Below are 115,343 nucleotides of genomic sequence, written 5' to 3'. Positions count from 1 at the left end.
GCAACTTCAAAGAGGAACAGCTAAAGGCTATGGACGTACGACAGACCACCATTCGCCTGTCCATCGGACTGGAAGACAAAGAGGACATTCTCGCAGACATCAAACAGGCGCTTGGGGAGAGATGAGAGATGAGAGATGAGAGATATGATTAGATTTTTAGGATGAGTAAGCTATATAATTTCGATAAGATTATTGACCGCAGTGGAAGTGGCGACTTGAAGCACGGTGTGCTGCAAGAACGCTACGGACGCGGTGACCTGCTGCCACTATGGGTGGCTGATATGGATTTTGAGACGCCGTCATTCATCACCGATGCGCTGCGCCGCCGACTGGACCATTCGCTGTTTGGCTACACCGTGGTGCCCGAAGAGCTATGGACCACCGTCATTCAATGGATTGTCGACCATCATCAGTGGCAGGTGGAACGACGTTGGCTCACCTATATACCTGGCATCGTGAAGGGCATCGGCATGGCCATCAACGTGTTTGTGAAGGAAGACGAGAAGGTCATCATCCAAACACCTGTCTATCATCCTTTCCGACTGACGCCCGAGGGCAACGGACGTCAGGTGGTTTACAACCCACTTAAAGAGGTTGACGGCACCTACGAGATGGACTTTGAGCAACTGGCCGAGGTGGTCGACGACAAGTGCCGACTGCTCATCTTGAGTAATCCCCACAACCCTGCCGGCATCTGTTGGTCTAAGGAAACGTTGCAGCGACTAGCTCATTTCTGCTACGAGCACCACATCATCGTGATCAGCGACGAGATCCACTCAGACATGGCACTCTTTGGCCACAAACACACACCCTTTGCCTCGGTAAGCAACGAGGCCGCCCAAATCAGCATCACTTTCGGCGCGCCCTCGAAGACGTTCAACATTGCAGGCATTGTGAGCAGTTATGCCATCGTGCCCAACGACTCGCTGCGTCGCCGTTTCTACACCTGGCTTGAGGCCAACGAGCTGAACGACCCACCACTCTTTGCGCCCATCGCCACCATCGCTGCCTTCCAACAGGGCGAGCAGTGGCGACGCCAGATGCTCAGCTATGTAGAAGACAACATCCGCTTTGTAGAAGATTATTGCAGGGAGTATCTGCCTCAGATAAAACCTTGGCGTCCACAGGCCTCGTTCCTCGTCTGGCTTGATTGTCGCGACTTGGAGCTCAGCCACGATGCACTCGTGGATCTCTTTGTCAACCGTGCCCATTTAGCCCTGAACGACGGCGCCATGTTCTTTGCACCGCAAAGCAACAGGCCGGCCAAGGGCAGCACCGATGCCCAAGGCTTCATGCGACTCAACGTAGGAACGCCCCGTGCCCTGCTTCATCGTGCACTAGAGCAGTTGAGAGATGCTTGCACCACATAGCACATAACCACCTAAGATGGGTCGTTTTGACTTCCAACACTTCCCCTTTTATCATCCAAGACCTACACTTTGCCCATGCAAAAGCGTAGGTCTTGTTTTGATTCTAGGGGCTAGAATATCAACGTCTAGGGGCTAGACAGCACGAATCTAGGGGCTAGACAGATACAATCTAGCCCCTAGAATCACCCATTCCAGGGGCTAGATTCGACTCAAAACAATAACTATTGCATCGCAAAACAATAACTATTGCGAGATAAAACAATAACTATTGCGAGATAAAAGCCCTACTATTACTCACAAAAAGTTGCCTTTTTAGAAAGACATGCTGACATATCTACAAATACAAAAAAAGACGCTGCTTTATTTTTCTGCCGTGGCATCCTGAATGACGAGACCTGCCAGCATAAAGCCGAAGATGGCTGTGATATGAGCTAAGGTTCCGTTAATCTGGGCTTTCGAAGAACACCACTCATGGTTCAGGAGACTCTGGTCGCCTGGACCATTTTTTGCTTTGGGGCACATACACTGCTCTGTGCCACAAGTGGCGTTCTGGCCGCGATTCTCCAGCAGTTCATCGCTATAGACGCACTGGAACTTGCGTTTGGGGAATAGCTTCTGTGACTTGAACTTTTTTCTCAACGCACGTGCCAAGGGGTCGCCCTGCACCTTCCAGAACTCTGTCACCTTGATACGCGTGGGGTCCAGTTTCAAGGCAGCACCCATGGAGGAGAACAGCTTTGCCTGCGTGCGACATGCCAATAGTATCAAGTAGGCCTTGTCTTTCAACGAATCGATAGCATCAATAATAAAATCATAGGTGTCCAACTGGAAACTGTCGGCAGTCTCTTCCGAGAAGATTTGTTGCAGGGCGGTAATCTCGGCGTTGGGGTTGATGCTGAGCAGGCGCTCCTTCAGAGCATCCACCTTTACCTGTCCAACGGTCTTGGTGGTGGCCATCAGCTGACGGTTAATATTGGTGATACACACGCGATCGGAGTCAACAATAGTCAGTTGGCGGATGCCACTGCGCACCAGGCTCTCGGCACACCACGAGCCAACGCCGCCCACACCAAAGATAATCACACGCTTTTGGGCAATGCGGTCCATCGCCTCATTACCCAGCAGCAACTCACTCCTACGAAATATTGCACTATCTATTGCCATCGTTCTTATTTTGGGTGCAAAGGTACTGATTTTCTGTCAAATGGACTTCATATAAACATTAATTAAGGAAAATGAGCATAGGGGAAAATACAAAATCCATATAAATGAGGATTGCACAAGACGGACGGAAGAAGTAACTTTGCAGCCGCAAAACTATTGGAATGATATTACAAACACTACATGGATAGTATTTTTCTGAAAACACTGCTCGGCAAGGAGTGTCATCGTCCACCAGTATGGATGATGCGACAGGCAGGTCGCGTGCTTCCCAGCTACCAAGAGATGCGAAAGCACCACACCTTTTCCGAACTGATAACCACCCCAGAACTAGCTGCTAAAGTGACACTGCTGCCAGTACAAGACTTGGGCGTCGATGCAGCCATTCTGTTTAGCGACATTCTGACCATACCCATGGCTATGGGAATGGAGATAGACTGGACCGACCATGGTCCACGATTCAACAATCCGCTAGCAGCACAACAACATCCACTCCGCCAGTTGGACATCAAGCCCGAGAAGCTGGACTATGTCTATCAGGCCATCGACCACGTGGTGGAACAAAGTGAGGTGCCTCTCATCGGATTCAGCGGTGCGCCGCTCACCATTCTCTGCTACATGCTGCAAGGCATCAGCACCAAGTCAACCTTCCCCGATGCGAAATTATTCTTTTACGAGCGTCGTGAAGAGACCCAACAACTCATCAACGCCATCACCGAGCTGACCATCGATTATGCCCAGAAGCAGATCATGCACGGCATAGATGCGTTCCAACTGTTTGAGAGTCATTCAGGCTTGGTACCCATAGAACTCTACAACGAGCTCTTCCTGCCCGCCGTTTGCCGCATCACCGATGCCGTGCGTTCAATGGGCATCCCCCTGATATTCTTCCCGAAAGGATTGGGATGCGGACTCAGACACATCACGCCCGACGTTTGCGACTTCGTGAGCATCGACTGGCAGACATCACTCACTGAGGCACGCGAGATGGTTCATCCCGAGGTGGGACTTCAAGGCAACTTCGACCCTCACCTGCTCTTTGCATCGCAAGACAACATTGCACGCACACTGGAGTCCTACAAGCCCTTCTTCAGAAAGCATCCCCGCTGGATCATTAATCTGGGCCATGGCGTATTGGCCGACACCCCCATTGAGAACGTTCATTTTTTTGTAGATTGGATTAAAAACACAAACTGGAAATGATAAAATACGAATCCATCAATCACCAACACACATCACTGGCAGACAGAGAAGAATACTTCAGACAGGTCAAACACGAAAGCGACACGCCGTCTGTATTTCTTCAGACTTGTAACCGCATGGAACTTTACCATGGCAGTGGCGAGGTTCCTGATGAGGTGGCGCGCCATCTATTCAGAGTGGTCAGCGGATTGGAGTCGGCAATCATAGGCGAGCGAGCCGTACAAGGACAAGTAAAAGAGGCCTACACTCTGGCCAAGCAGACACAGAAGTTGCCCACCGAACTACACAAGCTTTTCGAGACAGCCCTGCAGGTAGGAAAACGCGTACGCACCGAAACACAGATCAGTCAGGGTGCTGTCAGCCATTCTCTGGCAGCCATTGAGATTATCGAACAGGAACAAATCAACCTGCAAGATGCACGCATCACCATCGTCGGTGTCAACAAGCTGACCGAGGAGATCATCAAATTTCTGCAAAACAAGAAAGCGAAGCTGGTGTTCCTGGCCAACCGCACCGAAGAGAAAGCACGACGCATGGCCGAACCTTTCGGTATAGACATCTTCCGTTTGGAAGATAAACATAATTTCCTGAAGGACACCGACATCCTGATCAGTGCCACCTCAGCGCCCGATGCCATTATCCATCCCGATGATCTGACGCCAGGACGCTCGCTGTTGGCCATTGACCTAGCTTTCCCTCGTGACATCGACCCCGCCGTGGCACAGATGGAGAACGTGAAGCTCTACAACCTACATGACGTAGAGTTGAAAGTAAAAGAGAATATCTCCATCCGTCAAGACGAGGTGCAGAAAGCAGAACAAATCATAGAAGAAGCTATCGCAGAACTCCGTGAGACACTGGAGCGCCGCAAACGTTATAAGAAAGCCATTCGCGTGACCGCTCGCAGCAGCAAACTGTCGCAGATACAGGTGAAAGAGGTGTTCGGTCGTTTTCCCGATACTCCTTACAGACTCATCACCCGCCAGTCTTATGGCGATAAACATCAGAAGATATCACTGCTGAACGGCGAGGCGCCCGATGACATGTTCACGCGCGAGCTCGACACTGCCCTGCTGACCGGCAAAGCAGACATAGCCATTCACTCGGCCAAGGACCTGCCAGAGAACCTGCATCCAGACCTGGAGGTGATTGCGCTCTACGAAGCCTTCGACAAAACCGACTCGCTGGTGAGCCGCGACCACATCTCGTTGGCCGACCTGCCAGAAGGAAGCTCTGTAGGAACCAGTTCTCCGCTGCGCCGAGCAGAACTGCTGCAACTGCGCCCCGACTTAAAGATTGTCAGCATCCGCGGCTGCATAGAAGACCGCGTAGAACAGGTACGCAGCGGAAAAGTGGATGCCGCCATCGTGGCCACTTGTGCACTGAAGCGACTGGGCATGGAAGATGAGATAACAGAAGTGCTTCCATTCTCCACCCACCCCATGCAGGGTCGCCTGGCCATCACGGCACTCAAAGGACGTGACGATCTGAAAACCATTTTTGCTAAAGAGAGCATCTTATGAAAACACTCTTCACAGGGTTGACCTCGCCAAACAAGGATTTTATCCACACGCCACTGATTGAGATAGTACCAGTGGACGACCGTTCTGCCCTGCAGCGTGCTGCTGACAACATCAGCAACTACGACTATGTGCTTTTCACATCAAGATATGCCGCCAAATACGTAGGGAAGCTTTTTGCCCAAGCGCGGCAGATCGTCTCTATCGGCAGCACGACGACCGCAGCCCTGCAGCAATCAGGGATAGAAGCGATGAGCGAAGTGGAGGAAGACAATTCATACGGTGTCATCGAATGGTTTCGCCATCAGCCCTGTGGACGCGTGCTGATACCACGATCCAACCTGGCGCTGCCCATTATTCCCGAAGGTCTCCGAGAGCTAGGTTTCGAGGTGGAATGCGTGACGGCCTACGTGAACCGCATGCCCGAGCATGCAGAGAAAGTCAATCTCAGCGAGGTGGAGCGCATCGTGTTTACATCGCCCTCTACCATCGACAACTTCATACGCTTGTATGGTTTCATTCCCACAGACAAGCAGCTAGAGACCAGAGGCCCCATAACCGAACAACACTTACAAAAAAGAATAAAACAACAACAATTATGAAACGATTCAGAGAATTCCGCAAGGATCAGGCCACACGCGACAAGTATGCCGATGTTGCCGTGAACGTCAAGGACTTTATCTATCCTTACTTCGTAGTAGAAGGTGAGGGCGTTAAGGACGAAATCAGTACCATGCCCGGCATCTATCGTTTTTCTATCGACACACTGGTAGAAGATGTGAAAGAGTGCTATGCACTGGGCATCGACAAGGTGCTGCTCTTTGGTGTCATCGAGGACAGTCAGAAAGACGAGCGTGGCACGCTGGCCTACGCTGAAGATGCACTGGTATGCCGTGCTGTGAAGGCAATCAAGGCTGCCCAGCCCGAGGTATGCGTGATCACCGACGTCTGCCTGTGCGAATACACCAGTCATGGACACTGCGGACTGCTGCACGACCACGACGTGGAGAACGACTCTACCCTGCCCCTGCTGGCCGAGATGGCATACGTTCACGCCAAGGCCGGTGCCGACTTCGTGGCTCCTTCAGCCATGATGGACGGACAGATTGAGGCCCTCGACAAGCGTCTGCGCGAGGCTGGTCTGCGCGACAAGTGTAAGATTCTGGCCTACTCTGCCAAGTATGCTTCTGCCTTCTATGGTCCTTTCCGCGACGCAGCTGATTCAGCTCCTGCCTTTGGCGACCGCAAGACCTACCAGATGGACTATCGCACCCACGACCAGGGTCTGGAGGAGATCGCTGCTGACATCGAGGAGGGAGCCGACTGGACCATGGTGAAGCCCGCCATGCCCTATCTTGACATGATAGCCCGCGGTGTGGAGCGCTTCCCACAGGTGCCCATGGTAGCCTATCAGGTGAGCGGTGAATACTCTATGCTGAAAGCAGCTGCCAAGTTGGGTTATCTCGACGAACAGCGCGTGGTCTTCGAGAGCCTCATCGCCATCAAGCGCGCCGGTGCACAATATATCATTTCGTATTACGCTAAAGAGTACATGCAGCGATGGGCATAAACGAACGTAAGTTATCAGCTGCAGCCTTTGAACAGGCGCAGAAGGTGATTCCCGGCGGTGTGAACAGTCCGGTGAGAGCCCTGAAGAGTGTGGGCACCACGCCCCTCTTTGTAAAGGAGGCTAAAGGTGCATACTTCACCGACATCGACGATAATAAGATTATCGACTTCTGCATGTCGTGGGGTGTGTTCATCCTGGGTCACAACAACGAGCGCGTGAGTCAGGCAGCCATTGACGCAGTGGGTCGTGGCAGCAGCTACGGCATTCCCACACTGGCAGAGACCACACTGGCAGAAAAGGTGCGCGAGGCTATTCCCTCGATGGAGCGCCTGCGCTTTGTGAACAGTGGCACCGAGGCCACCATGTCGGCCATCCGTGTGGCTCGTGGCTTTACGGGCCGTGACATCCTGGTGAAGTTTGAGGGCAACTATCATGGTCATGCCGATCACTTGCTGGTATCAGCAGGTTCGGGTGTAGCCAATATCTCTAACGCCTCGTCGGCCGGTGTGCCCGAAGGTTTTGTGAAATATACGGCTGTACTGCCCTATAACGACGTCGATGCCCTGAAGCAGTTCTTTGCCAAGCATGGCGATCAGGTGGCAGCGCTCATCCTGGAGCCTGTGGCTTGCAATATGGGTGTGGTGGTGCCTACAGAAGACTTCCTGAAGACAGCACGCCAAGTGACCGAACAGCATGGCGCCATCCTCATCTTCGACGAGGTGATCACCGGTTTCCGCCTGTCGCGTGGTGGTGCCCAGGAGCGTTTCGGCATCAAGCCAGACATGACCACCGTTGGTAAGATCGTGGGTGGTGGATTCCCTGCTGCTGCCTTTGGTGGTCGCGAGGACATCATGAAGGTGCTGGCCCCCGAAGGACCTGTCTATCAGGCTGGCACACTGAGTGGCAACCCTGTTGCCATGGCAGCAGGTATCGAGACACTCACACAGTTGTCGCGCCCTGGTTTCTATGCCGAGCTCGAGGCTAAGAGCGATGCCTTCATTGCCAAACTGGAGCAGATCATTGCAGGCAAGGGCATCCAGTTGAATCGCTGTGGCTCTATGTTCACCATGTTCTTCAACGATCAGCCTGTCAACAATTTCCAGGATACCAAGTGCAGCAATCAGGAGCGCTTTGCCCGCTACTTCCGCAACATGCTGAGTCGAGGTATCTATGTGAGTCCGTCGCAGTTTGAGGGCAACTTCATCTCTGAGACTCACACGCCCGAGATTCTTGACTACGTATTACAAAGCATTGCCGAAAGTATCGAATGAAGACTATCCAGAAAATAAAACAGTGGTTGCAGTCCTTGTCGTTCAGAACAGGTGTCATCGTGCTCCTGTGCTGCATACCATTCTATATCCTATCCTTCGCCCAGATGTTGTTGCCCATCAGCGTAACGGCCAAAGGCATCCTGTGGACAGTGCTCTTCGGACTGGCCAAGACCTGCCAATATGGTGGTCTCACCATTCTTGGCGTCGAGGGCTATAAACGTCTGAAAAGCAAACTAAGAAGAACAAAGGCATAGTTCTTCACCTTTTTGCACAATAGAATTTATGCTGCTTATCCGACCAATCAAACCGGATAAGCAGCATTTTTTTTGCCCATCAGCAGTCAAATACCACACACAGGGTATGCGAATGCCGCACACATGGGATTGTGGGAGCCCCGAAACCGCCGTACCTTTGCACCGTCAAAAGTATTAAACAGAAAAGGAAGGATAAGGTATGAAGAGTTTTCAGACAACACGATTAACTTTATTAGCATTGGCCATTGTTTCCCACCTTGCGGCGTTGGCTGCCCCCATTATTGGTAAGGTAGCCGACGCCGAGACGGGAGAAGCCATCATTGGTGCAACAATCTATGACGCCCGCAATCACGTGGGTGTGGTATCCGATGCCGAGGGCCACTTCAGAATCGACGTGGCATCATTTCCGTCAGAGTTAAAGATCAGTTATATCGGTTACGAACAGCAGACCATTCGTGTGAAGGGCGATGACAAAAACATCATGGTGGCACTGAAAGAGGAAGACCACAAGCTGAACGAGGTAGTGGTAGTGGGCTATGGCACGCAGAAACGCACGCAACTGACTGGTAGCGTAACGAAGTTGAAAGCCGACATCTTTGAAAAGGTCACTGCACCGACTTTGGACGTTGCCTTGGGCGGACAAGTGGCAGGCCTCAACGTGACAGCCAGTAGCGGACAGCCTGGCAGCGACAGCCATATTCGCATCCGTGGTGGAAACTCCGTGAATGCCAGCAACGAGCCTCTTTATGTGGTCGATGGCTTCATCTACTTCAAAGATGCTGCCAACAACAGTACAGGCATCGGAGCCATCGAGGGTTCACTGAATCCGCTGGCAACCATCAACCCCAATGATATCGAATCGATTGAGGTACTGAAAGATATCTCTGCCACAGCTATCTATGGCTCGCGCGGTGCCAATGGTGTGATTCTCATCACCACCAAGAAAGGAAAGCCTGGCGACGGGAAAGCCCACGTGAGCTATAACTACTCACTGGGTGTGAGCAACATTGCCAAGAAGTTAAGTCTGCTGAACGCCAGCGAATGGGCACAGTATCAGAAAGACTACTATAGTAATAAAGGTGGCTACAACGATGCTGAGATTGCAGCACTGGGTAAAGGCACAGACTGGCAGGATGCCGTGACACGCACGGCCATCCAGCAAACCCACGAAGTGAGCATCAATGGTGGTACAGAGAAAAACCGCTATGCCTTTTCAGCCAACTACACAGATCAGGATGGCGTGATTCTGAACTCTGATTTCCAGCGCTATAACTTCCACACCAACGTGGAATGGGAGCTGCAGAAAGACTGGCGTTTTGGCGTCAATGCCACCTACGGACGTTCCAAACAACAAGGACTGACCACCGCCGAGGCAAAGGTGTTTAACTCATCGCCCTTCTCGGCAGGCATCACCAACAGCTTTGTCTATGCACTGCTGATGCCACCAGTGGTAAGCGTGTACAATGCCGATGGCTCGTATAACTTCGGCAATCCGTACGAATATGCCTACTTTGCCATAGGTGATCATTCCGCAAATCCTGTCTATGACCTGAGGGAGAGCGTGGCCGAAAATATTAACAACTACCTTTTGAGCAACATTTGGACTACGCTACGTATCGACCACCTCACCCTTAAGGCCTCTCTTGGACTAAACAGCGAGAAACTCACACAGAACTATTTCTCGGGTGCCTACACCTCGCTGGGACTTGCAACACAGGGTATTGGTGGTACAGGCAACCGCCAGACGGACGTATGGCAACAGGAATACACAGCGACCTACGACCTGGACCTCGACCAGCAGCATATCGACATTCTGGGCGGATACACACGCCAGACACAGACGTCAACACATAGTGCCATTCGCACCAACCACTTCACAAACGAGAGCTTAAAGCAATACAATCTGGGCGACGGTGCCGAGATATATACGCCAAAGACGGGTATCAGTGAAGCCAAACTGAACAGCTTCATCGCCCGCGTCAACTACACGCTGGCCGACCGCTACAATGCCACTGCCACCTTCCGTGCAGACAACAGCAGTCGCTTTGCAGCAGACCACCGCTGGGGCTACTTCCCTTCACTGGGACTGTCGTGGAATGTTGACAGGGAGAAATTTCTGCAGGGTATTCACGATATCGACTACCTAAAGGTGCGACTGACCGGTGGTCTGGTGGGCAATCAGGAAATCAGCGACTATGCCTTTACCACCAGTTACGCCACTGGCTCATATGGCGGCAGCAGTAGCTACGCCAAACAGAACACGGCCAACGACAAACTGAAGTGGGAAACGACGGCATCTTACAACTTTGGCATAGACCTGGGGTTGTGGAACGACCGTGTGAGCGTGGTGTTTGATGCCTACTACAAGAAGACCAGCGACCTGCTGCTGGTGGTTCCAATGGGCTTCTCTTCGGGTGTCACCACCCAACTGCAGAACGTGGGAAACGTGGAGAACAAGGGTGTCGAGCTGGCTGTCAACGCAACACTGCTGCAGCGCAAGGGACTGCGCTGGACAGCATCGGCCAACGTAGCCTACAACCACAACGAGATCACCAACATGGGCACCACGAACAACGTAATCCAAGGTTCAGACAACCAGCAGATTCTAAGACGCGGCGAAGCACTGGGCTCGTTCTACGGACTGCGGTTTGCAGGTATCGTGCAAAGCGATGAGGACGTAAGCAAGCTGCCCACCATCAACGGACAGACGCCTAAGCCAGGCGATCTGAAGTTCGTGGACACCGACGACAATGGTCACATTGACGGCAACGACCGACAGATTCTGGGTAGCATCCAACCAGACGTTGTCTATGGCTTCTCGACACAACTCACATGGCACGACTTTGACCTCTCTGCATCGTTTGCCGGCAGCTATGGCAACGAGGTGTACAATGCGCTGGGCCGCCGACTGGAACTGACCAACGACTCGTACAACGTGCTGAGCACTATCAAAGACTCGTGGACACCAAGTCATGGCGGCAACACGCTACCCCTAGCTTCTAATGCTCGTCCTATCGGCTACATAGACAGTCGCTACGTACAGGATGCCAGCTATTTGAAACTCAGAAACCTGACCATTGGCTACAATCTTAAAGTGGACAGTGCTAAATGGAAAGTTGAAAGTCTTCGCCTCTATGCAACGGCATCAAACCTCTTCACCCTTACATCCTATAAGGGCTACGACCCCGAAGTGGCCAGTGGCACCGACAGCGGTGTCTATCCTTCATCGCGTAGCTTCGTGTTTGGCGTGAACATCTCATTGTAATCATTCAACTAACATAAAAAGAGGAAATAAACATTATTGTATTAACTAAAGGTAAAAAGGAGATTTCAGTATGAAGAAAGCAAGAATCCTACTCAGTGCCGCTTTGGCAACAACCCTTTCACTTGGTTTTGTGTCATGCTCTAGCAATGACAGTGACAATCAGGTAACCGATGAGAATGTCGTAGCCGATGACGCCTCAGCCCTCTCGCTCGTCAATGGTGTTTACAGTCACTGGCAGCCCCTGTCATCGTCGTTCTCATTCATCATTGAGCTGAACTCAAACAAGCTCATTTCTTTCGAAGGTGAGGAAAGTGAAGCTGGTCCGGTCAACAGCCGTTTCGAACAGGAGCCCACCACGTGGTATCAAGTTAAGATTTTCAACCACCTGCTGCTCGGCATTGCTCAGGCCAATGAGGCCATCACGACAATCAACAATTCGGTGGAAGCCGGAAAAGTCACACAAGCAGGCTACAACGCTGCAGTTGGTAAAGCTAAGTTTCTGCGTGCTTTGGCCTATCTAAAGTTGGCCCAATTGTGGGGAGAAGTGCCCGTATTCACAGAGAATGGCGGCTCTACAACAGAACGACAGAGCATCGACAACGTGCTGGCTCAGGTGGTTAAAGACTTCACCGATGCTGAGTCACTGCTGAAAGACTACGACGGCGACCCACGCACACCGTCAAAACAGGCAGCTCAGGCACTGCTGGCTCGTACTTACCTGGTATGGGGCGACAACCCGCTCTCTGCTGCAGAGGTGCAAGCCATTGCTGCCGGCCAGACAGACCCTCAGTTCACAAAGACAGACAGTCGTTTGGAGAAGGCTGTGGAATATGCAAACAAAGTGATCAACAGCGGTCTGCTGGCACTCGACCCCGACTTCAGCAAACTCTATGGTCGTGACTACGAGAGCAACAAGCGCGGCACCAACGAGCATCTGTTCACCATTGCTCACGATGGCGACAAAGTGGATGCCCAGGGCAACCACCAGACACACTGCTCGTGGACATTCCCCTTCCAGAATGGTGAGAACGGCAATGGTTACACACAGAACCACACCGAGGTGGCAGATGACAACCTGTATGACGACTGGAAACGCGAACAACCCAACGACAAGCGACTGGCAGAGACCTACCTCATTGAAGTCAAAAACCCTGAAGATCAAAAGATCTACCATTACTACTCACCCGTATATACGCCCATCAACGGCAAAGGAGTTGATCAGAGCTACGAAGACGCCGAGAATCTGGAGATCACTAAAAACAGCGTTGACCGCATCGAAATCCGCTATGCAGAGGTACTGCTCATCAAGGCTGAGGCCCTGGTACAACTGGGTCGCAACAGCGAGGCTGCAGAGCCCTTCAACCAGTTGCGTCGCCGTGCAGGCATCGCAGAGGTCAGCGCTCCCACCTTCGAACAGATCAAACGTGAATGGGACTATGAGTTTACCTACGAGCAGTTCTCGGTATTCAACTCTTATCGTTGGAAGGACCTGATTAGCAGCGTTAAGAAGGTAGCCAGCTATAAGCACTTTGCCGACAACTGGAAGACCGCACTTGGCAACACCTACAATGCCGACCAGGAGGCCTACTTCACCAAGGTGCACAACCACCTGCGTGCTAAATACAACAACGTTCGCGGACGCCACTATCGCCAGCCTATTCCCACAGGTCTGAGCGGTGAAGACCTTGGCATTGCACAGAACCCTGGATATTAATTAATTCCTAAGACTATACAAAAAAGAGGGGGAAATCGACCACTGCAGGTTGTCGATTTCCCCCTCACCTTTATCTTATACCTTCATCATGGTATGCGAATGCCTTGAACATGGGATTGTGAGGGCGAGAAAAGCATTGTACCTTTGCATCGTCAAAAGCCCTCTAAGTTAGGGGGATGGGGGTCTGAACAGGCGCAGGCATCCCATAGAAAGAATATTTTTGGTCTGGTTCTCGTCTGTTCAGACCCCTAATCCCCTAACTTAGGGGACTTTAAAAAAGGTAAGGAATATGAAAAAAGTAAAAGGATTGTTTTTAGTTTTAGTCGTTGTAGCACTGACAGCCTGCAACAGCAACGACGACGGCGTGCAGGCGGGTATTGAGATTCCCGGTATCACCATCACGGATGACATAGATTGCTGTTCTGCAGAAGAGGCACTACAGGTATATCGTTTCCTACAGACACTTAAGATCGTGCCAGAGCTACAGACCGAGGTTGACGGCAAGTACAACGTGTTTGCCTATACGAAGACTGGTGATTTTCACAATGGTTACAACGAAGTATTCTTTGTGGCAACCAAGAAGGCCACAGGCAACTACATCAAGAACTTCGAGATTTCTGGACTGACACCACTGATGCACATGGTGAAAATGGATATGTACCATAGCACGCCAGTGGGACCCGAAACAGAAAGTTTCAACGACAACTACCTGGCCGTGCAGCGCACATGGGTCTCGTTTGTCATGAACACCAGCGATGCCGGCTCCTGGTCTCTGTCGTACAACGCGTTGATACTTGGCACGAAAGGTGGCATTGACAAGCGCGAGATTGTGGTCAACGCCCTACCCGACGGACAGGCCTGGGTGAAATCGTTTAAGGCAGGCAACGACACATACTACCTGTCACTGGTGAACCCCTCTGACTTCGAGACGGGAACCAACGAGATCCAAGCCTATATATCGAAAAAGAGTGCGAAAGCTACCGATCCGTATCAGGTTGCCACCGAGACGTTTATCGTGGATATCGACCCACGCATGCCAGACATGGGCAACCATACCTCGCCCAACAACACGCCACTCGTGAAACAAGAGGATGGCAGTTACAAAGGCACCATCAACCTGACGATGACTGGCCTGTGGCGTATCCACCTGACGGTCAAGGATGAACAGGGCAATGTGGTGGCTGGCGACAGCGAGCTGAGTTCGCTTTACTGGGACGTGACCATATAATTGATCGACCATATATAATCATAGAGAAAGCTATTCGATAACAGAAAAGAGATTGTATGATAGGAGTCATTTTGCTATCAGCCATATTATTAGGAGACACCCTCACCACCTCGTCACAGAATCTGGACGAGGTGGTAGTTGTATCACGCGGACAGGGTGGAAAGCGTTCTACGAAAGGACAGGTGGCTACCATCGACGAGCACCTGCAGGAACTGAACCATGTAGAACTGGTGCGACGCGGCTCGTATGCGTGGGAGCCTATGGTGAACAACATGCAGACCGAAAGGTTATCTACAACCATCGACGGCATGAAGATATTCTATGCTTGCACGGACAAGATGGACCCCGTCACCTCCTATGTAGAAAGCAGCAATCTGCAGAGCATCACCCTGAACAGTGGCCTCAACGGCAATCCACAGGCTACGGGCAACATCGGTGGCGCACTGGACCTGAAACTGCGCAAGGCTGGTTTTCTGCACCACCTTGATTCACGCGACATCTATAAGTTCAACGCAAACACCGGCTACGAGACGAATGGCCATGTGCAGGTGTATGGCGCTGACGGGGCTTACTCTTCGAAACAGTTCTACGTCAACGGAGGGGCGTTCTATCGCCATGCCGACAACTACAAAGCTGGCGGCAGTCGCAAGGTGGACTTCTCGCAGTTTCAGAAAGTAAACGCCTTTGTGAACAGTGGCTATCGCCTGGCCCCCAACGATGCCCTTGAAGGCACGTTTATCTACGACCGGGCCACAGATGTGGGCTATCCCGCACTGAACATGGATGTGGCTAAGGCCGAAGCATTTATCACCTCGCTGGCCTACAAGCATCTGTTCGAAAACTCGATATGGGAATCGTGGGAGACCAAGGGCTACTACAACCACATCACCCATATCATGGACGACACCACACGCCCCGACGTGCAGATACATATGGACATGCCCGGCAAGAGTTGGACATCGGGCTTCTACTCCACGCTCACCTCACAGTTCACATGGCTTCGTGTGCCCAATGGTGTATCGCTGAACATCGACGGCTATTACAACCGCCTTTTTGCCGACATGACGATGTATCCCGGCGGAGCCGCCCCCATGTACATGGTCACATGGCCCGACGTGGGCACGCTGAACATGGGTGCAGCCATCACCGACGACATCCGCTTGACGGATCATTCCACGGTGCATCTCTCAGGAAAACTCTCGTGGCAGCACCAGCGACTGAACAACGAAGAAGGTTACAAAGCCTTGCGGGTGTTCTTTCCAGGCATGCATCAACAGTATCATCAGACCACCGGTCGCATCGCAGCCAACTATCAGTTATCAACTGTCAATCATCAGTTCAACATTGGTGCCGGATGGGGAAGCCGTGCGCCCACGGTGACAGAGGCCTATGGTTACTACCTGAACAACACATTCGACCAGTATGACTACATCGGCAACCCACGTCTGAAGAACGAGAGTGCGATAGAACTGAACACAAACTTCAATTTTACAATTCTTCCATCTTTCAATTTTTCAATTGATGCCAACGCGTTCTTCTTCTCCAACTACATCATCGGCCAGTTCGAGAACCGACTCAGCGCCATGACCGTGGGAGCAGAAGGCGTCAAGGTGTATGGCAACATCAGTCATGCCACGATAGCCAATACCACCTTATCGGCCGAATGGCGACCAGTGAAAGGTCTGCGGTGGCAAGCCAAAGGCAGCTACAGCACCGGACGCGACGACGAGGGAGACTATCTGCCTCTGATCTCGCCCTTCAGTTACCAGACACGTCTTTCCTATGCCACAGGATCGTTGGCCTTTCAGGCAGAAGTGAAGGGAAATGCGCTGCAGTCTAACTACGGCGAGAAGTATGGCGAGACGAAGACAAACGCCTGGACGGTTGTGGGCTTGTCGGGCTCATATGCCTGGAGCCACATTGTATTGAGGGCTGGCGTGGAGAACCTCTTCGACAGATACTATTCCACCTATGCCGACTGGTGCCACATTCCACAGAAAGGACGCAATATTTACGTGAATTTATCGTTTGAACTATAATGAAAAGAACTATTATTTGGATTATGGCACTCGTCGTTGGTGCCGTTTTGGGAATGTTGGGCATCACATGGCTCGACGATGTGATGAACTTCATTGCTACCATCTACACACGCTTATTCCAGTTGTTGGCCGTGCCCACCATCATCCTGGCTGTCATCACCACACTGGCCACATTCGGTTCGAAGGGAACGGGAAAAGTCTTCGTGCGCACCCTGAGCTACACCCTGCTCACCACCATTGCCGCCGCTGCCGTAGGTGCTGTGCTTTATGTTATCGTGGCTCCTGGCTTACTGCCCATAGATGCTCTAAGTGGTGTTTCTCAGCCATCGGACATCAGCCCTCAGACATCTTACGCCGACCACCTCATCTCGGTCATCCCCAACAATATTGTCAAGCCCGTGCTCGAGGGTAATGTCCTGTCGTTGCTGCTACTGGCTTTTGCCGTCGGCATTGGACTCTCTAAACTGCCCGACAGCGAGAACAAGGCCGTCGTCACCAAAGGACTGCTCGGGCTGCAGGAACTGCTCTTCCTCTTGATACGCTGGCTCATCGCCACACTGCCGCTGGGCATCGTAGCCTTCTCGGCACAGTTGTCCGCACAGGTCAGTGCAGGCGTCATCGCCGATTCGATTGGCAGGTATGTCCTGGTCGTACTGGGTGGCAACGTGATTCAGTTCTTCGTGGTGCTGCCGCTGTTCCTGCTGCTGAGGGGCTTGAATCCTGTTCACGTCTTGAGCCGCATGGTGCCTGCCGTACTGATGGCGCTGTTCACCAAGAGCAGTGCAGCCACCCTACCCGTCACGATGGAGACAGCCGAAGAGCGACTCGGCATCAAGAGAAACATCGCCCGCTTTGTGCTGCCCATCTGTACCACGATCAACATGAACGGTTGTGCCGCATTTATCCTCGTCACCTCACTCTTTGTGATGCAGCAAGGCGGCGAGCCCATCACCCTTGGCACCATCCTCCTATGGCTCGTCATATCGGTTGTGTCGGCCGTGGGTAATGCTGGCGTCCCCATGGGATGCTATTTCCTCACCCTCTCACTGATGTCGGGCATCGGTGCACCTGTTGCCGTGCTGGGCATCATCCTGCCTATCTACACCATTATCGACATGGTGGAAACAGCCGAAAACGTGTGGTCTGACTCGTGCGTTGCAGCGATGGTTGACCACGATTTATAGACTTTTTTCACCAAAATACCACGTTCATGGTATGCAAATAACCCACCCGTGGTATTGTGGGGATGAGAAAAACGCCGTAACTTTGCACCGTCGAACATTAATAATCACGATGTCAAGATGATTGATCATTAAAAGCATCACAAAAAAAACAGAGAGACAACAAAAGAAAACGTCATTGGACAAATTAAACAATAAGGATAAGGTTATGAGTAAAATTGCAAAACAGCTGACCGAGCTCGTCGGCAACACCCCACTTTTGGAGCTCAACAAGTATTCTAAGGCACAAGGACTGGACACTCCCGTCATTGCCAAAGTAGAGTTTTTCAACCCCGGCGGTAGTGTAAAAGACCGCATCGCACTGGCGATGATTGAGGACGCAGAGCAGAAAGGTATTCTGAAACCCGGCGCCACCATCATCGAACCCACCAGCGGAAACACGGGCGTAGGATTGGCTCTGGTATCAGCCGTTAAGGGCTACCACCTTATCCTTACCATGCCTGAAACCATGAGTGTAGAGCGCCGCAACCTCGTTAAAGCCTATGGAGCCGAGGTTCGTCTTACCTCAGGAAAAGACGGTATGCCAGGTGCCATCCGCGCTGCCGAGGAGCTGCGCGACAGCATTCCCGGAAGTGTGATCCTGCAGCAGTTTGAGAATGGTGCCAACCCTGCTAAGCACTATGCCACCACAGGTCCTGAGATCTGGCGCGACACCGACGGTCAGGTTGACATCTTCATCGGCGGTGTGGGTACTGGCGGTACCATCAGCGGCACTGGTAAGTACCTGAAGGAGCAGAACCCCAACGTGAAGATCATCGCTGTGGAGCCCAAGTCGAGCCCTGTGCTGAATGGTGGTCAGAGCGGACCTCACAAGATTCAGGGCATCGGAGCAGGTTTTATTCCTAAGACCTACAACTCTGACGTTATCGACGAGGTATTCGATGTAGAGAACGACGATGCTATTCGCACGGGCCGCGAGATTGCTCAGCAGGAAGGTCTGCTGGTAGGTATCTCTGCAGGTGCTGCTCTCTACGCAGCCATCCAGGTGGCTAAGCGCCCAGAGAACAAAGGTAAGAAGATTGTTGTGCTGCTGCCCGACACCGGCGAGCGCTACCTCTCTACCGTTCTCTACGCATTCGAGGACTATCCCTTGTAAACTAAATAATCGATACCATTCACTGGGAGTGTGCATATTTGCGCACTCCCTTTTCTTTTGTACAAAGGTTGATATGGAAAGACTGGTCGCTGGCTTCGTTATTCTCACTATAAAGCGAAAGGAAAGCGGCTGTTTTACGTGGTAATAGTGGCTGTTTTAGTTTCTAATAGTGGCACTATTGCCTTGCAATTCGGTAAGTTTTGCACCGCATCTAGAGTCTGGAAATGCGCTATCTAGAGTCTAGATGCACTCGTTCTAGAGTCTAGATTTACCCATTCTAGAGTCTGGAATCATCCTTTCTAGAGTCTATAACCGAAATAAGAGCCAAACTATTGGTACATAAAAGCGACAATATAAGCCCGCAAAACGCCAGGAACAGGCCTGCCATTCGCCCTCTATTGAAGGAAGAAACTGGCTCCCCCACTCGATGCCCATCGAGCTATTATTTTACCAAATTGTGCTTTCTTTTACCATAAACGGAACATTCGGGGGTATTCTCCCGTTTTCTTCGTTCCTTTGCACCGCAAACAAAACTATATAAAAGATTGTTTCCCCAACAGATTATCAACTATAACGAAATAAGAAAATGACAAACGAAAGACAAAAGCTTAACCGTGAGTTAGCCCAGATGTTGAAGGGCGGAGTGATTATGGATGTGACAACACCCGAGCAGGCCAAGATAGCCGAGGAAGCAGGTGCTTGTGCCGTGATGGCGCTGGAGCGCATTCCTGCCGATATCCGTGCCGCTGGCGGTGTGTCAAGAATGAGTGATCCCAAGATGATTCGTGGCATTCAGGAGGCCGTGAGCATCCCCGTGATGGCTAAATGCCGTATCGGTCACATTGCCGAGGCACAGATTCTGCAGGCCATCGAGATCGACTACATCGACGAGAGCGAGGTGCTGAGCCCTGCCGATAACATCTACCACATCGACAAGACCAAGTTCGACGTGCCCTTCGTCTGCGGTGCCAAGAACCTGGGTGAGGCATTGCGCCGCATCGCCGAGGGTGCTACCATGATTCGCACCAAGGGCGAACCCGGCACAGGAGACGTGGTACAGGCCGTGAGCCACATGCGCATGATGCAGAGCGAGATTCGCCGTCTGGTGAGCATGAGCGAGGACGAGCTCTTCGAGGCTGCCAAGCAGTTGCAGGCTCCCTACGAGCTGGTGAAGTATGTTCACGAGAATGGAAAACTGCCCGTTGTCAACTTTGCCGCTGGTGGCGTAGCAACACCTGCCGACGCTGCCCTGATGATGCAGTTGGGCGCTGAGGGCGTGTTTGTGGGCAGTGGTATCTTCAAGAGTGGCAACCCACGCAAGCGCGCTGCAGCCATCGTCAAGGCTGTCACCAACTATCAGGATTCTAAGATGCTGGCTGAGCTCTCAGAGGATCTTGGCGAGGCAATGGTTGGTATCAACGAGCACGAGATCGAGCTTCTGATGGCAGAACGAGGAAAATAAGCGTCATGAGAATAGCTGTATTAGCACTACAAGGAGCATTTGCCGAACACGAGCAAATGCTCCACCGTTTAGGCGTAGAGACCTTCCAGGTGCGCCAGTTGGCCGACTGGCAGCAACCGAAAGACGGACTGATCATTCCCGGTGGCGAATCCACCACACAGGGAAAACTGCTCCACGACCTGGGCCTCTTCGAACCCATCCGCCAGGCCATCAGTGAGGGACTTCCCGTCTTTGGCACCTGCGCCGGCCTGATCCTGCTGTCGCCCATGCACCTGGGCACCATGGACATCAGCGTGCAGCGCAATGCCTATGGCCGCCAGTTGGGCAGTTTCCACACCACTGCCGCCGTGAAAGGCATTGGCGAAAACGTGCCCATGACCTTCATCCGTGCACCCTATATCAAGGAAGTGCTGTCGCCCCAGTGCGAGGTACTGGCAGAAGTTGACGGACACATCGTGGCAGCGCGCCAAGGCAAACAGCTGGTCACCGCTTTTCATCCGGAATTAGATCAGGACACCAGCGTGCATCAAGCCTTCCTGAACCTCATCACGGAATAGGTCGAATGATTTTGTCAACTGCATGTTGCATTTTTACCAAATCAGAATAAAAGTAGGTTAAAAGGAGTTGCTATTCCTTGGAAAACAAGGTAAGAAATATCCAATTCCTTCTTTTATTTAAAAATAATGTACTACCTTTGCGGGCAGAAAAAATTAAACTTCAATCAAACATTTTAAGTAAATAACGATTATGGTAAATTACAAGGATTTGGGTCTCGTAAATACTCGCGAGATGTTCAAGAAGGCTGTAGCCGGTGGTTACGCTATCCCCGCATTCAACTTCAACACCATGGAGCAGATGCAGGCTATCGTTCAGGCTGCTGTTGAGACAAAGTCTCCTGTTATCATGCAGGTTTCTAAGGGTGCTCGTAACTATGCTAACGCTACTATTCTGCGTTACATGGCTGAGGGTGCTGTACAGTATGCTAAGGAGCTGGGATGCGAGCATCCTGAGATTGTTCTTCACCTCGACCACGGTGATAGCTTCGAGCTCTGCAAGGATTGTATCGACATGGGCTTCTCTAGCGTTATGATCGACGGTTCTTCACTGCCCTACGAGGAGAACATCGCCCTGACCAAGAAGGTTGTTGACTACGCTCACCAGTACGATGTAACTGTTGAGGCTGAGCTCGGCGTTCTGGCTGGTGTTGAGGACGAGGTTGTTGCTGAGGAGTCTCACTACACCAAGCCCGAGGAAGTTATCGACTTCGCTACTCGCACAGGTTGCGACTCACTGGCTATCTCTATCGGTACTTCTCACGGTGCTTACAAGTTCAAGCCCGAGCAGTGCACACGCGATCCCAAGACTGGTAAGCTCGTTCCTCCCCCATTGGCATTCGACGTTCTCGCTGAGATCGAGAAGAAGCTCCCCGGATTCCCCATCGTGCTCCACGGTTCTTCTTCAGTTCCTCAGGACGAGGTTGACACCATCAACAAGTTCGGTGGTAACCTGCCCGATGCAGTAGGTATCCCCGAGGAGCAGCTCCGTCAGGCTGCTAAGAGCGCTGTTTGCAAGATCAACATCGACTCTGACTCACGTCTGGCTATGACTGCTGCCATTCGCCAGCACTTCGCTGAGCATCCCGATCACTTCGATCCTCGCCAGTACCTGAAGCCCGCTCGCGAGAACATGAAGAAGATGTACATCCACAAGATTGTGAATGTGCTCGGTTCTGACGGCAAACTGGCTCAGTAATCCATAAAGCCACTTATAAAAGAGGGAAAGACCACTGGTTTTTCCCTCTTTCTTTTTGCCCATTACTAAAAAATGCTTACCTTTGCCAAATAATAAAAAAGAAGAAACAAAGCATGATTGTTTGCATTGCAGAGAAGCCCAGTGTGGCAAAAGATATTGCACGAATTATTGGTGCAACAGCTTCGCACGATGGCTATATGGAAGGTAACGGCTATCAGGTGACGTGGACGTTCGGTCACCTGTGCGAGCTGAAGATGCCCGAAGACTACACGCCCATGTGGAAGTCGTGGAGTCTGTCGTCACTCCCCATGATTCCCCCTAAGTTTGGCATCCGTCTGAAGGAAGATGAAGGCATCAAGAAGCAGTTTGCCACCATCGAACGACTGATGTCGCAGGCCGACAGCATCATCAACTGTGGTGACGCCGGACAGGAGGGTGAGCTCATCCAGCGCTGGGTGATGCAGAAGGCACAGGTGAAGTGCCCCGTGCAGCGATTGTGGATTTCTTCTATGACCGACGAGGCCATCCGCGAGGGCTTTGCCAACCTGAAGGACCAGACCGAATATCAGTCACTCTACTTGGCAGGACTGAGCCGGGCCGTGGGCGACTGGCTACTGGGCATCAACTGCACACGTCTTTATACCATTAAGTATGGACAGAACCGTCAGGTGCTGAGCATCGGTCGTGTGCAGACCCCCACGCTGGCACTGATTGTGAACCGCCAGAAGGAGATTGACAACTTCAAGCCCGAGCCCTATTGGGTGCTGGCCACCGTCTATCGCGACACCACGTTCACCGCCACATCGGGTAAGTTCACATCGAAAGAAGAAGGCGAGCAGGCCTTTGCCACCATCGAGGGAAAGCCTTTCGAGGTGACCAAGGTGGAGAAGAAAAACGGTAAAGAGACGCCGCCATCCCTCTACGACCTCACCTCGTTGCAGGTGGATTGCAATAAGAAGTTTGGCTTCTCGGCAGAGATGACACTGAACCTCATCCAGCAGCTCTACGAACAGAAGTTGGCCACCTATCCACGTGTGGACACCACCTTCCTGCCCGACGATGTCTATCCCAAGTGCCCCCAAACCATGAATGGCCTGTTTCAGGTGAAGTTTGCGGGTCAGGCGCCCTATGCCGACCTGGTGAAAGCCCTGGGTGGCAAACCACTTATCAAGTCGAAGAAGGTCTTCGACTCTTCCAAGGTGACCGACCACCACGCCATCATCCCCACAGGCATCGTCCCCCAGAACCTCACCGACATGCAGCGCAAGGTGTACGACCTCATCGCCCGCAGGTTCATTGCCGTGTTCTATGCCGACTGCCAGTTTGCACAGACCACCGTGCTGGGCAAAGTCGATGAGATTGAGTTCAAGGTGACCGGACGCACCATCCTGGATGCCGGCTGGCGCGCCGTCTATGCAAAGGATGTGCAGACCGAGGACGACGAGAAGAAGCCCGATGAAGAAGAGCGCACCCTGCCCGCGTTCACCAAGGGAGAAAGTGGGCCTCACACGCCTACACTGACGGAGAAGATGACCACACCGCCTAAGTTCTATACCGAAGCCACCCTGCTGCGTGCCATGGAGACTGCCGGCAAACTGGTTGACGATGAGGAACTGCGCCGTGCCATGAAGGAAAACGGCATCGGTCGTCCTTCTACGCGTGCGGCCATCATCGAGACCCTCTTCAAGCGCCATTACATCAAGAAAGAGCGCAAGAACCTGGTGGCCACGCCAACAGGCATCGAACTGATCGACCTGATTCGTGAGGAACTGCTGAAGAGTGCCGAACTGACTGGTATCTGGGAAAAGAAGCTTCGCGACATCGAAGCTCAGAAATACGACCCTAAAGTGTTTATCGACGAGCTGAAGAACCAAGTCAACGACATCGTGCGACAGGTCATTGCCGACCAGAGCAACCGTCGCGTGACCATCGAGGTAGCCCCCGCCCCCAAAGCCAAGGATGCACCGAAGGAGAAAGCGCCCAAGAAGAAACAAAAGAAGACCAAGACAGCCACCGAACAACCTAAGTCAACCGCCGAGCAGCCACAGTCTGCTTCTGCTACCACGGCGCTGGAAGGCACGCCCTGTCCCCTTTGCGGTCAAGGCACCATCATCAAAGGAAAGACGGCCTATGGTTGTTCACGTTGGAAGGAAGGATGTACCTTCCGTATGCCTTTCGATCAGCCCCTTAAGCAATAAAATGTCGATCCCGACGTTATATAAGGGTATGCGTAAGATATTCTTTATATTATATATAGGTATTGTCTGCATCCTGCTTTCAGGATGCGGAGCCGATACCGCTATGAAGAAGGGTGATAAGTATTACGCCCTCGGAGAATATTACGACGCTGCCACACAATACAAGAAAGCTTATTCGCAAACACCCGCCAAAGAGCGCCAGTTGCGCGGTCTTCGTGCACTAAAGATGGCCGACTGCTATCGCCGCATCAATCACACGCAGCGGGCTATTGCAGCCTATAAAAACGCCATCCGCTTCAAGCAGAAAGACTCGCTGACCCTGTTTCATCTGGGAAGACTGCAACTGAAGAACGGCAGCTATAAGGATGCTGAAAACACCTTCCTCGAGATGATAGAGGAAGGCAACCGGTCGCAGCTGGTCAAAAACGGTCTGCAGTCGGCCCGCATGGCACCGCAATGGAAGGCCGAGGCCGAATATTCAGGCTACACCGTCAAGCGTGAAGATATCTTCAACTCGCGCCGTACGGACTATTCACCGATGCTGGCAGGCGATGACTACAACCAGCTCTACTTCTCGTCCACACGCAATCAGGCCAAAGGCGACGAACTGAGCGGCATCACCGGCATGAAGAATGCCGATATTTTCGTGTCGCAAAAGGACGAGAAAGGGAAATGGCAGAAGCCCGAGGCTATCGAGTCTGACCTGAACAGCGATTTCGACGAGGGCGCTTGTGCTTTCACGCCCGACTTCAAGACGATGTATCTCACCGTCTGCAAGACCGACCCCAACTATCCTCGCTTTGCCAAGATAGCTACGGCCACACGCAGTGATGCCTCGTGGGGCAAGGCTACCGATCTGGAGATCACCAAGGACACGCTCTCTGCCTTTGCCCATCCTACCATCTCGCCCGATGGTGAATGGCTTTACTTCGTCAGCGACATGCCTGGCGGACTGGGCGGCTACGACATCTGGCGCATACAGATCACCGGTCGTGGACTGGTGGGACTGGAGAACCTGGGCGCGCCCATCAACACGGAAGGCAACGAGCTCTTTCCCTCTTTCCGTCCTAATGGCGACCTCTACTTCTCGAGCGACGGTCACCCCGGCATGGGCGGACTGGATATCTTCATTGCGAAGCCCATCACCGAAGAAAGACAGGAGGACACCTATGGTCAGACCTCTGAGCTTTATACCATAGAGCACCCTGGCGTGCCACTCAACTCGGCAGGCGATGACTTCGGCATGACCTTTGAAGGCCTGCACAACCGTGGTTTCTTCTCTTCCAATCGTGGCAATGCCAACGGTTGGGATCACATCTATTCGTTTGAGAAATCGGAAGTCATCCAGACCGTCAAGGGTTGGGTCTATGAAAAAGATGGTTATGAGTTGCCCCAGGCACTGGTATATATGGTGGGCAACGATGGAACAAATAAAAAACTGAATGTGAAAGGTGATGGTTCATTCACCGAAGAGATACACCCCGGTGTGGACTATGTTTTCCTGGGCACCTGCAAGGGATTCCTGAACCATAAGGAAGAACTGCGCGTAGAACCCGTCAAGGAGTCGGAGGAATATGTGCTGCAGTTCCCGTTGGCATCGCTTTCGGCACCTGTGCTGATACGAAACATCTTCTATGATTTCGATAAAGCCACCTTGCGACCTGAGTCCACACAGGCACTCGATAGCCTCATCACGCTGCTCAACGAGAATCCCAACATCACCATTGAGCTGAGCTCGCATACCGACTTCCGCGGCGCCGATGCCTACAACCAACGCCTGTCTCAGCGCCGTGCCGAGAGCGTGGTTCGCTACCTTATCGACCACGGCATTGCCGAAGACCGTTTGTCGCCTGTGGGTTATGGAGAAGGAAAGCCAAAGGTGGTGAAGCGCAAGCTCACCGAGACCTACCCCTGGCTGAAAGAAGGCGATGTGCTGACCGAGGAGTTTATCAACGCATTAAAAGACGAAGAGAAACAAGAGATTTGTCACCAGCTGAACCGCCGCACCGAGTTTATCGTGCTGCGCACCACTTATGGCCTAGGCGCTACAAATCACTAATCTTCAATTTATCACTATACATCAACTCGATGACGGCCACCAACAGGAGACCGCAGACCACCGACAGCAGTACCGACAGATTGATATTGAGCGGCTCGGGCATCATTACGTATGCCATCAGTGTGCGCATCATCACAACAAACTGTGCCATCAGCGATTCCCATCCGCGGAATACCACAAACAGCACCATGAAGACCGTGACGCAGAAGATGTTCCACAGGTGCGTAAACCAATTGACACGCTGTGGCAGCCGCTGCATCACACGATTGGTGAAGCCATTGTCAGCAACCGGTGTGCTGGCGACTTCACTGAAAAAGTTCTGTAATAAGCGTTCGTTATCTTCCATCATATCCATTCTGTCTTAAATAAGTTGCTAATTTCTCTTTCCCTCGCGAGAGGTGCGACTTCACCGTCCCCTCTTTCATGCCAGTTATCTTGGCAATGCCGGCGATGTCGTAACCCTCTATCAGTTGCAGGGTGATACAACTTCGTTCGTCGGGTTTCAGCAGTGCCAGCGCAGCATAGATATCCATCTGCAAGGCTGTCTGTGCACCACTGCTGCTTTGCTGTGGCACCACATCCACATCTTCCGTGATGCGATGCCGCCGCGTATAGTCGTAATAAACGTTATAAGCAATGCGCATGATCCACGTTTGAAAAGAAGCCAGACCTTTGAACGACGCGATGTTCGTATAAGCCTTGACAAAGGTATCTTGCGCCAGGTCGTCGCTCAGCTGACCATCCCCCAGCGTCTGGTTCAGGAAGAACTTGCGCACAGGCGACTGGTATCGGCGCACGAGCTCGTCGAAAGCTCGCTTATTGCCGAATACCGCCACCTGCGCTACCAGAGAAATGTCACTAAATGCAGCCACTTCTTAATTCAAACGTATTTAACTTAACTTATAACTATCTGATAGGTCTCTCTGGAATCACGATCCATGCTACAACATAGAAGATGAGACCACAAAAAGCCGTAAAGAGCGTCAGTGCTGCGTAGCCTAAGCGTACGAGTACGGGATCAAGATCTAAGTATTCTGCCAGTCCAGAGCAAACGCCACCCAATATGCGGTCGTCGCCACGATATAATTTTCTAGTCATGATTTTATCCTTTCTTTTTTAAAACACTATTGATTTTATTTTTTCATAAATCAGAGTCCGATTTGCCTTTCTCTTGTTCGTCTCTCATCTGCTTCATCTTCTTGGCTCCAACCACCTTGCCCAGTCCAATACAGAACACCAGGGCACCGATACCAAAGCCCACTTCGTCAATAATCAGTCCGAGGAAGATGAACAGTCCTATGCCTACGAAGCACTGGCGCAAGCCTTTCTGGTAGTCGTCTTCAATCATCGATGACGACTGTGTCCAGTCGGCGCTCGACTGCTGATAGTTTCCTCCGCTGATTTGTTCGGGAGCGGCATTGACGTTCGATTGCGGGTCTGCCTGCTGCTTGTTCATGTTCATGTTCATCATTCTCTCCCTATTACGCTTGCGAATATGCTTCAGCACTACGATGACGATAACAATCAACAGGATAATGGGAAGCAGCAGAATGAGAAATATGATGGCAAAGATAGATGTGATAGTACCCCATGGCAAAAGATCAAATGACTTGTTCAGCAGAGTCATGTTCTTTTCGAATTCCTCGAGTTCTGCGTCGTTAGAAGCATTAATACTAATCACGCGAGTGACAGATGACTGTTTCTGAGCTGTGTCTGCACTGGTAGTGTCAGAAAACACCTCGATAGAATTCTTACTCGTTGAGTCCACCAGCTCCATCGTTGTTGTCGGCTGGGAGGTGTGGCGATGTTTCTGCGCCAATGTCTGCATGCTCACAGAGAGCGCCAGCAGTATGGTAAGTCCTACTAAATACTTTTTCATATTAATTCCCTTTCTATTAATTACATGTTATTCTTTACTGTTAGTTTATCGGTATTCAGATCGCCCGAACCGTGCACACTGCTATTCAGCATATCAACATTGCCAGACAGTTCGATGTCGCCCGAGCCAATCAGTCGTGCTTTCACCGCCTTGGCTTCGCCGAAATTCATCTTGATATCGCCCGAGCCTATCAGTTCCAGGTCTGACATCAGCGTCTTCACCTTCTTCACCTCCACATCGCCCGAACCTACCAGGTTCACATTCACCTGGTCGCAGATCACATTCTGGAATGTCACATCGCCCGAACCTACCAGGTTGATATCCAGAACATCGGTATCCAACAGTCCCCGGCATACGAAATCGCCCGAACCACTCACCTTCACTCCGATCAGATCAGGCGACTTAACCGTCACTTTCACACCGCCACTGCTGACATCTCCGAAGTGAAACAGGCGGTTGGTACCCCTCATGCGGATCTGCAGTGTATGGTCATTGACCACCGTCTCCACTTTCTTCATGACAGCATCAGGTGCCGTCACACTGATCTCGAACGAGTCACTCTGCATGTACTCTACGTCCATACTGCCCAGCATCTCGATCTTCTCAAAATCCTTCACCTGAGTCACGGTTTCTGTCCTGACATGCTCGTTCTTGTAATTGAAGCGGCAGGATGTGCACGAAGCGAGAAGTCCTGCGGCAATCACCATCAACATTATTTTTTTCATACGTCAACTGTTTTTTAATTTGTTACTTTTTATCTGTTAGACGCAATTAAAAACTAATTAGTTGCAAAGGTATAAAAAAAATGATTAACTTTGCATCGAAATGACTAATTTACCCTCAGAATTTACCCATTACACACGCCTGCTGATGGGCGACGAGCGTTTCGAGCGTTTCCTTCATTCGTTCGAAGAGCCTTCTCCAGTCAGCATACGTCTAAACCCCCTGAAAAGCAATGGGCTCAAGGCTATCGATGGCGAACAGGTGCCCTGGTGTCAGGGTGGCTATTACCTGAAGAGTCGTCCTAACTTCACGTTCGACCCCCTGTTTCATGCTGGTTGCTACTATGTGCAAGAGGCCTCATCGATGTTTCTCGACGAGGTACTCCGACAGCACCTTCCCGCCATTCTCAGAGAGACAGGCGGAGGCACCGCCCTCGACCTCTGTGCTGCACCTGGTGGCAAGTCAACGCTGCTACGCGCTGCCCTGCCTGCCAACTGGACGCTCTACAGCAACGAACCCATGCGCAACCGCGCCAGCATCCTGCTGGAGAACGTCACCAAGTGGGGCCACGATCGTCATCACGTCACCAACCTCTTCCCCAAGGACTACCGCAAGTCGAAGATGAAGTTCGACCTCATCCTCTGCGATGTGCCCTGCTCGGGCGAAGGCATGTTCCGCAAGGACGAAGCCACCATCGGCGAGTGGAGCCCACAGAACGTGGAGCGCTGCTGGCAGTTGCAGCGCGACATTGTCGGCGATGCCTGGCAGTGCCTCAATGAAGGGGGCCTTCTTATATATAGTACCTGTACGTTTAATACTAAAGAGAACGAAGAGAACATCCAGTGGATCATCGACGAACTGGATGCCGAGGTGCTGCCCGTAGCTACGAAGGCAGAATGGCACATCACCGGTTCGCTGCTCGAAGGGTTCACCCATCCCGTCTATCGTTTCATCCCCGGCATCACGCGTGGCGAGGGTCTTTTCATGTGTGTACTCAGAAAGCGAGGCGACATCGCTTCTTCTGCATCCAAGAAGAAGGGAAATGCCGACGCCCTGAAGGTGCTCACGCCCCCAGTTTCACCGTTGCCGGCAGAGGCTGACCGCGTGGAGCTCACCTACCAACAGGCCATCGCCTATCTGCGTGGCGAAGCCTTGGTGCTGCCTGCCGACACCCCTCGAGGCATCGTGGCAGTGGCGTTCCAGCAGCAGGTGCTAGGCGCCATGAAGAACATTGGCAGTCGTGCCAACAACCTCTATCCTAAGGAGTGGCGCATCAGGACCACCCACACCCCCGACACCCACTCGCCCATATTAGGATGACCGACGAGCAGATAGCAAAGAAAAAGCAGAACGCAGGAGCGAAGAAACCTTCCATGAAACGGCGCGACGACCATCACGACTACACCGAGCGCCGCATATACATGATTACCATCGAAGCAGAAGGGCGTCGCCCCCTCTTCGGGACACTGAAAGGAGATCCTTACGCGCCTGCCGATAGCAAGCAAGCCCCTCATATCCAACTATCAGAGATAGGCCAAGCCATTCAAAACGAATGGATGGGCATTCACGACTATTACCCCCAAATAGAGGTGAAGGCCATCCAGATGATGCCCGACCACCTGCACGGCATCCTCTTTGTCACCGCCCCACTGCCCGTGCACCTGGGCCAAGTCATCTCCGGTTTTAAAGCAGGTTGCCGCAAAGCCCTGCGGGCCCTCGAGCAAGCCGCAGCGCAAAAAGCAGCGACCGCAAGCAAAGCAGCAACCACAGGCAATGCAGCGGCCGCAGGAAAAGCAGCGGCAAAGCCGCTACCTACGGAGAAGGCGCTGCCTGCAAAGAAGGCGCCAGCTTCTCAGCAGGCGGCGGCTCCGCCGCTGCCCTCAGGCCCAGTCATCCTTCCCCCAGCCCCAGCTTCTCAGCAGGCGGCGGCTCCGCCGCTGCCCCCCAGCCGCTCTCTTTTCGCAAAGGGTTACAACGACCTCATTCTGCGCTCCTACGATGAGCTGCCCACATGGATCAACTACCTCCGCGACAACCCGCGCCGCCTGATGCTGAAACGCGCCCGCCCTGAGTTCCTGCGCCCTTTCTTCCACCTCCGCATCGGCTCGCAGACCTATAGCGGCATAGGCAACCGCCAGTTGCTGGCGGCTCCCCACCGCATGGCCGTCCGCCTGTCGCGCCGACTGACCGACAGCGAGATCGAGCGGGAGATCAGCCGTCATCTTGAGGCCGCGCACCAAGGTGTGGTTCTTGTATCGCCAGCCATCTCACCAGCCGAGAAGCGCGTCATGCGGGCCGTCTTCGATGCCGGTTTCCCCACCATCGTACTCATGGAAAATGGTTTCGGCCCTTTGTCGAAACCACACGGTGAACAATTCTATGCCTGCTCCAAGGGCACACTGCTCATGCTGTCGCCCTGGGAGCACCATAACGAAAGAAGAAATCTCACAGCCTACCAATGCCAGCAACTGAATCTGATGGCATTGGAGATAGCACAACTAAAATAGCATTACCAGCAATGGGATGGATATCATGGATAGCAGCGTGGTGATGAAGGTCACCTCGGCTATCAACGTGGTGTCGCGCTGGTACTTCAGACAGAGGATGGTGCCATAGGTGGCTACGGGCATGGCGATGACCACCGTGTTGATGCTGGTGACATAGGGGTCGAAGCCCAGCGCCAGACAGAGGAAGTGCACACCGACGGGCAAAAAGGCCAGTCGGAACAGTGTGGTGCCATAGACCGTCATGTTTCCCATTAGGGCACGCAGTGGCAGTTGCGACATCGAGGAACCGATGATCAGCAGGGCTGCCGGCACGGTGATATTGCCAATCATGGTCAGTGGCTGACTGACATAGGCGGGGATGTTGTCGATGCCCAGCGCCACGATGAGCATAGACAGATAGGCCGAGAGCATGGGTGTGCTGTAGAGCACCTTCTTGTTGAATCGCTCACGGTCGCTGCCTTGTCCGCCAGTGATCATCATCGTGCCGATGGTAAAGACGGCAAACGTGTTCACCACGTTGAGTACGGCGGCATAGAACACGGCCTGCTGTCCAAAGATGCTGGCCACCACAGGATAGCCCATGAACCCCACGTTGCCAAACACCAGTGCAAAGGCCACGATGCCACGGTCGCCGGCGTTCTTGGTGAGCACATGCGAGAGGCCCCATGCCAACAGCGTCAGCACCACATAGGTGAAGGCGCTGATGCCCAACAGTGGCAGGATATACCTACGATCGGGCATGTCGCCGGTCATAGACGACGCCAGAATCAAGGCCGGACAAGTCCAGTTGATGACCAGACTCGACAGTTTACGATCGAACTCACCTCCCATATATCCCAGTTTGCCGGCGGCATATCCCACCACAACAATGACAAACAGGGTCATCATCACTTCCAACATACGCTATCCTTTATTTTCTTTATTTCGCTGCGAAAGTAATTAAAATCCCGTTACTATCCAAGTTTTTCGCTCTTTTTTTCGCACTTTTATCTTCCAGAACAAGCACTATTGTGCTGCAGAAGTAGCGGTCTTGAAAAGCAATAGCTATACTATCGATTTCAGCCTAGGGGCTAGACAAGTGATTTCCAGGGGCTAGATTCAGTCGTTCCAGGGGCTGGATGGACGCCATCTAGGGGCTGGATTGGAGCAATCCAGGGGCTAGATCGGAAGCAAAAGGGCTACTATTGCATGACAAAACTAACGCTATTGCAAAAGAGAAGTGCCACTTTCCCCTTCGAAAAGTGGCACTTCTCTTATGCTGTAGCTCTTGTTTAGCTGAATAATTGCGAATTGAGGGGGTTATGATTTCTCCTTTCCTTTGAACGACTTCACCTTCATGCCGAGTTTGCCTGGCAGGATGGCGTTGAGCAGGATGCCCACAAGGGCAGCGATGGCCAGGCCCGACAGGTGGATAGGACCAAAGGCGATATCGTCGTTGGCGCCATACTTCACACCGATGGCCAGCACCAGGATGAGCGCTGCCACAAACACGTTGCGCGAGCTCTTCAGGTCAACATTCTCCTCCACCAGGTTGCGCACGCCGACAGCCGAGATCATGCCGTAGAGAATAAGGCTCACACCACCGATGGTGGCTGCGGGCATGAGCTGCACCAAGCAGGCGAACTTAGGACAGAAGGCCAGGATGATGGCCAGACAGGCTGCAATGCGAATCACTTTGGGGTCGAACACCTTGGTGAGGTTCAGCACACCCGTATTCTCGCCATAGGTGGTGTTGGCAGGAGCGCCAAAGAGCGATGCAAAGGCAGTAGCCACACCGTCGCCAGACAGCGTGCGGTGCAGGCCGGGGTTAGACAGGAAGTCCTTGCCCACGGTCGAACTGATGGCAAACATATCGCCAATGTGCTCCATGATGGTGGCAAAGGCGATAGGCATGATGGCCAGAATAGACGAGAGCATGAGGGTGGTGTTGCCATCCTCGAACACGGCCAGGATGGTGCGGTCTTTTGCAATGGGGAAACCCATCCAGGCAGCCTCGCTCAGGGGTGTGAAATCAACTTCGCCCATCAATGCTGCAATGATATACGACAGGACAACACCCAGAAGCACGGGGATGATCTTGATGATACCCTTACCCCACACCGACGATGTGATGACGGTGACGATAGAGATGATGGCCAGAGTCCAGTTGGTCTGACAGTTGGCGATGGCCGATCCCGAGAGCACCAAACCGATGGCAATCACGATGGGTCCCGTGACTACAGGTGGGAAGAAGTGTAGAATCTTCTGTACACCAAAAGACTTGATGAGTCCGGCCATGACGAAATACAGGAGTCCGGCACACGCCACGCCCATACAAGCATAGTCGAGCGCCAGTGTCTCAGAGAGTCCCTGAGCCATGCCCATCTCCTTGACAGAGGCATAACCGCCCAGAAAAGCGAACGACGAGCCGAGGAAGGCAGGCACGTTCCACTTAGAGATGAAGTGGAACATCAGTGTTCCGATGCCCGCAAAGAGCAAGGTGACGGAAACATCAAGACCAGTGAGAAGAGGTACAAGAACGGTGGCGCCAAACATGGCAAACAGGTGTTGCACACCAAGCACCATCATGCGAGGCAAGCCAAGCTGACGGGCATCATAAATAGCGTTTTGCTGCTCCATTTTTTGAGTATTTGATTTAATCCGGCTGCAAAGTTACATTATTATTATGAAACAACCAAACAATTGTCGCACCGGATGTATATCTGAAAATACAACGATGATTATTTGGCAGTATCTGCTTTTTTATGTATTTTTGCACTCCAAACAAAACCATTATGAAACAATATCTGGATATTCTGAACCGCATTCTGACCGAGGGTACGGAGAAGGGCGACCGCACGGGTACGGGCACCATCAGCATCTTCGGTACGCAGAGTCGCTACGACCTGAGCAAGGGTTTCCCGCTGTTGACAACCAAGAAGTTGCACCTGAAGAGCATCATCTACGAACTGTTGTGGTTTCTTCAGGGCGACACCAACGTGCGCTATCTGCAGGAACACGGCGTAAGAATATGGAACGAATGGGCCGACGAGAATGGTGAGCTGGGCCCTGTATATGGTCACCAGTGGCGCTCATGGCCCGACTACCAAGGTGGTACGATCGACCAGATCAAGTATGTGCTGGACCAGATTAAGAACAACCCCAACTCGCGCCGCATGATCGTGTCGGCATGGAATGTGGCCGAGGTCAACAAGATGGCGCTGCCTCCTTGTCACACCATGTTCCAGTTCTATGTGGCCGACGGCAAACTGTCGTTGCAGCTCTATCAGCGCTCGGCCGACACGTTCCTGGGCGTGCCCTTCAATATTGCCAGCTATGCACTGTTGTGCATGATGATGGCACAGGTCACAGGACTGCAACCTGGCGAGTTTATCCACACCACCGGCGACACGCACCTGTATCTGAACCACCTGGAGCAGGCCAAGCTGCAGCTCACCCGCGAGCCACGCCCGCTGCCCACCATGAAGATCAATCCCGACGTGAAGGACCTCTTTGCCTTCCAGTACGAGGACTTCCAACTGGAGAACTACGACCCATGGCCACACATTAAAGCAGAAGTAAGCGTATGATTTCAATGATTGCCGCCGTAGCCAAGAACAGAGCTATCGGCTTTGAGAACAAACTGATATACTGGTTGCCCAACGATCTGAAGCGTTTCAAGGCACTGACCACGGGCCACACCATCGTGATGGGACGACGCACCTTTGAGAGTCTGCCCAAAGGCGCCCTGCCCAACCGCCGCAACTGCGTGCTGTCAACATCGGTCAGCGAACTGCCAGGTTGCGAATGTTTCAAGAGCTGGGACGACTTCATCAAGACCTGTAGCCCCGATGAGGATATCTATATCATCGGTGGTGCCAGCCTCTATCGCGACCTGATAGACAAGGCCGACCGCCTGTGTCTGACCGAGATTGACGACACGCCGGCACAGGCCGACACGTTCTTCCCCGACTACAGTGGATGGAAAGAAGAAGCGCGCGAACAACACTCGATTGACGAGCGCCATTCGCACGCTTATGCTTTTGTTGACTATGTCCCTGCTTAAAGATCCTCCTCGTCTGCGTTGATCATGTCAACGATGGGGAGCGGACGATCAATGGGCGAGTGGAACGAGATGAGACTCTCGCTGCGCGCCAGACCCAGAGGCTGCAACTTGTCGTGAACAAAGGTGAGCAGGTGGTGGTTGTTCAAGGCGTAAACCTTGATAAACAAGTCGTAGTTACCTGTGGTGTAGTGGCACTCCACTACCTCGGGCATACCTTTCAGCTTCTCTACCACCTCGTCGAACGACTCGGGGTTCTTCAAGTTAAGACCAATGAAAGCGCATGTCTCGTAACCCACCTTCTCAGGATCAATCACGAACTGCGAACCTTTCAAGATGCCCATGTTTGTCAGCTTCTGAATGCGCTGGTGAATGGCAGCACCGCTGACATTACATGCGCGAGCTACTTCCAGAAAAGGAATACGCGCATCTTCAGAAATAAGTTTCAGTATTTGCTTATCTAAGCGATCAAGTTTCTGATTTGCCATATCTTATAAAATGTATTATCCGTGCAAAGATAATACATTTTTTCCATTTGTACAACTACTTTATAGTCATTTTTAACAGAAATGTTTCAATTCAAAACATTTATGTTCTATTTTTCTGTGGCTGAATAGTTGATTTTCAGCGCATAAGTTTTCTTCAAAGCTTTCTTCACTTCGGTAATCAAGCCCACGGGCACCTGCTTGTCGGCCTTGATGGTAACGGTCATATAGGCCTGGTCGTCGGTGGCCATCTTGGCACGCTCGGCATCCACACATTTCTCCACGTCGGACAGCTTCACCACCTTATCGTTGATTTGAATGCTGAACTCATCGGGGGCGGCACCAGGCTGACGACCGATGAAGATGTAGCAGTTGGAGGCTTTATGGGTGAGCGATTGCAGTTCCTGTCCCTGCGGGATGCTGTATCGCACCTTCTCCTCGGCACTGCGCATGTGGGTCACCAGCATGAAGAAGAACAGCACAGTGAAGATTAGGTCGGGCAGCGAGGCGGTGTTCAGCATAGGCACATCGGGGCGCTGCTTCTTGCGGAATGAATAGCGGTCGAACCTCATTGTTCACCTCCTTCCTCGGTCTCACTGCGGTCGCTGATGCGCTGCGGATAGACCATCTGAATGGCTTCGCGTTCTTCGGGGGTGCACTTAGTCAGCGGACGACCAAAGTGCTGCATGGCCAACTGGTTGCGCAGGTGCATATAGCCTCGCGCTATGGCGTTCTGCATCTGGAAATAGGCATCATAGGTGGCCTTACTGTCGGCCTCGATCATGATGACGTGCTTGTCGCTGACCTCGCAGAGTCCAAACAGGTTCACCTCGCGGCGGCTCTTCTCGGGCAGCGAAGGATTGTTCTTGGCATTGGCCACAAACTCCTCTACCCGCTCAGTCAGCGCTTCGGGGGTGATCACCTCGTCATTGCACGTGAGGCGGTTGTCGGCATCCAACTTCAGCACCAAGGCATTGCGCTGCTTCACCACCAGCTCCTGCACCTGGGTACTCTCTTCGGGCGGTGGCAACTGGCGAGGCATCACCTTGTCTATATCGTCCATCGACGAGGCCACGAGGAAGAATATCAACAGCATGAACGAGATGTCTGCTGTCGATGTGGTGTTCAATTCGGGAACGTCCCTCTGCTGTCGTCTGCGGAACATAACTTTTCTTACTTTAGTTTACGACTCAACCCCGATGTGCTGACGATAACGCCCAGAACGGCTATCAGCATCAGCACCACCGATGTCCAGATAAGCATATCGCTGACGCGCAACCAGAACACATCGTCGAAGGTACGTCCGTTGATGGTGAGTGGTGTGGTGTCGGCCAGGAAATAGGTCAGTGTCAGGACGACCAGCAAACCGGCGCCGACGCCCAGCATCAGGGGTGTCACGCGTACATGGCGCAATGCCGACCACAATGCGAGACCTGTGCCTACGGCCAACAGGATGTAGATGGTATAGAGTATGAGGTCAATCATTTCCCTTACTTTGACTTTTGTTTCGAGATAATATCTAGCAACGAAATGGCCGACTCTTCCATCTGTGAGGTCAGGTGTTCTATCTTGGAAAGTATGAAGTTATAGAACAACTGCAGAATCAAGGCTACAATAATACCGAAAATAGTGGTTATCAAGGCCACCTTCATGCCCGATGCCACAATCGTAGCATTGGTATCGCCCGCCTCCTGAATCTGGTCGAAGGCCATCACCATGCCGACCACGGTGCCCAGGAAGCCCAACGAGGGGGCAATGGCAATAAACAGGCGGATCCACGAACAGCCTTTCTCCAACTTGGCCGTCTGCACCGAACCGTAGCTCATCACCGAACGCTCGATGGTGTCCATGCTGTCTTTGATATGCATCAGTCCCTGATAGCAGATGCTGGCCACAGGACCACGGGTGTTGCGGCACAAGGTCTTGGCACCTTCCACATCGTCGGCCTCCACCTTTTTCTCAATGTCCTCCAACAGTTTCTTTGCGTTGATCTCCGACAGTGTCAGATAGATGATGCGCTCAATGCAGACAGCCATGCCCAGCACTAGTGCAATGGCTACCAGCGACATAAAGCCGGCCGTGCCTTCCACAAACTTGGTCTTCAGCTGCTGGTGGAAACTCATGTCGCCATCGGCCATCTCCTGCAAGGCAGCCATATCCTCTTCGCCAACCATCTCTTCGACAGAGATATTAGCCAGACTGTCTTGCGCCATGCTTTCGCCTGCGGCGATGGTCAGCAGGAGTACGACAAGTATAAACAAAAACTTTTTCATATCCTTTTTTCGTTTTGCGGGGCAAAGGTAATAATAATATTTCAAAAGATGTCGTAATTAAAAAGAAAAATAGTACCTTTGCCGCGTCAATGGAGATAAAGAAGAGCGATAAGGCCGATTTGGAAGGCAAGCGCACTGAGTGGTTCCTGCTGGGACTGATTGTGGCGCTGGCCTGTGTGTTCGTGGCATTAGAATACACGATAACACCCGACGACCCCTTGGATGATCCCGACCTGATGGAGATGTTGGCCAACGATGAAGACCTATCGTCGCTGATGAGAACAGAGGATGAGCTGGCGCTGGCGCCCAAAGCTGAGCCAAAGCCCACGATGAAACTGGTGGTGAAGCCCGACGACCAAACGCAAGACAACAAGCCACAGACGGACGAAGAGCCTGTAGAGACTGACCTCAGCAGCGACATGGATGCCGTGGATGACGAGATGGAACCGCCTCCCCCACCCGACGAAGAGGCTGTGAGTTTCCGTGTGGTTGAAGACCTACCACAGTTCCCTGGCGGACCCGTGGAGTTCATGAAATGGCTCACACGCAACCTGAAATATCCTGCCAACCTGCAACAAGCCAAGAAGCAGGGCAAGGTAGTGGCAGAGTTTATCGTCAACAAAGACGGATCGGTGACCGACGTCAAGGTGGTTTCTTCTTTTCATCCTGCCTGCGACCGCGAGGTGCTGCGCGTGCTGCGCACCATGCCCCGCTGGACTGCCGGCATCCAGGACGGAAAGCCCTGTCGCACCAAGGTGTGCATCCCAGTAATATTCAAATTGTAAAAAAGACAGATTATGTTGAACGCAAACGACATTCTAAAGAAAGTAAACGCCGCCCTCGACGGCATGAGCTACGACCGCAAACCCACATCGCTATACGACCCCATCAGCTATGTGCTGTCACTGGGAGGCAAGCGCATACGTCCCGTGCTGATGCTGCTGGCCTACCAGCTCTATAAAGACCAGCCCGAAGACATCATGATGCCTGCCCTGGGCCTGGAGACCTATCATAACTACACACTGTTGCACGACGACCTGATGGACAATGCCGACCTGCGCCGCGGTCATGAGACCGTACATAAGAAGTGGGATGCCAACAAGGCCATCCTCTCTGGCGACTCGATGCTAGTGCTGGCCTATCAGCGCATGATGCAATGCGACGCACGCCATCTGCAGGCCGTACTGGAGGTGTTCACCGAGACGGCCCTCGAGATTGGCGAAGGACAAGAGTACGACATGACCTTCGAGACGCGCAACGACGTCACCGAAGATGAATATATCGAGATGATCCGCCTGAAGACCAGCGTGCTGCTGGCCTGCGCCACCAAGATTGGCGCCATCCTGGCCGATGCCTCTGAGGAGGACACCTACAACCTCTATAAGTTTGGCGAACAACTGGGACTGGCCTTCCAGTTGCAAGACGACCTGCTCGACGTGTATGGCGACCCTGCTGTGTTTGGCAAGGCCATTGGCGGCGACATCACCTCCAACAAGAAGACCTACATGCTTATCAATGCCGTGAACCGTGCCAACGACAAGCAGCGCAGCGAGCTTATGCGCTGGATCGAGGCCAAGGAGTTTGACCGCGAGGAGAAGGTTCGTGCTGTGACGGCACTTTACGACGAGATTGGCATCCGCCAGTTGTGCGAGGAGAAGATCAACTACTACTTCACGGAATGTCGTAAGTATCTGGCAAAGGTCAACGTCAGCGATGAGCGCAAGCAGCTGTTGCTCAACTACACTGACGAGATGATGAAACGTAAGAAGTAAAAACAATGCTACGCTTCGTTGACACCCATATTCATATAGATGGAGAGGAGTTCGATGCCGACCGTCTGGAGGTAATGGCCCGTGCCCGCGAGGCTGGAGCCGCAGCACTCTTTGTACCTGCCATCGACCTCCCCACATCACGTCGCATCATTAACCTTTGCGCTCAACATCCCGACTTTCTCTACCCTATGGTTGGCTTGCATCCCGAGGAGGTACGTCCCGATTGGCGTGAGCAATTAAAAGAGATATACAAACTGCTTCCCTCTTCCATCGCCATAGGCGAAGTGGGACTTGACTTCTATTGGAGTAGAGAGTTTGAGAATGAGCAGTTAGAGGCATTCGAGGAACAGGTCCGTTGGTCGGTAGAGACCCGTCTGCCACTGATGATTCATTGTCGCAAGGCACAAAACGAGATGGTAGCCATTCTCAAACGTTATGCCAACGACCTGCCAGGTGGTGTATTTCATTGTTTTACGGGTAATGAGATTGAAGCCCGCGAACTTCTTCAGTTTTCTCGTTTCGTATTGGGAGTCGGCGGTGTCTCAACCTTCAAGAAGAGTCACCTGCCCGAAGTTCTTCCCGCTGTGGTTCCTTTAGACCGTCTTGTCCTGGAAACTGACGCGCCCTATATGGCGCCAGTTCCTATGCGTGGTCAACGTAATGAGAGTGCCTACATCCCCTACATTGCCACCCTTTTAGCGAAGAGTTATGGTGTTAGTGAAGGGGACTTAGGTCGGCAGACTACAGAAAACGTTGAAAAAGTTTTTGGGATTCACTTTTAATTCGTACCTTTGCAACACAAAACCAAAAAGGAGAGGTGCTCGAGTGGTTGAAGAGGCACGCCTGGAAAGCGTGTAACCGGCAAAACCGGTTCGCAGGTTCGAATCCTGTTCTCTCCGCAAACAAAAAAAACGTCAAGCATGAGCTTGGCGTTTTTTCTATTGCGTTGACAACAGGTTCTCACGGTTCTTTCAGTCGCTTTGCTTTGTGAAAGCGCCCTTACAGGTCGAGCACGAATCCTGTTCTCTCCGCAGGAAAGAAATAAAACAATACGGCTGCAATCACTTGCAGCCGTATTGTTTTATTTAGAACTTATATCTTAAACCTGCGGATAGCATGCCTTGTTCTCCGACACCGACTTCCGCAAAACCGCGAATTGTCTGACTACCAACTTCGAGACCTAATAATGAACATTGGAAGTTGAAGACCATGTCGGTGTCACTATAGTCTGTACCACCTGCAGCATCGTCCTTTTGACTCTCATTGAGGAAGCTCACGCCGACACCCAATTTAGAATACATACCAAAGTTCTTTTTACGTAGCCAGTCAAACTTCGCTGTAGGAATAATGCTCAGGTTGTGACGCTTTGCAACACCCGACTTCTCTGTTTTACGCGTATTATCATTGTCGTTCTTCACCGTGACAAACATATCACGGCTCATGCCATTATACGCAACGAAGCCACCCAGTCCAATCACTTTATTTACATGATAATAGTACTCCACAGAAATAGTTGGATAATACGTTGCATCACCATAACTGTATTTCTGATTCTCCAAGCTCCATCCTGCAGTCAAGACAGGAAGCACCACGTTCGTCGCAATGATTTCTGTTATGTCACCAATGGCGCCAATAATTTCCGTATTAGCACCAACACCAACCGAGACACCAACCTCATGTTTGGTGTCGTAATACTTGTGAGTCTGAGCATGAACAGTGGTTGTCAGCATCAATGCAACAAATACAAACAATAGTTTCTTGATATTTCCCATGATTATACACATTATTAATTAGTTACTTTTCTCAATGAAAAACCCGTAAAGAAACAGGCTTCGGCTGCAAATATACAAAACTATTCCGAAATAAATCATAAAATAATGCGTTATAATAAAGTAATGGCATATATTTTTTGTATATTTGCCGTCAATTTCGGAATAAACAATGAGAAAAACCGTTCTGTTAAGCCTGTTGTCGGTCTTCTCCCTATGGGCGAAGGCACAAGACAGTGAGACCGCATTCAACTTTCTGCGGTTGCCTGTCAGCGCACATGTTGCTGCACTGGGCGGTGACAACGTGTCGGTCAACGAAGACGATGCCTCATTGGTGTTCCACAATCCAGCCCTTATCAACAACGTCACAGACCGCACCATGAACCTGAACATGATGACCTATATGCAAGGAGCACTCACGGGTTCGGCCTCTTACACACGAGCTTTGAACGAGCGAGGCACATGGGGCGTTCAGGGACGCTTCATCTCTTATGGCGAGATGAAACAGACCACCTTCGACAATCAGCAGACGGGCACCTTCCATGCCAACGACCTGGCATTGGGCGGTACCTTTGCCTACGCACTGACCGACCATATCAGCGGTGGTATCACCGCCAAATGGGCAGCCTCTTACATCGGCAACTACAACTCGATGGCGGTGGCCGTGGACCTGGGACTGCACTACTTCGATGAAGACTCACAATGGGGCATCGGTGCTGTGGCACGCAACCTGGGTGGACAGATCAAAGCCTACGAGGATGACTTCGAACGCATCCCACTTGATCTGCAGCTGGGTGTCACCAAACGACTGACGGGCTCGCCCCTGCGTTTCTCGGCCACCATGGTACGACTGAACGATTGGGAATACGGCATCGGCAAGCACCTGGTGCTGGGTGCCGACCTGCTGCTCACCGAACAGTTCTATGTGGCTGCCGGTTATAACGGCATGCGCGCCTCGGAGATGAAAATCAGCAGTGGCGACGACACCTCTTCACACGGCGCTGGTCTGTCATTGGGTGCTGGTATGTCACTGGAGCGACTCAAACTGCACGTTGCCTATGGCAAATACCACGTTAGTAGCACATCATTAATCATTAATTTCAGCTATACACTATGAAAAAGATTACGATAGCCATTGATGGCCACTCTTCATGTGGCAAAAGCACAATGGCCAAAGCACTGGCTCGCAAACTAGGCTATATCTATGTAGATACCGGCGCCATGTATCGCTCGGTGACGCTCTATGCCCTGCGCCACAACTTGTTTTGCGAGGATGGCAGCATCAAGACCGACGAGTTGAAACAACAGATGGTCAACATCAGCATATCGTTCCAACTGAACGCTGAGACTGGCCGCCCCGACACCTACCTCAACGGTGAGTGCGTGGAACAGGAGATTCGTTCGCTGGAGGTGAGCAACCATGTGTCGCCCATCGCCACACTGGGTTTTGTGCGCGAGGCAATGGTGGCACAACAGCAGCAGATGGGTAAGGACAAAGGCGTCGTGATGGACGGACGCGACATCGGCACCGTGGTGTTCCCCGATGCCGAACTGAAGATCTTTGTGACCGCCTCGGCCGAGGTTCGTGCACAGCGTCGCTTCGATGAGTTAAAGGAAAAAGGAATGCCTGCCGACTATGCAGACATTCTGAAGAATGTGCAGGAGCGCGACTACATCGACTCTCATCGTGAGGTGTCGCCCCTTCGTCAGGCTGACGATGCCCTCTTGCTCGACAACAGCCACATGACCATTCCCGAGCAAGACGAATGGTTGATGGAGCGCTATAACGAGGCCATCAACAAATAAGAAAAGGTACTCTTAAAACCATAAAGGACCATTCCCGTGACCCACGCCAAGGTGGCGCCCCGCGAGAATGGCCTTTTTTATATATTCTTTTGCCAGCAAGACCGACTCTGTGAGCGAGGTGCCCTTAGCCAGATACGTGGCAATGGCACTCGACAGTGTGCAACCGGTGCCATGAAGATTAGCCGTGATGATTCTCTGTGAGGAATAGACCTGGCGCCCTCCATCGGCAAGACAGAGTGTGTCGTTCATCATCTCGCCATCGGCATGTCCGCCCTTCACCAGATAAGCCACGCCGGCCTCCTGCAGTGCACGCAGGTCCAGCACGTCGGCCTCGGGAATATTGGGCGTCACCAGCGTGCAGAGCGGCATCAGCTCGCGTTGGACATAGTCAATACAGTCTTCTGTCATCAGCCGCGCCCCACTGGTAGATATCATCACAGGATCATACACCACATACTTACAGGGGTTATTTCTCAGTCGAGCGACGATGCGTTCGGCCACTTCCCTGTTGGGAATCATGCCAATCTTCACGGCCTTCACATCGAGATCGGTGAAGACCGACTCCATCTGACTGCTCACCACATGCCCCGGCACAGGCATCACATGCTGCACACCCATCGTGTTCTGCGACGTGATGGCCGTTATCACCGTGGCACCATAGCATCCCAGTGCCGTGATGGTCTTCAAGTCTTGTTGTATGCCGGCGCCTGCACTGCTGTCACTGCCAGCTATTGAGAGTACTACCTCCATGCGTCTCCAAGTATCATGGCTCCTCCAAAGCCCATTTCTTTCACTTCATCTATTCTGTCAAACGTCACGCCCCCCAGCGCCATCACACGCTCGTCTATCAGTCCTTTTGCTCGGGCTTCGGCTATCTGCTGGCGTGTAAAAGCCGAGCGATAGCCTTGTTTGGAGATGCTATCAAAGATAGGACTCAGACTCATATAAGCAAAAGGCTGCTGGCGACATTCGGCCAACTCCTGGAACGAATGGCACGAAATGCTGACAGCCCCAGTCCATCCTGCTGGCGGTTGCGGGTTACGACGGTTCAGGTGGATGCCATGTAAATGACATGCTACGGCCAACTGATGCTGATCGTGCAACACCAGCCGGTCGTAGATGTCACCTGGCAACGATATTAGCAATCGCTCAATCTCCTCTCGACAGGCTTGTGGCTTGCGGATATGCACCAGATCTGCCCTGCCGCTGCGCAGCAGTGCGATGATGCAATCTGCTTCACCATCGAAAAAGTCGGGACGAGTGATGACGATAATCATACGGCTCGGTTAATATAATCGAACGAGGCATCCCAATCCTTCCACACCGGCTCGCGCCCCAGCTCCTTCAGTCGGGCGTTGATAACCTTGGCCGTACGTTCATCGCTCACGGTAAACTGCTCGAGCGCCTGAGGATAGGTGTGGTAGCCACCGGGATTCACATGACTCTCGGCCGACATGGTGGTGACGCCCAGCGTGCACATGTTATCGCGGATATAAGCCGGCTCACGGGTAGAATAAGAAATATCTACGTCGTGGTCGAAGATACGCATGGCGAAGGTGGCTTGCGCCAGTTCGCGGTCGGTCATGAAGCAGTTGGGCTGGAAGCCTTCGTTCTGCGCCGGACGCATGCGTGGGAAGTTGATGGAGTACTTAGTGCGCCAGTAGTGTTTCTGTAGGTAGCGCAGGTGGTGAGCCATCATCGTCACGTCGGTGCGCCAATCTTTCTCAAGACCGATGAGCACACCCATGCCAATAGAGTGAACACCAGCCTGTCCCATACGGTCGAAGCCATCACAGCGCCACTCAAAACGACTCTTCATGCCTCGTGGATGATACAACTGATAATGGTCACGATTGTAGGTCTCCTGAAAACAGATCACGCCATTCAGTCCGTGGTGGGTCAGTTCACGATACTCCTCCATCTTGAGCGGCATCACCTCTATCTTGATATTCGAGAAATAGCGCTTGGCAATGTCGATGGCCTTCGCCAGATAGGGCACACCCGCCTTGGCAGGGTTCTCGCCCGTCACCAGCAGGATGTTTTCAAAGGGAGCCAACTGCTTGATGGCTTTATACTCATCCTCGATCTGCTCGGGGGTGAGAATGGTGCGCGCCATCGGGTTCTCGCGGTGGAAACCGCAATACACGCACGAGTTGGAACACGAGTTAGTGATATAAAGGGGGATGAACATGGACATGGTGCGTCCAAAGCGTTCCTCGGTATAGCGGCGTGAGAGTCGGGCCATCGTCTCCAGATAAGGCTCGGCGGCGGGCGAGAGCAGCGCCATAAAGTCGCTTACATCCAGACGGCTCTTGCCCAGTGCTCGGCGCACATCGGCATCGGTCATCCGAGCAATACGCTCGGTGGTCTCGTCCCAACTGATATTCTTTAGTTCGTCAGAAAACATATCTTCTTATTTTGATTTACATGGTCGGAAAGCATATTCCTTCAGTTCATGGATAGTGGGATGCTCGCCACATAGGGCGCAGTCGCTTCGCTGAGCAAAGTCAAAGCGCTGCCACTGCATCGTCAGGGCATCGAAGGTGAGAAGGGCGTTGGTGAGTGGCTGCCCCACCCCCGTCACGCATTTAATGCATTCGGTGGCCTGGAGAGTGCCAAGCATGCCGGCAATAGAGCCCAGCACGCCCACCATGGCACAGGTTTCCACATCCTCTTTGGCAGGTGGTTCGGGAAACAGGCATCGGTAGCAGGCCGTGCCTGGCACATGAGTCATCAACTGACCGCTGTAGCGACTGATGCCGCCCATCGAGAAGGCCTTGCCCTGCATCACACAGGCATCGTTGACCAGATACTTCGTGGCAAAATTGTCGGTGCCGTCGATGATGAAATCGTAGGGGCGTATCAGGTCCATGGCGTTGTCCTCACTGAGATAGGTCTCGTAGGTCTCGACCTTGACATCGGGATTCAGAGCGGCGATACGCTCTTGGGCTACTTCCACCTTGGGGCGCCCCACATCAGGCGTGCTATGCAGCACCTGTCGTTGCAGGTTGGTGATGCTGACGCTATCACCATCCACCACACCGATCGTGCCCACACCAGCGGCTGCCAGATAGAGAGCCACGGGCGATCCCAGACCTCCAGCACCAACCAGAAGCACTTTGGCCTGCAGCAGTCGCTCTTGCGCCTCCTGCCCAAAGCCTTCCAGTATCAGATGCCTGTTATAACGCCTACGTTGTTCGCTGGATAGTTCCATCAGTGCTCTGTCTTATTTCTTCAACTTCCTCAAGTCGTGCGTCAGCTTGGCAGCACAGAAGTTAGGACCGCACATGGTGCAGTATTCACCATCGGTGTGACCTGCCTCTTCGAAATATTGCAGTGCCAGATCGGGATCGAGCGAGAGGTGGAACTGATCGCGCCAGCGGAACTCGAAGCGAGCCTTCGAAAGGGCGTTGTCGCGGATGCAGGCACCAGGATGCCCCTTGGCCAGATCGGCAGCGTGAGCCGCAATCTTATAGGCGATAATACCTGCGCGCACATCATCCTTGTTAGGCAGCGCCAGGTGCTCTTTCGGCGTCACGTAGCAAAGCATGGCCGTGCCCATCCAGGCTATCTGTGCACCACCGATGGCACTGGTGATGTGGTCGTAGCCAGGCGCAATGTCGGTCACGATGGGACCGAGTGTATAGAAAGGAGCCTCGTGGCATTTCACCAACTGACGCTCCATATTCTCGCGAATCTTCTGCATGGGCACATGACCGGGACCCTCGATGAAGGCCTGCACATTCTTCTCCCAGGCGCGTACCACCAGTTCGCCCATGGTGTCGAGCTCAGCAAACTGAGCAGCATCGTTGGCATCGGCCGTACAACCAGGGCGCAGACCGTCGCCCAGCGACAGGGCTACATCATATTTTGCCACAATGTCGCAGATGTCATCAAAGTGCTCGTAGAGGAAGCTCTCATTGTCGTGCAACAGGCACCACTTGCTCATGATGCTACCGCCACGACTCACGATGCCGCACAGGCGGCTGTCGGCCAAATGCACGTTGTGACGACGAATGCCTGCATGAATTGTGAAGTAGTCCACACCCTGTTCGCACTGCTCAATGAGTGTGTCGCGATAGACCTCCCACGAGAGGTCTTCCACCTTACCATCAACTTTCTCCAGTGCCTGATAGATGGGCACCGTGCCAACGGGCACAGGACAGTTGCGAAGAATCCATTCGCGCGTCTCATGGATATTGTTACCCGTCGATAGATCCATCAGTGTGTCGCCACCCCACTTACACGACCAGACAGCCTTGTCCACTTCCTCGTCAATAGACGACGTGGTGGCCGAGTTGCCAATATTCGTATTAATCTTCACAGCAAAGTTGCGACCGATAATCATCGGTTCGCTCTCAGGGTGATAGATGTTTGCAGGGATGACGGCACGTCCGCGAGCCACCTCGTCGCGCACATATTCTGGAGTAATATGCGTCTTGATGCCCAGTGACTCGCAGTTCATGTTCTCACGAATAGCCACATACTCCATCTCGGGTGTGATGATGCCCGCCTTGGCGCAAGCCATCTGGGTGATACCCAGTCCTTTCGCCTTACGTTCATCTATCCACTGCTGGCGCATGCGTGGCAGTCCTTTCTTTAAATCCACCGTATAATGAGGGTCGGTGTAAGGACCGCTGGTGTCATATATATATATTGGTGCGTTGGTTTCTGTGTGTGTCTTTCCATTTTTATCTCGTGTCACAGTAGGCGTCAGGTTCACCTTGGTCATACCCACTTTCACACTGGGATGGATAGTGCCTTGCATATAGGCCTTTTCACGTTGAGCGTAAGCTTTATGGTCGTTGATCATACTTTGTTTTAAATAAATTAAGCGTTAAGAAAAGCTGTTAGAGGACTGGTGGCTTCGGCGCAGTCGGCAATGGCACCTAGACCTGCTTCGTAGGCCTGTCGGCCAGCAATCACGGCCTGACGGAAGGCGTCGGCCATGCGTACGGGGTCGCCAGCTACGGCAATGGCTGTGTTCACCAGACAGCAGTCGGCACCCATCTCCATGGCTTCGGCCGCATGACTGGGTGCGCCAATACCTGCATCTACCACCACGGGCACGGTGGCCTGGTCTATAATGATCTGCAGGAAGTCCTTCATGCGCAGTCCTTTGTTGGTGCCGATGGGGGCAGCCAGCGGCATAACGGTTGCTGCGCCAGCCTCCTCCAGGTGTTTGCACAGCGTGGGATCTGCCTGACAGTAGGGCAACACCACGAAACCCAGTTTCACCAGTTGCTCGGTGGCCTTCAGTGTCTCTACCGAGTCGGGCAAGAGATAGCGTGGGTCGGGATGGATCTCCAGCTTCAGCCAGTTGGTGCCGAAGGCCTCTCGTGCCATCTGGGCTGCAAAGATAGCTTCCTCAGCATTGCGCACGCCCGACGTGTTGGGCAACAGCTGTATGTTTTTGTTCTGTGTGATGTGTGTCAGCAGGTCGTCATCCTTATCACCGAGTTCGATGCGCTTCATAGCCACCGTCACCATTTCCGTCTCACTAGCCTTGATAGCCTCTGCCATCAGGGCGTTGTTGTTAAACTTTCCCGTTCCCAGAAACAGGCGCGAGTTGAACTCACGACCTGCGATTACTAATTTACTCATTATCTACAATCTTTATCAATCTTTTCATTTCATCGACGGGGTCCACCGCATTGATGACTGCACCACTGATGGCAATCCCCGTCACGCCGGTCTTCATAATGCTGGGCACATCAGCTGCTGTGATGCCGCCAATGGCGACGATGGGCAGGTCGATATGCTCGTTTCTCATCCGTTCCGTGATTTGTCGGTAGCCCTCAAGTCCCAACACCGGCGACAAGCGCTCTTTGGTGGTGGTGAACCGAAATGGGCCGCATCCTATATAGTCAGCTCCAGCCTCAGCGTGTGCTTTCACGTCGTCGAACGTATTGGCCGTGCCACCAATGATATAGCCATCGCCCAACAGGCGACGTGCCTCGGCTATCGGCATATCGTTCAGTCCCAGATGGACACCGTCGGCATGCAGTTCTTTTACCAACTCTACGTGATCGTCAATGATCAGCGTGGCGCCAGCGTTTTGACACATCACCTGTGCCAGCTTTGCGGCCCGTCTTACTTCCTCAATGGGGGCGTTCTTCATGCGCAGCTGCACCCATCGGCATCCGCCTTGCAGGGCCAGAGCAATCGTGTCCAAATAATTATACTGGTCGTTGTAATGACTAATAAACTGTATCATCCGCCACAAGCAGCTTTAATAATTATCACTTCGCTACCAGCGTTGAGGCATGTCTCAGCCCACGCTTGTCGCGGTACCATTCTCATCTCCATCGCCATGGCGATGCCCTTTTCAGGCAATCCTAGTTCATGTGCCAGTTCTTCTAATGTAGCAGCCGCTGTCTGCTGTTCTTTCCCATTCAGTTTAATAGTCATAACCCTTAAACAAAAAAAGCTCGGGCAAAGACCCATTGGCGGTCCTTACCCGAGGTTTATAATTATAATCAGTGCTCATTCCCTACGGCAGCATTACCTGCATCAGGTCAATGGGTATAATCTCAGCCTCCTGCATTTCTTCTTATTTTAATAAGAAAGGTAAGCAAAAAGCACCCCGAGTAATTTGTTCTGCGTGCAAAGGTACGAATATTCTATCAAATTGCAAAGAAAATCTTCACTTTTCTTTCTTTTTATTATTATTTAAGCTTGATAGCATCCGCAATGGCCTTGGCCATCTGTCCTGCTCCCTTCTCGTTGGGATGTATCATATCGCGCGTCATGCTGGCCTCGTCGGTGAGCACAGCATGGAGGTCGATGATGGGCAGTTTGTTCTTCTTAGCCACCTGCTGGATGGCAGGAATGACGCCGTTGACGATGACAGAGTCGGTGATGCCCCACTGGTCGCGGAAGGCCTTGATGGGCGTACAGAGATAGATCTGCGGATTAGAGGGCAACTTACGCAGCGTGTTGATCATCGTCTGCATGTCACGTGCAAACTCTTTCGAGTGCTTGCTCCAGATGAAATCCTTCGAATCGTTTGTACCCAGTTTAATGACAACGATATTGGGTTGGAAGGCCTGTGCATCGCGCCATGCCTGCTCTATCATGTAAGGATGGTCACCATTGTTCAGCATGGTGCGTGCGCCCACGCCATAGTTCTTCACATGATAGCCCTTGCCCAGTATCTTCTGCAGTTGTGCGGGATAACCTTTCAGGTCGGCCATGTCGATGCCCGAACCATCGGTGATGCTGTTGCCGATACATGCCACGCGGATGGCATCCCTGCGAGGCGCCTTGTGTGTGTCGAGCCATGTGGTGAGGTCGTTCAGCATCTGCTGGTGGTACGTCCAACTGTCGCGGAAGCCAAAGCCGTGACCGCCCGTGGGATAGATATACATGGCACAGTCGTTGCCGGCACGGCGCATCGACTCATAGTAGCGCAGACAGTTGTTCACCACAGGCACCACCTGGTCGTCGCTGGCCGTGAAGATAACGGCTGGCGGTGTCAGATGACGGCGCACCGCATTCTGGTTAGACCACTGCTTCACCAGCTGCTCGTTCTCCATGCCATCTTTTCCCAGGAATCCCTCGCTGCTACCGCGATGGCCCTCGCGCGGATTTATTGAGATGACGGGATAGAACAGGATGCTGAAGTTGGGGCGACAGTCAAACTCGCTATGTGTAGATACCGACGAAGCCAGATGACCGCCTGCCGAGAAGCCCATGATACCCACGTCGTAGGGGTTCACATGCCAGAAATCGGCCGAGTCGCGCACCATGCGGATGGCCGTCTGCGCGTCGCTCAGCGGGATATTTCTATCGCCCTTCGGCATGCGATATGTCAACACAAAGTAGGCAATGCCCTGCTTATTGAAATACTCAGCCCAGTCGTGTCCCTCGTGCTGAAGAGCCAGGTGACTATAGCCACCGCCAGGACAATCGACCACAGCCCTACCCGTCGGCATGTCGGGCAGATAGGCCACCATGTTTGAAGCCCCGTCGGGCGTGATGTTTACTGTGAACTTGCGTGCAGTCTGTGCCTGCACGGTCATGGCCACCAGGGCACATGCAAAGAGTAATAGTCGTTTCATTGTTGTTTTTGGTTGTTAGTTACCAACGCGCAAAGGTATGACAAAAATCCCAAACTGCCAAGTCTTTCCAAAGAAAAGAGTGCGAGGAGGCACGTCTTCAGGGTGGTTTTCCTATTCCCTGAGACCCCCAAAGGCGCCGTATTACGCATCAAGATATCACACACGCATCGAAAAAAAAAGAACACGGGGATGCGTCTGTTTTGACACATCCCCGTGAACATTTGAAGCGCCTGAAGCGCAATATCTGATTTTACTTCACAAACTCTGATGGTATCTCAGGCATGGCACCATTCTGCGTACACACATAGGCCGAAACCTGAACGGCGGTGTGATGCGCATCGGGCACACACTTGCCATTGAGGATAGAACCCACAAACGAACCCGTGAACGAGTCGCCTGCACCAACGGTGTCGGCCACCTTAACCTTGGGCGTCTCCTGGAACGACATCTGACCAGGTGTGAACACATACGAGCCATTAGTACCGCAAGTCAGCACCAACATGTCGAGGTTGTACTTGCCGAGGATGAGCCAGCACTTGTTCTCCATATCAAGACCGGGATAACCGAACATGCGTCCTATCAAAACGAGTTCCTCGTCGTTGATCTTCAAGATGTTGCAGCGCTGCAGCGACTCTTTGATAATCTCTTTCGTATAGAACTGCTGACGCAGGTTGATATCGAAGATTTTCAGGCAGTCGGCAGGTGTAGCATCTAGGAACTGCTGGATAGTGCGGCGACTCACCTCATGACGCTGAGCCAACGAACCGAAGCACACGGCACGACAGTTACGGGCAATCTCAGCAATATCTTGATCGAAGGGAATATTATCCCAGGCCACATTTTCTTTTATATCATAACTGGGAACACCTTCTTCGTCAAGTTGCACCTGCACCGTACCTGTGGGATAAGGCACACGTGGCAACAAATCATTGAGGTTGTGTTGGCGTAGCGCCAAAAGCGTCTCCTCAGCCAGTTCATCCTGTCCCAGAGCGCTAACGGCAATCGTATTATCCATGCCCAGGAACTGTCCGGCATGATATGCGAAGTTGGCAGGTGCGCCACCCAGTTTCTTTCCCTCGGGAAGCATGTCCCACAAGACCTCGCCAAGTCCTACTACATAACGTTTCTGATTCATAGTTCTATGCGGTTTTTAATTGTTTGATATACGTAAAGAGATAGATGACGCCTACTGCCATCACGACAACTGCACCAGCCTGACCAAAGCCATCGCTCATGAAGCCCATGAGCAGTGGGAAGATGGTGCCGCCAAAGAGTCCCATAATCATCAAGCCACTCACCTCGTTCTGCTTGTCGGGCATCGACTCCAGTGCTGTAGCGAAACACATCGAGAACACGTTCGAGTTGCCATAACCAACCAAAGCAATGGCAAGATAGAGTTCCCACTGTGCCTGTCCGATGAACAGCAACAACATTGACAGGGCCATCATAACAATACTGACAATGAAGAAAGTGCGCATCCTCAGCACACGCAGGAAAAACGAGCCAGTGAGACATCCCACCGTACGGAAGATGAAATATAGCGAGGTGGCGAAGGCAGCCTCATCAAGGGTCATGCCAAGACGTTCCATCAGAATCTTTGGCGCTGTGGTATTGGTTCCCACATCGATGCCCACGTGACACATGATACCCAGGAACGACAGCAGAACGATAGGCGTACCCAGCAGTTTCAGACATTCCATAAACGAAGAAGCCTTGCCCTCAGGAGCGGGCTCGTCAATTGGTGTTACAAAAAGCAGGATGGTGGAAAGCACACCCACTATGAAGAAGATGCCAAACAACACGCGCCAAGAAAGTCCAAACTCAGGTATCACCATTGTGGCGCCCCACATAGCTAGGTAAGGAGCCGAGAACGAGGCGATGGCTTTTACAAACTGTCCGAAGGTGAGCGTTGAAGCCAGATTGCCACCCCCCATCACGGTAGATACCAGCGGATTGAGCGACGTCTGCATCAAGGCATTGCCAATGCCCAGCAGAGAGAATGCCACCAACATGATGCCAAAGGTCTCACCAAACAGTGGCAACAGCAAAGACACCACCGTGACGACAAGCGACAGCAACACGGTCTTTTTGCGACCTATCTTATTCATCAGCATGCCTGTAGGTACACTGAAGATCAAGAACCAGAAGAATACCAACGAAGGAAACACGTTAGCCACCGAGTCGCTCAGCAACAAATCCCTCTTCACATAATTGGAGGCGATGCCCACCAAGTCCACGAAGCCCATGCAGAAAAAGCAGAGCATCACAGGAATCAGATAAATAGACTTATTTTGTTTCATATCATTCAATTTTCAATCCTTAATTATTAATTTGATATACAACGGCCTTTCCACCCTTCACCTTTATATTATTATAAGGCTCGGCAGGGAACACCAGATTCGTCATAGCCATCTTGCCATCGGCATCGAACACCTCGATGCTGCATCGGTCAATAAAGATGCGTAACTGTTTGATGTGTCCATAGGTTGGTGCAACGGTCACACAAGGGAAGCTCTCGCTGAAACTAGCATCACAAGACTTCGTGCGGTCCATCGAGAACTGCTGCTTGACGGCATCGTAGGTCATCACCACCTGCTCGCCCTTTACATTAGAAAGAACAATCTCGGCCTGTGATTTCACGTCAACCACAATCTCGCAAGCCTCCGTGGGATGTTTCACCTTTTGACCACGAAGGGCCAACATCTCTTTGGCAGGAACCACACTGAGATAGGTCTCCTCGCCACAGGTAAACAGCCCTAGGTCACGAGGGATGCTGTTTGCAGAGCGGAACTGCTTTGTAGGCACCTGGTTGGCATATTGCCAATTGCTCATCCATGCCAGCACCACCCTACGGTTCTCAGGGGCGTTGTAGAACGATACCGTGGCATAGTGGTCTTTGCCATAATCCATCCATTTGGTGACCTTTGGCATCGACTCGCAGGTGAACTTATGACCATCAAAATGACCAATGAAATACTGTGTCGCACTGCCTCCAAAGGGGCCACCGGGGTTGATATTACAAATCAGCACCCACTTGTCGTCAATCTTGAATAAGTCGGGACACTCCCATACACCGCTATGGTTGCCATACTCCTTGCCAAAAGCGCTCTCGTACTTCCACTCTTTCAGGTCGTGCGATGAGTAGATGCGCATCTCCTGACCGGCAGCCAGTATCAGATTCCACATCTGGGCATCCTCGTTCCAGAAGGCATTCGGATCGCGGAAATCGGGCACATCGCTGGTAAACATCACGGGATTGCCAGAAAACTTCTTGAAGCTGCGTCCGCCATCCTTCGATACAGCCATAGACTGCGTCTGGTGCATACCGGCAGAAGTATAGAATGCCACCACCGAGTCGCCGGCGGTTACACACGAACCACTGAAGATGCTGCCCAGCCAGTCGGGCTCAAGGGCAATGGGTTGTGATTCCCAATGAATCAGGTCGCGCGAGGTAGAGTGCCCCCAGTGCATGTTCTCCCACTGCGAGCCATAAGGATTATACTGATAATAAAGGTGCCAGACACCACCGGCAGCACCTGCCTGCCCATCGTTGCCTGTCGGCGATGACGGCATATAAAACATGCCATTGGGATCGTTCATCCATCCATACTGCGGGGTGTGATGATAAAGTGGACGGAAATGCTCACGGTTAGCCACATCGAAAGTGTCGGAATAGGCCATGTCGCGCCAGCAAACAAACTCGCTGACGGCACCCTTCTGGCGACGGTCTCCGTGAAACTCTATATCCATTAGGCAGGCATCATTCAGCTCGTATGGCACCCAATAGTCCACACGATCAATGGCCAACTTCACGTTGAGCCGTTTCACCATATTATTATATGCATCCAGCACGGCAATAGAAGCGATATCTTCGGTTTCCTGTATTGGAATCAAAAGATAGCGTGAGTTTTCTGTAATCTTCAACATGGCATGACTGTCGCCCAGCACAATGGGCGACACATGTGCCGTTATACCTGTTGCCATCGCAATGGCTGTCAAGAATGATAATAACTTTTTTGCGTTCATATATTCGAGTTTTTAGTTTCAATATCAATGTTATCCTGAACGCAATCTCTTACCCTTACATTATCACCAAACCTTTTACCAAATAACCTATATTTTACTGTTGTTCGATGCAAAAGTAAGTGTTTTTTTCCTTTTCAGTTATCATTCTTGTTACAAACAATAGGAAAATTCGTTCATAGCAACATTTTTGCGCACATTGAACGAATATTTTCCTAATTGTTGGAAGGCAGGGAGAACATCATCACGGCAGCGAGGCCATTGATGATGTTTGTTCCCCAGACATTCATAATAGTATTAATTTAATATTGAGTGACCTTAACATTGCTAACAGTCACCGCACCGCCATAACTATTGATGCTCCAGTTGTTGTTCTGTATGCCATAGATACGGTTGGTGTAGCAAACATTATCGTTGATGTACATCACACAAACCGAGTTGTCGGTGTAGATATCAATCTGATAGGTATTATCCTCAGGACGTGGCACCTCGTAGCCATCGATAGCCTCGATGAAACCTTTACCTTCCTCACCCTCCTGTTCGAAGTTCACCTTACGCTTTGCGCCACCGGCCTCGGGGTTAACCATCATGGTGTAGTACTTCTTGGCATTGGCACTACGTACCAGCGAGATACCGAATCGGTCGGCATCGCCTTCGGTCTTCACCGTCATGCTGATATGGTTGTGATAGCCCAGTCGGTTGAACATCACGTAGGCACCTTCACCAGTGAGTTGACTGTTGTCATAGCCATTGCTGGCCACCACCTGTAGGTTCTGCTGCTTGTTGTACTTTGCTGCCATTGCAGGCACCTCGCCCAACGAGATGGTTCCGTCTTCATGCTGAATAATCTTATGACAAACCAGTGCGCCACCCCAGTTAGGTTCGCCACCAGCGCCCACATTGACATTCTTGGCATCGATGTCTGCACCCGAACGGTAAGGACACCATCCCCATATATAGCGGTCGGTGCCGTTCGAAGCTGTCTTACCGGCATAGAAGCCACGGCTATCCAACACGCCCTCCTTATAGTCGGGCCATACTTTAGGATCATTCAGACAGGCTTTCAGCTCTTCCCAGCTCTTGGCCTTGACATACTTCATCTTACGACTCCAATTGACGGCCTGGCCTTCGCTGAACACTAGATACCACCAGTCGCCCATCTTGAACACATCAGGACATTCGCACATGCGTTCCCACACCATATTGAACTGTCCTACGTGCTCCCAGTTTTTCATATCAGCAGACTTAAAGTCGGCAAATTTAGGATCGCCGCCATAAGAAGGAGCCGTAGAGATTACCATATGATAGAGGCCATCGTCGGCCACAAATATCTGTGGGTCACGGAAGTCCCAGCCAGAATAGCCATAGTCAGGTCCATGCAACTGCCAAAGGTTGTCGCGAGTCCAGGTCTTAAAGTCGGCCGATGTGGCACGCATCACAACCTGGCGATCCTTGCAGTCGGGGTTCTCACCAGTATAGTAGATGTAGTACAGGCCCTCGCTTTCGTTGTAGTAGCAGCAGCCCGTACCCAGCGCAGCATCCTGCTGATAGTCATTACTTCCCACGGCCAGTACCTCGCCTATTGACTGATAGTTGCAGCCATCGGTGGTCTGAACGCCCCAATAGGGGTGGAAGCAATACTTAGCATTGTCGTCATAGTCCTGCAGGTACATCACCTTGAAGTTGCCTGCCTTCTGATCGTAGAAAGGCATTGGGTCGCCAACGCGTCCGAGTGCAGGCTTAAAGTAAGTCAAGAAGGCATTCTCGTCAACTGGCGTATAACGCTCTTCGCTGCTACTCCAGTCCTTGGCAGGATCACCCACTATCTTGTCGTCAGAGCAAGAGAAGAGCGCGATGGCAGCCAAGCAAAGACTCATCACTGTCATTGTGTTGGGCAATTTGTTTATGATTAAAGTGTTCATATTGTTCTATTTAAATAAGGTTAGACAGTTATTGATTACTCACCGGTGAGATAATGATAGGCATTCATCAGTATTTTGCCCATATTCTCATGGTAAACAGAAGTATAGTCTGTAGGAGAATACCAGTCGAGCAGACCAGCACCGAAACAGATGATACCACCCTTTCCAAACTCACCATTGTAGTTTTTCAGTTCCCAAGAAGAAATCTCGTTGCCATGACCTGTCAGGCGGCGTGCCTTTCCACCTGTCACTTCGTCGAACTTCTGATAGAGAGCGTCGTCTGAAACGCCATCCCAGTGGTACTGTGATGCAGAGTTACAGATGGTGTAGTCCTTATCAAGCGTGTAGATAGCCTCGGGGTTAGCCGGGTTGACAACAAGTCCCTGCCACAAAGCATGACTCTTGTCGAATACGGGAAGCGTCCAGGGATCGTCGCCCATCTGTGGACCACCTTCGCCATTGCCACCCCAACAGTTGTTTGGACAACCGTCTTGTGGCATAGCGCCCAATGCCGCTGCCAGGTTAACGCCCATGCGCTGCAGCACGAAAGCGCCACCTTTCTTCCAGTATTCCTTCAACTTTGGCAATGCCTCCATGGCACTCTTCTCACCTCCCTCAAAACCAGAGAAAGAAGTATAGGCACCCGTCTGGCGGTGGAAGAAGATAAACTTACACTCGTCCAACAGTCCATCGAAGTTGGCTATCTGTTCCCAAGAGACATAAGCCGAGCCCTGAATATTACTGGTCAGCCATTTGGCTGCAGCCTTCTCTTCGTCCTTCAGGTCGTCAACGTTTGCTGCATTACCTGCAAAGATAGCCACGGGCTTGTCGATAAGCACAATCTTCACGGTATAGGTATTCGTGGCCGTACCGTCGTTCAGCGTCAACTGGAACGGATTTTCAGGATCACTGAAATCAGCCGTTGAACCACTGGCAGGGAAGCTGACAGCATCCTCGCTATTGTCCACGGTAAAGGAAGCATTGCTCAAGTCGATACCACTGATGCCCAACACATAAACCGTGATGGTTTTATCGTCCTCATTGATAGCACCCTTAATGCCCGAGAGGTAGAAATTATAAAGTTTGGCCTCATCGTTACGTACGGCAATGCGATACTCCATCATCAGGTCGCCATTGGTGATGCGCAATGTTTGGTCGGCCTCCACGTTAATGTGGTCGCCCTGCTTCATGCTGCTGGTGGCACCTGGCGAAACAATCAGACTGGTTACAACCATGTCGTTCTTAGCCATAAAATCGACAGGTACCTTTACTTTTATTAGTTTAGTCGCCATATCAATGGTTCCCTCGTACTTATCGTTTAGCACAAACTTCTGCACCAGACAGTCGCCATCCACACTGAGACTACCCGTACGGTCGTCAGAGCAGGCAGCAAACCCACAGGCCACCATCAATGCACATATGATATTAAATATTTTAGTCTTCATAATATTCCGTTTTATGTTCATTTTACCAATTACCACAGTTTTGAGTGTACTTACCATTAGAAGCAGCCATCTGTTCATGAGGAATAGGCAGGTATTCGTTCTTATCGGCCACAAACTGTGCACCCTCTAGGAATTTAGCGCTCTTACTCTCACTGGCATAGAAGCTATTGATTACGCTGGCTGCCTCACCCCATCGTACAAGGTCGAAGAAGCGCTCGCACTCCATGGCCAGTTCCAGACGGCGTTCCATCTTGACAATGTTCAAAGTCTGGGCTTTGTCGTAAGTGCCTTCGTAAGGTTTCACATTGTAACGCACATTCAGAGTGCTGGGATAGTTGGCCACAACACTGCTGGACTGCATGCTCTTGGCGCGATTGCGAAGCTTGTTCACCAGCTGGATAGCCTCGCCGGTCTTGTTCAACTGTGCCAATGCTTCTGCACGCATGAGCAGCACATCAGCATAGCGGAACACGATGCGGTTCATCGATGTAGCCCACTGGTTGTCTGCATTGAAGATATACTTGTCTGTCAGGTCGGGATCAACACACTGCTTCAGAGAGATGAAGTTGCCATAGTTGCCATTTGAACGGCTCCAAGGTTTACCTTCTCCGATGGTGAGCTTAGGACTGGGGTTGAACATAAACTGTGTGCCAGGCATACCTACGGTGATGAAGAGTCGTGGGTCAACAGTCTGACTGTTGCCGACGGTCTTTCCCACAAGCACAGCATAGTCCGTGGCATTAGCCTCATCGAACATCGGATGACCTTCAAAGTCGGTCTTATAGGCATTCACCAGGTTGTGCGATGGTTTGTAGAAGTCGCAACCGCCCAGAATACCTTCTAGCTCGGGTGGAATCAGACGGTTAGAGAAGTTCAGGTTACCATAGTTAGTGCCATCGTTCTTTGAATATTGAATAGCCCAGATGCTCTCTTTACCATTCTCATAAGCTTCCTCCGGACGGAAGTTATTGTGCAAGTCACCCTCCAGATCATAGCCGCGATACAGGGAGAGCTCGGTGTATTCCACCACCTTCTTCAGGTCGTCTTCATTGATGCTGGTCACCTGATTGCTATTGGCATCGTCCTGACGATAGGCTTTATAGAGATAGGTCTTAGCCAGGAAGGCTGCGGCTGCCGACTTATTAGGGCGTCCTTTATCAGCCTGAGTCTGAGGCAGATGCTCGTAGGCATAGTTCAAGTCTTCGATAATCTGCATCCAACCTTCGTCGTTACTATACTCAGTGTTTGAGATATTCTTAATATCCTCTTCTTCCAGATTGGGCTTATTGACGAAAGGAATCTTCTTAAACAGTCGTTTCAGCTGGAAATGACCGTAGGCACGCAGGAAGCGCATCTCGGCTATGCGCTCTTGAACGGCAGCATCGTTCTGGTCGCCATTCGACAGCACGTTGAGACAAAGATTAACGCGCGACAGATACTTATAGAGTCGAGTCCAGATAGAACTGAAGTTCCAGTCGGTAGTCATCACACCAGTACACAGTTCCAGATTGTGGAAAGGCGTACCGTCTGAGTGGTCTGCACCACCAACATAAGCATCGTCCGAGCGGGTATCATAATTCCACAAAGAGAACGAAGCGTTCATATCCTCGATGGTTACCAAGCCGGCATACGCCGACGTCAGGATATTGTCTGCATTGGCAGGGTTCTTAGCCTGTTCCTCTGTCAGTGTAGCCTGTGGCAATTGATCGTCGAGGAAATCAGAGCATGACGTGAAGCCACCAAATGCGCAACATGCAACAATTGCTTTATATATAGTCTTCATAATGATCAAATTTCGATTATCAGTTATCAGTTAAAACGATACATTCATACCGAATGTGAGGTTGAGGGGGATAGGATAGCCAAAGCCTGGGTTCTCAGGATCTACGCCAGTAAACTTGCTGCTCTTGATGGTCAGCAGGTTTTGTGCTGAAGCATAGAGACGTACACGTTCCATCTTCATCTTGCTGACAAGCGTCTTGGGCAAGTTGTAGCCCAACTGAATGGTACGCAACTTAGCAAAAGAGCCATCCTCGATATAGTATGAAGACAGGCGACCTTCGTTGGCAACATCACGGGTGCTCAGCGCGGGGATGTCGCTACCAGGATTAGCAGGACTCCATGCGTCGAGAACGCGGGTGCCCTTGTTCAGATAGGGAAGGTTCACCTTATCATAAGTATTGGTCCAGAAGTCGGTCTGCGTCTTATAGTCGTAGCAGTTGACGTCAACGCCCTGAACGCCCTGCCAGAACATAGACAGGTCCCAGTCCTTATACTGCAAGTATATATTCAAGCCCCACGTAAAGTCGGGTGTGGGATTGTAGATCCAAGCCTGGTCACTCTCGTTGATAGTGCCGTCTTTAACCACATCAAGATAGCGGATGCGGCCCAGTCCTGCAGCCTCCTGAGAGGCATGATTACTAATCTCATCCTGCGTACGGAACAAGCCGTCGGCCACATAGCCCACCTCTGAATACATGGGGTGCCCGATGATGCTGAACACGCCATTGCCACCATAGGTACCTGCCGCAGCAACCGTCTCAGGCAGTTTGGTCACTTCGTTGGTGTACTTACTGATGTTACCAGTGATATCCCAAGAGAAACCGTTGGCCAGTTTATGACGATAGCCCAACGAGAACTCCCAACCAACGTTCTTCACCTCGCCGGCATTGATCCACTGCGAAGAACCTTCGCCCTGTGTGCCAAGACCCTTCATCTCGACAAGGATGTCAGTGGTCTTCTTATAGAACCAGTCAAAGCTACCATAAATATCTCTGTTAAGGAGCGAGAAGTCAAAACCAAGGTTATGCTGCATGGTCGTCTCCCATTTAATATCCTCGTTACCAATCTGCTTGCGGATATAGCCACTGGGGAGGTTGGTGCCACCATTACTACCGGTGATGTCGTAAACCGTACCTGCAGGGGCCGCACCATTCCACAACTCTGTCGTAACCACAGGTGCATACATCGTGAAGCGAGCGGTATTCGAGATTTCCTGGTTACCGGTCATACCCCAAGAGTAGCGCACCTTCAGGTCGTCGAGCCAGCTTCGCGTGCCTTCCATGAATTTCTCCTGAGTGATACGCCAGCCTGCTGATGCAGATGGGAAGGTACCATATCTGTTGTTCTTACCGAAACGGCTGGAACCGTCACGACGTAAGGTGAAAGAAGCCATGTATGTATCATTATAGGTATAGTTGGCTTTTCCGAAGAAAGATACCAGCGAGAAGCCACCGCCAGAGCCCTCGGCCACTTGTCGACCAGAGCCTGCTGTGGGCCACATATAATCGGTAGTCAGCACAGCCATCCCATAGCGGCGAGCATTACTCCAGTTATCGTCAGTACGGTTCAACTCCGTACCAACCATGGCATCAGCACGGTGCTTGCCAATCTCCAGATTATACGTAGCGATGGCGTTCCACATCCAGCGCTGTGCATGTTCCTGGCGCATCTCGGCTGCCGTTTCCGAGTTGGCTATCTTACCATTAGCCACCGGATACTGGAAGTTGCGCTGCTGCTTCTGACTGTAGTCCAAGCCAATCGTAGAACGAATCATAAAGTTCTTAAACGGTGTGATACTGATATGGGCATCACCGAAGATACGCCACATGGTGTATTCGTTGTCTTTGGTTCTTGAAAGCATGCTCAGTGGATTCTCGCGCTCGGGGAAAGCGCCTACGGGCTGAGCATACTCACCATTTTCAGCATAGATGGGGAAGTTAGGACTGAACTGCAGGGCGTTTCTAAGTATGTCGCCAGGAGCATCTGTTCCCTTGGTGCGGTTCAGGGTGAAGTTCTCACCAATAGTGACGATATCGTCCAACAGCTTATACTCGGTGTTGGCACGTGCCGAAAGTCTACTGAACTCCGACTCTTTGATCGTACCCTTGTTGTCGTAGTAGCCCATAGAGAAGAACGAGCTGCCCTTTTCCGAGCCACTGCTCACAGAGAGGTTATACTGCTGAACGATGCCCGTGCGAGTCACCTCGTCAAACCAGTCGGTATCACCTGCATGAAGGGTGCCATTGGTGTCCAGATAGTTGTCCATCGTCACACCGTAGAGCTGAGGATGACCATTCTGGTCGTAGCCCCAGTCAAAGTTATACCCCACAATATTCTTATTGGGGTCCTTGCCGTCGTTCACGTTGGCCTGCCAAAGGGCCTGTCCAAACTCACGCGCATTCAGGGTCTTTATCTTATGCGCATAGAACGATGCAGCCACGCTGCCGTCAAAGTCCACCCTTACCTTACCTTCCTTGCCACGCTTGGTCGTGATGATTATCACACCGTTGGCAGCGCGCGAACCATAGATAGAAGCCGAGGCGGCATCCTTCAGCACCTGGATGCTCTCAATGTCGTTGCCGTTCAGCTCGTGCATACCAGACTTGGTAGGCACACCATCTATAATATATAGAGGATCATTATTGTTCAGCGTACCCAAACCACGAATACGTACCGTTGCGGCGCCCGAGGGATTACCGTCGGCTGTGATGTTCATACCCGGCACACGTCCTTGCAGAGCTTTCATGGGGTTGTTCTCGTTCTGCTTGGCCAGTTCACCAATATTTACCGTCGAGACAGCGCCCGTCAAGTCAATCTTGCGCTGAGTGGTATAACCTGTTACCACCACTTCCTGCAGCACCTGATTGTCGGGCTTCAGTTCCACGCGCATGCCATTCTTTGCCGGCACTTCCTGTGGCTGATAACCGATGTAGGTAACCACCAGCACCTTGCCAGCCTCCACTTTCAAAGTGAACTCACCATCGAAGTTGGTCACTGTTCCGTTCGCTGTGCCTTTTTCCTTCACCGTGGCACCGATGACTGTTTCGCCAGTTTCATCGACCACTGTACCCGAAACTGTTGTCTGTGCATACATCACCGTACAAAACAGCAGGGTAAGGAAACTCAAAAACACTCGTTTTGCTTGTTTCATTAGCTTTCAGTTTTTAGTTAATACTTCTGTTAGAATAATTATGCCACAAAAGTAAATAATATTAGTAGCTATAGATTGAAAATATCGTTCATACCACCCAAAAATTGTTGCAATGTAACATTTTTACGATGGAATGAACGATATTTGATATTTCAATAAGGTTTACTTTCTGACGTCGCCAGGCACCATGCCATAGGCTTCTTTAAAACATTTGGTAAAATAGGATGGTGCCGTGAAGCCTACAGCATAGGCCACCTCGCTGACGCTCTTGTCTGTGGTAAGCAATATCTGATAGGCGCGATTCAGACGCGCAGTGCGAAGCAACTCTACGGGCGAGGCCCCCGTAATAGCCTTCACTTTGCGATAGAGCTGAACACGACTGAGGCTCATCGCAGAGGCCAGATCATCCACACTGAGGTCACTGTCCTCCAGACGGGTTTCCACCACTTCACGGAAATGCGAGATAAACGAGCCCTCCACCGGACCGGCATCCGTTCCCTGCTCTTTCACAACGTCAGCAGGTGTCTGCTGTTCTGCCACAGGAGCGATGGGCTCCATGTTCCATAGGGTGTTTGTCACACGTTCGCGCTGAATAGCCACCTTGTGCAGATGCTGCAGGTAAGACAAGACAATCACGAGCAACAGTAGCACAATCACACCTATAGCCAACCAGTTGATGACGTGCTGCGTGTTCAGTTTCTGCAGATAGGAGTCAGCCTTTTGATGAATCTGGTCCAGCCGATGCGTCTGTCGCATCAGCTCTTCGTTCTGCATCAGCAGCACCTTGGCATTGTCGTGAGTCACGAGGGCCGACATCATCATCGTCTCTTTTTCGTAGGGCTGACCTTCCAGTATCTTCACCGCCAGGTCTATCAGTTGATCTCCATGGGTGGGATAGATATAAGAGGCTTCCAACAGCGAGTCGCGCACCAGCTGAATACCGCCGCCCTGCCCCTGAAGACCATCAATGCCACAATACAGCACCTTGCTGCCTAGAGCTTTTCTCGCCCCCATCGCAGTGCGGTCGTTGGCGCCAAACACTAGGTCCACGTGTTCGTTTGGGTGGTTGGCCATCCACTGGCGTGTCGTCTTATACCCCGTTTCTTCGGTCCAGTCACCTTGCAACGAAGCCAGCAGCTTAATCTGTGGTGCGTTTTTCAAAGCATCAATAAAACCATTGTGGCGTTCGATAGCAGGCGAAGAACCTTCCAGTCCTTTGATTTCCAATACCGAGCCCCTGCCATGAAGACAAGAAATGATGTACTCACCCATCACTCGCCCCATCTCATAGTTGTCGGCACCGATAAAGGCAGTATATTTTCTGGAGTTCGTTTTTCGCTCAGACACAATGACTGGTATGCCCTTATCGTAAGCGCGATCAATGGCGGGAGAAATGGTCTGCACCTGATTGGGAGCCACTATCAGCAGGTCGATGCCTTCGTTCACCAGACTGTCAATCTGTTGCACCTGTCTCTCATCATTATCATGGGCAGCAGCAAACTTCAACTCCACATTATTATGGAAATAGGTTCCCATCTGGAGTTCATAATTCTGCTTGTCGCGCCAGATGTCTTCAGAGCACTGCGAAATACCAACGCGATATTTCGTCTGACGCTCAGAGCACGACATCATGAAAAGCGCGAAACAGATTAAGGACAAAAATAGTTTCTTCATCTGACCAAGTACATCAATTTAGCTTTAGTTTTGCAAAAATAAGCAAAAAATGCAAAACATCCAAGCATTTATTGTTTTTATTTATCCAAAGCAATATACTGCATGATGAAATGTTCGGCTATCGGCAAGAAGCGATCATGGCCCCGGGCATTGAGATGAGCCGTGTCGCGACGACCATTCTGAAAGTAAACATCGCGAAAGCGGTCGTTCTGCGCATATATATTACTATGGTGATAGGCATCAAACACAGGGATGGCACGCGAAGCACACACCTTCAGTATACAGTCCACCACGGCTTCGAAGTTGTGCGCATTCACATCGTTATCAGCCCGCATCCATGGCGTGAAGAAAAACAGTTGTGCGCATGGGTAGCGGTCTATCAGTCCATCGCACAGTTCTGTCAACTTTTCTCTAAACAAATCAATACCAATACTGTCTAGCCGTGTCGCATCGTTATGTCCTGCTATCACCACGATATAGTCGAGCGAGTCATTCATCTCCTGATAGCGGTTTACCATTGCCTTTCCCCAGCGGTTTAGGTCTATAGAAATACAGTTCCCGTTACGCCCGTAATTATAGTATTGCATACCCTGTCGTTGAGCGAACTTATAATGCCAAGTATTTTCCACAGGTTCACGGTGGTTGCGCACATAGCTGTCGCCCAACACGCCAATACGTTTTCCAGCCAGCGGTTGCTGCGCACATACAGCCACGACAGTCCCCATAGCCAGCAGGACAGATAAGAATAGTTGTTTCATTGTTTACTGTTTGTTTAGGAATTAATTTGCAATTGCAAACTTAATCAAAAAACTTTGAAAATTGATTTTTAACCACAAAAATTAGCTTAAATTAAAAAAAAATGTCTTTTTCGTTTTTATGGATATAAAATAATGTCTATATTTGCACCAACTAATTCACTAAGCAAATATTACTAACAAAATAACTTATGATCAAACTTACTGCTATCAAGAAGACTATCATGCCATGTGCAATGATGTGCGCTATGATGCTGTTGACCCCTCCATTCGCTGGATGGCAAAGTGCTTATGCATCTGTTCAACAACAGAAGAGCCAGATCAAAGGTACAGTTGTAGATAGTCAAGGTGAGCCAATCATTGGCGCCAGCGTTGTCATCGTAGGTGGCAAGACTGTTCAAGGTACCGTAACCGACTTCGACGGTAATTTCACGCTGAACGTAGCTCCTGGTACCCAGTTAAAAATCTCTTATGTAGGTTTCAAAGAGACTACCGTGAAAGCCTCTAACGGCATGAAGGTGGTCATCGAAGAAGAATCGACCATGCTGAAGGGCGTCGAGGTTGTGGCCTACGGTGTTCAAAAGAAGGTGACCGTCACAGGTGCCCTTTCTTCCGTTAAGGCCGAAGACCTGGTTCGTACGCCAGTATCATCTGTCAACAACGTGCTGGCTGGTCAGCTTTCAGGTGTGACCACGGTCCAGTACTCAGGTGAGCCTGGTAGTGATGCTGCCAGCATCTTCGTTCGTGGTAAAGCTACATGGGTAGACGCCAACCCACTGATTCAGGTGGACGGTGTTGAACGCGAGATGTGGGACATCGACCCCAACGAAATTGAGAGCATCACCGTACTGAAGGACGCTTCTGCTACAGCTGTATTCGGTGTACGCGGTGCCAACGGTGTTATCTTGATCACCACTAAGCGCGGTGTTGAAGGAAAGGCCAAGATTACTGCTAATGCGTCATTCTCGGCTATGACACCCACCAAGATGATTGAGTTGGCAAACTCTTATGAGTATGCCAACTTCTACAACCAGATGGCATACAACGACTACACCCCAGATCCAGCCAAGCCATTTGCAGCACCATTCAGCGACTATGTCATCAACAAGTTCCGTGATGGAAGCGACCCCATTCGTTTCCCAAGCATGAACTGGGCAGACTACATCATGAAAGATGTAACACTCCAGCAGCAACACAATATTAATATATCAGGCGGTAACAAGAAAGTTCGATACTTCATTTCTGCCGGTATGTTCACACAAGACGGTCTGTTCAAGCAATTTGATGCTGACTACGACTTTGGTTATCAGTATCAGCGTTTCAACTACCGCGCCAACATCGACTTGAATGTCACAAATACGACATTAATGAGCGTCAACGTTTCTGGTAAGGTTGACGATAAGGATTCTCCACGTACAGGTCAAGGATCTGGCGGTATGATCAAAGCCATCTATCAGGCCACGCCATTTGTAAGTCCAGGCATCATTGATGGTCGTTATATTGTTAACTCCGTCTCGTCCACTGACAACCTAAACTTCGACCAAAATCCTGCAAACATGTTGCCATTTTTAGGTAGCTCTCCAATGACCTACTACGCCTATCAGCCTGGTGGTTATCATGACAACAACAACAAATTGAGTTTCGACTTGATTTTGGATCAGAAGTTGGATTTTATTACCAAAGGTCTGACAGCTAAGTTGAAGGGCTCATACAGCAGCAATTTCTCTTCACGTCGCACCACAACAGCGTCTGTAGCCAACTACACGCCAGTGCTTCAGGCAGACGGAGAGACCATCCTCTACCGTAAGAATGCTGAAAGCACACCTCCCTCCTACTCTACTGACATCAGCGGAAAGGGACGTAACTGGTATTTGGAAGGATCACTGAACTATAGCCGTGCCTTCGGTCTGCACACCGTTTCTGCGCTGGCTTTGTACAACCAGAGTAAGGACTACTATATTAACGGTGGCTATCCTGACATTCCTCGTACCTATGTAGGTCTGGTAGGTCGTGTAACCTACGACTGGAACAACCGCTATATTGCTGAGTTCAATATTGGTTACAACGGTTCTGAGAACTTCGCTCCTGGCAAGCGCTTTGGTACCTTCCCTGCAGGTTCTGTAGGTTGGGTGATTAGCGATGAGCCCTTCTTCAAGCCCCTTAAGAAGGTATTCAGTTTCGTTAAGTTGCGTGCTTCTTGGGGTCTCGTAGGTAATGATAAGATTGGTGGCAGCCGATTCATGTATATCCCCGATCCATACTTTGTTAATACCACTGCACTTGCAGAACGTATTGGTAAAGACACCAATCCTTATGCTTACGACTTCGGTGTAGAGAATGGTACCGTTGCGAAGGGCGCTGTAGAAGCAACCAAAAACAACCCTGACGTTTCTTGGGAAACGGCCTTCAAGCAGGACTACGGTATTGATGTAAATTTCCTCAACGACCGCCTGCGTGGCGTATTCGATATCTATCGCGAAAAACGTAAAGACATTTTGCTGCAAGACATGACAGCTCCCAGTATCCTCGGCTTCACCGTTCCATTTAGCAACCTCGGTGAGGTAAACAGCTGGGGTTGGGAAGCATCACTCAACTGGCAGGACAAGATTGGCAGCGACTTCCGTTACTGGGCTAAGTTCAACGTTTCTTACAACCAGAACGAAATTATCGAAAAAAAGGAAGCACCACAAGCCCATGACTACATGTATTATCGCGGCAACCGCATTGGTTCACGCCTTTTGTACAAATTCTGGAAGTTCTACTATGAGGGTGCCGAAGCCGATTACGAAGCACAATTCGGTTCAGCTTTCCCTGTGCAGATGGTAGGAAATCTAATGCCTGGTGACGCTATATTTGTTGACCTCAACAAGGATGGTAAGATTGACGGCAACGATATGTTCCGTGGTAATGCCTATACTGACGATCCAGAATACATCGCAGGTTTAACCCTTGGTTTCCAATACAAAGAATGGTCATTTAACACTCAGCTGACCGGTGCTTGGAACGTTAGCCGTCTCATCTCCGATGTATTCCGTCGTCCATTCCAGGCAGCCAGCACTAACACCGATGGTGGTCTGCTGAAATACCATCTCGACCACACATGGACCGTTGACAATCCATCACAGAGTGCTGAATATCCCCGTGCCACATGGAATAACGCACTTCAGAACTATGCAGAATGCACGCTCTACGAGAAGGATGCCAAGTACCTGCGTGTGAAGACCATCCAGTTGGCCTACGATTTCCATTTTCCATTCATGAAATCACTTGGTCTGAACCAGATGCAGCTGGCCCTCAGTGGCTATAACCTGCTGACATTCTCACCCTACATCTGGGGTGATCCTGAAACACGCGCCAGCAATGCGCCCTCTTATCCATTGCAGCGTACATACACAGCGAGCCTTAAGCTCGGATTCTAATGGTGTTACTGTTTAACATAAAAGAAGAATACAATATGAAACTTCAACATATCATTTACGCCTCCGCAATGGCATTGGTCTCTGGTGCAGCATTTACTGCATGTACCGATGATGTAAAAGTGGGCGATAGCTTTGTAGAAAAAGCGCCAGGCGGAACTGTCACCATCGACACCGTATTTAATAGTGCCGAGTACACCCGACAGTTTCTGACAGGTATCTACGGCATGCAGTACTATGGACTGCCATTCTCGAATGCTTCTGGTCTGCCAACCAGCCAGAACCACTACTGGGGTAAGTTGGATGCACTGACAGACTGTTACCAGATTCACTGGAATGGTACAGCCATCTTCAATTCTTATTATAGCAACACGCTGTCTGCCAACGACGATCCCCTGATTTCATTTAATAATGATAAGGTGTGGGCTGCTGTTCGCCAGGCCTACCTGCTCCTTGAGAATATCGATCGTGTTCCAGGATTGGCAGAGGCCGACAAGAAAAGCTATATTGCCGAAGCCAAGTGTCTGATAGCTGCACGTTATTTCGACCTTTTCAGTGTTTACGGAGGTCTGCCTATCATTGACAAGGTTTTCTCAGGCACAGAGGGTGACTACTCTCATCTGAAACGCGCTACGGTCGAAGAAACCGTTAACTACATGGTTAACCTGCTCGATGAAGCTGCTCCCGACCTGCGCTGGGCATGGGATGGCGACACCAAGGATACTGATGCCTACAACAATACTGGTCGCTGGACGAAGGCAGGTGCACTGGCATTGAAAGCTAAGATTCTGGTTTTCGCTGCATCACCTCTGTTCAACGCCAACGAGGGTTACTATGGAGGTAACTCTGAGGCAGAGAAAGAGCATCTGGTATGGTATGGCAACTACGATCCTGCCCGCTGGACTCGCGCAGAACAGGCTTGCCGCGAATTCTTTGCAGCCAACGGTGAAGCCAACCCCAATAGCGAAACGCTGGGTACAGGCGGCGCGTTTTATGAGTTGAACCAACCCACAGAGAATAGTGCCGATGCTTATCGTCAGGCCTATCGTATGGGATACATATATCAAGGTAGCAAGGAAGTAATCCACTCTACCCGCGTAGCTACCATCTATGGCACACAGGGCACCTATGCATGGTGGAACTGGGTTGGCATCGGTCGAAACTCTTACTGTCCTACTGTCGAGTATGTTGAGATGTTCCCATGGGCAAATGGCGAACCTTTCAAGTGGGACGATGCTGCCAGTGCTCCAGTAGCTCCGTCAAATGCAATCAAGAATAACGCCAACCAGACGGTTAAGCTTGATGGTCAGCTATTCTTCAGTCCTCCACAGAAGTCAGGTAAGAAGACTATCCAGAAATATGCCATCCGCGACCCACGTCTTTACGAGAATGCTATTGTCAATGGTCAGCCCATGACACTTGACTGGAACTCAGGCAAGTCTTCTGGCGACATCTATGAGTTGTGGACTGGTGGCAACAATGTAGGTCAAAGCATCGCTAAAACCGATGGTACCATTGTCGAACAGCTGACATTCAGATATTCTACCGGTTTCGGTACCATGAAGTACTACTTGGGTGAGGAGTATCACCGTAAGTTTATGCACTGGGTATATCTGAGCTACGACGAAATGCTGCTCATGTGGGCAGAAGCACTGGCCCAGACAGGCGATTTGACTGCTGCACTCAACTGCGTGAACAGAGTACGTGCCCGTGTAGGTCTTGACAAGATGGAGAAATTCGACGACGAACTCACTACCGACAAGGACAAGCTCATTGAGGAGATTCTTCGAGAACGTGCTTGCGAGTTGGGCATGAGCAACAACCGCTACTATGACATGATTCGTTACAAGCGCGCCGATTGGATGTGTAAAGAACTGCATGGCATGAAGATTACCCGTCTGCAGAACGTTATGGGCGAGTGGCTTCCCAACTACAACCCATACATTGGTACAGACAAGGATAATGGCTTGGCTGAACCCGACCACTTCAAATATGAGAAGTTCACCCTGCAGAATCGTCGCCGTGTGATGTGGGACATGGATCCAAACGATCTTAAAGTTAAGAAGTGGTTCCTCTTCCCACTGCCAATCACTGAGATAAACAAGGGCTACGGTCTCGTTCAAAACCCTGGCTGGTAAATTTATCAAATTAGTAATTGAAATTGATAATTGATAATTGAAACTACTATGAACAGAAAGAATATATTCGTGCTTTCACTGCTTGCAGGCCTCAGCCTGCCAGCAGCAGCACAGAAAGACAGCATAGCGCAAAAAGGCAACACTTTTGTCCAGCAGACCATCGATGTAGGCGCAGAGAAGACGTTCAGCCGTGAGCAATCTACATCGTCAGCCTCTGTCATTACGCGCGACAATGTGGATAAGCGTTCCGCCAAGAACATCGGCAACTCTATCCTGGGTCAGGGCAATGGTCTGATTTCACTCGATGGAACAGGCTCTTACTTTGCCAAGAATCCTACGTTCTATGTTCGTGGCCTACAGAGTCTCAGCACCAGCACCCCACTGATTCTGGTCGATGGTGTTGAGCGTGAGATTTCTGTAGTATCACCCGAAGAGGTAGAGAACGTTACCATTTTAAAAGATGCTGCAGCCACTGCGCTCTATGGTTATAAAGGTATCAACGGTGCTATTCTCATCACCACCAAGCGTGGTAAATACAACTCCAATGAGATGTCTGTACACTACGACCACCTGATTAACTATCAGACCGACCGTCCTAAGTTCATTGATGGTCCTACCTATGCAGCAGCCATGAACGAGGCTCTGTTCAACGAGGGCAAAGGCGAATATGCACGCTATAGCCAGGAGGCTATGGCAGCGTTCCAAAATGGACAATATCCTTACCAATACCCCAACGTGAATTGGGTAGATGAGACTTTCCGTCATCATGGCGTCACCAACAAAGTGGGCATTGACTTTACAGGTGGTGGCGAGCGTTTCCGCTACTACACCGCCTTGAACCTGCTTTCTGATAAAGGTTTCATCAAGACACCTGATGCTACCAGCGGTTATTCTACTCAGGATAAGTACGTACGCGGTAACCTGCGCATCAATTTGGATATCGACCTGACACCAACCACAATGTTGAAAGCCAACATCTCTGGTTTGCTCAGCGAGAATTCACAGCCTGGCAACGAGGCAACACCTTGGAGCAACATCTACAATTTGCCATCTGCAGCCTTCCCCATCAAGAGCGAAACAGGCGACTGGGGTGGTAATTCAACATGGGCAGGTACTCTGAATCCCGTGGCTTTAACAACCGACGCTGCTTACTTTAAGATTCATGAGCGTGGACTTTTCGCAGACATAACTCTCACACAGGATTTGTCCAGCTGGGTTAAGGGCTTAGGTTTCTTCCTGAAGCTAGGCTATGATACCTACTCAACGCTTTACGAGAATCACAGCAAGAGCTACGTCTATGGAAGCTATCCCGTGACTGGCTGGAATGCTGGCGAGCCCGTATTGGGCGACTACTTCACAGGTGGTGAACGTACCGAAATGGCTCAGGTTGCTGCTACCCGTGCTTTCGCTCGCCGTCTGACGGCTGCCGGCGGTGTCAACTTCGACCGCACTTTCGACGACCACTATGTATATAGCCAGCTGAAGTGGGACTACGACTATCAGCACCTGAATGGTAATAACAACATTATCTACCGTCAGAACTATTCTTGGTGGTCGCACTATGCCTACAAACAGAAGTATATCGCTGAGTTGGCTTTATCCTATAGTGGTTCAAGCCGCCTGGCTCCAAACACTAAGTGGGCTTTTGCCCCTACCCTCTCTGCAGCATGGGTCATCTCAAAGGAGAACTTCATGAAAGACATCAAGTGGATTGATTTCCTGAAGCTGCGAGCCTCTATCGGCAAACTGAACGCCGACTACCTCCCTGGTGACAACATCTGGACCTACTACACGCAGAGCTATTCTATCAGCGGTGCATCTGCCTACTATTTCGTAGATGCAACAGCCGCACAAGATCTTTATGGTACCACAACACTCGGCACCATGGCTACAGTCAACCCCAGCCACGAGAAGGCCACCAAGTTCAATGTTGGCTTCGATGCTACGCTCTTCAAGGGTCTGAACGTGGAGTTTGACTACTTCTTCAATCATCGTTACGACATCTGGTGCTCTGGTGCCGGTGCCTACACAGCCTTGATTGGTTTCGGTACTCCCTACGTCAACCAGGGTGTTGTCAACCAGCACGGTTTCGATGCGTCTATCGACTATACCCACCAGTTTGGAGACGTCACACTCAACATCGGTGGCAACATGACACTGGCAAAGAGCAAGATTAAGGATATGGCAGAAGAGCCACGTGCTTACGACAACCTTGTTCAGACAGGCAATCCTCTCAACTCTATCTACGGACTTGTTTCTGAGGGCATCTTCACCAGTCAGGAAGAAATTGATGCAGCTCCCCGTCAGACGTTCACCACCGTACGTCCTGGTGATATCCGCTACAAAGATGTTAATGGCGACAATGTGATTGATGCCAACGATAAGGTTCGTATGGGCTACAGCGTTACCGCACCAGAGTTGTACTATAGCTTCCATCTCGGAGCAGAATACAAGAACTTCGGTCTTGACATGATGTTCCAGGGCGTAGGTCGCTTCTCGGCCATGCTCAACACAACTGGTTACTACTGGGGACTTGTTGGCAACAGCAGCCTTGCCCAGCAGGTTTACGACAATCGCTGGAGCCAGGAGAACAACAATGCCAACGCAAAATATCCTCGCTTGAGTTCTGAAAGCAATGCCAACAACTACCAGACAAGTGATTTCTGGCTGCGCGACCGTTCATATCTGAAGCTGCGCAACATTGAGTTCTACTACAACGTACCCAAGCAGTTGCTGGCCAAGACCAAGTACATTAATGGTGCCAAGGTATATCTGCGTGGTGTTGACCTCTTCACTTTCGATCATCTCGATGAGGTCGATGCAGCTGCCTACAGCGCAACAACACCTCTTACACGTAGTGTAGCTTTCGGTGTTTCTGTTACTCTTTAACATCAATAACCCAAAAACAAGAAGGATATGAAAATCAAGAATATTCTGAGCCTCACCGCAGTAGTTGTCGCACTCGCTTCATGTGGCGACAAGATGGACTACAAGGAGTATAGCGTTTATGATGAGGACTACGTAAAGAAGACGTTCGGCCGCGCTGCTGGTCTTGTGACGTCGGCCTACAACGATCTGGACACCGACTTTGGCAACTATAGTGGCGCGATGCTGGCATCTGCTACCGACGAGGCAGTGTATAGCCATGCCGGCAACGCCATCGAGAAGTTCTACAATGGTGGTTGGAGTGCATCAGACAATAATGATGGTTCAACATGGACCAAATGCTGGCGTGGTATCAGCTATGCCAACCTGTATTTGGACAAGTTTAAGGACGAGGAGTTTGAGGAATATCTGACCGACGTTGACTACAAACAGGAGTTGGCACAATACAAGAACCTTCAGTACGAGGCCCGTTTCCTGCGTGCTTACTACTACTTCACTTTGGTACGCATGTTTGGTGGTGTGCCCCTGATTACCACCGTTATGGATGCCAACGAGGCAAACGTGCAGCCACGTAAGTCTTCCGATGAGATTTTCGATTACATCATCAGCGAATGCGACGATATCAAAGACCTCATTGTGAAGGACTATTCAAACCTTGGCAACATGCAGCTAAAAAACAAGAATGAGACAGGCCGAGTTAATAACCTCGCCGTTCTTGCTTTGAAAGCTCGTGCCGCCCTCTACTACGCAAGCCCTTTGTTCAATCCCGGCAACGACAAAGAGCGCTGGCATCAGGCTGCCCTTGCCAACAAGGAACTGATTGACGAGTGTAAGAATCGTGGCATGAAGCTTACAGCAGACTATGCAAGCCTGTTCCAAAAGGACAATTGGACCAACACCGAAGAGTGCATCTTTGTGCGTCGTGTGGTTTCATCTACCAATAGTTTTGAGAAGTACAACTTCCCCATTGGATTGGAGAATGCTGGAGGTGGCAACTGTCCTACCCAGAACCTTTTTGAAGCCTACGAGGATGGTGACATCCGTAAAGAAGCAACCATTGCCAAGAATGGCGATCAGTGGCCCAATGCCACATTGGAAACCTTCGTTGGTGGTGCCAACGGACAGCCCATTGCCTATGCAACGCCAACTGGCTACTATCTGAAGAAGTATGTCAACAAGAGTTTGACCATTGGTGCCAGCGGTGCTACCACCGAGCGTCATCACTGGGTGACCTTCCGTTTGGCAGAGTTCTACCTGAACTATGCTGAGGCAATGCTTAACTACACCGATGATGCCTACGCAACTGCAACAGGCCTTTCGATGACTGCCGCACAGGCTATCAACGTGGTACGCACCCGTGCAAAAATAGGTAATATTGCTGATGGGTTGAGTAAAGAACAGTTTGCCGAGAAACTCGAGAACGAACGTTTTGTAGAGCTAGCCTTCGAGGGACACCGCTTCTTCGACCTGCGTCGCTGGAAGAAGGCTGGCGAAGCAAAGTATCGCACCATCAAGGGTGTACGCATCACCAAGACTGGAGAGGACACATTTGACGAACAAGTAATCACCGACAGCAACTCTCGTAAGTACTGGGACGACAAGATGTACTTCTTCCCCATCGCCCAGAGCGAGATATTGAAGTCAGGTGGAAGTCTGAAGCAAAACCCAGGATGGTAACACATCCTGGGGTTACAGATTGAAACTCTAAAACCTTTATTAAAAAACCATTTAATTAACTTAATTACTAATTAAAAACTTAATCTTATGAAAAAGATCTACGTTTTCATGTCTGCATTATTAGCAATGTTTGCTATCAATGCAAATGCCATTCGCGTTCTCTATTCTGAGAACTTTGAGGCAGGTGGTGTTCCTGCAACATGGACCATCAATGGCGGTACAGGCACTATTGCTTCAACAGATGCAAGTAACATTTTCCAATTTGCTCTTGGTCAGAACAATGGTCGTTCTGCCCATGACTTCTGGGGACCTTCAATTTTCGAAGGTATTACAGAAACATCTTACTCGCTGAGTTTTGAAATTCGCTTTGATGCTCAGGGTAACAACCAGTGGAATGGTGAGGTTGCCATTTTTGCTGATGAAGATGGCTGTAAAAATACCAATGGTAATGGTGCTGGTCAGTGGTTGCCATACTCAAAGCTTCCAAACTGTCTGTTCAGTTTGACACAGAATAGCAACGACGAAAAGAAGGTTGTAGGTGCATGTGATTATGACCACACTCACTGGTTTATCAACAACGACTCTACAAAGGTCTTCATTCCAAATTCAGGTAATGCAGCTACATGGTACTTGGTAACTCTGAATGTTGACACTCAAACCAAAGAGGTTTCTTACGAAATCTTCGACTACGACACACAGAAAGCAGCAGCTACTGGTACAAAGACCATGAATGATGAAGAAAAGCTCTTCGCTACAGGTCTTTACCTGATGGCAGCTCGTTATCAGTCTGTTTACAGCATCGACAATCTTCAAGTTTACTTGGATGTAGATTGGGCCAACGATCCCGTTATTGCTTTGACAGGTCTGAATGATTCTGAGCGCACCTATATGATTACTTTCCTTGAGGGTGAGACTTTGCACGTTAAGGGTACAGATGGTGTAGAAAAGACCTATTCTTACAACGATGTTGAAGAAGGTAGCGTATTATATACAACCAAAACCTCTGGTAAACTGAGCGCTTGGACTACTGCAGGACAAAAGACCTCAGAAGTAGTCACTGTAGATGTTGTTTGCGAGCCTGTCGTACTGCCTAATCCCACCTATGCTGTTGTAGGTGCAGACGAAGGTTATTCAAAGACCTATCAGTTCACTGTTGACAACAAAGTTATTCCCCTCCAGCCCGATGTATTTATGGACTTCACTTTTGAAGGCGAAGGCGGCCAGGGTAACTTCACTCTGAACAACCAGACCTCTGGTGCTAAAGTTTCTGTTCCAAACAAGGGTACTCTGAAAATTACGACCAAAGCACTTGGCTATGCAAGCAGCACTTCAAGCGTTGTCAACGACATCAAATACGCTATTAAGAACGATATCGACTTCCAGCACATGACTGGCGAAACTCTGAAGGAGAAAGGCTTTGAGCAGAAGGACGATCTGAACTCTGTATCAATGAGCGGCGAAAACAGCTGGAGTGGTCGCATGAGATTATACTTCGAAATCGCTACTGGAGAGAAAAACGAGGATCAGGACATCTACGCTCTCTATCCCGCATATGGTTTCACCAGCGCTGCTGAAAACTATGAGGCAACTGTTGCCGGCTACAAGAAAGATAATGGCTACACTCTCGATGGCAGAACCTACAAATCATTGGAGACTGCAGAAGCTATCAAGCGTTATCTGCTCATTCCTTCTAAACTGACAGAAGAGGCTGCTGCAACGATGTTTGCTCCTCTGAAGATGTGGAACACCAATCCTGGTGATGGTCAAGCTGCTGGCGATGATATTGCTGCTGCCAAGATTAATGAGGGTATTGGTCTCATCAACACAGGTGTGAAGGGTGACGCACAGAACGGAAGCATTGCAGTAAACAATGTAACATTTAGCTTCGATGGTTTGACTGACGACGACTTGGTCGTTATTTCTAAGATTGACAACTATGGTGGCGGTTCTATCCACCCACAGTATCCTGTAGGTACAGAGCCTGCAGAAGCTTTGGCTAAATACAAGGCCGATCACATTGCCGGTGTCGTATCAACCATTAAGGGTACTGAGACCTTCCAGCTCTATCGTATTGACACTGCCCTGAGCCGTGTTCTCGTACTGAGCGCTGATAGCACTGATGGCATCGACAACATGAACTACAACAAGGTTGTTTCAGACAGCAATGCTCCTGTTTACAACATGAACGGTGTTCGTATGAACATGAACAGCCTGAACAAGGGTGTTTACGTTAAGCAGGGTAAAAAGTTTGTGATTAAGTAAGCGAAGAATCAAACTTGTTTGTATTCTTCCGAACGTGAACAAACAATACCAATCCCCACAGCCAACAGGTTGTGGGGATTTTTGTATTCTCTCAGTACCAAAATCGCACATGTGGTTTACTACGGTTAAACCTCTTTTCTCTCAAATTCCACAAGTTAAAAACCAATTATTTCTGTTGTGTTTAACTGAATTTTCATATCTTTGCCCACGAACTAATAACGATAACAATACTAAAACAATATGATGAAGAAAAAACTTTTATTCCTATCAGTACTGTTGCTAACAACGGCTACCAACGGCTTTGCACAGCGCCGCACCGATGCGCTGGATCGTGGACTGACCGCTATCAAGACGGCCGACGGTGTGTTCTGCTCCTGGCGTATTCTCGGCGAGGAGTACTACGATGTGAAGTACAACCTCTATCGCAACGGCACACAGGTGGCCTCGAACCTGGAGGTTTCAAACTTTAAGGATGCTGCCGGAACCACCGACAGTAAATATACGGTCAAGGCGGTGGTTCGCGGCGTAGAGGAAGCCACGGGCAGCAAGGTGGCCGACGTATGGGCCAGCAACTACAAGGAGATTACTCCCACACACAGCGGCCTGAAGTCTGTGTATGTGCCCAACGATGTATGCTGCGCCGACGTCGATGGCGACGGACAGGTGGAGATGCTGATGAAATTCGACAACCAGAGCGAGATCTCGCAGTCGTACCCCAAGAACGGTCCGAAGATTGACGGCGTGGATACCAAGGAGTATAGCCTCTTTGAGTGTCTGAAAATGGACGGCACCCGTCTGTGGTACATCAACTGCGGTCCTAACATGGGCGACTTCCAGAACAACGAGCAGAACATTGCTGCCTACGACTGGGACGGCGACGGCAAGGCGGAGGTCATCATGCGTGCTGCCGACGGCACCACCATCTACGATGTGTACGGTACTCCCCACGTTGTTGGCGACCAGACCAAGAACTACCGCGCAGCCACGGGCGGCGGCACCAACTGGTTTATGCACGACGGTGCCGAGTATCTGGTATATCTGAACGGTGAGACCGGTGTGCCCTATCAAATCATGGAATACCCCCTGAAGCGACTGGAGGATGGCGAGACCGACCTGGAGAAGGCGTGGGGCGACGGCTACGGCCACCGCTCGTCAAAGCACTTCTTCGGTGCGCCCTATCTGGACGGTCGTAAGCCCAGCATATTCCTGGCGCGAGGCATCTACACCCGTCATAAGATGATTGCACTGGACGTTAATCCCGCCACTCACGAGCTCTCTGTACGCTGGCGCTGGAACTGCAACGACAGCAGCTCGCCCTGGTATGGCAACGGCTACCACAACTACGCCATTGCCGATGTTGACTGGGACGGACGCGACGAGATATGCTTCGGCTCGATGGTGATCGACGACAACGGCAAGGGCCTGTCGACAACGGGGCTGGGGCATGGCGATGCTCAGCATCACAGCGACTTCAACCCCTACAAGCATGGTCATGAAATCTTTGCCTGCCTAGAAGACAACCCCGGCAACAACTACCGCGACGCCACCACAGCGAAAATATACCACCGCTTTGTCAGCAGCAAGGACGACGGTCGCTGCATAGCCGGCAACTTCTCTAACGACTATCCCGGTGCTATGGGCTTCTCGGGCTACGACAATCCCATCAGCTGTGTCACCGCCGACTACATCAGTGGCATGAACAAAGGGGGCATACCCGACAACTTCCGCATCTACTGGGATGGCGACCTCTGCGACGAGGGACTGAACTACTCGAACGGTAAGAACACGGCCATCGCTATCTATAAGTATAACAAGGGCGTGCTGGAGACGCTAGCCGGCTCGCTGACCAACAACGACACCAAGGGCACCCCCTGCTATCAGGGCGACCTGTTTGGCGACTGGCGCGAGGAGGTGATTGCCCGCACGGCCGACAATAAGATCCGTATCTACACCACCACCATTCCCACCACGTGGCGCAACTACACGCTGTGGCACGACATGCAGTACCGCAACGCCATGGTGTGGCAGATGAACGGTTACAACCAGCCACCCCACGTCAGCTACTTCCTGGGCGAACTGGAAGGCATCACCGCTGCCCCCCCCGCTCTGACCAACACCAACCGCACTGAGATTCAGAACGGCAGTAGCATCGGCACGGCCCTGAACAACAAGCAGGTGATGCTGGCCGAGACCAACGACATGGCCGTCAGCGTGGCCGATGGTGCATCGCCCTACATCTTCTTTGACAATGCGCCAAGCTGGGTGCAGGGGCACGACAACAACAATAACATCACCCGCAGCTACTTTACCCACACGCTGACTGGCGGTGCCTTCACGGGCAGTATGCGCCTGGTGAAGCAGGGCGACGGCACACTGGTGCTGCCCAACGTCACCGAGACCTACACCGGCAACACCGACGTATGGGCCGGCACGCTGCAGTTTGACGGTACCATGCAGTCGAGTCCTGTATGGCTGAACCGCCACACCAACCTGATCAGTAATGGCGGCACGTTCAATGGCGGCATCAAGGCCGACTATAATGCCACCATCTATCCTGGCGGCAAGAACGCCACGGGCAACCTCACCACCACCACACTGGCTCTGGGCTTCGGTTCGCGCATCGTCTTCGACGCTAATGCTGACAATACCGACAAGATTAACGCTACGAAGTTGAGCATTGAGAAGAAAGACTGGAAGTATGGTCCTGAATATTCTACCCCCGTCTTTGAAATTGTTGACAACGGACTTGTTCCAGGCAATTATACGCTGGCCACAGTCAGCGAACTGGAGGGCAATATCAACGACATCAAAGTAGAGGGCATAAAGGGTAAGAAATTTACGTTGACATACGAGGAAGGCAACATTGTGCTTACCATTATCAAACTGCGCGATGCAACAAGCATCGTATGGAATGGTGGCACAGATGGCGTATGGGACTTCGCAGAAAGCGAGAACTTCGCTATAAATGGCGCCAACAGTTCTTTCGTCACTGGCGACGACGTCACCTTCAACGATCAGGCAAATGTTACGACCGTCAACGTCACAGAAGAAGTATATCCTGGCAGTGTAGTATTCAACAATAGCAAAAACTACACGCTGTCTGGCAATGGCAACATCGTTGGTTCAACAATGCTGACCAAGAAAGGCGATGGCAGCCTGACCATCAACAATACAAATAAGTTTACGGGCGGTACCAAGATTGAAAGCGGAAAACTGATTGTTTCTGCACTGGCCGATGCAGAAGGTAGTGACTACGGTGCCTTAGGCGGTAACAACGAAAAAATTATTCTCGACGGAGGCACTCTGGTTGTGCCTTCTGGAGGCAGAACAAGTCAAACAATAGCACTAAGCAAGAAAGGTGGCACACTCGAAACAAAAGGTGCGTTCACTCTCTCTGGTACTACCACGCGCTATGGCACTAATGCAGGTGCATTCCTGCACAAAACGGGCAATGGCACACTGACGTTGAGTACCTCAAATAGTTTTGACACACTGTATGTGGATGCTGGCACAGTGAACATCCGTGAGACCAATGCAAGCATTATGTCTGCTCCTACAACGATCGTTTTTAATGGTACGAACGCCACCGTTGCCGACGAGAACAACTCTTACTCCTACTCTAAGAATACCACGAACTATGAAGTGACAGAAGGCGCCACAGGCAAGCTCTACCTGGACGGACGCTGTGACTATAGCGGAACTCTGAAAGGCAAGGGCTCTCTGACGGTTTACGCCACCTATGTCAGAAATATCCTGAAAGGCAATTGGAGCAATTTCGAAGGTACGCTAATTGCAAATCATAGCGGTAGCAGCTATGAATTTACTTGGGACAACAGCTATGGACTGCCAAAGGCCACACTTAATATTGATGGTGCGACCACGTTTACCAACAAGCTTTCAACATTGACCCTTGGCGCTCTCGATGGCAGCGGCACAATGGCTATGACCGGTAATCTGACGGTTGGAAATGCCAACAGAGACATGAACTTCAGTGGAAAATTCAGTGGTTCGGTCAATGTATTTAAAGTAGGAACAGGTGCTTGGACCATCAAGACGGCTATCAATGCCAATGAGTTCACGCTCTCTGACGGTAGCATCGTACTGAACAATGCAAAGGCTACCACGTCGCTCTTTGGCTCTGCAACAGCAACCGTACAGAAAACTGCAAGTTTGAAGGGTGTAGGAACAGTAGGCAACGTCAGAGTAACCGAAGGTGGAACACTCGAGCCTGGTGATATTACAAAGACGCGACACTACGGATGCATCAGTTCTACTGGTTTCATCTACCTCTACCCCACTTCAAAATTGAATCTGAACATCTATAAGATGCTTACCAACGACAACGGCCGTTCGTTCATCAAAGTGAAAGGTAAGCTGGAGATTAAGGGCGAGATCAATATCGGCATGGGTGATGAGTATGAGCCCGCGGCTGGCGATGAATTCATTATGTGGACCTGTGGTTCACTGGATGCTGAGCCTACTGCCATCAATCTGCCCATCCTGCCTGAGGGATTGGCATGGGACACCACCGACTTGCTGAAGACTACTGGTAAGCTGCGCGTCATCTCTACCTCTACTGGTATCCATGAGGTAAGCGACAACAGCAAGCGTACGACGGTCTATACACTGACCGGACGTGCAGTCAACACACCCAGCAAGAAAGGCATCTATATCATTAACGGCAGAAAAACGGTCATCAAATAAAACATGAGAAAAAGTATTATCACTCTGTGCGCCCTCTTGACAGCATCAACGGGCTACGCACAAAAGCCAAGTGATACGCCAGCAAGCCAGATGGAAAAGCTGGATCGTGGACTGGTCGTTGTACCGCAGTCCAATAAGCACTTCATCAGCTGGCGTATGCTGGGCACAGACACACCTAACACTTCGTTCGAGGTCCTGAAAAATGGTCAGCCCTTGAAAAGCAACATCATCGGTGCCACCTTCTTGCAAACATCAGGCTCTGCCACCGACACCTATCAGGTGAATGTTTATCAGAACGGTCAACTGACAGAAACGACCATGACCGTCAGCCCTTGGAGCAAAGGTTTTCTGGAATTGCCACTCGATAAACCTGCAGATGGTAGCGACTACACCTATTCACCAAACGACTGTTCGGTGGGTGATGTAGATGGTGATGGCGAGTATGAGATCTTTGTCAAGTGGGATCCGTCTAACTCAAAGGACAATAGTCAGGATGGCATTACAGGCCCAGTACTGATAGACTGCTATAAGTTGGATGGCACAAAGCTATGGCGTATTGATCTGGGACAGAACATCCGAGCTGGTGCCCACTACACACAGTTCATGGTCTATGACTTCGATGGCGACGGCAAGGCTGAGATGATGTGCAAAACCGCACCCGGTTCTAAGGACGGCGAAGGCACCTACGTGAACCAGGCCACCACGAACCCCACCATTAAGGCTGCCAGTAACACAAAATCATGGCTCACCTCGTCTGGACGCATGGATGGTGGCCACGAATATCTGACCGTGTTCAACGGCACAACGGGTAAAGCCATTCACACCATTGCCTATTTCCCCAACCGCAATACCACAACCGCATTAAGCGAAGCTGACGGCACATTTAACTGGGCGGTTGGCAAGACGGATAATCACGGCTACAACCGCGGCGACCGCTATCTGGCTGCCGTGGCCTATCTGAGTGGTCAAGAGGCTAATCCCAGTGGTATCTTCTGTCGCGGCTACTACAGTTATGCTTACGTGTGGGCTGTTGACTTCGATGGCACACAACTAAAGCATCGCTGGTTGCACCGCTCCGACTCTAATACGCAGTGGTCGGTGGTAGATGCCAACATGCAGGAGTCAGCCAAGGTTACCGCACCAACGGCTACCAGTGGCGGTGGCAGCAATACCATGTTTGCCAACGGCAACCACAACTTGTCGGTGGGTGATGTCGATGGCGATGGTAAGGATGAGATTATCTGGGGTGCAGCAGCCTTAGACGACAATGGTTCACTGCTCTACGCCACAGGATTTGGACATGGCGACGCCATACACCTAGGCGATCTGAACCCTGACCGCCAAGGACTGGAGGTATTTGACGTACACGAGGAGAAAGGCACTTACGCATGGGATATCCATGATGCTGCTACCGGAGAGATTCTCATGAAGAGCGGACAGTCTGGCAAAGACAATGGTCGCGGATTGGCTGCCGACATCATTGCCGATGCACGAGGCTATGAGTTTTGGTCTGCCTATGGTGGTTTCAACAGCAACGACAGAAACCAAAATCCATTCAATGCCATCACTAAAGAGCAGGTAGGCAACGTTATGCCGTCTATGAATTTCCGCATCTACTGGGATGGTGATGCACAGGACGAGTTACTGGATGACATCAACATCTACAAATACCAAGCCAATGCTAGCGCCAGCAGACTGGGCCTAAGCAGTCGCTCTTATCCCTCTGGACTGTCAAACAACGGCACGAAGGCAACACCCTGCCTCTCGGCCGATATCTTTGGCGACTGGCGCGAAGAACTCATACTGCGCAATGCCACGAATGATGCACTTAATATCTACACATCGCTGACATCAACCAACTACCGCGTCCCCACCCTGATGCACGACCATGTGTATCGTATGGGCATCTGCTGGCAGAACGTGGCCTACAACCAGCCACCGCACCTGGGCTACTACCTGCCCGACTACATCGAGTCGTTCCAAGGCGTAGATGCTACCGGCATCCAGGAAGTGCAGAGCGCACCAACCACCCAGGCCCCATGGTACTATAACCTGCAAGGCCAGCGCATCGAGAAGCCTCAGCACGGCATCTACATCCACAACGGCAAGAAATACCTGGCAAAATAAAGCCCCACGCTTCTCCGCAAGCAACGGCTCAGCCGCTGCCCCCCAAAAGGGAAAAACAAAAACGCCCGTTCGAACTGAACGGGCGTTTTCATTATATGCTATCTAAAATCTATTGTTTCAACTTAAACGAATGTTCAATGCTGTTCATCTCTTCGCGGAAGGCTTGATCCACCTTCAACAGCTTCTCTACGCTAGAACAACTGTAGAGCACCGTAGAGTGGTCGCGGCCACCAATCAGCTGTCCAATGCGCGACGCAGGCATCTTGGTGTATTTCTGTGCCAGATACATTGAAATCTGACGGGCCTGCACAAACTCGCGCTTGCGGCTCTTGCTGTACACCTGCTGCTGGTTTACACCGTAGTGCTTGCACACCGTCTCCAAAATATCGTCGATGGTGAGCGGACGGTTGTCTATCTTCACCGCACGCTTGATCACGCGCTCTGCCAAGTGCAAGTCGATGTTTGAGTTATAGACAATGCTGTAGGCCAACAGAGAGTTCAGCACACCCTCGAGGTCACGCACACTGCCGTTGGCCGTCTGTGCCACATACTGCAACACCTCCTTAGAAATCTTCAGTCCATCACGACGGCACTTCGACTCCAGGATGTCCACACAGAGCTGCACGTTGGGCTTTTCCAACTCGGCAATCAGTCCGCAAGAGAAACGCGTCAGCAGGCGGTCTTTCACCCAGGTGAGGTCCACAGGAGGACGGTCGCTGGCCAGAATGATCTGCTTGCCCAGACGGAACAGGTGGTCGAAGATGTGGAAGAACGTGTTCAGCGTCTCCTTGGCGCTGGCCCACTCCTGGATATCATCAACGATGAGCACATCCAGGCTCTGGTAGAAGTTGATGAAGTCGTTGGTGGTGTTCTGGCGCACCGAGTCGGTGAACTGCACCTGGAACAGGCGAGCAGAGATGTAGAGCACGCGCTTCTTGGGATACATGCGCTTGCACTGCAGACCGATGGCGTTGATCAGGTGGGTCTTACCGCAGCCTGAAGGACCAAACACGAAGAAGGGGTTGAAGGTTGACTTACCCGGATGCTCGGCGATAGAAAGGCCCACCGTGCGGGGCAATTTGTTAGAAGCGCCCTCGATATAGTTATCGAACGTCTTCTTGGTGTCGAGCATGGGGTTCAGGTCCTGAGGCACAGCTGCCTCGATGGTGGTGGGAGCCTTGTTGGCACGTGCTCTTGGTGGCACGGTGTCAAGCGTGGAGTCGCCTTCGCTCTCCCAGCCTTGAACCTTCTTGTTCACCTTATCTGTAACAACGCGATAAGTCAGCTTCACATTCTCTTTGAAGCTGTTGTTTAGCGCCCAAGCGATAAGACGCACGTAGTACTGCTCCAAGTACTCGTAGATGTACGGACTTGGAACCTGAACCAATAGTGTTCTTTTCTCAGAGTCATACGACTCGAAAACGATTGGCTCGAACCACGTTTTATATATTTGCTCCGAGACGTTCTGTTTGATAAGGTGCAGACACGTGTCCCAAAGCGCCAAATGATCTTTTTGCATCTTAGGCGTTAATACTTATATTTTTTATTATGTTACAAGATAGGTTATTCCCTATGGCTGAACTTGTGAGTGCAAAGTTCGTATTTTTTTTCCACTTAACAAAATCTGCCCAAATTACTTTTTGTGTTTACAAATCTCGTAACTTCCTATAAATAGGTGGTTTATGATGTTTCACAACAAATGCTACACAACCACCACTTGTGTAATTCGAAAGCGCTATTATTCAAGCATTTAGCTTGTTTTTTCAAAGAAAAGCGAACAAATTATTATTTAGACAAAATAAAATTTAATTGCCTTTCCTACCGAATACAGAGAAGTGGACATAGCGTTTGGGATGCAGACGCAGATCCATCATCAGCGAATCGGCGTGATACATCGTCGCGTTGAGGTTGTTGTAGAGCGCACGGTCGTTGAGTAGCAGGCCCAGCGTGCCCTCTTTGCTGTTCATCTTGTCGGTGGTCTGCTGCAGGTTGTCCATCGTGGCGTTGACCTTATTCATCGTGGCCGCCAGGTCCATCTCGTTCAGTTGACGGGTGAAGCCCTCGGTATTAGCCAGCACGCCATCAGCCTTTTTCAGCATCTGGGGCATCTGCTTGTTCAGCGATGCCGTCAATGTGTTCAGTTCGCTGGTGGTTGTGGTGAGGTTGGCCGTCACGCCATCCACGTTATGCAGGATGCTGGCCAGCGCGGGGTCGGCCAACAGCTTGTTCAGACTCATCAGGATAGAGTCCACCTTGGGTATCATGGCCTCCAGCTGTGGCAACATGTCGGCAGCCTTGTCCATCGAGCCACGCGCTATCTCGCCCTTGATGGTGTCGCCGGTTTCCATCAGTTCCACCGGGTTCTTACCGAACCTCAGCTCCATCTTCACGTTGCCCAGCAGGTCGCTGGAGATGGCTGCTGTGGTGCCCACGGGCAACTGCAGCTTCTTGTTCAGTTCCACCAGGGCCAGGATGTTCTTTGGATTGTTGTAGTCGTAGATGATCTTCTTCACCACACCCACCTTGAAGCCATTGGCATAGATAGGACTCGATGCCGACAAGCCGCTGACGTTGTCGAACTTGGCATAGTACTCATTGCCTTTGTTAAACAGGTTCAAACCTTTCAGAAACTGCATGCCAGCAAACAGCACGATGATGCTCACCACGGCCATCAAGCCTATTTTTACTTCCTTTGTTAGATACTTCATGGTTTCCTCTTATTTTTATTTCTTATTTGTTTTATACTCGCGAATGGCATCCTGCACACTGATGCGCACGCCATCCTTGAAGGCCACGATAAACGCCTCGGGGAATTTCTTAGCCACCTCGCGGCGCTTCTCGCTGATCTGTGCATAGTCGGTAGATGCGCCCACGGTGTATTTCCACAGGCCGCCATCCTTATAGCTCTCCACGTCTTTCAACCCCTTGAAGCGCTCGTTGCCCACACGCAATTGCCGATCGCTGGCCAAGAACTGCACTTTGAACACCGGAGCCGACGTGTTGACTGCGGGTGCAGTCGTCTCTGTTCTGACTGCGGGTTTCTTTTCCTTCACCACCACTGGCTCTTCCACCTTGACGGTGGCAGCGACTTCCACAACCTCCGCAGGCTTCTCCTGCTCCGTCTGCCCTGCGGTCTCGGCTGGTGCTGGTGTCTCCTCCACCTTTGGTGTCTCCACGGGCTGGCTCACCTTGGCCGGTGTTTTTGTGGGCAAGGCAGGTGTGATGCCCTGACTCTTGTTCTTAAACTCCAGGAAAGCCTGATAGATGCCACGTCCCATGGCATCGACATTGGTGGGGTTGGTGAGGTAGGCCTCTTCCGAAGCCGTGGTGATATAGCCCAGCTCAATCAAGCAGGCAGGCATGGACGTCTCGCGCAGCACGAGGAAAGCATCCTGCTTCACGCCCTTGTTGGGGCGACCGGCCGTGGCGCAGACGCGCTTCTGTATCAGTTTGGCCAGCTCCACGCTCTCCAGCATGTTGTCGTCGTTGATCATCTCGAAGATGATATAGCTCTCGGGCGAGCGAGGGTCAAAACCCGCATAGTGCTGCTGGTAGTCTTGCTCAATGAGCACCACGTCGTTCTCGCGCATGGCGGCACTCAGTTTCTCGTCGCTGCGTCGCATACCCATGGTGTAGGTCTCCAGTCCCGACACCGGCTTCTTGCTGGCCACCGCGTTGGTATGTATCGAGATAAACACGTCGGCCTTGTTTCTGTTGGCGATGCTGGCACGCTCGTGCAGGGGGATAAACACGTCGGTCTTGCGCGTATAGATCACCCTCACGTCGGGACAGTTCTGCTCCACATAGCGGCCAAAGGCCAGTGCCACACTCAGGTTGATATTCTTCTCTTTCGAGCGTTTGCCCAGTGCGCCGGCGTCCTTTCCGCCGTGTCCGGCGTCGATCACCAGCGTATAGCGGTGCTTGCCAGCTGCCGTCATGGTGCAGGCCACGCCTAATAATATAAATAAGGTGTATAATAGTTTTCTTAGCATTGCTTTGTTTTGTCGTTTGTCAGATGCAGATTGACGCCCGCTCCTGCGCAGGCAGCGCCCATCGGCGGGTTGTTCTTGATCAGCTGTATGTCGGCATAGGCGGCCTCAGTCCACTTCTGGAAGATGGCCTTGCCGATGCGCAGCGCCACATGTTCCAGCAGTTGCGATGGCTGCATCATCTCGGCCTTCACCAGCTCATAGAGCTCTGCATAGTTCAGTGTGTCGTCCACGGTGTCGCTCTCGGCCGCCTTGGCATAGTCATAGCCCACCGTCACGCTGACGGTATATTCAGCACCCACCTTTCGTTCCTGTGACATCACGCCATGGAAGGCATAGAAGCGAGCCTCCTTCAGCAGCACCTCGCTGCGCGTGATGGTCATCATAGGGCACCCTCGTCAGCGGTCTGTTCGTCGCTATCAGCACTGCCGGGAGCATATTTCTTCAGAGCGCGCTCCACACCGTTCTTCCACGTGTTGATGCTCTCCGACTGCAGCTGCAGCGAGCCTACCAGTTTGATGACGTGTTCGATAGGCATGCGATAGCGCAAAACGCCCGAGATCAGCTTGGCATAGTTCCAGTATTCGGGGTTGAAGCGCTCCGACAGTCCCTCCACGGTGATCTTATAGCCGCGCGTGTTGGTGAACTGAAAGTCATAGCGCTTGGTACCGTCGGCGTTCACCTGTTTCACGATGCGTCCTTTGGTCACCGACTTTGGCAGCATGATGCCCTCATCGTCGTCTTGCAGACCTGTGAATATCTCGTAGGGATAGCCGTTCAGCAGTCCAACCAGCGCCACCCATTTTTCCTTGTTGTTTTGAAAGCGCACCACGTCGCACTCCAACACCTGCGGGCGCACTTCGGTCACCTGTGGGTGCAGTTGCGAGAGGTCTGCCTTCTGCGAACAAGCATGCAGATAGCCCAGCACGCGTTTCAGCTGTGCCTCGTTCAAGGCATCTTTCTGGTTCTTTTCCTGCTTCAGGATGTTGCCCATCCACTGCTGTTCGCCGCCTTCTTCAGCAAACAGAACTTGCAGCAGCTCATCGTTCGATAAGGTCTTCTGATTCTCCATTCTGTTACACATCTTTAATTATGGTGCAAAGTTACGAAAAGTCGAGAGAAGAACAAAACAAACTCATTTGTTTTTTCTTCCGAGGCCCAGTAACTTCGCGACTTTTGTCGCAAAGTTACGAAAAGTTGAGTGCAGAACAAAATAAATTTATTTATTTTTTATGCCGAAACGGAGTAACTAAGCGACTTCTGTCGCAAAGTTACGAAAAAACGAGAGAAGAACAAGGCAAACTTGTTTGTTTTTCTTTTGTTTTCCCTCGCAATAGTTACGCTATTGTCTCCTAAAACAGTTACTTTTATCATGCAAAACAGTAACTTTTGCTCCTCATCTAGCCCCTGGATGCGCCAGATGCAGCCCCTAGATGCGCTCAATCTAGCCCCTAGATGCGGCTCATCCAGCCCCTGGATTCCTCCTTTCCAGGGGCTAGCCCCAAAACAATAGTTTTAGTACTACAATCTAAAGCAGCCACTTCTGCGCCATCAAACTGCCACTTCTGCACGTGAAAACTGCCCTTGTTTAATAACAAAAACCTTTTAAAACCCCTTTCTGAGCCAGAAGCCTCTACCGAGGCTTTAACGCTGTTAGTGGAAGACTTACTTGTGAGCAAGCTCACAGCTCGTCTTCCACTAACAACGTTACCCTTTCTGGGTCTCTAGCTCAGAATGACCTAACATAAAAAAAATTAATTAATTTTGTTCTTCTCTCGACTTTCACTAACTTTGCCACTGGAAAAGAAAATATAAAGCAAGATGAAGAATTTATTATCACGCCGTAGCATCAGGAAGTATGCCGACCGTCCCGTGGACGAGACGCTGCTGAACAGACTGATGAACGAGGCCGCCCGCACACAGACCATGGGCAATCTGCAACTTTATAGCGTCGTCGTGACACGATCTGACGAGATGAAAGCCAAACTGGCACCCGCCCACTTCAACCAACCCATGGTGACGGCGGCACCCGTGGTGCTGACCATCTGCGCCGACTTCAACCGCACCAGCCAGTGGGCACGCTGCCGAAAGGCTGAGCCGGGCTACGACAACTTCCTGTCGTTTCAGAATGCAGCCATCGACGCCCTGCTCTACACGCAGACGCTCTGCAACCTCATGGACGAAGAGGGACTGGGCTACTGCTATCTGGGCACCACCGTCTATATGCCGCAGATGATCATCGACACGCTGCAACTGCCCCAGCTGGTGATGCCCGTGGCCACGCTGACCGTGGGCTGGCCCGCCGAAGAGCCTGCGCTGAGCGACCGCCTGCCGCTGAAGAGCTTTGTGCACCAGGAGACCTACAGCGACTATACGCCTGCCGCCATCGATGACTACTACCGCGAGAAGGAGGCGCTGCCCGAGAACCAGCACTTTGTGGAGCTGAACCACAAGGAGACGCTGGCACAGATATTCACCGACATCCGCTACACCCGCAAGGACAACGAGGCTATGTCTGCCGGACTCATGGAGGCCTTGAAGCATCAGGGATTCCTGTAATCACCACGCAAACTTTTAACAACAGATACATACATGAAACAAACTACTCTCTGCACCAAGCTGCTGTCGCTGATGGCAGTATGCCTGCTGTCGCCACTCGCCCTGTGGGCACAGGTGTCGTTTGGCAATGCCCGCCTGCTGAACGACGACTGGCGCTTTCTGCGCATAGACAGCACTCAGCACATCTATGAACAACCCTCCATGAAGGAGGCCAGCTTCGACGACACCGCATGGCGCCGCCTGTCACTGCCCCACGACTGGAGCATCGAACAGCCCATGTCGCCCGACAAGGGTTCGTGTCAGGGCTATCTGCCCGGCGGCATCGGCTGGTATAGGAAAGCACTCGCCCTCCCCTCGGAGGGGACAAGGGGGAGGCTCTTCATCTACTTCGAAGGAGCCTACAACTACTCGGAGGTGTACCTGAACGGACACCTGCTGGGCAGCCGTCCGTCGGGCTTTGCCTCGTTTATGTATGACCTGACGCCCTATCTGCGCGCAGACGGACAGAACATGATTGCCGTGCGCGTGAGCCACGACCAGGAGAATGACTCGCGCTGGTACACGGGCTCGGGCATCAACCGCAACGTGTGGCTCATCGAAGCCCCCGAGGTGCATCTGGCACAGTGGGGCACGGCCTACCATCTGGTGTCTATCAACAAGCGCAAGGCTGTGGTAGAGGTGGATGTGGAGACCACCGACGAACGTGCCGACCAGTCGGCCAAGCTGCCGCTGAAGGCCGATGTGAAGCTGCTGGACGCCAGCGGCAAGGTGGTGGCACAGATCTCTACCGCCATACAGACCAAAGAGAAAAAGACCGTCAGACTGACCGTCAACAATCCACACCGCTGGAATCTGGACGACCCCTATCTCTACACACTCACCACCACCCTATCCTCCAACTTAGAACAGTTGGACGCCTCCACCGTGAAGGCCGGACTGCGCACGCTGGACTTCTCACCCAACAAGGGCTTTGCCCTGAACGGCCAATGGATGAAGGTGAAGGGCGTCTGCCTGCACGACGATGCCGGCGTGCTGGGCACCGCTGTACCTAAGGAGGTGTGGCACCGCCGCATCGTGGAGCTGAAGGCCATCGGCGTGAACGCCATCCGCATGAGCCACAACCCCCACATGCCTGAACTCTACGACCTGTGCGACGAGTTGGGCATGCTGGTGATGGACGAGGCCAGCGACGAGTGGGAGTTCCCCAAGCGCAAGTGGCTGAAGGGATGGAACAAGGGCGTGCCCGGTTTTCAGGGCACCTACACCTACTTCGAGGAGTGGATAGAGCGCGACGTGGCCGACATGGTGCGCCGCGACCGCTGTCACCCCTCGGTATTCATGTGGTCTATAGGCAACGAGGTGGACTACCCCAACGACCCCTACTCTCACCCCGTGCTCAACGGCAACGGCAGCGACTTCACGCAGCCTGCCTATGGCGGCTATAAGCCCGACCAGCCCAACGCCGAGCGCATTGGCCGCATCGCCCAGCGACTGGCCAAGGTGGTGAAAGACATTGACCGCTCACGCCCCACCACAGGTGCACTGGCTGGCGTGGTGATGTCTAACGAGACGGCCTACCCCAGCGCCATCGACGTGGTGGGCTACAACTACACCGAGAGTCGCTACGACGTGGACCACCAGCGCTATCCGCAGCGCGTGATCTATGGTTCGGAGAACCGTCACGACATGGATGCATGGCGTGCGGTGCGCGACAACGACCACATCTTCGGCCAGTTCTTGTGGACGGGCATCGACTATCTGGGCGAGAGCGGCCCCTGGCCCGCCCGCGGCTCGTCGGCCGGACTACTCGACCTGGCTGGTCAGCGCAAGCCTGGCGGCTGGTATCGCGCTGCGCTGTGGAGCGACAAGCCCGTATGCTTCATCCAGATGTACCCGCTGCACCGCGGCAATCGCAATCGAGGCAAGCAGCGCGTGACGTGCTTCACCAATGCTTCTACTGCCCAGTTGCTGATTGACGGCAAGCCCGTGGGCAGTCAGATGCAGCGCGACGAGCAGACCAACATGCCCTATTGGGACATTGACTACCGAGGAGGCACACTGCGCTGCGAGGCATCCAACGGTGCCAACTACGAGCTGCCTGAGACGAAGGCACCCCATGCGCTGCGCCTCAGCACCGACTCGGTGGCTCACCTCTTCGTGGAGGTGGTCGATGAGCAAGGCAACGTGGTACGCCAGGCCGACAACGAGGTGACCATCCACCTGCACGGAGCGCAACTGCTGGGACTGGAAAACGGCAACATGATGGATCCCACCGTGAACGCGCGTCAGCAGAAGAACCGTCTGCGCGTGCTCAACGGCCGCCTGGTGGGCTACTTCCACAAAGCAAAAGGTGCAGAGACCGTCATCACGGCCACCGCACCTTTCCTGCAGTCTGCTGAAATAAAGATTCAGTAATTTTTTTTTATGATGTCCTTCGAGATATAAAGAAACTCAGACCTCTCAATTGGTTTTCAACCTATTTCTCCCCCTCACAGGGGGAGGTTAGGAGGGGGTCTTTTTTATTTATTCTACGACCACAGGCTTGTACTTAGGCACCAGGGCCTTCATGATGACCCAACCGATGAGGTAGGCCACGGCACAGTAGCAGAACACAATCATGTAGCCAGCAGGCTTGCCTGTCTGGCCAAAGAAGGTAAAAGCCTCGCCCTGAGCCTCGGCATAGTCGAAGAGCACACCCGAGGTCTTGTTGATAGCAAAGCTGCACAGACCGCCAAACATAGTGCCGATGCCAGTGATAGTGGCCACGGCCGACTTGGGGAACATGTCGCCAATGGTGGAATAGAGGTTTGCCGACCACGCCTGATGACCAGCACCCGCCAAACCGATGATGACAGCAGGTATCCAGGGCGAGATGCCCGACAACGGCTGCGCAAACATGGCGAAGATGGGGAAGAAGGCGAAGATCAGCATGGCACGCATGCGACCAATATAGGGATTCATGCCGCGCTTCTCGACAAACAGTTTAGGCAGGTAGCCACCATAGATGCTGACCACGGTGACGATGAGGTAGAGCACGAAGAGCAACATCTTGCCGGTCATCGTGGTGACGGGATAGCCCAACTGATTGAAATAGTCGGGCGCCCAGAAGAGGAAGAACCACCACACACCGTCGGTAAACAGCTTGCCCACGATGAAAGCCCACGTCTGGCGATACTTGAAGCAGTCCATAAGCGAGAACTTCGGGCCGTTATCGGCCTCGTCGGCAGTAGCAGCATCGATGGCCTCGACTTCTCTGTCAGACTCGATATAGATGAGTTCGGACTTATTGACAAAGCGGCTCTTGACGGGCGACGTATAGACAAACACCCAGAGGCCTGCCCATACAAAGCCGATGGCACCGATGATGATGAAGGCCATCTCCCAACCGAAGGCATCGGCCAAAGCGGGAATGGTGAGCGGCGCAATGAGGGCACCGATAGAGGCACCGGCATTGAAGATAGAGGTGGCCAAGGCACGGTCTTTCTTGGGGAAGTACTCGGCTGTGACCTTGATGGCTGCGGGGAAGTTGCCCGACTCACCCATGGCCAGTATCATACGACAAGCGATGAACAGCCACACACTGGCGGTGAGCCCGAAGAGACCTACCTGCGAGGCTTTCTCCACGGTGCGCAGGGTCTCGATGCTATCAATATCGTTCAACCAGCAGGTGGCCACGCCACAGCCTGCATGCAGACAGGCACCGATGCTCCACACCACGATAGCCCAGATATAGCCTTTCTTGGTGCCCATCCAGTCGATGAATCGACCGGCAAAGAGCGAGATAAAGGCATAGAAGAGCGAGAAGATGGCGGTGATGGTGCCATAGTCGTCGTTGTCCCAGTGGAACTCGGTAGAGATATAGTTGGTGTTGAGCAATGACAACACCTGACGGTCCATATAGTTGATTGTGGTGGCCATGAACAGCATGCCACAAATCACCCAACGGAAGTTCGTCATCTTTGAGGTTTCAACAGGTGTCATGATGCGTTAACGGATATCAATTACGGGAATGTTGTCTTTGTCGTTATAGTAGAGGTTCTCGCCTGCCATACCCCAGATAAAGGTATAGTAATAGGTACCGGCAGCAGCATGGATGCTCCATTCAGGACTCATGATGGCCTGCTCGTTGTGCAACCATACCACGCGGCTTTCATCGGGCTGCCCCATGATGTGGGCGATGGTCTGGTCCTGAGGCAGGTTGAAGTAGTAGTAGGCCTCAATGCGACGACCATGGGTGTGGGGAGGCATGGTGTTCCAGGCAGCACCGGGGTTCAGCTGGGTCAGACCCAACTGCAACTGACAGGGACCTTCCTCGAGCACGTCGTTGACGATGAGCTTATACACAGTACGGTTGTTGCACTCCTCCAGCGAGCCCACGGGGCCCCAGACAGCAGCCTTCAACGAGCCCTTACGACCGTCGAGAGTGATCCACTGCGTCTTGTAGTGCTGGTGGGCGGTGGCCGAGTTCAGGTAGAACTTGGCAGGCTTCGAGGCATCCTTAGAACGGAAGAGCACCTCTTTGTTCACATCCTTGCCCTTGGCAATATGTCCACGACCGATATAGAGAGCCTCTTTGGGAGCCAGTGCATACTCCTTGCCATCGACGATGACCACGCCGTCGCCCTCGCCGCAGTTCACCACGCCGAGCTCGCGGTTGTAGAGGAAATACTTTTCCTTGATGGTGGGATCCACGTCAAGACCGAGCTCCAGGAAGTTCTCCAGCTTCAGCGTCTTGGCCACAGGCATTGCGCCACCAAAGATGAAGCGGTCGTAATGCGAATAAGTCAGATTGATCTTGTCGGCTTCCATCACCTTCTCCATCACGAAGCGCTCGCGCAGTGTCTTCGTGTCGTAGTGCTTCACATCCTCAGGATGGCAAGCCGTCTGGAAGTTCACGGTCTGTTGGGCATTGGCACCCAGCGCGCCCATCAGCAGGGCGAAACTCATGATTGCTTTTTTCATATCTCAAACTGTTTTAGGATTTGTCTATTATGATTTCTTTTCCTCTCGGACAATGCGCAGGCGATTCCATACCACCATCGCAGCTGTGATCAATGTCAGGATGCCCATGCCAATCCACTGCAGGTATTTCACACACGCATAGACCACATAGCCAAAGAGCGACGAAGCAAAGTCCATGGCACCGGCCTGGAACCCCGCGGGAATCTGTGCAGCCTTGTCTTGCGTAGCAGCGAATACCGTGTTGGCAGCATTGGTGAAGGCAGGCGCCATGTCGGTGACAAAATAAAGACCGATGGTCACGGCCACCAAGCCCACGATAAAGGTCTTCACCACATTACCCTTGGTGAAGGGCAGCACCATCACAAAGACATAGAACATGCCGGCCAGCGATGCCAATGGCAGGAACTGGTTGCCTGCCTTCGACAGGGCGATGGCCAGAATCAGCGTGACGGGAATCAGCAACAGCGACACAACGAGCGTGGTGGGATGGCCAATCACCAGTGCAGGCGACATGCCGATATACACTTTCTTGCCCTTGAACTTACGCTTCACCACCTCCTGAGTCTTCTCGGAGATAGGCATCAGGCCATCGATAAACAGACGGGTGATGCGGGGAATCAGCTCCATCACGGCACCCATCGTCACACCCAGGAAGAGCACAGACTTCACGATGCTCATCACGGCATCCGACGTAGAAGCGAAGCCGGCGGCATACGCCTCAAAATGGATGAAGTGATCATAATGTGCGGCAGCACCAATCAGGGCACCCACGATGACACCGAGCACCAGCGGTTCGCCCAGCACGCCAAACTTCTTCTTCAGGCCCTCGGCATCGATGTCGAGCTTCGAGAAACCAGGAATGCGATCGAGCAACCAGTTGATGGCGATGGCAAACGGGGTGAAGCTCTGACAGAAAGGCTGAGGGATAGAGATGCCCTCCATATTCTCGTAGTAGCTCTGGAAGCGGTCGGCCGTCAGGTCGGCCATGACCAGCGTGACGATATAGCAACTGATGGCAGCGAAATAGCCCCACAACAGGCTCTCGTCCATCACGAAATAGGCCACAGCGCCGATGAAGGCGAAATGCCAGTAGTTCCATAGGTCGATGTTCACGGTGCGGGTGCACTTAGTGATGAGCAACAGGAAGTTGATGCCCAGGCAAATGGGGATAATCAGCGCACCAACTGCCGTATTGTAGGCCACAGCTGCTGCTGCAGGCCATCCCATGTCAAACACCTTCAGGTCGAGGTTGAAAATCTTAGAGACGGCATCCAGCGGGGTGTTGAAATTGGTGGTCAGCAGGGCCGTGACGATGCCCAGACCTACGAAACCAACACCCACATAAAGACCACTCTTGAGCGACTTGCCGAACTTCATGCCGATGCATAAGCCGATGATTGTGAAGAGAATCGGCATCATGACCGACGCTCCCAACTGAATAATGTAACTAAAGATTTGTTCCATCTTATCTCAAAAATTATTTGTTTTAGTGTAGTTGTTTGGCCAGGTTTTCTCTTAGCCTGTGCAAAGATACAACAATAATCGTAAACACGAAAATTTTTTGCAACTTTAATGCCTCGGCCAAGCCGAGGCCTACGGAGAAGGGAGCAAAGAGCGGAGGGGAAGCCAAGCAAAGAGCAGAGGGGAAACCAGGCAAAGAGCAGAGGGGAAGCCAGGCAAAGAGCGGAGGGGCGGAAGGGAGGAAAGAGCGGAAGAAAAAAGCAAGGAGCAAAGAAAAAGGGGAGAAAAGGGCAAAAAGGCAAGGAGCGGAGAGCCTGAGGGCCAAAAGCTAGCAAAAAAGAAGCGCGCCGACCTTTATTAGAAGAAAAGGTCGGCGCGCCCATATCCTATGACTCCCCTCTCCCCTCGGAGAGGGGCCGGGGGTGAGGTCTTTCTTAATCCTGAAAATAAATTCTCTTCACACGGTTTGAAACACCGGTCAGCACCTCGTAGGGGATGGTGTCGATGGTGTCACTGAGCACAGTGACGGGCAGGTTCTTACCAAAGATCTCGACGCTGTCGCCCTCGTGGCAGTCGATGTCTGTGACATCAATCATGGCAACGTCCATACAGATATTGCCAACATAGGGTGCCTTCTGGCCGTTCACCAGGCAGTAGCCGTGGCGATTGCCCAGGTGGCGGTTCAGGCCGTCGGCATAACCGATAGGTATGGCGGCAATCATGCTGTCGCGCTCTAGGATGGTCTTGCGACTATAGCCCACGCTGTCGCCGGCCTTGACAGGTCGCATCTGCAGGATGGTGGTCTTCAGCGTAGAGACGGTGGAGAGCATCTGGTTGGTGCGAGGATCCACACCATAAAGACCAATGCCCAGACGACACATGTCCATCTGTCGCTCGGGGAAGTGCTCGATGCCGGCGGAGTTGTCCATGTGGCGTAGTATCTTGTGCTGGAAGGCGTCTTGCAACTGGCGACTGGCCTTGTCGAACAGTTGAAACTGGTGGGCCGAGAAGGCGTCGAAGTCATCGCTGTCGGAACCCACGAAGTGCGAGAACACCGAACGGGGGATGATGGCCTGCTGATGCTTGAGGCAGTCGATGAGACGTTCCATGTCGTGCTCGGGGTCGAAGCCCAGGCGGTGCATGCCCGTGTCGAGCTTCATATGGACGGGCCATCCGGTGATGCCCTGCTTGCTGGCTGCATTGATGAGGGCCTCCATCAGGCGGAACGAATAGACCTCGGGCTCGAGGTCGTAGTCGAAGAGCGTCTGAAAGGACGACATCTCGGGGTTCATCACGATGATGTTCTGGGTGATGCCAGCCTTACGCAGCGTCACACCCTCGTCGGCCACGGCCACAGCCAGGTAGTCCACACGGTGGTCTTGCAGCGTCTTGGCTATTTCCACGGCACCGGCGCCATAGGCATCCGCCTTGATCATGCACACCATCTTGGTGCCAGGTTTCATGAACGAGCGGTAGTGGTTCAGGTTATCGACTACTGCATTGAGGTCCACCTCGAGGATGGTCTCGTGAACCTTCTGTTCGAGGAGCTCACTGATGTGCTCGAAACCAAACGAGCGGGCGCCCTTCAACAGAAGTATCTGGTCGTGCAGTGCATGAAACAGCTGACTCTGCAGGAACTCATCGACGGTGGTGAAGAACCATTTTTTCTCCACGGCGATGCGGTTGGCCTGCGACGTAATCTCAGGGCCAATACCGATAAAGCGGTCGATGCCACGCTTCACGAGCAGGTCGGACACCTCGCCATAAAGCTCGGCTGGCGACTCACCACTCTGATAGATATCACTCAGGATGAGCGTCTTGGCTTTCTCTTTCAACTCAGGACGACGGTTCATGAAGTCGAGGGCGATGTCGAGCGAGTTGATGTCGCTGTTGTAGGAGTCGTTGATCAGCGTGAGTCCGCGCTGGCCCTCTTTCACCTCCAGTCGCATGGCAATAGGTTCCAACTGCGACATACGCTCGGCAATTTCCTCGGGCGTGAGCCCCAGATAAAGCGCCACCGTGGCACAGGTGATAGAGTTCTCGATGCTGGCCTCATCGGTGAAAGGAATATCGAACGAGCCTTCTACACCTTTATATATATAGGAGATATGATGGTCATCGACCTTGACATACATGGGAGCCTTCTCGCTGTAGCGCGACCAGCCGATGCGCTCGCCCTGATACTGCGAACGGCGCACACATCGGCTCACGGTGTCATCGTCAGAGGGATAGACCACCGCCTGCGTGTTGCGGAAGAGCTGCAGTTTCTCCATGCATTTCTCGTCCATAGAGCGAAAGTTTTCCTGATGTGCAGAACCTAAAGAGGTGAGCACACCGATGGTGGGCTGGATGATGTCGTGGAGCGACAGCATCTCGCCGGGTTCGCTGATGCCAGCCTCAAACAGGGCTACCTTGGTCTGCTCGTTGAGCAACCACACCGACAGGGGCACACCAATCTGCGAGTTGAAACTGCGCGGTGAGCGTGTCACCTTCATCGACGGCATCAACAACTGGTAGAGCCACTCCTTGACCCACGTCTTACCGTTAGAGCCTGTGATGCCCACCACGGGGATGTCGAACTCGTCGCGATGGCGCTCGGCCAGGCGCTGCAAGGCTGCCAGTGGCGAAGGCACTTTCAGGAAGTTTGCGTCGGGATAAAGGGCTTCACGGTCGGCCGGCACCTGTTCGACAACAAACGATCGAACACCGCGGCGGTAAAGCTCGTCAATATACTTATGTCCGTCATTGCGCTTGGTGCGCAAGGCGAAGAATAGAGTCTGTTCAGGAAAACAAAGTGAACGGCTGTCTGTCAAAAGCCACCCAATGGTGGTATCGCTCTCTCCGTAACGACGTGCTCCTATGAGCGTCGCTACCTTCTCTATTGTGTAAGTCATCGTATTCTATTTACGTCTTATTTTGGCTGCAAAGATACTAAGTTTTCATATAATCGCAAAAAAATATAGCTATAATTGATGTGATGACAGCTATAATTTATTTGCACAAGCAGCTACATATCGCCACCGGTGTCCCTGGAGCATGCCGAGTCTTACAGATTAAATTCGCCTTAATAATAGATAACAGGATAAAAAACAAAGGAGTTCTTTTTGGTACTTCACACGTTTTTTTGTACCTTTGCAGCAAAATTAAAACATCTATATTAATAAGGTTATTAAGGAATTATGATTCTTTTCTTCAAAACCCCCGCTAAGAGCGTGATAGCCACCGAGGTGGATCATCAGCTCACACAAGCAGAAGTTCAGGAACTTTGTTGGCTCTACGGCAATGCCGAGCTTGTTGATGCCCAGACGATGGAAGGTTTCTTCGTCGGTCCACGTCGCGAAATGGTGACCCCTTGGTCAACGAATGCTGTTGAGATTACTCAGAATATGGGACTCAGCGGCATTTCTCGTATAGAAGAGTACTTCGCAGTTGATTCAAAAGATGCTGAGCACGACGAGATGCTGCAGCGCATGTATGAAGGACTGAATCAGGATATCTTTACGATTAACATCCAGCCAGAGCCCATCAAGTATGTGGACAATCTGGAGGAATACAACGAAAAAGAGGGCCTGGCACTCTCTCCCGAGGAGATTGAATACCTCCACGGATTGGAGAAGCAGAACGGTCGTCCTCTGACCGACTCAGAGATCTTCGGTTTTGCCCAGATCAACTCTGAGCACTGCCGCCACAAGATCTTCGGTGGTACGTTTATCATCGACGGCAAGGAGATGGAGTCTAGCCTCTTCGCCATGATTAAGAAGACCACGCAGGAGAACCCCAACAAGATTCTCTCTGCCTATAAAGACAACGTAGCTTTCGCACAGGGTCCCGTGGTAGAGCAGTTTGCTCCAAAGGATCAGAGCACTAGCGACTATTTCCAGGTAAAAGACATCGAGAGTGTTATCTCGCTGAAGGCTGAGACACACAACTTCCCCACTACCGTAGAGCCATTCAACGGCGCTGCCACAGGTACCGGTGGTGAGATCCGCGACCGTATGGGCGGTGGCGTAGGTTCATGGCCTATCGCTGGTACGGCTGTATATATGACAGCCTATCCCCGTTTGACCGATGATGACAAGCTGACTCGCGACTGGGAGAACATCCTGCCCGTGCGCCAGTGGCTGTATCAGACACCAGAGCAGATCCTGATCAAGGCTTCGAACGGTGCTTCTGACTTCGGTAACAAGTTCGGTCAGCCACTGATCTGCGGTTCGGTGCTTACCTTCGAGCATCAGGAGCCCAACGACACCAAGTATGCTTACGACAAGGTGATCATGCTGGCCGGTGGTGTGGGCTATGGCACCAAGCGCGACTGCCTGAAGAAGGAGCCTCAGCCAGGCAACAAGGTAGTCGTTGTAGGTGGTGATAACTACCGCATCGGTCTGGGTGGCGGTTCTGTATCATCAGTAGATACAGGTCGCTACAGCAACGGCATTGAGCTGAACGCTGTTCAGCGTGCTAACCCCGAGATGCAGAAGCGTGCCTACAACCTGGTGCGTGCACTCTGCGAAGAGGATGTGAACCCCGTTGTCTCTATCCACGACCACGGTTCTGCCGGTCACCTGAACTGCTTGTCAGAGCTTGTTGAGGAGTGCGGTGGTGAGATTGACATGACCAAACTGCCTATTGGCGACAAGACCTTGAGCTCTAAGGAGATCATCGCCAACGAGAGTCAGGAGCGCATGGGTCTGCTCATCGACGAGAAGCACATCGAACACGTGCGCAAGATTGCTGAGCGCGAGCGTGCTCCGCTGTATGTGGTTGGTGAGACCACAGGCGATGCCCACTTCTCGTTCAAGCAGGGCGACGGCGTGAAGCCCTTCGACCTCGACGTGGCTCAGATGTTTGGTCACTCTCCCAAGACCATCATGAAAGATAATACTGTAGAGCGTCACTATGAGGACGTGGCCTACAGCCAGGATAAGATTAATGAATACCTCGACCGTGTACTCCAGCTGGAGGCTGTGGCTTGTAAGGACTGGTTGACCAACAAGGTGGACCGCTCTGTGACAGGTAAGATTGCCCGCCAGCAGTGTCAGGGTGAGATCCAGTTGCCTCTGAGCGACTGTGGTGTAGTAGCCCTCGACTATCGTGGTGTGAAAGGTATCGCCACCGCTCTGGGTCATGCACCTCAGGCCGGTCTGGCCAACCCCGCTGCCGGTTCTGTACTGTCTGTTGCCGAGGCACTGACCAACATCGTTTGGGCTCCTCTGGCCGACGGCATGGATTCACTGAGTCTCTCAGCCAACTGGATGTGGCCTTGCCGCTCACAGGAGGGTGAGGATGCTCGTCTGTATGCTGGTGTGAAGGCCTTGTCTGATTTCTGCTGCGACCTGCACATCAACGTACCAACAGGTAAGGACTCGCTGTCTTTGAGTCAGCAGTATCCTAACGGCGAGAAGATCATCTCTCCAGGAACCGTGATCGTATCTGCCGGTGGTGAGGTGTCAGACATCAAGAAGGTGGTATCTCCTGTATTGGTCAACGATAAGAACGCATCACTCTATCATATCGACTTCTCGTTCGACGAGCAGCACCTCGGTGGTTCGGCCTTTGCTCAGAGCCTTGGCAAGGTGGGCGACGACGTGCCCACAGTGAAGAACGCCGAGTACTTCGCCGATGCCTTCATGGCTGTTCAGCAGTTGATTGAGAAGGGTTGGATCATGGCAGGTCACGACATCTCTGCCGGTGGTCTGATCACCACGCTGCTGGAGATGTGCTTCGCCAACCAGAAGGGCGGTCTGCACATCAACCTGCACGACATCTGCAAGAACGGCGATGTCGTGAAGGCCCTCTTCGCTGAGAACCCCGGCGTAGTGATCGAGGTGAGCGACGAGCACAAGCAGGAGTTTGCCGACTTCATGGAGGAGCAGGGCGTAGGCTTTGCCAAGATCGGTTACTCAGTGCCTGAGAGCCGCAGCATCGTGGTAAAGGCTGGCGACAAGGAGCTGACCTTCGACATCGATGCCCTGCGCGACACCTGGTATAAGACCTCTTATCTGCTCGACCGCAAGCAGAGCTTCAATGGTAAGGCCAAGGAGCGCTTTGAGAACTACAAGAAGCAGCCCATCGAGATGCAGTTCAACAAGGACTTCACCGGTAAGCTGGCTCAGTACGGCATCTCTGCCGACCGCCGTCAGCCTTCAGGCATCAAGGCAGCCATCATCCGTGAGAAGGGTACCAATGGTGAGCGCGAGATGGCCTACTGTCTGTACCTGGCCGGCTTCGACGTGAAAGACGTGATGATGACCGATCTGATCAGTGGTCGTGAGACATTGGAGGATATCAACATGATCGTGTTCTGCGGTGGCTTCTCTAACTCCGACGTACTTGGTTCGGCTAAGGGTTGGGCTGGTGCCTTCCTCTTCAACCCCAAGGCTAAGGAGGCCCTGGATAAGTTCTATGCCCGCAAGGACACCCTGTCACTGGGTATCTGTAACGGTTGTCAGCTGATGGTTGAGCTGGGTCTCACAGGTGCTAAGGGTGCTAAGATGCTGCACAACGACTCTCACAAGTTCGAGAGTGAGTTCATCAGCCTGAGCATTCCTCAAAACAACTCAGTGATGTTCGGTTCGCTGAGCGGCAACAAGCTCGGTCTGTGGGTAGCCCACGGAGAGGGTAAGTTCCAGTTGCCCGAGGCAGAGAGCGCCTACAACGTGATTGCTAAGTACAACTACGCTGGCTATCCCGCTAACCCCAACGGTTCTGACTACAACGTGGCAGGTATCTGCTCTGAGGATGGTCGTCATCTGTGCATGATGCCACACCTGGAGCGTGCCGTGTTCCCCTGGCAGAACGCTTGGTATCCTGCCGACCGTCGCAATGATGAGGTAACGCCTTGGATTGAGGCCTTCGTGAATGCACGTAAGTGGGTGGAGGCGCACAAGTAATGAACATCTATTTAGAATCATTTAAAACCTTCTTTAAGATTGGCATATTCACCCTCGGGGGTGGATATACCATGATACCTTTAATAGAGGAAGAGGTGGTAAACAAGAAGCAATGGGTGAGCAAGGAGGAGTTTCTTGACATCATAGCCATTGCGCAGAGTTGTCCTGGCGTGTTTGCTATCAACACCAGTATCTTTATTGGTTACAAGCTGAGCAAACTGCGTGGTGCCATCGCCACGGCCTTAGGCACAGCCCTACCCTCGTTTCTGATTATCCTGGGCATCGCTATGTTTTTCCACGAGTTTCAGGATAATCCCATCGTAGCATCGATTTTCCGCGGCATCCGTCCTGCCGTAGTGGCGCTCATCGCCGTGCCTACCTTCAATCTGGCAAAAAGCGCCCACGTGTCATGGGCCAACTGCTGGATACCCATCGGAGGAGCGCTGCTCATCTGGTTGCTGGGCGTATCGCCTATCTTTATCATCCTGGCAGCAGCCATCTGCGGATGGTGCTACGGAAAATACATCAAACCTACCATTTAATAATGATATACCTATATCTATTTATTACATTCTTTGAAATAGGCCTCTTCGGCTTTGGCGGCGGTTACGGTATGTTGTCGCTGATTCAAGGCGAAGTGGTGCATCACTGGGGATGGATGACAACCTCGCAGTTCACAGACATCGTGGCCATCAGTCAGATGACACCTGGTCCAATAGGCATCAACTCAGCTACCTATTGCGGCTACACGGCCTGTCATAATGCGGGATTTGGTGTGGGTATGTCTGTACTGGGCTCGGCCGTAGCAACCTTTGCGCTGATGCTACCTTCTTTCATCTTGATGATACTGATCAGCAAGATGTTCATGAAATACATGAAGACCAACAGCGTGCAGTCTATCTTCATCGGACTGCGCCCTGCTGTGGTAGGCCTCCTGGCCGCAGCCACTTTGTTGCTGTGCACCAAGGAAAACTTCTCTACACCCGACGAGAACATGTGGCAGTTTGTGATCAGCGTGATGCTGTTTGTAGCCACCTTTGTGGGCACCATGTTCTTCAAGGTGAACCCCATCAAAATGATTGTGATGAGCGGATTTGCCGGGCTCCTTCTCCTTTATTGATCCTCTGTCGTTGTATCTCGACGATGGAACACGCGATGGACTAATCCACCCATAAAAGCAAAAATGATATAGGAGAAAAGGCCTGCGATGATACCGTCGGTGATGCTACCCGTGACGGGCATCAGCAGGATGGTGAGGAAAGCTGGCATCATCTCTTTGGTATTGGTCAGCGAGATATGGCGCACAGAACCAAAGAGATAAAGACCTGCCATGACCATTACAGGTGCTGTAGCCGCTGCAGGGATGGCCAGGAAGATGGGAGCCAGGAACAAGCTGGCGGTGAAGCACAAGGCCACAACAAAGGCAGAAACACCCGTACGGCCGCCCTCAGCAAATCCAGTGGCACTCTCAGCATAGGTCGTCACGGTGCTACATCCCAGACATGCACCCGTCACCGTGGCAAGGGCATCACTCAGCATGAGCGAACGCAGATGTGGAATACGACCACTCTTACGTATCAGTCCGGTGCATGCCATGATACCTACAATAGTACCTAAACTATCGAAAACATCAAAGAACAGCATGATAAGCACACAGACCCAGAGATCGGGCTGGAAGAGGTAATCCAACGAAAACTGACAGAAAAGGGGGGCTGGCGATACCGGCATTGAGAACACCTCGCCAGGTACCGTGGTCACACCCATGGGAATACCAATCAGTGTCACAAAGACGATGCTGAGCAGCAGACCGCCCTTAATATGCAGAATGGCAAACAAGCCCGTCAGGATGAGTCCTATCAGGAAAAGAATGGAAGTGGGCGTGCCTAACGTCTCCAGATGGTTGAAGACGGTGCCATCGGCCAGCATGCCACTGCTCTTGAAGCCCAACATGGCGATGAAGAAGCCAATACCTGCAGCAATGGCATACTTCAGAGAAGAAGGCACAAGTTCGAATATCAGCTGACGGAGGTTTCCAATGCAAAGCAGCACAAACAGGATTCCTTCAATCAGCACGGCCGTCAGCGCAAACTGCCAGGGATAACCCAGCGACAAGCAGACCGTTTGAATAAAAAAGATGTTGAGCGTGAGACCTGGCGCCTGACCAAAAGGACGCTTGGCAAGAAAAGCCATGAGCAGCGTGCCAACGATGGTGGCCAGGATAGAGGCTGTGAACATGGTGTCAACGGGGAAGCCCACACCTCGCAACGACTCGAACATGGCTGGCAACAAGGCCAGGATATAAACCATGGTGGTGAAAGTGGTCAGACCGGAGACGATCTCCGTCTTAAGGCTATGGCGATGAACGGAGAAGCCCATCAAAGCGAGGAATTTTTCTTTCATACGTCGAAATGAATGGGAATAACTAGATCTAACTTTGCTCCGCCTACATAACTGGTGTCAAGATCCAAGGTGCCATGGATGCGCTCGGCTATCATGCGTGCAATAGAGAGGCCAAGACCTGTGCCAGGCACAAAATTGTCGAGCTTAGAGAAGCGCTCAAACACGAAGTCTTTCTTATCGGCCGGAATACCAGGACCGGTATCCACAACGGAGATACACAGCTGATCGTCAGTACTGTTAAGACGAAGTGTGACACTGCCCTGACTGGTAAACTTCACCGCATTGCTCAACAATTTCTGAAGGATGGTATTAATCATGTGCGGATTCGTCTTCACGATCAAGTCTTCACTCACATTATTCTCTATGTTGAAAGTCAACGTGGCAGGGAATAACGGACGGAAAGCATCTGCCGCAAAACCTACGATAGCCGCAGCAGGACAATCCTCGAGAGGGGGTACCATGCAGTTGCTCTCCAAGTCGGAAATCATGATAAGGTCGTCGAGGATGGTGGTGAGCTGTCGGGTGTTCTCCTGGATGCGCGTGCTCAGGTCCAGTCTCTCCTCCTGCGGGATGTCGATACCTGGAGTGGCCAGCACCTGACTGAAACCACTGATTGCATTCAAAGGCGTACGAATCTCATGCGTCATGCTCTGGATGAAAGAGGTCTTGACACTCAAAGCCTGCTCAGCACGGTCGCGCTCGATGGCCAACTGCTTATTCTGCGCCACCACCACGTTGCGCTCTCGCTCCAACTGTCGGTTTTTGATTTCCAGACGATGGTTCCAACGGTTGTTGATAACTAGGAAAACCAGCATGGCAGTGATTGTCAGGATCATGGCTAAACCACCCGTTGTGAATCGCGAACGCTGTTGAAGCAACTCGTTCTGTGCTCTTAGTTCTTCGAGTGTGGCCAACGAATCGACCTGCACTGCATCGGCCCAAACGGGCATCGAGATAAGAAGAAAACTCAGGAGCAAAAATACAGGAGCCGACACCTTTAATAATTTCATGCTTCAATTAATTTAGTTTTATTTTGTGGCAAAGATACGAAAAAACAAGACTCAAACAAAGAAAATGAAAGCAAAATGAACATAAAGTGGTTAAATTACAATAATAAAGACGCATTTTTGCCAGTTTTCCGCACTAAACGTCGTATATTTGCAAGGAAATATGACAATTAACTATCAAAACAATCATTAAAATACAAGCTACGAAAGCAAATGAAAAAATTACTAGCACTACTCTGCATTGCAGCCTGTTGCGCTACGACCGAAGCACAACGTCCACGCCGCATGGCTTTTTCGAGTGACACCATCATGGCACACGACCCTGTCATGGCTTATGAAAACGGCACTTACTACCTGCTCTCTACGGGCATCGGCGTGCAATGGGCCACCTCTCGCGACCGTAAGACCTGGACCGTGCAGGCAAGTCCCTACATCGAAGACCTGCCCGCCTGGACCCACGACTCGGTGCCTGGGTTCAAGAACCATGTCTGGGCGCCCGACGTCATCAAATGGCACGGACAATGGTGGCTGGCCTATAGTTGTTCGACGTTTGGAAAGAACACCTCAGCCATCGGTCTGATGTCGGCAAAGGCACTGAACGGAAGATGGGAAGACCGTGGATGCATCGTGGCCTCGAAAGAGAAAAGAAACCAATGGAACGCCATTGACCCTAACTTTGTCATCGACGATGACGACCAGCCCTGGATGACATGGGGCTCGTTCTGGGACGGCATCCAGATAGCCCGACTCGACACCACCATGCATCTGGCTTCAAAACCTGTGACCATCGCCCGCCGCCATCTGCCCAACGACCCTCATGCAGCAGAGAACCCCACGTCGAAGTTTGCCGGTCGCAATGCCATCGAGGCTCCTTTCATCCTGAAACATGGTGGCTACTACTACCTGTTCGTGTCGTGGGACTACTGCTGTCGCGGTTCGAAGAGTAACTACCGCGTGGCGGTGGGACGCTCGAAAAACGTGGCAGGCCCCTACCTCGACAGTCAAGGCCGCAAGATGCTGGAAGGCGGAGGCAACCTGTTCTTTGAAGGCGACAAGAAGGAGTTTGAGGCCGCCGGCCACTGCTCAGCCTACGACTGGAACGGCGAGAGCTGGTTTGTGTGTCATGGCTACGCCACGAAATTCAACGGTGGTGCCATCTTGATACAGCGACCTATCAAGTGGAATAAAGAGGGGTGGCCATACTTGGAAAAGTAAGAAACTGTCAGCCTCTTGGAGCTTTATTTGAGCTGAATTGAAGTCCTTTTCTTACCGTTTTACATGGTAAGAGAAGGACTTTTAACGAGCAATAGTCTTGGTTTTGATTTTGTGCTAGAGTCTGGAAAAGGGGATTCTAGAGTCTAGAAACGCTGATTCTAGAGTCTAGACGACTGACTTCTAAACTCTAGACTACGCCATTCTAGACTCTAGAATCGAGGCAAAACTGGCAGTATTGGAAGGCAAAACTGGCAGTTTTAGAAAGCAATAGGGGAAGTATTGGAAAACAATAGTGGCAGTTTTACCATTTGAAACTGCCACTATGGCGATGCAAGACCTATGGCGTTAATAGCTTGAAGGGCTAAGGTGCTATAAAGAAAAAAGGATTCTGTCGAGGCAGAATCCTTTTTTTGTTGTTTATTTCAGAGGTGCAGGACCATCCAGTGTCGGGGTGACGGGGATGATGCGACCTTTCTTATCGAATGTCATACGATCAATACATACCTCGCGGTGAATGCCCGGCTCATGGTTCACATAGTTTTTGTTGATGCGGTGGTAAACGATGTACCACTCGTCCTTACCGGGAATCTGCAGCACGGAGTTGTGAGCGGTGCCATAGATCTTGTCCTCGGGTTTCTGCTTGATCACCAGATAGTTCTGTTCGTCAATGCTGATAGGACCAAGAGGTGACTTCGCGGTGCCATAGCATACGTGATAGTTGGGTGAACCTGTGTCGTCAACACTCCACATGAAGTAATAGGTGCCCTTGCGATAGAACACATAGGCGCCCTCGCGGAATGCCCATGTCTGCAGGTTGCCGCCCTTGGGCGTCATGTGGGTGACGGTCTCCTTCTTTACAGAGAGCATATCGTCGTTCAGCTCGGCGCCTGCCATAAAGCCATTGCCCCAGTACAGGTAGCACTTGCCGCTCTTGGGATCTTTGAACACATCCACATCGATGGCCTGTCCGCCACGAGCCTCCTTAGGACGATCGTTGTCGGTGATGACAGGTGCACCGCTATCCACGAAGGGACCTGTGGGGCTATCGCTCACAGCTACGCCAATCTCCTTGCGGTTGGTCTTGGGGTTGTGGGCCGAGAAGTAGAAATAGTACTTGCCCTTCTTCTCGATGATGCAGGGAGCCCAGGCATTGCCTGTGGCCCATTTCACCTGGTCGCCCTTGACGTCGAGCATCTTGCCCTCGTCCTTCCAGTCGATGAGGTTGTCGGATGAGAAGACGCTGAAGTCGTGACCACCCCATCCGGGAGTGCCGTCGGTGGTGCTGTAGATATAGTACTCCTTAGTCTTGCTGGAATAGAGCACCTCGGGGTCGGCATGGAAGCCGCTGAGGATGGGCTGCTTATGATTAGGGAACGCCTTCAAAAGACGTTCTTTCTCAGCACGGGTAATAGGGATGATGGTTCCGTGACGAGGGGTGAACTTACCACGCATCTCTGTGTTCTGCACGAACTTAAAGGTCTTCAGGTCTTCCGACTTACAGAACTGATAATGGCCATTGCCATAGCAGTCGTACATGATGATCCACGACTTGCCGTCGATCGCCTTGCAGACGCCGACGCCCTCAACGGCCTCTTTGGTCTGCTCCACGTTGCCGCCAATCATCTGCCACTTGTCGGTGAGGTTCTTGGCCACAGCCTGATAGATGCCCCTACCCGACTCCTGCTTGTAGAAGAGATGATACAACTGGTCGGCCTCGTTATAGACGATATCGCCATCGATGGTGGCATTGCCAGCATCAAACAACCACTGAGGTTCGCCCTCCAGGTCGGTGAAGTCCTTGTTGACATACTGATAGTAGATCTTATCGTAAGAACCGGGTTCGCTGGTGCGCAATGAATAGAACACCATGTACTTGCCAGCCTGACGGTCGTAGATGGTTTCAGGTGCCCATACGCGAATCACGTTTTTCCACTTCTTGGTATAGCGAGTGGGGAAATTGATGGTAGAGTGCTGCCAGTTGACCAGGTCTGTTGACTTCATCAACACCATGCCACGGTTGCTGCTCCATCCCAGCGATGAGCGCATGTCGGTGGCCACCATGTAGAACGTCTTGCCATCTTCGCCACGAAGGATGTGAGGATCACGCACACACTGTGTCAGTGCAATGGTGTCGCTCTCAATCACAGGCATACCATCGTTCAGCGGTGTGTAGTTGTAGCCATCGTCACTCAAGGCATAGCAAATCTGCTCGTCCTTAGGGTCATTACTATTGAAGTAGGTGAAGAGATAGGACACCATCTCATTAGGGTCCTGCGGTTCCAACGCCGCGGGCTGCTTGGTTTTCTGCGCAGACGCTGGACATACTGATGCGACCATAAAAAGGGCCATCAATAGAGATTTTGTAGTACACATAATTGTTTATGATAGTTAGTTTGAATTCGTTTTAGTGAACTTGTTTATCATTCAGTAGGCAAAGGTACTGAAAAAGGATGAGATAGCAAAAGGTTTTCGGACTATTCTTTGGCTATTCAATAGAAAATGTGTATTTTTGCAGCAAAGTTACAGAAGAACATTATTAAAAGACTGCTTAAAATGGATGTAAGAAACTGGAATAGATTCTGCAACATACTAAGTATTATCGCTATACTGATTATAGCCACACCGTCAGCCAACGCCCAAAACATCCAGAAAGGTAACTACGGTTACCTGTATTGTCACATGAGTGACCAAGGTGAGTACACGGCATACGCCCTGAGCCGAGATGGCTACCACTACGAGGATGTGCTGGACGGCAAGGCCATCATGGACCCTAAAGAGCATGCCCGCATAGAGGGCGGCCAGCGTGATGCCTACATCACACGCAGCTACGATGGCAAAGGCTTTGTGATGGTGACCACCGATATGTGTGTAGCCAAGAGCCACGTGTGGGACAACTACGGTATCGACCTGCTGAAGAGCGACGACCTGATCCACTGGACCAGCGTCACCTTCGACTATCGCCAGGGCACCAGCATCTTCTCGGATGCCAATGCCACCAGCGTCTATAAGAACTGGAGCACCATCAACCGCGTATGGGCGCCACAGATTTTCTGGGATCCCAACTATACCTGGGAGAATGGCGAGAAAGGCGGCTACTTTATCTACTACTCTATGTGGAACCGCGCCGAAGAGGCCTACGACCGCATGTACTACAGCTATGCCGACAAGTCGTTTACGAAGCTGACCCAGCCCCGACTGCTGTTCGACTGGGGCTATGCCACCATCGATGCCGACATCAACCTGCTGCCCGACGGACTCTATCACATGCTGATCAAGAAAGAAGGCGGCAAGCCTGGCATCTATACCGCCACGTCGAAGCACCTCACCCACGGCTGGGGCGAACCGGTAGAAAACGACTATGTATCGTTTGAAGGAAAGAAGAAGTGCGAAGGCTCAAGTGCTTTCCAACTGATAGGCGACAAGACCTGGCGCGTAGCTTATATCCAGTATAGCGACCGCCCCAAGCACTACCGCATCTGCCAGGCCGACGAGAACCTGCGCAACTTCCGCGACCCTGTAGATATTGAGGGCGTCACGGCGCCTCAGCATGGTTCATTCATGCGTCTGACCAAGAAGGAGTATAAGCGCCTGAAGAGGTGGTCTGACCAACAAAACAAGAAATAACAAACCCTATAAAAAGCAAGACAACAAGAATACTATGTCATGCATACTGCATATTGAAACGAGCACTGACGTTTGCTCTGTAGCTGTGAGCGAAGACTCCCATGTCATTTTCCAGCAGGACGACCATTCCGGTCCTAACCATGCTGAGCGACTGGGCACCATGGTTGACGAGGCCCTCTCGTTCACCGATAATCATGCCATCCCCTTCGATGCCGTAGCCGTGAGCTGCGGTCCCGGTTCCTATACCGGTCTTCGCATCGGTGTCTCGATGGCTAAAGGCATCTGCTATGGCCGCAACCTGAAGCTGATTGCCGTCCCCACCCTGGAACTGCTGTGCGTACCCGTACTGCTGAGAGAGCTGGTTCCCGAGGGCGCCCTCCTCTGCCCCATGCTCGACGCACGCCGCATGGAGGTCTATGCCGGCCTCTACGACCGTGCACTGAAGCCCGTGCGCGAGGTGCGTGCCGACGTGGTAGATGCCGACACCTATCGTGAATACTTAGACAAGCAGCCCGTCTATTTCTTTGGCAATGGTGCCAAGAAATGCATGGACATCATACAGCACCCCAACGCACATTACATCGATGGCATCGAGCCACTCGCCAAATGGATGCAGCCCCTGGCCGAGCGCCGACTGCTGAGCGAGCAGGTAGAAGACGTGGCCTACTTTGTGCCTTTCTATCTGAAAGACTACGTAGCCAAGATGCCATCAAAGCTGATTTAGAATATGGAAATAAAAGGATTAGATTATAACACCCAACGCGAAGCATTGCTGCTTCCGGAATACGGCAGGGAGATTCAGAAGATGGTGGACCACGCCGTAACACTCCCCACACGAGAGGAGCGTCTGCGCTGTGCTAAGACCATCGTTCGCCTGATGGAGACCAAGATTCCCCACATACGCGACAATGCCGACTATGAACAGGCTCTCTGGGACCACCTCTATCTGATGAGTCACAAACAGCTGGACATCGACTGGCCCTTTGACATCAGCAATGCTGACGTCATCAATGCCAAGCCAAAGCCCATGGCCATTCCACAAGAGCACACCCACCTGCGCCACTATGGCCACCTGGTGGAGGAGCTCTTCCAGAAGTTGAAGACCATGGAGCCCGGCGAAGAGCGCGACGAGCTGACCCGCCTGACTGCCAACCAGATGAAGCGCGACCTCGCCTTGTGGGGACGCGGTTCGATGGACAACGAGAAAGTGGCCGATGATCTGGCCCGTTTCACCGATGGCGTCATTCAGCTCGACCTTGCAAACTTCACCTTCACCCCCGTGAAGATGAACGAGGAGCCCAAGCGTAATAACAAGAGAAAGAAGTAAACAGCCCCCTGCCCATGTCAGCATTTCAAATAGAAGGAGGTCATCTGCTTAGCGGAACCATTATTCCTCAAGGTGCCAAGAACGAGGCCCTGCAAGTCATCTGTGCGTCTCTGCTCACCAGCGAGCCTGTCACAATCAGCAATATCCCTCACATCCGTGACGTAATGAATCTCATACAGTTGCTGAAGGATATCGGCGTGAAGGTTGTGGAAGACCAACCCTCCA

General features: G+C 51.7%; 88 protein-coding genes, 1 tRNA gene, 1 pseudogene and 1 riboswitch (2 of these 91 running past the window's edge). Of the genes and pseudogenes, 46 read left to right on the top strand and 44 right to left on the bottom strand.

Annotated features, from left to right (window positions below):
- Positions 1-125, top strand: partial view of a trans-sulfuration enzyme family protein gene (locus T496_RS0101240; protein ID WP_027449129.1) — the final stretch only. Its footprint begins 1,045 nt before the window's first position; the window shows 125 of its 1,170 coding nt (coding positions 1,046-1,170); the start codon falls outside the window, past its left edge; its stop codon occupies positions 123-125.
- A 36-nt stretch (positions 126-161) separates the two neighbouring features.
- The gene (locus tag T496_RS0101235; RefSeq protein ID WP_027449128.1) at positions 162-1,370 is read left to right on the top strand and encodes a MalY/PatB family protein; all 1,209 of its coding nucleotides are present in this window, start codon (positions 162-164) and stop codon (positions 1,368-1,370) included.
- A 360-nt stretch (positions 1,371-1,730) separates the two neighbouring features.
- On the opposite strand, the gene T496_RS0101230 is transcribed toward T496_RS0101235, so the two are convergent.
- Positions 1,731-2,534, bottom strand: coding sequence for a tRNA threonylcarbamoyladenosine dehydratase (locus T496_RS0101230; protein WP_027449127.1), 804 nt, complete (start codon positions 2,532-2,534; stop codon positions 1,731-1,733).
- A 180-nt stretch (positions 2,535-2,714) separates the two neighbouring features.
- On the opposite strand from T496_RS0101230, the gene hemE reads away from it, so the two are divergent.
- The 17 genes from hemE (at position 2,715) to porE (ending at position 26,403) form a co-directional block, all read left to right on the top strand.
- Positions 2,715-3,734 carry a uroporphyrinogen decarboxylase gene (hemE, locus tag T496_RS0101225; RefSeq protein ID WP_044110317.1) on the top strand — a complete coding sequence of 340 codons (1,020 nt, stop codon included), beginning with the start codon at positions 2,715-2,717 and terminating at the stop codon, positions 3,732-3,734.
- A complete protein-coding gene (gene hemA / locus T496_RS0101220) occupies positions 3,731-5,257 on the top strand; it encodes a glutamyl-tRNA reductase (protein WP_027449125.1) in 1,527 nt (508 codons plus the stop codon). Before hemE ends, hemA begins: the two co-directional genes overlap by 4 nt.
- A complete protein-coding gene (locus T496_RS0101215) occupies positions 5,254-5,856 on the top strand; it encodes a uroporphyrinogen-III synthase (protein WP_027449124.1) in 603 nt (200 codons plus the stop codon). The genes hemA and T496_RS0101215 overlap by 4 nt, the downstream gene beginning before the upstream one ends.
- On the top strand, positions 5,853-6,824 hold the full coding sequence (gene hemB, locus T496_RS0101210; protein ID WP_027449123.1) for a porphobilinogen synthase: 972 nt from the start codon (positions 5,853-5,855) through the stop codon (positions 6,822-6,824). The genes T496_RS0101215 and hemB overlap by 4 nt, the downstream gene beginning before the upstream one ends.
- Positions 6,815-8,095 (top strand): glutamate-1-semialdehyde 2,1-aminomutase, encoded by a 1,281-nt coding sequence (gene hemL / locus T496_RS0101205; RefSeq protein WP_044108990.1) that lies wholly within the window; start codon positions 6,815-6,817, stop codon positions 8,093-8,095. The genes hemB and hemL overlap by 10 nt, the downstream gene beginning before the upstream one ends.
- On the top strand, positions 8,092-8,349 hold the full coding sequence (locus T496_RS0101200) for a hypothetical protein (protein ID WP_044110315.1): 258 nt from the start codon (positions 8,092-8,094) through the stop codon (positions 8,347-8,349). The genes hemL and T496_RS0101200 overlap by 4 nt, the downstream gene beginning before the upstream one ends.
- 199 nt (positions 8,350-8,548) lie before the next feature.
- Entirely contained in the window at positions 8,549-11,614 is a 3,066-nt protein-coding gene (locus tag T496_RS0101195; RefSeq protein ID WP_027449120.1) for a SusC/RagA family TonB-linked outer membrane protein, read from the top strand.
- A 70-nt stretch (positions 11,615-11,684) separates the two neighbouring features.
- A complete protein-coding gene (locus tag T496_RS0101190; RefSeq protein ID WP_027449119.1) occupies positions 11,685-13,328 on the top strand; it encodes a RagB/SusD family nutrient uptake outer membrane protein in 1,644 nt (547 codons plus the stop codon).
- Positions 13,329-13,617: 289 nt separating this feature from the next.
- Complete coding sequence (locus T496_RS14300; RefSeq protein WP_027449118.1) at positions 13,618-14,556, top strand: FixH family protein; 939 nt, start codon at positions 13,618-13,620, stop codon at positions 14,554-14,556.
- A 56-nt stretch (positions 14,557-14,612) separates the two neighbouring features.
- Positions 14,613-16,595 (top strand): TonB-dependent receptor, encoded by a 1,983-nt coding sequence (locus T496_RS0101180; RefSeq protein WP_027449117.1) that lies wholly within the window; start codon positions 14,613-14,615, stop codon positions 16,593-16,595.
- A complete protein-coding gene (locus T496_RS13145; protein WP_052342009.1) occupies positions 16,595-17,779 on the top strand; it encodes a dicarboxylate/amino acid:cation symporter in 1,185 nt (394 codons plus the stop codon). Before T496_RS0101180 ends, T496_RS13145 begins: the two co-directional genes overlap by 1 nt.
- 205 nt (positions 17,780-17,984) lie before the next feature.
- Positions 17,985-18,932, top strand: coding sequence for a cysteine synthase A (cysK, locus tag T496_RS0101170; RefSeq protein ID WP_027449116.1), 948 nt, complete (start codon positions 17,985-17,987; stop codon positions 18,930-18,932).
- A gap of 586 nt (positions 18,933-19,518) precedes the next feature.
- Complete coding sequence (gene pdxS, locus T496_RS0101165; RefSeq protein WP_027449115.1) at positions 19,519-20,394, top strand: pyridoxal 5'-phosphate synthase lyase subunit PdxS; 876 nt, start codon at positions 19,519-19,521, stop codon at positions 20,392-20,394.
- A gap of 5 nt (positions 20,395-20,399) precedes the next feature.
- Positions 20,400-20,951, top strand: coding sequence for a pyridoxal 5'-phosphate synthase glutaminase subunit PdxT (pdxT, locus tag T496_RS0101160; protein WP_027449114.1), 552 nt, complete (start codon positions 20,400-20,402; stop codon positions 20,949-20,951).
- 190 nt (positions 20,952-21,141) lie between these two features.
- Entirely contained in the window at positions 21,142-22,146 is a 1,005-nt protein-coding gene (locus tag T496_RS0101155) for a class II fructose-bisphosphate aldolase (protein ID WP_027449113.1), read from the top strand.
- Between the two features lie 113 nt (positions 22,147-22,259).
- Positions 22,260-24,344 carry a DNA topoisomerase 3 gene (locus tag T496_RS0101150; RefSeq protein ID WP_027449112.1) on the top strand — a complete coding sequence of 695 codons (2,085 nt, stop codon included), beginning with the start codon at positions 22,260-22,262 and terminating at the stop codon, positions 24,342-24,344.
- Positions 24,345-24,372: 28 nt separating this feature from the next.
- Complete coding sequence (gene porE, locus T496_RS13140) at positions 24,373-26,403, top strand: PorE family type IX secretion system protein (RefSeq protein ID WP_044110395.1); 2,031 nt, start codon at positions 24,373-24,375, stop codon at positions 26,401-26,403.
- Here the strand turns inward: porE and T496_RS14295 are convergent.
- From T496_RS14295 to T496_RS0101125, 5 genes are read right to left on the bottom strand one after another with little or no spacing between them, the layout of a single operon-like run.
- Positions 26,390-26,752 carry a DUF5056 domain-containing protein gene (locus T496_RS14295; protein WP_197018912.1) on the bottom strand — a complete coding sequence of 121 codons (363 nt, stop codon included), beginning with the start codon at positions 26,750-26,752 and terminating at the stop codon, positions 26,390-26,392. The two genes, porE and T496_RS14295, sit on opposite strands and share 14 nt — an antisense overlap.
- Positions 26,739-27,275 (bottom strand): RNA polymerase sigma factor, encoded by a 537-nt coding sequence (locus T496_RS0101135; RefSeq protein ID WP_027449111.1) that lies wholly within the window; start codon positions 27,273-27,275, stop codon positions 26,739-26,741. Before T496_RS0101135 ends, T496_RS14295 begins: the two co-directional genes overlap by 14 nt.
- A gap of 34 nt (positions 27,276-27,309) precedes the next feature.
- Positions 27,310-27,501 carry a PspC domain-containing protein gene (locus T496_RS14600; RefSeq protein WP_081783492.1) on the bottom strand — a complete coding sequence of 64 codons (192 nt, stop codon included), beginning with the start codon at positions 27,499-27,501 and terminating at the stop codon, positions 27,310-27,312.
- Between the two features lie 43 nt (positions 27,502-27,544).
- Positions 27,545-28,282: a DUF6249 domain-containing protein gene (locus tag T496_RS0101130; protein WP_155808569.1), complete on the bottom strand. Its 738-nt coding sequence runs from the start codon at positions 28,280-28,282 to the stop codon at positions 27,545-27,547.
- Between the two features lie 20 nt (positions 28,283-28,302).
- On the bottom strand, positions 28,303-29,007 hold the full coding sequence (locus tag T496_RS0101125; protein ID WP_081783491.1) for a head GIN domain-containing protein: 705 nt from the start codon (positions 29,005-29,007) through the stop codon (positions 28,303-28,305).
- Positions 29,008-29,107: 100 nt separating this feature from the next.
- Between T496_RS0101125 and T496_RS0101120 the strand changes: the two genes are divergently transcribed.
- Positions 29,108-30,325, top strand: coding sequence for a methyltransferase RsmF C-terminal domain-like protein (locus tag T496_RS0101120; protein WP_044110309.1), 1,218 nt, complete (start codon positions 29,108-29,110; stop codon positions 30,323-30,325).
- Positions 30,322-31,512, top strand: coding sequence for a hypothetical protein (locus tag T496_RS14290; protein ID WP_027449107.1), 1,191 nt, complete (start codon positions 30,322-30,324; stop codon positions 31,510-31,512). The genes T496_RS0101120 and T496_RS14290 overlap by 4 nt, the downstream gene beginning before the upstream one ends.
- Here the strand turns inward: T496_RS14290 and T496_RS0101110 are convergent.
- Together T496_RS0101110 and T496_RS13120 are read right to left on the bottom strand one after the other, a co-directional pair.
- Positions 31,504-32,412: an AEC family transporter gene (locus tag T496_RS0101110; RefSeq protein WP_027449106.1), complete on the bottom strand. Its 909-nt coding sequence runs from the start codon at positions 32,410-32,412 to the stop codon at positions 31,504-31,506. The genes T496_RS14290 and T496_RS0101110 overlap by 9 nt on opposite strands.
- Positions 32,413-32,811: 399 nt before the next feature.
- A complete protein-coding gene (locus T496_RS13120; RefSeq protein WP_044110306.1) occupies positions 32,812-34,131 on the bottom strand; it encodes a uracil-xanthine permease family protein in 1,320 nt (439 codons plus the stop codon).
- 155 nt (positions 34,132-34,286) lie between these two features.
- On the opposite strand from T496_RS13120, the gene T496_RS0101100 reads away from it, so the two are divergent.
- Together T496_RS0101100 and T496_RS0101095 are read left to right on the top strand one after the other, a co-directional pair.
- Positions 34,287-35,081, top strand: a complete 795-nt coding sequence (locus T496_RS0101100) for a thymidylate synthase (protein WP_027449105.1) — start codon at positions 34,287-34,289, stop codon at positions 35,079-35,081.
- Complete coding sequence (locus T496_RS0101095; protein ID WP_027449104.1) at positions 35,078-35,557, top strand: dihydrofolate reductase; 480 nt, start codon at positions 35,078-35,080, stop codon at positions 35,555-35,557. The genes T496_RS0101100 and T496_RS0101095 overlap by 4 nt, the downstream gene beginning before the upstream one ends.
- On the opposite strand, the gene T496_RS0101090 is transcribed toward T496_RS0101095, so the two are convergent.
- From T496_RS0101090 to T496_RS0101070, 5 genes are all read right to left on the bottom strand, one after another.
- Positions 35,554-36,042, bottom strand: coding sequence for an Lrp/AsnC family transcriptional regulator (locus tag T496_RS0101090; protein ID WP_027449103.1), 489 nt, complete (start codon positions 36,040-36,042; stop codon positions 35,554-35,556). The genes T496_RS0101095 and T496_RS0101090 overlap by 4 nt on opposite strands.
- A gap of 107 nt (positions 36,043-36,149) precedes the next feature.
- Positions 36,150-36,611, bottom strand: coding sequence for an ExbD/TolR family protein (locus T496_RS0101085; protein WP_027449102.1), 462 nt, complete (start codon positions 36,609-36,611; stop codon positions 36,150-36,152).
- Positions 36,608-37,204, bottom strand: a complete 597-nt coding sequence (locus T496_RS0101080) for an ExbD/TolR family protein (RefSeq protein WP_027449101.1) — start codon at positions 37,202-37,204, stop codon at positions 36,608-36,610. The genes T496_RS0101085 and T496_RS0101080 overlap by 4 nt, the downstream gene beginning before the upstream one ends.
- An 8-nt stretch (positions 37,205-37,212) precedes the next feature.
- Positions 37,213-37,524 (bottom strand): hypothetical protein, encoded by a 312-nt coding sequence (locus tag T496_RS0101075; RefSeq protein WP_027449100.1) that lies wholly within the window; start codon positions 37,522-37,524, stop codon positions 37,213-37,215.
- Between the two features lie 5 nt (positions 37,525-37,529).
- Complete coding sequence (locus tag T496_RS0101070) at positions 37,530-38,312, bottom strand: MotA/TolQ/ExbB proton channel family protein (protein WP_027449099.1); 783 nt, start codon at positions 38,310-38,312, stop codon at positions 37,530-37,532.
- A gap of 89 nt (positions 38,313-38,401) precedes the next feature.
- Here T496_RS0101070 and T496_RS0101065 point away from each other — a divergent pair, with 89 nt between their 5' ends.
- From T496_RS0101065 to T496_RS0101050, 4 genes are all read left to right on the top strand, one after another.
- Positions 38,402-39,097 carry an energy transducer TonB gene (locus tag T496_RS0101065; RefSeq protein ID WP_027449098.1) on the top strand — a complete coding sequence of 232 codons (696 nt, stop codon included), beginning with the start codon at positions 38,402-38,404 and terminating at the stop codon, positions 39,095-39,097.
- Positions 39,098-39,109: 12 nt separating this feature from the next.
- Positions 39,110-40,084: a polyprenyl synthetase family protein gene (locus T496_RS0101060; RefSeq protein WP_027449097.1), complete on the top strand. Its 975-nt coding sequence runs from the start codon at positions 39,110-39,112 to the stop codon at positions 40,082-40,084.
- Positions 40,085-40,089: 5 nt separating this feature from the next.
- A complete protein-coding gene (locus T496_RS0101055) occupies positions 40,090-40,866 on the top strand; it encodes a TatD family hydrolase (RefSeq protein ID WP_027449096.1) in 777 nt (258 codons plus the stop codon).
- A 29-nt stretch (positions 40,867-40,895) separates the two neighbouring features.
- Positions 40,896-40,983, top strand: a tRNA-Ser gene (locus T496_RS0101050).
- 186 nt (positions 40,984-41,169) lie between these two features.
- On the opposite strand, the gene T496_RS0101045 is transcribed toward T496_RS0101050, so the two are convergent.
- The gene (locus T496_RS0101045) at positions 41,170-41,868 is read right to left on the bottom strand and encodes a hypothetical protein (RefSeq protein WP_027449095.1); all 699 of its coding nucleotides are present in this window, start codon (positions 41,866-41,868) and stop codon (positions 41,170-41,172) included.
- A 157-nt stretch (positions 41,869-42,025) separates the two neighbouring features.
- Here T496_RS0101045 and porQ point away from each other — a divergent pair, with 157 nt between their 5' ends.
- Both porQ and cmk read left to right on the top strand, forming a co-directional pair.
- Complete coding sequence (gene porQ / locus T496_RS0101040; protein ID WP_027449094.1) at positions 42,026-42,970, top strand: type IX secretion system protein PorQ; 945 nt, start codon at positions 42,026-42,028, stop codon at positions 42,968-42,970.
- Positions 42,967-43,659, top strand: a complete 693-nt coding sequence (cmk, locus tag T496_RS0101035; RefSeq protein ID WP_027449093.1) for a (d)CMP kinase — start codon at positions 42,967-42,969, stop codon at positions 43,657-43,659. Before porQ ends, cmk begins: the two co-directional genes overlap by 4 nt.
- Before the next feature lie 12 nt (positions 43,660-43,671).
- Here cmk and thiD read toward each other — a convergent pair whose 3' ends face one another.
- The 18 genes from thiD to T496_RS0100945 all read right to left on the bottom strand — a co-directional run bounded on the left by thiD (position 43,672) and on the right by T496_RS0100945 (position 66,477).
- Positions 43,672-44,409, bottom strand: coding sequence for a bifunctional hydroxymethylpyrimidine kinase/phosphomethylpyrimidine kinase (thiD, locus tag T496_RS0101030; protein ID WP_027449092.1), 738 nt, complete (start codon positions 44,407-44,409; stop codon positions 43,672-43,674).
- A complete protein-coding gene (locus T496_RS0101025; RefSeq protein ID WP_027449091.1) occupies positions 44,400-44,936 on the bottom strand; it encodes a thiamine phosphate synthase in 537 nt (178 codons plus the stop codon). The genes thiD and T496_RS0101025 overlap by 10 nt, the downstream gene beginning before the upstream one ends.
- Complete coding sequence (gene thiH, locus T496_RS0101020) at positions 44,933-46,066, bottom strand: 2-iminoacetate synthase ThiH (protein WP_027449090.1); 1,134 nt, start codon at positions 46,064-46,066, stop codon at positions 44,933-44,935. The genes T496_RS0101025 and thiH overlap by 4 nt, the downstream gene beginning before the upstream one ends.
- Before the next feature lie 6 nt (positions 46,067-46,072).
- Positions 46,073-46,873: a HesA/MoeB/ThiF family protein gene (locus T496_RS0101015; RefSeq protein ID WP_027449089.1), complete on the bottom strand. Its 801-nt coding sequence runs from the start codon at positions 46,871-46,873 to the stop codon at positions 46,073-46,075.
- A 12-nt stretch (positions 46,874-46,885) separates the two neighbouring features.
- Positions 46,886-48,472, bottom strand: coding sequence for a phosphomethylpyrimidine synthase ThiC (gene thiC, locus T496_RS0101010; protein WP_027449088.1), 1,587 nt, complete (start codon positions 48,470-48,472; stop codon positions 46,886-46,888).
- Positions 48,473-48,489: 17 nt separating this feature from the next.
- The gene (locus T496_RS0101005) at positions 48,490-49,263 is read right to left on the bottom strand and encodes a thiazole synthase (protein ID WP_027449087.1); all 774 of its coding nucleotides are present in this window, start codon (positions 49,261-49,263) and stop codon (positions 48,490-48,492) included.
- A complete protein-coding gene (locus tag T496_RS0101000) occupies positions 49,256-49,876 on the bottom strand; it encodes a thiamine phosphate synthase (protein ID WP_044108979.1) in 621 nt (206 codons plus the stop codon). The genes T496_RS0101005 and T496_RS0101000 overlap by 8 nt, the downstream gene beginning before the upstream one ends.
- Entirely contained in the window at positions 49,873-50,070 is a 198-nt protein-coding gene (gene thiS / locus T496_RS0100995; protein ID WP_027449085.1) for a sulfur carrier protein ThiS, read from the bottom strand. Before thiS ends, T496_RS0101000 begins: the two co-directional genes overlap by 4 nt.
- A gap of 62 nt (positions 50,071-50,132) precedes the next feature.
- A riboswitch (TPP riboswitch) is annotated at positions 50,133-50,258 on the bottom strand.
- A gap of 69 nt (positions 50,259-50,327) precedes the next feature.
- Positions 50,328-51,722, bottom strand: coding sequence for an acetylxylan esterase AxeA1 (axeA1, locus tag T496_RS0100990; RefSeq protein ID WP_027449084.1), 1,395 nt, complete (start codon positions 51,720-51,722; stop codon positions 50,328-50,330).
- A gap of 250 nt (positions 51,723-51,972) precedes the next feature.
- Positions 51,973-52,857 (bottom strand): carbohydrate kinase family protein, encoded by an 885-nt coding sequence (locus T496_RS0100985; protein WP_027449083.1) that lies wholly within the window; start codon positions 52,855-52,857, stop codon positions 51,973-51,975.
- A 4-nt stretch (positions 52,858-52,861) separates the two neighbouring features.
- Complete coding sequence (locus T496_RS0100980) at positions 52,862-54,022, bottom strand: MFS transporter (protein WP_027449082.1); 1,161 nt, start codon at positions 54,020-54,022, stop codon at positions 52,862-52,864.
- Positions 54,023-54,041: 19 nt separating this feature from the next.
- On the bottom strand, positions 54,042-55,748 hold the full coding sequence (locus T496_RS0100975) for a DUF4980 domain-containing protein (protein WP_027449081.1): 1,707 nt from the start codon (positions 55,746-55,748) through the stop codon (positions 54,042-54,044).
- 299 nt (positions 55,749-56,047) lie between these two features.
- The gene (locus T496_RS0100970; RefSeq protein ID WP_044110302.1) at positions 56,048-57,631 is read right to left on the bottom strand and encodes a glycoside hydrolase family 32 protein; all 1,584 of its coding nucleotides are present in this window, start codon (positions 57,629-57,631) and stop codon (positions 56,048-56,050) included.
- Positions 57,632-57,702: 71 nt separating this feature from the next.
- The gene (locus tag T496_RS0100965) at positions 57,703-59,112 is read right to left on the bottom strand and encodes a DUF4960 domain-containing protein (protein ID WP_197018911.1); all 1,410 of its coding nucleotides are present in this window, start codon (positions 59,110-59,112) and stop codon (positions 57,703-57,705) included.
- Between the two features lie 22 nt (positions 59,113-59,134).
- Complete coding sequence (locus T496_RS0100960) at positions 59,135-60,895, bottom strand: RagB/SusD family nutrient uptake outer membrane protein (protein WP_044110300.1); 1,761 nt, start codon at positions 60,893-60,895, stop codon at positions 59,135-59,137.
- A 30-nt stretch (positions 60,896-60,925) separates the two neighbouring features.
- Positions 60,926-64,045 carry a SusC/RagA family TonB-linked outer membrane protein gene (locus tag T496_RS0100955; protein WP_027449077.1) on the bottom strand — a complete coding sequence of 1,040 codons (3,120 nt, stop codon included), beginning with the start codon at positions 64,043-64,045 and terminating at the stop codon, positions 60,926-60,928.
- A 162-nt stretch (positions 64,046-64,207) separates the two neighbouring features.
- On the bottom strand, positions 64,208-65,719 hold the full coding sequence (locus T496_RS0100950; protein ID WP_027449076.1) for an AraC family transcriptional regulator: 1,512 nt from the start codon (positions 65,717-65,719) through the stop codon (positions 64,208-64,210).
- 77 nt (positions 65,720-65,796) lie between these two features.
- Positions 65,797-66,477 carry an SGNH/GDSL hydrolase family protein gene (locus T496_RS0100945; protein ID WP_027449075.1) on the bottom strand — a complete coding sequence of 227 codons (681 nt, stop codon included), beginning with the start codon at positions 66,475-66,477 and terminating at the stop codon, positions 65,797-65,799.
- 188 nt (positions 66,478-66,665) lie between these two features.
- Between T496_RS0100945 and T496_RS0100940 the strand changes: the two genes are divergently transcribed.
- From T496_RS0100940 to T496_RS13110, 7 genes are all read left to right on the top strand, one after another.
- Complete coding sequence (locus tag T496_RS0100940) at positions 66,666-69,893, top strand: SusC/RagA family TonB-linked outer membrane protein (protein ID WP_027449074.1); 3,228 nt, start codon at positions 66,666-66,668, stop codon at positions 69,891-69,893.
- Positions 69,894-69,928: 35 nt separating this feature from the next.
- Positions 69,929-72,028, top strand: a complete 2,100-nt coding sequence (locus tag T496_RS0100935) for a RagB/SusD family nutrient uptake outer membrane protein (protein ID WP_027449073.1) — start codon at positions 69,929-69,931, stop codon at positions 72,026-72,028.
- A 48-nt stretch (positions 72,029-72,076) separates the two neighbouring features.
- Entirely contained in the window at positions 72,077-74,917 is a 2,841-nt protein-coding gene (locus T496_RS0100930; RefSeq protein WP_027449072.1) for a SusC/RagA family TonB-linked outer membrane protein, read from the top strand.
- Between the two features lie 27 nt (positions 74,918-74,944).
- Positions 74,945-76,591, top strand: a complete 1,647-nt coding sequence (locus T496_RS0100925; protein ID WP_027449071.1) for a RagB/SusD family nutrient uptake outer membrane protein — start codon at positions 74,945-74,947, stop codon at positions 76,589-76,591.
- An 87-nt stretch (positions 76,592-76,678) separates the two neighbouring features.
- Complete coding sequence (locus tag T496_RS0100920; RefSeq protein WP_155808566.1) at positions 76,679-78,853, top strand: hypothetical protein; 2,175 nt, start codon at positions 76,679-76,681, stop codon at positions 78,851-78,853.
- Between the two features lie 240 nt (positions 78,854-79,093).
- Entirely contained in the window at positions 79,094-83,557 is a 4,464-nt protein-coding gene (locus tag T496_RS13115; RefSeq protein ID WP_081783488.1) for a rhamnogalacturonan lyase family protein, read from the top strand.
- A 3-nt stretch (positions 83,558-83,560) separates the two neighbouring features.
- Positions 83,561-85,684 (top strand): rhamnogalacturonan lyase, encoded by a 2,124-nt coding sequence (locus tag T496_RS13110; RefSeq protein WP_155808564.1) that lies wholly within the window; start codon positions 83,561-83,563, stop codon positions 85,682-85,684.
- Positions 85,685-85,793: 109 nt separating this feature from the next.
- Here the strand turns inward: T496_RS13110 and dnaA are convergent, their stop codons facing one another.
- The 5 genes and pseudogenes from dnaA to T496_RS0100885 form a co-directional block, all read right to left on the bottom strand.
- Complete coding sequence (gene dnaA / locus T496_RS0100905; RefSeq protein WP_027449069.1) at positions 85,794-87,203, bottom strand: chromosomal replication initiator protein DnaA; 1,410 nt, start codon at positions 87,201-87,203, stop codon at positions 85,794-85,796.
- Between the two features lie 286 nt (positions 87,204-87,489).
- Positions 87,490-88,392: an MlaD family protein gene (locus tag T496_RS0100900; protein WP_027449068.1), complete on the bottom strand. Its 903-nt coding sequence runs from the start codon at positions 88,390-88,392 to the stop codon at positions 87,490-87,492.
- A 15-nt stretch (positions 88,393-88,407) separates the two neighbouring features.
- On the bottom strand, positions 88,408-89,676 hold the full coding sequence (locus T496_RS0100895; RefSeq protein WP_027449067.1) for an N-acetylmuramoyl-L-alanine amidase family protein: 1,269 nt from the start codon (positions 89,674-89,676) through the stop codon (positions 88,408-88,410).
- Positions 89,670-90,059, bottom strand: a complete 390-nt coding sequence (gene folB, locus T496_RS0100890; RefSeq protein WP_052341998.1) for a dihydroneopterin aldolase — start codon at positions 90,057-90,059, stop codon at positions 89,670-89,672. Before folB ends, T496_RS0100895 begins: the two co-directional genes overlap by 7 nt.
- Positions 90,060-90,109: 50 nt before the next feature.
- Positions 90,110-90,547, bottom strand: a pseudogene (locus T496_RS0100885) (adenosylcobalamin-dependent ribonucleoside-diphosphate reductase); the annotation flags it as partial.
- Positions 90,548-91,494: 947 nt separating this feature from the next.
- On the opposite strand from T496_RS0100885, the gene T496_RS0100880 reads away from it, so the two are divergent.
- A complete protein-coding gene (locus T496_RS0100880) occupies positions 91,495-92,232 on the top strand; it encodes a nitroreductase family protein (RefSeq protein ID WP_027449064.1) in 738 nt (245 codons plus the stop codon).
- A 33-nt stretch (positions 92,233-92,265) separates the two neighbouring features.
- Positions 92,266-94,647, top strand: coding sequence for a glycoside hydrolase family 2 TIM barrel-domain containing protein (locus T496_RS0100875; protein ID WP_027449063.1), 2,382 nt, complete (start codon positions 92,266-92,268; stop codon positions 94,645-94,647).
- 108 nt (positions 94,648-94,755) lie between these two features.
- Here T496_RS0100875 and T496_RS0100870 read toward each other — a convergent pair whose 3' ends face one another.
- The 4 genes from T496_RS0100870 to T496_RS0100850 form a co-directional block, all read right to left on the bottom strand.
- Positions 94,756-96,213 carry an MFS transporter gene (locus tag T496_RS0100870; protein ID WP_027449062.1) on the bottom strand — a complete coding sequence of 486 codons (1,458 nt, stop codon included), beginning with the start codon at positions 96,211-96,213 and terminating at the stop codon, positions 94,756-94,758.
- 6 nt (positions 96,214-96,219) lie between these two features.
- Positions 96,220-97,194, bottom strand: a complete 975-nt coding sequence (gene kduI / locus T496_RS0100865) for a 5-dehydro-4-deoxy-D-glucuronate isomerase (RefSeq protein ID WP_027449061.1) — start codon at positions 97,192-97,194, stop codon at positions 96,220-96,222.
- A gap of 27 nt (positions 97,195-97,221) precedes the next feature.
- Positions 97,222-98,658 carry a PTS galactitol transporter subunit IIC gene (locus T496_RS0100860; protein WP_027449060.1) on the bottom strand — a complete coding sequence of 479 codons (1,437 nt, stop codon included), beginning with the start codon at positions 98,656-98,658 and terminating at the stop codon, positions 97,222-97,224.
- Positions 98,659-99,089: 431 nt separating this feature from the next.
- Positions 99,090-101,549 carry a bifunctional UDP-N-acetylmuramoyl-tripeptide:D-alanyl-D-alanine ligase/alanine racemase gene (locus T496_RS0100850; RefSeq protein WP_027449058.1) on the bottom strand — a complete coding sequence of 820 codons (2,460 nt, stop codon included), beginning with the start codon at positions 101,547-101,549 and terminating at the stop codon, positions 99,090-99,092.
- A gap of 285 nt (positions 101,550-101,834) precedes the next feature.
- Here T496_RS0100850 and purL point away from each other — a divergent pair, with 285 nt between their 5' ends.
- Genes purL through T496_RS0100835 form a run of 3 tightly spaced genes read left to right on the top strand, consistent with a single transcriptional unit; the run spans position 101,835 to position 106,665 of the window.
- Positions 101,835-105,545: a phosphoribosylformylglycinamidine synthase gene (purL, locus tag T496_RS0100845; RefSeq protein ID WP_027449057.1), complete on the top strand. Its 3,711-nt coding sequence runs from the start codon at positions 101,835-101,837 to the stop codon at positions 105,543-105,545.
- Entirely contained in the window at positions 105,545-106,087 is a 543-nt protein-coding gene (locus T496_RS0100840; protein ID WP_027449056.1) for a chromate transporter, read from the top strand. The genes purL and T496_RS0100840 overlap by 1 nt, the downstream gene beginning before the upstream one ends.
- A 2-nt stretch (positions 106,088-106,089) precedes the next feature.
- The gene (locus T496_RS0100835) at positions 106,090-106,665 is read left to right on the top strand and encodes a chromate transporter (protein WP_027449055.1); all 576 of its coding nucleotides are present in this window, start codon (positions 106,090-106,092) and stop codon (positions 106,663-106,665) included.
- Here the strand turns inward: T496_RS0100835 and T496_RS13105 are convergent.
- Positions 106,659-107,945, bottom strand: coding sequence for an NCS2 family permease (locus tag T496_RS13105; protein WP_044110298.1), 1,287 nt, complete (start codon positions 107,943-107,945; stop codon positions 106,659-106,661). The two genes, T496_RS0100835 and T496_RS13105, sit on opposite strands and share 7 nt — an antisense overlap.
- Positions 107,942-108,955, bottom strand: a complete 1,014-nt coding sequence (locus T496_RS13100) for a sensor histidine kinase (protein WP_081783487.1) — start codon at positions 108,953-108,955, stop codon at positions 107,942-107,944. Before T496_RS13100 ends, T496_RS13105 begins: the two co-directional genes overlap by 4 nt.
- 210 nt (positions 108,956-109,165) lie before the next feature.
- Between T496_RS13100 and T496_RS0100820 the strand changes: the two genes are divergently transcribed.
- On the top strand, positions 109,166-110,167 hold the full coding sequence (locus tag T496_RS0100820) for a family 43 glycosylhydrolase (RefSeq protein ID WP_027449053.1): 1,002 nt from the start codon (positions 109,166-109,168) through the stop codon (positions 110,165-110,167).
- A 417-nt stretch (positions 110,168-110,584) separates the two neighbouring features.
- On the opposite strand, the gene T496_RS0100815 is transcribed toward T496_RS0100820, so the two are convergent.
- Positions 110,585-112,504 carry a family 43 glycosylhydrolase gene (locus tag T496_RS0100815; protein WP_231477970.1) on the bottom strand — a complete coding sequence of 640 codons (1,920 nt, stop codon included), beginning with the start codon at positions 112,502-112,504 and terminating at the stop codon, positions 110,585-110,587.
- Between the two features lie 216 nt (positions 112,505-112,720).
- Here T496_RS0100815 and T496_RS0100810 point away from each other — a divergent pair, with 216 nt between their 5' ends.
- The 4 genes in view from T496_RS0100810 to murA are tightly spaced (at most 34 nt apart) and all read left to right on the top strand, a layout consistent with a single transcriptional unit that may run on beyond the window.
- On the top strand, positions 112,721-113,791 hold the full coding sequence (locus T496_RS0100810) for a glycoside hydrolase family 43 protein (protein WP_044110373.1): 1,071 nt from the start codon (positions 112,721-112,723) through the stop codon (positions 113,789-113,791).
- A 34-nt stretch (positions 113,792-113,825) separates the two neighbouring features.
- On the top strand, positions 113,826-114,515 hold the full coding sequence (gene tsaB / locus T496_RS0100805) for a tRNA (adenosine(37)-N6)-threonylcarbamoyltransferase complex dimerization subunit type 1 TsaB (protein WP_027449050.1): 690 nt from the start codon (positions 113,826-113,828) through the stop codon (positions 114,513-114,515).
- Between the two features lie 3 nt (positions 114,516-114,518).
- On the top strand, positions 114,519-115,118 hold the full coding sequence (locus tag T496_RS0100800) for a DUF4290 domain-containing protein (RefSeq protein WP_027449049.1): 600 nt from the start codon (positions 114,519-114,521) through the stop codon (positions 115,116-115,118).
- A 14-nt stretch (positions 115,119-115,132) separates the two neighbouring features.
- Positions 115,133-115,343, top strand: the beginning of a protein-coding gene (gene murA, locus T496_RS0100795) for a UDP-N-acetylglucosamine 1-carboxyvinyltransferase (RefSeq protein ID WP_027449048.1). It continues 1,094 nt past the right edge of the window; the window shows 211 of its 1,305 coding nt (coding positions 1-211); its start codon is at positions 115,133-115,135; the stop codon falls past the right edge of the window.

Source organism: Xylanibacter brevis P6B11 (genome assembly GCF_000621825.1).
Lineage (GTDB): Bacteria > Bacteroidota > Bacteroidia > Bacteroidales > Bacteroidaceae > Prevotella > Prevotella brevis.
Note: the sequence above shows the minus strand (reverse complement) of the source record. Positions and strands in the feature narration are given on the sequence as shown.

Excerpts from the sequence above, each read along its gene's own strand:
- T496_RS0101235 (WP_027449128.1), top strand. The coding sequence starts at position 162 with ATGAGTAAGCTATATAATTTCGATAAGATTATTGACCGCAGTGGAAGT.
- T496_RS0101230 (WP_027449127.1), bottom strand. The coding sequence starts at position 2,534 with ATGGCAATAGATAGTGCAATATTTCGTAGGAGTGAGTTGCTGCTGGGT.
- hemE (WP_044110317.1), top strand. The coding sequence starts at position 2,715 with ATGGATAGTATTTTTCTGAAAACACTGCTCGGCAAGGAGTGTCATCGT.
- hemA (WP_027449125.1), top strand. The coding sequence starts at position 3,731 with ATGATAAAATACGAATCCATCAATCACCAACACACATCACTGGCAGAC.
- T496_RS0101215 (WP_027449124.1), top strand. The coding sequence starts at position 5,254 with ATGAAAACACTCTTCACAGGGTTGACCTCGCCAAACAAGGATTTTATC.
- hemB (WP_027449123.1), top strand. The coding sequence starts at position 5,853 with ATGAAACGATTCAGAGAATTCCGCAAGGATCAGGCCACACGCGACAAG.
- hemL (WP_044108990.1), top strand. The coding sequence starts at position 6,815 with ATGGGCATAAACGAACGTAAGTTATCAGCTGCAGCCTTTGAACAGGCG.
- T496_RS0101200 (WP_044110315.1), top strand. The coding sequence starts at position 8,092 with ATGAAGACTATCCAGAAAATAAAACAGTGGTTGCAGTCCTTGTCGTTC.
- T496_RS0101195 (WP_027449120.1), top strand. The coding sequence starts at position 8,549 with ATGAAGAGTTTTCAGACAACACGATTAACTTTATTAGCATTGGCCATT.
- T496_RS0101190 (WP_027449119.1), top strand. The coding sequence starts at position 11,685 with ATGAAGAAAGCAAGAATCCTACTCAGTGCCGCTTTGGCAACAACCCTT.
- T496_RS14300 (WP_027449118.1), top strand. The coding sequence starts at position 13,618 with ATGAAAAAAGTAAAAGGATTGTTTTTAGTTTTAGTCGTTGTAGCACTG.
- T496_RS0101180 (WP_027449117.1), top strand. The coding sequence starts at position 14,613 with ATGATAGGAGTCATTTTGCTATCAGCCATATTATTAGGAGACACCCTC.
- T496_RS13145 (WP_052342009.1), top strand. The coding sequence starts at position 16,595 with ATGAAAAGAACTATTATTTGGATTATGGCACTCGTCGTTGGTGCCGTT.
- cysK (WP_027449116.1), top strand. The coding sequence starts at position 17,985 with ATGAGTAAAATTGCAAAACAGCTGACCGAGCTCGTCGGCAACACCCCA.
- pdxS (WP_027449115.1), top strand. The coding sequence starts at position 19,519 with ATGACAAACGAAAGACAAAAGCTTAACCGTGAGTTAGCCCAGATGTTG.
- pdxT (WP_027449114.1), top strand. The coding sequence starts at position 20,400 with ATGAGAATAGCTGTATTAGCACTACAAGGAGCATTTGCCGAACACGAG.
- T496_RS0101155 (WP_027449113.1), top strand. The coding sequence starts at position 21,142 with ATGGTAAATTACAAGGATTTGGGTCTCGTAAATACTCGCGAGATGTTC.
- T496_RS0101150 (WP_027449112.1), top strand. The coding sequence starts at position 22,260 with ATGATTGTTTGCATTGCAGAGAAGCCCAGTGTGGCAAAAGATATTGCA.
- porE (WP_044110395.1), top strand. The coding sequence starts at position 24,373 with ATGCGTAAGATATTCTTTATATTATATATAGGTATTGTCTGCATCCTG.
- T496_RS14295 (WP_197018912.1), bottom strand. The coding sequence starts at position 26,752 with ATGATGGAAGATAACGAACGCTTATTACAGAACTTTTTCAGTGAAGTC.
- T496_RS14600 (WP_081783492.1), bottom strand. The coding sequence starts at position 27,501 with ATGACTAGAAAATTATATCGTGGCGACGACCGCATATTGGGTGGCGTT.
- T496_RS0101130 (WP_155808569.1), bottom strand. The coding sequence starts at position 28,282 with ATGAAAAAGTATTTAGTAGGACTTACCATACTGCTGGCGCTCTCTGTG.
- T496_RS0101125 (WP_081783491.1), bottom strand. The coding sequence starts at position 29,007 with ATGAAAAAAATAATGTTGATGGTGATTGCCGCAGGACTTCTCGCTTCG.
- T496_RS0101120 (WP_044110309.1), top strand. The coding sequence starts at position 29,108 with ATGACTAATTTACCCTCAGAATTTACCCATTACACACGCCTGCTGATG.
- T496_RS14290 (WP_027449107.1), top strand. The coding sequence starts at position 30,322 with ATGACCGACGAGCAGATAGCAAAGAAAAAGCAGAACGCAGGAGCGAAG.
- T496_RS0101110 (WP_027449106.1), bottom strand. The coding sequence starts at position 32,412 with ATGTTGGAAGTGATGATGACCCTGTTTGTCATTGTTGTGGTGGGATAT.
- T496_RS13120 (WP_044110306.1), bottom strand. The coding sequence starts at position 34,131 with ATGGAGCAGCAAAACGCTATTTATGATGCCCGTCAGCTTGGCTTGCCT.
- T496_RS0101100 (WP_027449105.1), top strand. The coding sequence starts at position 34,287 with ATGAAACAATATCTGGATATTCTGAACCGCATTCTGACCGAGGGTACG.
- T496_RS0101095 (WP_027449104.1), top strand. The coding sequence starts at position 35,078 with ATGATTTCAATGATTGCCGCCGTAGCCAAGAACAGAGCTATCGGCTTT.
- T496_RS0101090 (WP_027449103.1), bottom strand. The coding sequence starts at position 36,042 with ATGGCAAATCAGAAACTTGATCGCTTAGATAAGCAAATACTGAAACTT.
- T496_RS0101085 (WP_027449102.1), bottom strand. The coding sequence starts at position 36,611 with ATGAGGTTCGACCGCTATTCATTCCGCAAGAAGCAGCGCCCCGATGTG.
- T496_RS0101080 (WP_027449101.1), bottom strand. The coding sequence starts at position 37,204 with ATGTTCCGCAGACGACAGCAGAGGGACGTTCCCGAATTGAACACCACA.
- T496_RS0101075 (WP_027449100.1), bottom strand. The coding sequence starts at position 37,524 with ATGATTGACCTCATACTCTATACCATCTACATCCTGTTGGCCGTAGGC.
- T496_RS0101070 (WP_027449099.1), bottom strand. The coding sequence starts at position 38,312 with ATGAAAAAGTTTTTGTTTATACTTGTCGTACTCCTGCTGACCATCGCC.
- T496_RS0101065 (WP_027449098.1), top strand. The coding sequence starts at position 38,402 with ATGGAGATAAAGAAGAGCGATAAGGCCGATTTGGAAGGCAAGCGCACT.
- T496_RS0101060 (WP_027449097.1), top strand. The coding sequence starts at position 39,110 with ATGTTGAACGCAAACGACATTCTAAAGAAAGTAAACGCCGCCCTCGAC.
- T496_RS0101055 (WP_027449096.1), top strand. The coding sequence starts at position 40,090 with ATGCTACGCTTCGTTGACACCCATATTCATATAGATGGAGAGGAGTTC.
- T496_RS0101045 (WP_027449095.1), bottom strand. The coding sequence starts at position 41,868 with ATGTGTATAATCATGGGAAATATCAAGAAACTATTGTTTGTATTTGTT.
- porQ (WP_027449094.1), top strand. The coding sequence starts at position 42,026 with ATGAGAAAAACCGTTCTGTTAAGCCTGTTGTCGGTCTTCTCCCTATGG.
- cmk (WP_027449093.1), top strand. The coding sequence starts at position 42,967 with ATGAAAAAGATTACGATAGCCATTGATGGCCACTCTTCATGTGGCAAA.
- thiD (WP_027449092.1), bottom strand. The coding sequence starts at position 44,409 with ATGGAGGTAGTACTCTCAATAGCTGGCAGTGACAGCAGTGCAGGCGCC.
- T496_RS0101025 (WP_027449091.1), bottom strand. The coding sequence starts at position 44,936 with ATGATTATCGTCATCACTCGTCCCGACTTTTTCGATGGTGAAGCAGAT.
- thiH (WP_027449090.1), bottom strand. The coding sequence starts at position 46,066 with ATGTTTTCTGACGAACTAAAGAATATCAGTTGGGACGAGACCACCGAG.
- T496_RS0101015 (WP_027449089.1), bottom strand. The coding sequence starts at position 46,873 with ATGGAACTATCCAGCGAACAACGTAGGCGTTATAACAGGCATCTGATA.
- thiC (WP_027449088.1), bottom strand. The coding sequence starts at position 48,472 with ATGATCAACGACCATAAAGCTTACGCTCAACGTGAAAAGGCCTATATG.
- T496_RS0101005 (WP_027449087.1), bottom strand. The coding sequence starts at position 49,263 with ATGAGTAAATTAGTAATCGCAGGTCGTGAGTTCAACTCGCGCCTGTTT.
- T496_RS0101000 (WP_044108979.1), bottom strand. The coding sequence starts at position 49,876 with ATGATACAGTTTATTAGTCATTACAACGACCAGTATAATTATTTGGAC.
- thiS (WP_027449085.1), bottom strand. The coding sequence starts at position 50,070 with ATGACTATTAAACTGAATGGGAAAGAACAGCAGACAGCGGCTGCTACA.
- axeA1 (WP_027449084.1), bottom strand. The coding sequence starts at position 51,722 with ATGAAACGACTATTACTCTTTGCATGTGCCCTGGTGGCCATGACCGTG.
- T496_RS0100985 (WP_027449083.1), bottom strand. The coding sequence starts at position 52,857 with ATGAATCAGAAACGTTATGTAGTAGGACTTGGCGAGGTCTTGTGGGAC.
- T496_RS0100980 (WP_027449082.1), bottom strand. The coding sequence starts at position 54,022 with ATGAAACAAAATAAGTCTATTTATCTGATTCCTGTGATGCTCTGCTTT.
- T496_RS0100975 (WP_027449081.1), bottom strand. The coding sequence starts at position 55,748 with ATGAACGCAAAAAAGTTATTATCATTCTTGACAGCCATTGCGATGGCA.
- T496_RS0100970 (WP_044110302.1), bottom strand. The coding sequence starts at position 57,631 with ATGACAGTGATGAGTCTTTGCTTGGCTGCCATCGCGCTCTTCTCTTGC.
- T496_RS0100965 (WP_197018911.1), bottom strand. The coding sequence starts at position 59,112 with ATGAAGACTAAAATATTTAATATCATATGTGCATTGATGGTGGCCTGT.
- T496_RS0100960 (WP_044110300.1), bottom strand. The coding sequence starts at position 60,895 with ATGAAGACTATATATAAAGCAATTGTTGCATGTTGCGCATTTGGTGGC.
- T496_RS0100955 (WP_027449077.1), bottom strand. The coding sequence starts at position 64,045 with ATGAAACAAGCAAAACGAGTGTTTTTGAGTTTCCTTACCCTGCTGTTT.
- T496_RS0100950 (WP_027449076.1), bottom strand. The coding sequence starts at position 65,719 with ATGAAGAAACTATTTTTGTCCTTAATCTGTTTCGCGCTTTTCATGATG.
- T496_RS0100945 (WP_027449075.1), bottom strand. The coding sequence starts at position 66,477 with ATGAAACAACTATTCTTATCTGTCCTGCTGGCTATGGGGACTGTCGTG.
- T496_RS0100940 (WP_027449074.1), top strand. The coding sequence starts at position 66,666 with ATGATCAAACTTACTGCTATCAAGAAGACTATCATGCCATGTGCAATG.
- T496_RS0100935 (WP_027449073.1), top strand. The coding sequence starts at position 69,929 with ATGAAACTTCAACATATCATTTACGCCTCCGCAATGGCATTGGTCTCT.
- T496_RS0100930 (WP_027449072.1), top strand. The coding sequence starts at position 72,077 with ATGAACAGAAAGAATATATTCGTGCTTTCACTGCTTGCAGGCCTCAGC.
- T496_RS0100925 (WP_027449071.1), top strand. The coding sequence starts at position 74,945 with ATGAAAATCAAGAATATTCTGAGCCTCACCGCAGTAGTTGTCGCACTC.
- T496_RS0100920 (WP_155808566.1), top strand. The coding sequence starts at position 76,679 with ATGAAAAAGATCTACGTTTTCATGTCTGCATTATTAGCAATGTTTGCT.
- T496_RS13115 (WP_081783488.1), top strand. The coding sequence starts at position 79,094 with ATGATGAAGAAAAAACTTTTATTCCTATCAGTACTGTTGCTAACAACG.
- T496_RS13110 (WP_155808564.1), top strand. The coding sequence starts at position 83,561 with ATGAGAAAAAGTATTATCACTCTGTGCGCCCTCTTGACAGCATCAACG.
- dnaA (WP_027449069.1), bottom strand. The coding sequence starts at position 87,203 with ATGCAAAAAGATCATTTGGCGCTTTGGGACACGTGTCTGCACCTTATC.
- T496_RS0100900 (WP_027449068.1), bottom strand. The coding sequence starts at position 88,392 with ATGAAGTATCTAACAAAGGAAGTAAAAATAGGCTTGATGGCCGTGGTG.
- T496_RS0100895 (WP_027449067.1), bottom strand. The coding sequence starts at position 89,676 with ATGCTAAGAAAACTATTATACACCTTATTTATATTATTAGGCGTGGCC.
- folB (WP_052341998.1), bottom strand. The coding sequence starts at position 90,059 with ATGATGACCATCACGCGCAGCGAGGTGCTGCTGAAGGAGGCTCGCTTC.
- T496_RS0100880 (WP_027449064.1), top strand. The coding sequence starts at position 91,495 with ATGAAGAATTTATTATCACGCCGTAGCATCAGGAAGTATGCCGACCGT.
- T496_RS0100875 (WP_027449063.1), top strand. The coding sequence starts at position 92,266 with ATGAAACAAACTACTCTCTGCACCAAGCTGCTGTCGCTGATGGCAGTA.
- T496_RS0100870 (WP_027449062.1), bottom strand. The coding sequence starts at position 96,213 with ATGACACCTGTTGAAACCTCAAAGATGACGAACTTCCGTTGGGTGATT.
- kduI (WP_027449061.1), bottom strand. The coding sequence starts at position 97,194 with ATGAAAAAAGCAATCATGAGTTTCGCCCTGCTGATGGGCGCGCTGGGT.
- T496_RS0100860 (WP_027449060.1), bottom strand. The coding sequence starts at position 98,658 with ATGGAACAAATCTTTAGTTACATTATTCAGTTGGGAGCGTCGGTCATG.
- T496_RS0100850 (WP_027449058.1), bottom strand. The coding sequence starts at position 101,549 with ATGACTTACACAATAGAGAAGGTAGCGACGCTCATAGGAGCACGTCGT.
- purL (WP_027449057.1), top strand. The coding sequence starts at position 101,835 with ATGATTCTTTTCTTCAAAACCCCCGCTAAGAGCGTGATAGCCACCGAG.
- T496_RS0100840 (WP_027449056.1), top strand. The coding sequence starts at position 105,545 with ATGAACATCTATTTAGAATCATTTAAAACCTTCTTTAAGATTGGCATA.
- T496_RS0100835 (WP_027449055.1), top strand. The coding sequence starts at position 106,090 with ATGATATACCTATATCTATTTATTACATTCTTTGAAATAGGCCTCTTC.
- T496_RS13105 (WP_044110298.1), bottom strand. The coding sequence starts at position 107,945 with ATGAAAGAAAAATTCCTCGCTTTGATGGGCTTCTCCGTTCATCGCCAT.
- T496_RS13100 (WP_081783487.1), bottom strand. The coding sequence starts at position 108,955 with ATGAAATTATTAAAGGTGTCGGCTCCTGTATTTTTGCTCCTGAGTTTT.
- T496_RS0100820 (WP_027449053.1), top strand. The coding sequence starts at position 109,166 with ATGAAAAAATTACTAGCACTACTCTGCATTGCAGCCTGTTGCGCTACG.
- T496_RS0100815 (WP_231477970.1), bottom strand. The coding sequence starts at position 112,504 with ATGGTCGCATCAGTATGTCCAGCGTCTGCGCAGAAAACCAAGCAGCCC.
- T496_RS0100810 (WP_044110373.1), top strand. The coding sequence starts at position 112,721 with ATGGATGTAAGAAACTGGAATAGATTCTGCAACATACTAAGTATTATC.
- tsaB (WP_027449050.1), top strand. The coding sequence starts at position 113,826 with ATGTCATGCATACTGCATATTGAAACGAGCACTGACGTTTGCTCTGTA.
- T496_RS0100800 (WP_027449049.1), top strand. The coding sequence starts at position 114,519 with ATGGAAATAAAAGGATTAGATTATAACACCCAACGCGAAGCATTGCTG.